Annotated in this window: 104 protein-coding genes and 4 pseudogenes (2 of these 108 only partly in view); 57 read left to right on the top strand and 51 right to left on the bottom strand. The window is 60.5% G+C overall.

The window, feature by feature from the left end:
- The 4 genes from sufC to HDE76_RS09245 form a co-directional block, all read left to right on the top strand.
- Positions 1–552, top strand: partial view of a Fe-S cluster assembly ATPase SufC gene (gene sufC, locus HDE76_RS09260; protein WP_179479764.1) — the 3' portion only. The gene continues 213 nt to the left of window position 1, outside the view; only the last 552 of its 765 coding nucleotides appear in the window; the start codon falls outside the window, past its left edge; its stop codon occupies positions 550–552.
- On the top strand, positions 549–1,871 hold the full coding sequence (gene sufD, locus HDE76_RS09255) for a Fe-S cluster assembly protein SufD (RefSeq protein ID WP_184506923.1): 1,323 nt from the start codon (positions 549–551) through the stop codon (positions 1,869–1,871). Before sufC ends, sufD begins: the two co-directional genes overlap by 4 nt.
- A 19-nt stretch (positions 1,872–1,890) precedes the next feature.
- Positions 1,891–3,138: a cysteine desulfurase gene (locus tag HDE76_RS09250; RefSeq protein WP_179479474.1), complete on the top strand. Its 1,248-nt coding sequence runs from the start codon at positions 1,891–1,893 to the stop codon at positions 3,136–3,138.
- A gap of 83 nt (positions 3,139–3,221) precedes the next feature.
- A complete protein-coding gene (locus HDE76_RS09245) occupies positions 3,222–4,112 on the top strand; it encodes an acyltransferase (RefSeq protein WP_184506920.1) in 891 nt (296 codons plus the stop codon).
- Positions 4,113–4,247: 135 nt separating this feature from the next.
- On the opposite strand, the gene HDE76_RS09240 is transcribed toward HDE76_RS09245, so the two are convergent.
- Complete coding sequence (locus HDE76_RS09240; protein WP_184506917.1) at positions 4,248–5,240, bottom strand: hypothetical protein; 993 nt, start codon at positions 5,238–5,240, stop codon at positions 4,248–4,250.
- 356 nt (positions 5,241–5,596) lie between these two features.
- On the opposite strand from HDE76_RS09240, the gene HDE76_RS09235 reads away from it, so the two are divergent.
- From HDE76_RS09235 to HDE76_RS09225, 3 genes are all read left to right on the top strand, one after another.
- Positions 5,597–7,117 (top strand): helix-turn-helix transcriptional regulator, encoded by a 1,521-nt coding sequence (locus HDE76_RS09235; protein WP_179479480.1) that lies wholly within the window; start codon positions 5,597–5,599, stop codon positions 7,115–7,117.
- A 168-nt stretch (positions 7,118–7,285) separates the two neighbouring features.
- Entirely contained in the window at positions 7,286–7,468 is a 183-nt protein-coding gene (locus tag HDE76_RS09230; RefSeq protein ID WP_184506914.1) for a CsbD family protein, read from the top strand.
- Between the two features lie 102 nt (positions 7,469–7,570).
- Positions 7,571–7,825 carry a CsbD family protein gene (locus tag HDE76_RS09225; protein WP_179479484.1) on the top strand — a complete coding sequence of 85 codons (255 nt, stop codon included), beginning with the start codon at positions 7,571–7,573 and terminating at the stop codon, positions 7,823–7,825.
- Positions 7,826–7,971: 146 nt separating this feature from the next.
- Here the strand turns inward: HDE76_RS09225 and HDE76_RS09220 are convergent, their stop codons facing one another.
- The 3 genes from HDE76_RS09220 to HDE76_RS09210 all read right to left on the bottom strand — a co-directional run bounded on the left by HDE76_RS09220 (position 7,972) and on the right by HDE76_RS09210 (position 11,852).
- Complete coding sequence (locus HDE76_RS09220) at positions 7,972–8,733, bottom strand: ABC transporter permease (RefSeq protein ID WP_179479486.1); 762 nt, start codon at positions 8,731–8,733, stop codon at positions 7,972–7,974.
- Complete coding sequence (locus HDE76_RS09215) at positions 8,730–9,713, bottom strand: ABC transporter ATP-binding protein (protein WP_179479488.1); 984 nt, start codon at positions 9,711–9,713, stop codon at positions 8,730–8,732. The genes HDE76_RS09220 and HDE76_RS09215 overlap by 4 nt, the downstream gene beginning before the upstream one ends.
- 105 nt (positions 9,714–9,818) lie before the next feature.
- Positions 9,819–11,852 (bottom strand): M13-type metalloendopeptidase, encoded by a 2,034-nt coding sequence (locus tag HDE76_RS09210; RefSeq protein ID WP_184506911.1) that lies wholly within the window; start codon positions 11,850–11,852, stop codon positions 9,819–9,821.
- Positions 11,853–12,047: 195 nt separating this feature from the next.
- Between HDE76_RS09210 and HDE76_RS09205 the strand changes: the two genes are divergently transcribed.
- From HDE76_RS09205 to HDE76_RS09185, 5 genes are all read left to right on the top strand, one after another.
- On the top strand, positions 12,048–12,596 hold the full coding sequence (locus HDE76_RS09205) for a GNAT family N-acetyltransferase (protein WP_179479492.1): 549 nt from the start codon (positions 12,048–12,050) through the stop codon (positions 12,594–12,596).
- Positions 12,593–12,907, top strand: a complete 315-nt coding sequence (locus HDE76_RS09200) for a non-heme iron oxygenase ferredoxin subunit (RefSeq protein ID WP_179479494.1) — start codon at positions 12,593–12,595, stop codon at positions 12,905–12,907. The genes HDE76_RS09205 and HDE76_RS09200 overlap by 4 nt, the downstream gene beginning before the upstream one ends.
- A gap of 1,067 nt (positions 12,908–13,974) precedes the next feature.
- Entirely contained in the window at positions 13,975–15,774 is a 1,800-nt protein-coding gene (locus tag HDE76_RS09195; RefSeq protein WP_184506907.1) for an amidase, read from the top strand.
- A 158-nt stretch (positions 15,775–15,932) separates the two neighbouring features.
- Positions 15,933–16,709 carry an SGNH/GDSL hydrolase family protein gene (locus HDE76_RS09190; RefSeq protein ID WP_184506904.1) on the top strand — a complete coding sequence of 259 codons (777 nt, stop codon included), beginning with the start codon at positions 15,933–15,935 and terminating at the stop codon, positions 16,707–16,709.
- An 88-nt stretch (positions 16,710–16,797) separates the two neighbouring features.
- Complete coding sequence (locus HDE76_RS09185; RefSeq protein ID WP_184506901.1) at positions 16,798–17,043, top strand: hypothetical protein; 246 nt, start codon at positions 16,798–16,800, stop codon at positions 17,041–17,043.
- A gap of 57 nt (positions 17,044–17,100) precedes the next feature.
- On the opposite strand, the gene HDE76_RS09180 is transcribed toward HDE76_RS09185, so the two are convergent.
- Positions 17,101–17,952: a MipA/OmpV family protein gene (locus tag HDE76_RS09180; RefSeq protein WP_343205683.1), complete on the bottom strand. Its 852-nt coding sequence runs from the start codon at positions 17,950–17,952 to the stop codon at positions 17,101–17,103.
- A gap of 167 nt (positions 17,953–18,119) precedes the next feature.
- On the opposite strand from HDE76_RS09180, the gene HDE76_RS09175 reads away from it, so the two are divergent.
- Together HDE76_RS09175 and HDE76_RS09170 are read left to right on the top strand one after the other, a co-directional pair.
- Positions 18,120–18,830: an MtnX-like HAD-IB family phosphatase gene (locus HDE76_RS09175; protein ID WP_179479766.1), complete on the top strand. Its 711-nt coding sequence runs from the start codon at positions 18,120–18,122 to the stop codon at positions 18,828–18,830.
- Positions 18,831–18,914: 84 nt separating this feature from the next.
- Entirely contained in the window at positions 18,915–20,318 is a 1,404-nt protein-coding gene (locus HDE76_RS09170; RefSeq protein WP_179479502.1) for an aspartate aminotransferase family protein, read from the top strand.
- 83 nt (positions 20,319–20,401) lie between these two features.
- On the opposite strand, the gene HDE76_RS09165 is transcribed toward HDE76_RS09170, so the two are convergent.
- Together HDE76_RS09165 and HDE76_RS09160 are read right to left on the bottom strand one after the other, a co-directional pair.
- Positions 20,402–21,634 (bottom strand): beta-ketoacyl-[acyl-carrier-protein] synthase family protein, encoded by a 1,233-nt coding sequence (locus tag HDE76_RS09165; protein WP_184506896.1) that lies wholly within the window; start codon positions 21,632–21,634, stop codon positions 20,402–20,404.
- Positions 21,634–21,903, bottom strand: coding sequence for a phosphopantetheine-binding protein (locus tag HDE76_RS09160; protein ID WP_184506893.1), 270 nt, complete (start codon positions 21,901–21,903; stop codon positions 21,634–21,636). The genes HDE76_RS09165 and HDE76_RS09160 overlap by 1 nt, the downstream gene beginning before the upstream one ends.
- Positions 21,904–21,985: 82 nt before the next feature.
- Here HDE76_RS09160 and HDE76_RS09155 point away from each other — a divergent pair, with 82 nt between their 5' ends.
- The gene (locus HDE76_RS09155; protein WP_184507707.1) at positions 21,986–23,062 is read left to right on the top strand and encodes a GNAT family N-acetyltransferase; all 1,077 of its coding nucleotides are present in this window, start codon (positions 21,986–21,988) and stop codon (positions 23,060–23,062) included.
- The gene (locus tag HDE76_RS09150) at positions 23,049–23,930 is read left to right on the top strand and encodes an arginase family protein (protein ID WP_184506890.1); all 882 of its coding nucleotides are present in this window, start codon (positions 23,049–23,051) and stop codon (positions 23,928–23,930) included. Before HDE76_RS09155 ends, HDE76_RS09150 begins: the two co-directional genes overlap by 14 nt.
- 9 nt (positions 23,931–23,939) lie before the next feature.
- On the opposite strand, the gene HDE76_RS09145 is transcribed toward HDE76_RS09150, so the two are convergent.
- From HDE76_RS09145 to HDE76_RS09100, 10 genes are all read right to left on the bottom strand, one after another.
- Positions 23,940–25,151, bottom strand: coding sequence for a DegT/DnrJ/EryC1/StrS family aminotransferase (locus HDE76_RS09145; protein WP_184506888.1), 1,212 nt, complete (start codon positions 25,149–25,151; stop codon positions 23,940–23,942).
- Positions 25,152–25,173: 22 nt separating this feature from the next.
- A complete protein-coding gene (locus HDE76_RS09140; protein WP_179479510.1) occupies positions 25,174–25,593 on the bottom strand; it encodes a DMT family transporter in 420 nt (139 codons plus the stop codon).
- Positions 25,590–25,964: an EamA family transporter gene (locus tag HDE76_RS09135; protein ID WP_184506886.1), complete on the bottom strand. Its 375-nt coding sequence runs from the start codon at positions 25,962–25,964 to the stop codon at positions 25,590–25,592. Before HDE76_RS09135 ends, HDE76_RS09140 begins: the two co-directional genes overlap by 4 nt.
- Before the next feature lie 13 nt (positions 25,965–25,977).
- Entirely contained in the window at positions 25,978–26,814 is an 837-nt protein-coding gene (locus HDE76_RS09130; protein WP_184506884.1) for an alpha/beta fold hydrolase, read from the bottom strand.
- Positions 26,815–26,894: 80 nt separating this feature from the next.
- Positions 26,895–27,905 carry an HlyD family efflux transporter periplasmic adaptor subunit gene (locus HDE76_RS09125; RefSeq protein WP_179479516.1) on the bottom strand — a complete coding sequence of 337 codons (1,011 nt, stop codon included), beginning with the start codon at positions 27,903–27,905 and terminating at the stop codon, positions 26,895–26,897.
- On the bottom strand, positions 27,905–28,669 hold the full coding sequence (locus HDE76_RS09120; RefSeq protein WP_179479518.1) for an ABC transporter ATP-binding protein: 765 nt from the start codon (positions 28,667–28,669) through the stop codon (positions 27,905–27,907). Before HDE76_RS09120 ends, HDE76_RS09125 begins: the two co-directional genes overlap by 1 nt.
- Before the next feature lie 4 nt (positions 28,670–28,673).
- Entirely contained in the window at positions 28,674–29,804 is a 1,131-nt protein-coding gene (locus HDE76_RS09115; protein WP_179479520.1) for an ABC transporter permease, read from the bottom strand.
- Positions 29,804–31,258 (bottom strand): efflux transporter outer membrane subunit, encoded by a 1,455-nt coding sequence (locus tag HDE76_RS09110; protein WP_255481522.1) that lies wholly within the window; start codon positions 31,256–31,258, stop codon positions 29,804–29,806. The genes HDE76_RS09115 and HDE76_RS09110 overlap by 1 nt, the downstream gene beginning before the upstream one ends.
- Before the next feature lie 210 nt (positions 31,259–31,468).
- Positions 31,469–32,878: a sensor histidine kinase gene (locus tag HDE76_RS09105; RefSeq protein WP_179479522.1), complete on the bottom strand. Its 1,410-nt coding sequence runs from the start codon at positions 32,876–32,878 to the stop codon at positions 31,469–31,471.
- Entirely contained in the window at positions 32,875–33,564 is a 690-nt protein-coding gene (locus tag HDE76_RS09100) for a response regulator transcription factor (protein WP_184506883.1), read from the bottom strand. Before HDE76_RS09100 ends, HDE76_RS09105 begins: the two co-directional genes overlap by 4 nt.
- A gap of 279 nt (positions 33,565–33,843) precedes the next feature.
- On the opposite strand from HDE76_RS09100, the gene HDE76_RS09095 reads away from it, so the two are divergent.
- A complete protein-coding gene (locus HDE76_RS09095; RefSeq protein ID WP_255481521.1) occupies positions 33,844–36,108 on the top strand; it encodes a M1 family metallopeptidase in 2,265 nt (754 codons plus the stop codon).
- A complete protein-coding gene (locus tag HDE76_RS09090) occupies positions 36,108–37,004 on the top strand; it encodes a hypothetical protein (RefSeq protein WP_221262376.1) in 897 nt (298 codons plus the stop codon). The genes HDE76_RS09095 and HDE76_RS09090 overlap by 1 nt, the downstream gene beginning before the upstream one ends.
- 111 nt (positions 37,005–37,115) lie before the next feature.
- Here HDE76_RS09090 and HDE76_RS09085 read toward each other — a convergent pair whose 3' ends face one another.
- The 3 genes from HDE76_RS09085 to HDE76_RS09075 all read right to left on the bottom strand — a co-directional run bounded on the left by HDE76_RS09085 (position 37,116) and on the right by HDE76_RS09075 (position 39,405).
- Complete coding sequence (locus HDE76_RS09085) at positions 37,116–37,655, bottom strand: GNAT family N-acetyltransferase (protein WP_179479526.1); 540 nt, start codon at positions 37,653–37,655, stop codon at positions 37,116–37,118.
- Complete coding sequence (locus HDE76_RS09080; RefSeq protein ID WP_184506879.1) at positions 37,648–38,133, bottom strand: SET domain-containing protein; 486 nt, start codon at positions 38,131–38,133, stop codon at positions 37,648–37,650. Before HDE76_RS09080 ends, HDE76_RS09085 begins: the two co-directional genes overlap by 8 nt.
- 954 nt (positions 38,134–39,087) lie before the next feature.
- On the bottom strand, positions 39,088–39,405 hold the full coding sequence (locus HDE76_RS09075; RefSeq protein ID WP_184506877.1) for a helix-turn-helix transcriptional regulator: 318 nt from the start codon (positions 39,403–39,405) through the stop codon (positions 39,088–39,090).
- 521 nt (positions 39,406–39,926) lie between these two features.
- Between HDE76_RS09075 and HDE76_RS09070 the strand changes: the two genes are divergently transcribed.
- The 3 genes from HDE76_RS09070 to HDE76_RS09060 all read left to right on the top strand — a co-directional run bounded on the left by HDE76_RS09070 (position 39,927) and on the right by HDE76_RS09060 (position 41,589).
- A complete protein-coding gene (locus HDE76_RS09070) occupies positions 39,927–40,661 on the top strand; it encodes an SseB family protein (protein ID WP_184506875.1) in 735 nt (244 codons plus the stop codon).
- 232 nt (positions 40,662–40,893) lie between these two features.
- A complete protein-coding gene (locus HDE76_RS09065) occupies positions 40,894–41,163 on the top strand; it encodes a DNA cytosine methyltransferase (RefSeq protein WP_184506873.1) in 270 nt (89 codons plus the stop codon).
- 105 nt (positions 41,164–41,268) lie between these two features.
- Positions 41,269–41,589 (top strand): hypothetical protein, encoded by a 321-nt coding sequence (locus tag HDE76_RS09060; RefSeq protein WP_184506871.1) that lies wholly within the window; start codon positions 41,269–41,271, stop codon positions 41,587–41,589.
- On the opposite strand, the gene HDE76_RS09055 is transcribed toward HDE76_RS09060, so the two are convergent.
- Both HDE76_RS09055 and HDE76_RS09050 read right to left on the bottom strand, forming a co-directional pair.
- Entirely contained in the window at positions 41,523–42,641 is a 1,119-nt protein-coding gene (locus HDE76_RS09055) for a hypothetical protein (RefSeq protein ID WP_184506869.1), read from the bottom strand. The genes HDE76_RS09060 and HDE76_RS09055 overlap by 67 nt on opposite strands.
- 279 nt (positions 42,642–42,920) lie before the next feature.
- A protein-coding gene (locus HDE76_RS09050; protein WP_184506867.1) for an IS3 family transposase occupies positions 42,921–44,038 on the bottom strand; the annotation gives its coding sequence in 2 pieces (ribosomal slippage) (positions 42,921–43,777 and positions 43,777–44,038; 1,119 coding nt in all).
- A gap of 523 nt (positions 44,039–44,561) precedes the next feature.
- Between HDE76_RS09050 and HDE76_RS20760 the strand changes: the two are divergent.
- The 11 genes and pseudogenes from HDE76_RS20760 to HDE76_RS08995 all read left to right on the top strand — a co-directional run.
- Positions 44,562–44,750, top strand: a pseudogene (locus HDE76_RS20760) (JAB domain-containing protein); the annotation flags it as partial.
- Positions 44,751–44,999: 249 nt separating this feature from the next.
- Positions 45,000–45,824, top strand: coding sequence for an alpha/beta hydrolase (locus HDE76_RS09040; protein ID WP_184506865.1), 825 nt, complete (start codon positions 45,000–45,002; stop codon positions 45,822–45,824).
- Positions 45,799–47,331 (top strand): HAMP domain-containing sensor histidine kinase, encoded by a 1,533-nt coding sequence (locus HDE76_RS09035; RefSeq protein ID WP_221262375.1) that lies wholly within the window; start codon positions 45,799–45,801, stop codon positions 47,329–47,331. Before HDE76_RS09040 ends, HDE76_RS09035 begins: the two co-directional genes overlap by 26 nt.
- A 780-nt stretch (positions 47,332–48,111) precedes the next feature.
- The gene (locus HDE76_RS09030) at positions 48,112–50,310 is read left to right on the top strand and encodes an ATP-binding protein (protein WP_343205682.1); all 2,199 of its coding nucleotides are present in this window, start codon (positions 48,112–48,114) and stop codon (positions 50,308–50,310) included.
- A 565-nt stretch (positions 50,311–50,875) separates the two neighbouring features.
- A complete protein-coding gene (locus tag HDE76_RS09025) occupies positions 50,876–51,079 on the top strand; it encodes a hypothetical protein (protein WP_184506861.1) in 204 nt (67 codons plus the stop codon).
- Between the two features lie 21 nt (positions 51,080–51,100).
- Positions 51,101–51,304, top strand: coding sequence for a hypothetical protein (locus HDE76_RS09020; protein WP_184506859.1), 204 nt, complete (start codon positions 51,101–51,103; stop codon positions 51,302–51,304).
- A gap of 132 nt (positions 51,305–51,436) precedes the next feature.
- Positions 51,437–52,561, top strand: a complete 1,125-nt coding sequence (locus HDE76_RS09015) for a sensor histidine kinase (RefSeq protein WP_184506857.1) — start codon at positions 51,437–51,439, stop codon at positions 52,559–52,561.
- 93 nt (positions 52,562–52,654) lie between these two features.
- Positions 52,655–52,981, top strand: coding sequence for a hypothetical protein (locus HDE76_RS09010; RefSeq protein WP_184506855.1), 327 nt, complete (start codon positions 52,655–52,657; stop codon positions 52,979–52,981).
- A gap of 129 nt (positions 52,982–53,110) precedes the next feature.
- On the top strand, positions 53,111–54,379 hold the full coding sequence (locus HDE76_RS09005) for a DUF748 domain-containing protein (RefSeq protein ID WP_184506853.1): 1,269 nt from the start codon (positions 53,111–53,113) through the stop codon (positions 54,377–54,379).
- A 120-nt stretch (positions 54,380–54,499) separates the two neighbouring features.
- Positions 54,500–54,721, top strand: a complete 222-nt coding sequence (locus HDE76_RS09000) for a hypothetical protein (protein ID WP_184506852.1) — start codon at positions 54,500–54,502, stop codon at positions 54,719–54,721.
- Positions 54,722–55,337: 616 nt separating this feature from the next.
- On the top strand, positions 55,338–56,090 hold the full coding sequence (locus HDE76_RS08995; protein ID WP_221262373.1) for a DUF72 domain-containing protein: 753 nt from the start codon (positions 55,338–55,340) through the stop codon (positions 56,088–56,090).
- A gap of 124 nt (positions 56,091–56,214) precedes the next feature.
- Here the strand turns inward: HDE76_RS08995 and HDE76_RS08990 are convergent, their stop codons facing one another.
- Positions 56,215–56,595 carry a response regulator gene (locus tag HDE76_RS08990; protein ID WP_184506850.1) on the bottom strand — a complete coding sequence of 127 codons (381 nt, stop codon included), beginning with the start codon at positions 56,593–56,595 and terminating at the stop codon, positions 56,215–56,217.
- Between the two features lie 141 nt (positions 56,596–56,736).
- Positions 56,737–57,012 carry a hypothetical protein gene (locus HDE76_RS08985; RefSeq protein WP_221262372.1) on the bottom strand — a complete coding sequence of 92 codons (276 nt, stop codon included), beginning with the start codon at positions 57,010–57,012 and terminating at the stop codon, positions 56,737–56,739.
- 288 nt (positions 57,013–57,300) lie between these two features.
- Here HDE76_RS08985 and HDE76_RS08980 point away from each other — a divergent pair, with 288 nt between their 5' ends.
- The 3 genes from HDE76_RS08980 (at position 57,301) to HDE76_RS08970 (ending at position 59,199) form a co-directional block, all read left to right on the top strand.
- Complete coding sequence (locus HDE76_RS08980) at positions 57,301–57,561, top strand: hypothetical protein (RefSeq protein WP_184506848.1); 261 nt, start codon at positions 57,301–57,303, stop codon at positions 57,559–57,561.
- A 37-nt stretch (positions 57,562–57,598) separates the two neighbouring features.
- Positions 57,599–58,888: a divalent metal cation transporter gene (locus HDE76_RS08975; protein ID WP_184506846.1), complete on the top strand. Its 1,290-nt coding sequence runs from the start codon at positions 57,599–57,601 to the stop codon at positions 58,886–58,888.
- 125 nt (positions 58,889–59,013) lie between these two features.
- Positions 59,014–59,199 (top strand): hypothetical protein, encoded by a 186-nt coding sequence (locus HDE76_RS08970; RefSeq protein ID WP_184506844.1) that lies wholly within the window; start codon positions 59,014–59,016, stop codon positions 59,197–59,199.
- Positions 59,200–59,205: 6 nt separating this feature from the next.
- On the opposite strand, the gene ligD is transcribed toward HDE76_RS08970, so the two are convergent.
- The 3 genes and pseudogenes from ligD to HDE76_RS20755 form a co-directional block, all read right to left on the bottom strand.
- Complete coding sequence (gene ligD, locus HDE76_RS08965) at positions 59,206–61,791, bottom strand: DNA ligase D (RefSeq protein ID WP_184506842.1); 2,586 nt, start codon at positions 61,789–61,791, stop codon at positions 59,206–59,208.
- A gap of 3 nt (positions 61,792–61,794) precedes the next feature.
- Positions 61,795–61,970, bottom strand: a pseudogene (locus HDE76_RS08960) (DUF3606 domain-containing protein).
- Positions 61,971–63,301: 1,331 nt separating this feature from the next.
- Positions 63,302–63,461: pseudogene (locus HDE76_RS20755) on the bottom strand (winged helix-turn-helix domain-containing protein); the annotation flags it as partial.
- A 44-nt stretch (positions 63,462–63,505) separates the two neighbouring features.
- Here HDE76_RS20755 and HDE76_RS08940 point away from each other — a divergent pair.
- The 3 genes and pseudogenes from HDE76_RS08940 to HDE76_RS08930 all read left to right on the top strand — a co-directional run bounded on the left by HDE76_RS08940 (position 63,506) and on the right by HDE76_RS08930 (position 65,292).
- Positions 63,506–63,808 carry a response regulator gene (locus tag HDE76_RS08940; RefSeq protein ID WP_343205681.1) on the top strand — a complete coding sequence of 101 codons (303 nt, stop codon included), beginning with the start codon at positions 63,506–63,508 and terminating at the stop codon, positions 63,806–63,808.
- 48 nt (positions 63,809–63,856) lie between these two features.
- Positions 63,857–64,990, top strand: a pseudogene (locus tag HDE76_RS08935) (IS3 family transposase).
- A complete protein-coding gene (locus HDE76_RS08930) occupies positions 64,987–65,292 on the top strand; it encodes a winged helix-turn-helix domain-containing protein (protein ID WP_184506836.1) in 306 nt (101 codons plus the stop codon). Before HDE76_RS08935 ends, HDE76_RS08930 begins: the two are co-directional and overlap by 4 nt.
- 435 nt (positions 65,293–65,727) lie before the next feature.
- On the opposite strand, the gene HDE76_RS08925 is transcribed toward HDE76_RS08930, so the two are convergent.
- The 4 genes from HDE76_RS08925 to HDE76_RS08910 all read right to left on the bottom strand — a co-directional run bounded on the left by HDE76_RS08925 (position 65,728) and on the right by HDE76_RS08910 (position 69,625).
- Positions 65,728–66,741, bottom strand: a complete 1,014-nt coding sequence (locus HDE76_RS08925; RefSeq protein ID WP_184506834.1) for an ATP-binding protein — start codon at positions 66,739–66,741, stop codon at positions 65,728–65,730.
- Between the two features lie 186 nt (positions 66,742–66,927).
- A complete protein-coding gene (locus HDE76_RS08920) occupies positions 66,928–67,854 on the bottom strand; it encodes an SDR family oxidoreductase (protein WP_221262370.1) in 927 nt (308 codons plus the stop codon).
- 288 nt (positions 67,855–68,142) lie between these two features.
- The gene (locus HDE76_RS08915; protein WP_184506832.1) at positions 68,143–68,763 is read right to left on the bottom strand and encodes an NAD(P)H-dependent oxidoreductase; all 621 of its coding nucleotides are present in this window, start codon (positions 68,761–68,763) and stop codon (positions 68,143–68,145) included.
- Between the two features lie 73 nt (positions 68,764–68,836).
- Positions 68,837–69,625 carry a class III extradiol ring-cleavage dioxygenase gene (locus HDE76_RS08910; protein ID WP_184506830.1) on the bottom strand — a complete coding sequence of 263 codons (789 nt, stop codon included), beginning with the start codon at positions 69,623–69,625 and terminating at the stop codon, positions 68,837–68,839.
- A gap of 77 nt (positions 69,626–69,702) precedes the next feature.
- Here HDE76_RS08910 and HDE76_RS08905 point away from each other — a divergent pair, with 77 nt between their 5' ends.
- On the top strand, positions 69,703–70,602 hold the full coding sequence (locus tag HDE76_RS08905) for a LysR family transcriptional regulator (RefSeq protein WP_221262369.1): 900 nt from the start codon (positions 69,703–69,705) through the stop codon (positions 70,600–70,602).
- Between the two features lie 3 nt (positions 70,603–70,605).
- On the opposite strand, the gene HDE76_RS08900 is transcribed toward HDE76_RS08905, so the two are convergent.
- From HDE76_RS08900 to HDE76_RS08890, 3 genes are all read right to left on the bottom strand, one after another.
- The gene (locus tag HDE76_RS08900) at positions 70,606–70,944 is read right to left on the bottom strand and encodes a hypothetical protein (protein ID WP_184506826.1); all 339 of its coding nucleotides are present in this window, start codon (positions 70,942–70,944) and stop codon (positions 70,606–70,608) included.
- Between the two features lie 536 nt (positions 70,945–71,480).
- Positions 71,481–71,687, bottom strand: a complete 207-nt coding sequence (locus HDE76_RS08895) for a hypothetical protein (RefSeq protein ID WP_184506824.1) — start codon at positions 71,685–71,687, stop codon at positions 71,481–71,483.
- Positions 71,688–71,737: 50 nt separating this feature from the next.
- Positions 71,738–72,169, bottom strand: coding sequence for a hypothetical protein (locus HDE76_RS08890; RefSeq protein WP_184506822.1), 432 nt, complete (start codon positions 72,167–72,169; stop codon positions 71,738–71,740).
- On the opposite strand from HDE76_RS08890, the gene HDE76_RS08885 reads away from it, so the two are divergent.
- The gene (locus HDE76_RS08885; protein ID WP_184506821.1) at positions 72,164–72,682 is read left to right on the top strand and encodes an HAD domain-containing protein; all 519 of its coding nucleotides are present in this window, start codon (positions 72,164–72,166) and stop codon (positions 72,680–72,682) included. The genes HDE76_RS08890 and HDE76_RS08885 overlap by 6 nt on opposite strands.
- A gap of 324 nt (positions 72,683–73,006) precedes the next feature.
- Here the strand turns inward: HDE76_RS08885 and HDE76_RS08880 are convergent, their stop codons facing one another.
- The 5 genes from HDE76_RS08880 to HDE76_RS08860 form a co-directional block, all read right to left on the bottom strand.
- On the bottom strand, positions 73,007–73,507 hold the full coding sequence (locus HDE76_RS08880; RefSeq protein ID WP_184506819.1) for a hypothetical protein: 501 nt from the start codon (positions 73,505–73,507) through the stop codon (positions 73,007–73,009).
- The gene (locus HDE76_RS08875) at positions 73,504–75,573 is read right to left on the bottom strand and encodes a hypothetical protein (protein WP_184506817.1); all 2,070 of its coding nucleotides are present in this window, start codon (positions 75,571–75,573) and stop codon (positions 73,504–73,506) included. The genes HDE76_RS08880 and HDE76_RS08875 overlap by 4 nt, the downstream gene beginning before the upstream one ends.
- Entirely contained in the window at positions 75,570–77,558 is a 1,989-nt protein-coding gene (locus tag HDE76_RS08870) for a hypothetical protein (protein WP_184506815.1), read from the bottom strand. Before HDE76_RS08870 ends, HDE76_RS08875 begins: the two co-directional genes overlap by 4 nt.
- Positions 77,555–78,286: a hypothetical protein gene (locus HDE76_RS08865; RefSeq protein ID WP_184506813.1), complete on the bottom strand. Its 732-nt coding sequence runs from the start codon at positions 78,284–78,286 to the stop codon at positions 77,555–77,557. The genes HDE76_RS08870 and HDE76_RS08865 overlap by 4 nt, the downstream gene beginning before the upstream one ends.
- A gap of 668 nt (positions 78,287–78,954) precedes the next feature.
- A complete protein-coding gene (locus HDE76_RS08860) occupies positions 78,955–79,155 on the bottom strand; it encodes a helix-hairpin-helix domain-containing protein (RefSeq protein WP_184506811.1) in 201 nt (66 codons plus the stop codon).
- A gap of 235 nt (positions 79,156–79,390) precedes the next feature.
- Between HDE76_RS08860 and HDE76_RS08855 the strand changes: the two genes are divergently transcribed.
- The 4 genes from HDE76_RS08855 to HDE76_RS08840 all read left to right on the top strand — a co-directional run bounded on the left by HDE76_RS08855 (position 79,391) and on the right by HDE76_RS08840 (position 83,374).
- On the top strand, positions 79,391–80,815 hold the full coding sequence (locus tag HDE76_RS08855; protein ID WP_184507686.1) for a M20 family metallopeptidase: 1,425 nt from the start codon (positions 79,391–79,393) through the stop codon (positions 80,813–80,815).
- 16 nt (positions 80,816–80,831) lie between these two features.
- Entirely contained in the window at positions 80,832–81,542 is a 711-nt protein-coding gene (locus HDE76_RS08850) for a YggS family pyridoxal phosphate-dependent enzyme (RefSeq protein ID WP_184506809.1), read from the top strand.
- A 242-nt stretch (positions 81,543–81,784) separates the two neighbouring features.
- The gene (locus HDE76_RS08845; RefSeq protein WP_179479542.1) at positions 81,785–82,504 is read left to right on the top strand and encodes a C40 family peptidase; all 720 of its coding nucleotides are present in this window, start codon (positions 81,785–81,787) and stop codon (positions 82,502–82,504) included.
- Between the two features lie 204 nt (positions 82,505–82,708).
- Complete coding sequence (locus HDE76_RS08840; protein WP_184506807.1) at positions 82,709–83,374, top strand: rhomboid family intramembrane serine protease; 666 nt, start codon at positions 82,709–82,711, stop codon at positions 83,372–83,374.
- A gap of 2 nt (positions 83,375–83,376) precedes the next feature.
- Here the strand turns inward: HDE76_RS08840 and rapA are convergent, their stop codons facing one another.
- The 6 genes from rapA to HDE76_RS08810 all read right to left on the bottom strand — a co-directional run bounded on the left by rapA (position 83,377) and on the right by HDE76_RS08810 (position 94,725).
- On the bottom strand, positions 83,377–86,232 hold the full coding sequence (rapA, locus tag HDE76_RS08835) for an RNA polymerase-associated protein RapA (RefSeq protein WP_184506805.1): 2,856 nt from the start codon (positions 86,230–86,232) through the stop codon (positions 83,377–83,379).
- A 122-nt stretch (positions 86,233–86,354) separates the two neighbouring features.
- Positions 86,355–87,032, bottom strand: a complete 678-nt coding sequence (locus tag HDE76_RS08830; RefSeq protein WP_179479548.1) for a Fe2+-dependent dioxygenase — start codon at positions 87,030–87,032, stop codon at positions 86,355–86,357.
- A 112-nt stretch (positions 87,033–87,144) separates the two neighbouring features.
- Positions 87,145–89,490 (bottom strand): catecholate siderophore receptor Fiu, encoded by a 2,346-nt coding sequence (locus HDE76_RS08825; RefSeq protein WP_184506803.1) that lies wholly within the window; start codon positions 89,488–89,490, stop codon positions 87,145–87,147.
- A 322-nt stretch (positions 89,491–89,812) separates the two neighbouring features.
- Positions 89,813–91,954: a M13-type metalloendopeptidase gene (locus tag HDE76_RS08820; RefSeq protein ID WP_184506801.1), complete on the bottom strand. Its 2,142-nt coding sequence runs from the start codon at positions 91,952–91,954 to the stop codon at positions 89,813–89,815.
- Positions 91,955–92,233: 279 nt separating this feature from the next.
- Positions 92,234–94,051 carry a M14 family metallopeptidase gene (locus HDE76_RS08815; RefSeq protein ID WP_184506800.1) on the bottom strand — a complete coding sequence of 606 codons (1,818 nt, stop codon included), beginning with the start codon at positions 94,049–94,051 and terminating at the stop codon, positions 92,234–92,236.
- Positions 94,048–94,725 carry a DUF502 domain-containing protein gene (locus HDE76_RS08810; RefSeq protein ID WP_179479560.1) on the bottom strand — a complete coding sequence of 226 codons (678 nt, stop codon included), beginning with the start codon at positions 94,723–94,725 and terminating at the stop codon, positions 94,048–94,050. The genes HDE76_RS08815 and HDE76_RS08810 overlap by 4 nt, the downstream gene beginning before the upstream one ends.
- A gap of 195 nt (positions 94,726–94,920) precedes the next feature.
- Between HDE76_RS08810 and HDE76_RS08805 the strand changes: the two genes are divergently transcribed.
- From HDE76_RS08805 to HDE76_RS08795, 3 genes are all read left to right on the top strand, one after another.
- Positions 94,921–95,448 carry a sigma-70 family RNA polymerase sigma factor gene (locus HDE76_RS08805; protein ID WP_179479561.1) on the top strand — a complete coding sequence of 176 codons (528 nt, stop codon included), beginning with the start codon at positions 94,921–94,923 and terminating at the stop codon, positions 95,446–95,448.
- Positions 95,449–95,450: 2 nt separating this feature from the next.
- Complete coding sequence (locus tag HDE76_RS08800; RefSeq protein ID WP_179479562.1) at positions 95,451–96,101, top strand: hypothetical protein; 651 nt, start codon at positions 95,451–95,453, stop codon at positions 96,099–96,101.
- 420 nt (positions 96,102–96,521) lie between these two features.
- The gene (locus tag HDE76_RS08795) at positions 96,522–98,363 is read left to right on the top strand and encodes a methyl-accepting chemotaxis protein (protein ID WP_221262368.1); all 1,842 of its coding nucleotides are present in this window, start codon (positions 96,522–96,524) and stop codon (positions 98,361–98,363) included.
- 67 nt (positions 98,364–98,430) lie between these two features.
- On the opposite strand, the gene HDE76_RS08790 is transcribed toward HDE76_RS08795, so the two are convergent.
- Both HDE76_RS08790 and trxA read right to left on the bottom strand, forming a co-directional pair.
- A complete protein-coding gene (locus HDE76_RS08790) occupies positions 98,431–98,883 on the bottom strand; it encodes a DUF4442 domain-containing protein (protein WP_184506798.1) in 453 nt (150 codons plus the stop codon).
- 34 nt (positions 98,884–98,917) lie between these two features.
- Complete coding sequence (gene trxA / locus HDE76_RS08785) at positions 98,918–99,784, bottom strand: thioredoxin (protein ID WP_184506796.1); 867 nt, start codon at positions 99,782–99,784, stop codon at positions 98,918–98,920.
- 160 nt (positions 99,785–99,944) lie between these two features.
- Here trxA and HDE76_RS08780 point away from each other — a divergent pair, with 160 nt between their 5' ends.
- The 8 genes from HDE76_RS08780 (at position 99,945) to nadD (ending at position 108,698) form a co-directional block, all read left to right on the top strand.
- Positions 99,945–100,562, top strand: a complete 618-nt coding sequence (locus HDE76_RS08780; RefSeq protein ID WP_184506793.1) for a paraquat-inducible protein A — start codon at positions 99,945–99,947, stop codon at positions 100,560–100,562.
- A complete protein-coding gene (locus HDE76_RS08775) occupies positions 100,559–101,188 on the top strand; it encodes a paraquat-inducible protein A (protein WP_179479567.1) in 630 nt (209 codons plus the stop codon). Before HDE76_RS08780 ends, HDE76_RS08775 begins: the two co-directional genes overlap by 4 nt.
- Complete coding sequence (locus tag HDE76_RS08770; protein ID WP_179479568.1) at positions 101,181–102,881, top strand: MlaD family protein; 1,701 nt, start codon at positions 101,181–101,183, stop codon at positions 102,879–102,881. The genes HDE76_RS08775 and HDE76_RS08770 overlap by 8 nt, the downstream gene beginning before the upstream one ends.
- Positions 102,878–103,528, top strand: coding sequence for a PqiC family protein (locus tag HDE76_RS08765; RefSeq protein ID WP_179479570.1), 651 nt, complete (start codon positions 102,878–102,880; stop codon positions 103,526–103,528). Before HDE76_RS08770 ends, HDE76_RS08765 begins: the two co-directional genes overlap by 4 nt.
- 118 nt (positions 103,529–103,646) lie before the next feature.
- On the top strand, positions 103,647–106,454 hold the full coding sequence (leuS, locus tag HDE76_RS08760; protein WP_184506791.1) for a leucine--tRNA ligase: 2,808 nt from the start codon (positions 103,647–103,649) through the stop codon (positions 106,452–106,454).
- A 5-nt stretch (positions 106,455–106,459) separates the two neighbouring features.
- On the top strand, positions 106,460–107,038 hold the full coding sequence (lptE, locus tag HDE76_RS08755; protein WP_179479574.1) for an LPS assembly lipoprotein LptE: 579 nt from the start codon (positions 106,460–106,462) through the stop codon (positions 107,036–107,038).
- Entirely contained in the window at positions 107,038–108,060 is a 1,023-nt protein-coding gene (holA, locus tag HDE76_RS08750) for a DNA polymerase III subunit delta (RefSeq protein WP_184506788.1), read from the top strand. Before lptE ends, holA begins: the two co-directional genes overlap by 1 nt.
- Positions 108,061–108,065: 5 nt before the next feature.
- A complete protein-coding gene (gene nadD, locus HDE76_RS08745; protein WP_184507683.1) occupies positions 108,066–108,698 on the top strand; it encodes a nicotinate-nucleotide adenylyltransferase in 633 nt (210 codons plus the stop codon).
- Between the two features lie 105 nt (positions 108,699–108,803).
- Here the strand turns inward: nadD and msrB are convergent, their stop codons facing one another.
- From msrB to HDE76_RS08730, 3 genes are all read right to left on the bottom strand, one after another.
- Positions 108,804–109,280: a peptide-methionine (R)-S-oxide reductase MsrB gene (msrB, locus tag HDE76_RS08740; protein WP_179479578.1), complete on the bottom strand. Its 477-nt coding sequence runs from the start codon at positions 109,278–109,280 to the stop codon at positions 108,804–108,806.
- Between the two features lie 80 nt (positions 109,281–109,360).
- Positions 109,361–109,633 carry a hypothetical protein gene (locus tag HDE76_RS08735; RefSeq protein WP_179479580.1) on the bottom strand — a complete coding sequence of 91 codons (273 nt, stop codon included), beginning with the start codon at positions 109,631–109,633 and terminating at the stop codon, positions 109,361–109,363.
- A gap of 102 nt (positions 109,634–109,735) precedes the next feature.
- Positions 109,736–111,604: a 3'-5' exonuclease gene (locus HDE76_RS08730; protein WP_184506786.1), complete on the bottom strand. Its 1,869-nt coding sequence runs from the start codon at positions 111,602–111,604 to the stop codon at positions 109,736–109,738.
- Positions 111,605–111,754: 150 nt separating this feature from the next.
- Between HDE76_RS08730 and HDE76_RS20950 the strand changes: the two genes are divergently transcribed.
- Complete coding sequence (locus HDE76_RS20950) at positions 111,755–112,996, top strand: GGDEF domain-containing protein (protein WP_184506784.1); 1,242 nt, start codon at positions 111,755–111,757, stop codon at positions 112,994–112,996.
- On the opposite strand, the gene HDE76_RS08720 is transcribed toward HDE76_RS20950, so the two are convergent.
- Complete coding sequence (locus HDE76_RS08720; protein WP_184506782.1) at positions 112,980–113,954, bottom strand: oxygenase MpaB family protein; 975 nt, start codon at positions 113,952–113,954, stop codon at positions 112,980–112,982. The genes HDE76_RS20950 and HDE76_RS08720 overlap by 17 nt on opposite strands.
- 276 nt (positions 113,955–114,230) lie before the next feature.
- Between HDE76_RS08720 and HDE76_RS08715 the strand changes: the two genes are divergently transcribed.
- Positions 114,231–114,315, top strand: partial view of a 3-deoxy-7-phosphoheptulonate synthase gene (locus tag HDE76_RS08715; protein WP_184506780.1) — the beginning only. Its footprint extends 1,004 nt past the window's final position; only the first 85 of its 1,089 coding nucleotides appear in the window; it begins with the start codon at positions 114,231–114,233; its stop codon lies off the right edge, out of view.

Below are 114,315 nucleotides of genomic sequence, written 5' to 3'. Positions count from 1 at the left end.
CCGGAAGCGCGCGCCGCGGCCGGCGTGTTTCTGGCGTTTCAGTACCCGGTGGAAATTCCCGGCGTCAACAACACCTACTTTCTGCGCGCGGCGTTCAACGCGCAGCGCAAGGTACGCGGCGAAAAGGAACTTGACTCCATGCAGTTTCTCAAGCTGGTGCGAGAGAAGCTGAAGGTGATGCAGATCTCCGACGAGCTGCTGCATCGCGCGGTCAACGAAGGTTTTTCCGGCGGTGAAAAAAAGCGCAACGAGATCTTCCAGATGGCCGTACTCGAACCGCAGCTGGCGATTCTCGACGAAACCGATTCGGGTCTCGATATCGACGCCTTGAAGCAGGTGGCGCAGGGCGTGAACACGCTGCGTTCGCCCGAGCGCGCGTTCCTGATGATCACCCACTATCAGCGTCTGCTCGATTACGTGGTGCCGGACTTCGTACACGTGCTGGCCGATGGCCGCATCGTCGAAAGCGGCGACAAGTCGCTGGCGCTGAAGCTCGAAGCGCAGGGCTACGCCGGTGTCGCCGAGCGCCACCCGGCGGGAGCGTCGGTATGAACCAGCCGGCGCCGCTGCCGCTGGTGACCGCGCTACTGGATGCGCCGCTGCCGCCCAGCGGCATCGGCTGGCTGGACGCGATGCGGCATGAAAACCGTGAAGCGTTTGTTGCTGGCGGCTTGCCCGATACGCGCGTCGAAGCGTGGAAGTACACCGCCCTGCGCGCGCTGTCGCAGCGCCGTTTTGTGTCCGGCGATGCCGACGCACAGACGCGTACGGTCGACGCATCGACGCTGGTCTTGCCGGGCGTCGAGGGTCCGCGGCTGGTGTTCGTCAACGGTGCGTTTCGCGCTGATCTTTCGGCGATCGATACGCTGCCGCCCGGTCTCACCCTGCAGCCGCTGTCGCACGCCTTGAAGGGCGACGCCGAACCGCTGCGCTTCGCGCTGTCGCGTTCCGCTTCGATGGGGCACGCGCGTGGCGCCAGCGATGCGTTCACGCATATCAATGCGGCCAGCGCGGCCGATGGCGTGGTGCTGCGCGTGGCGGCACATCAGAAGATCGGCGCGCCGGTGCAGCTGGTGTTCGTCGGCGCCGCTGCGGACGCCTCCGTAGCTTGGCACGTGCGCCACATCATCGAACTGGCTGAGGGCGCCGAGCTGAGTTTGGTGGAGCAGCACATCGGCAGCGGTGAGTCGTCGCATCTGGCGACGCTAGTGAGCGATATCGAACTGCGCGAAGGCGCGTTGCTGCATCACTTGCTGCTGCAGAATGCTAGTTCCACTGACACCTTGATTCGCCAGAGCCGCCTTCGTCTGCATACGAAAGCTTGTGCGACTTTGCATGTGCTGGAGCTCGGTGGCGCGCTGGTGCGTCACGATCTGCAGGCCGAGCTGATCGGTGACGGCGCGCAGCTCGATACGCGTGGCGTGTTCATGCCACACGGGCGTCAGCATATCGATACGCAGCTCGCTATCCGCCATCAGGCGTTGAACACGCGATCGAGCTCGAACTGGCGCGGCGTGGCCAGCGATCGTGCGCGCGGCGTGTTTCGCGGCGCAATGGTGGTGGCGCCCGGCGCGGATGGCAGCGATGCCAGCCTCAGCAACAAGAATTTGCTGCTGTCGCCGAACGCCGAAATCGACACCAAGCCCGAACTGGAAATTTACGCCGACGAGGTGAAGGCGGCACATGGCGCAACGGTCGGCCAGCTCGACGAACGTGCGCTGTTCTATCTGCGCTCGCGCGGCATTCCGCTGCACGAGGCGCGCGCGCTGCTCACCACCGCATTCTGTCGCGCCGTGCTCGACGATCTGCCGAACGACGCGCTGCGTGAACATCTGGCGGAGCTGCTGATCGCGCAGCTGCCACAGCATTGAAGGAAGCGACATCCTGCCCATGAACGCACAGCCCAAAACCCAGCCCGTGTTCGATATCCAGCACATTCGTGCGGATTTCCCCGTGCTCTCGCGTACTGTCCACGATGGCAAGCCGCTGGTGTACTTCGACAACGCCAACACCAGCCAGAAGCCGCAGGCGGTGATCGAGGCGATGAACCGGCACTACCGCGAAACCAACGCCAACGTGGCGCGCGCCGTGCATCAGCTGGGTGAGGAATCGACGGCAGCGTATGAGGGAGCACGCGACAAGCTGGCGCGCTTCATCAACGCCACGTCGCGCAACGAGCTGATCCTCACTTCGGGTACGACGCAGTCGATCAATCTGGTCGCTTACAGCTATGTGCTGCCGCAGTTGAAAGCGGGCGACGCGATTCTCACCACGGTGATGGAACACCACGCCAACATCGTGCCGTGGCAGCTGATGGCGGCGCGCACGGGTGCGACGGTCAAGGCGGCGCCGATCAATCAGCGCGGTGAGCTGATCGTGGAACAGTTTGTCGCCATGCTGTCGCCCGAGGTAAAGCTCGCCTGCGTGGCGCACGTGTCGAACGTGCTGGGTACGGTCAATCCGGTGCGCGAGATCGCGCGCGAGTGCAAAAAGCGCGGCATCCCGCTGCTGGTCGATGGTTCGCAGGCGGTCCCGCATAGGCCGGTCGACGTGCAGGCGCTGGGCTGCGATTTCTACGCGCTCACCGGCCACAAGATGCTGGGGCCGACCGGCACGGGCGCGCTGTGGGCGAAGCGTGAACATCTCGAAGCCATGCCGCCGTTCTTCGGCGGCGGCGAGATGATCCGCGAAGTCAGCTTCAGCGGCACCAGCTTCGCACCGCCGCCGCACAAGTTCGAGGCTGGCACGCCCAATATCGCCGGCTTTATCGGCCTGGGCGCGGCTATCGATTACTACGAGAGCGTCGGCTTCGACGCCATCCATGCGCAGGAGCAGGATCTGCTGCGCTACGCCACCGAGCGGCTGCGCGAGATTCCCGGCCTGCGCCTGTTCGGCGAGGCAAGCGAAAAAGAGGCGGTGATCTCGTTTTTGATCGAAGGGGCGCAAGCCACCGATCTGGCCACTTTGCTCGATCTGCAAGGCGTGGCCGTGCGCTCCGGCCATCACTGCGCGCATCCGCTGATGCAGTTTTTCGACGTACCGGCCACAGTGCGCGTGTCGTTTGCGTTCTATAACACGCGCGAGGAAATCGACACCTTTATTGCGGCCTTGATCAAGGTGCGCAAGCTGCTGATGTAGAGGCTCGGCCGCACAAAGGTTTCCCGGCGTCGCGCCGGGGCGCTACTCTGCAGCAACTTGTCCTCCCCCGCGATTGGTCTTTCATGCTCGCAAAGCTTCCTGGTTTCATTCGCGTACCGCTGGTGATGCTGCTCCTTGCACTGAACATCGTGGTGCACGTGACGCCGCTGTTCCTGCTGACGCTGTTCAAGGTGATCCTGCCGATTCGCGGCATCCGGCTGGCGTTGTCGCGCGGCCTGGTGCTGATCGCGGAGAGTTGGATCGCGGTCAATAGCGGCATGTTCGACTGGTTCACCCGCACGCGCTGGCAGGTCGATGGCCTGAACGAGCTGCGTTACGACGGCAATTATCTGGTGCTGTGCAACCACCAGAGCTGGGTCGATATTCCGGTGCTGCAGAAGATCTTCAATCGGCGCATCCCGTTCCTGCGTTTTTTCCTGAAGAGCCAGCTGATCTGGGTGCCGCTGCTGGGGCCGGCTTGGTGGGCGCTGGATTTCCCTTTCATGAAGCGCTACTCGAAGGAAACGCTTGCCGCGCATCCGGAGCTGCAGGGCAAGGACATGGAGGCGACGCGCCGCGCCTGCGAAAAATTCCGGCACATGCCGGTGTCGGTGATGAACTTCGTCGAGGGCACGCGCTTTACCCCGGCCAAGCACGACAAGCAGAAATCCGCCTATCGGTATTTGCTGCGGCCCAAGGCCGGCGGCGTGGCGTTCGTGCTCGATGCGATGGGCGATGCGCTGGATGCGATGCTCGACGTCACCATCGTCTATCCCGATGGCCCATACACGATGATGGATCTGATCGCCGGCCGGGTCAGCGAGATTCGCGTACACGTGCGCGAGCTCCCAATCACCGCCGCTTTGCGGGGCGACTACGAAGCCGATCCCGCGTTCCGCGACAGTTTCCAGGCCTGGGTCAATACCTTGTGGGCCGACAAGGATGCGCAGATCGGCGGCATGCGCATGCGCTAGGTGCGATTCGCTGCTGTAGGCAGATAAGAAATCGCCCCGACGTGTGAGCGTCGGGGCGATGCTTTAAGGCGATATCTTCAAGGCTATGTGCGAAGCGCTGCGCCGAGGCGTCAGTGCCATCGTTGTCCTGAAGCCTCAGTCGACTTCGTAAGGACGCTTCACCACCACCGCGGTCACCGGGCGACGGGCAAAGCCAAACAGGCCGGCGAAGAAGGCGATCAAGCCACCGAGGACCAGCAGCACCAGCGCACCCCAGGCCGCCTTCGACACGCCACGTGCGGTAGCGTCGGCCGCTTCACGCGCCTTCTGCTCGGCTTCCTGCTTCAGCTGCTGGAATTTCGCCATCGCCTGCTGATAGGTCTGCGCATAGTTGTCGACGATCTGCTGCGCCTCGTCGTGCGACTTGCCGGTGCGGGCGGCCACGATGTTGACCAGCGCATCCTTGTCGGCGGCATTCAGCGCCGGCTGGCCTTCCTGCTTCACGCGGGCAAACCAGTCGCTGAGCTGCTGATCGGTCTGCTGCGGCGTGGTGGCCGTCTGCTGGGCCGTGTCCTTGCCGTCATTGGCAGCCTGCTGCGCGGTGGCCTTCAGGTTGGACGGGTCCAGTTCCGGCTTGCCGGTCTGGCGCAGCAAGGTGTCCAGCTGAGTCTGCAGATCGGTGAAGTCGAAGTTGATGCCATTTTTCTGCAGCTCGTCCTTGACGCCGGAGGCGATGTGCGGCGCCGCAGCGGCGACGCCGTCACCCGCCAGCGACAGGCCCTTGCCGACCGCGCCGGTAGCGGCACCGGCAATGCCGGAAGCCAACGAGGCCACCAGATACGTCGTGATCAACGTGGTCAGCGACCAGCTCAGCACGCCGTGCAGGCCGCCCTGGCCCGGTGCGGAGCGGCCGGCGACGAAGGCGCCCACAAGGATCGCGATCAGGGTAGTAACGCCCAGCCAGATGCCGGTGCCCTTGCCGAAGCCGCTCAGCGGATTGGCATCGCCCAGCGGGTCGATGGTGCTGGCACCGATGGCCGTGCCCAGCACGCTCAGCACCAGGTAGGCGATCAGCGAAATAAAGCAGCCGGCAAAAATCGCGCCCCATGAAATACGTGGCTGTTGCTCGGGGTTTACGTAGGTGGTCATGCGTGTTCCTCAGGTGATGATGAATGGTGTGAGTCGATGAAAGCGGTTAGATCTGTCGCCGCCATCCGCGTCGAGCCAGCGAGGCGGGCGGCAGTCTAGGTGTCCAAATGCAGCTTCTGTGTGATGAGTCGGGGCGAATTCTGCGCCGGCGAACGAGGGGCGTCGCCTTGCAAATGCACCAGCGCGACTAGTGCATTCGTCTCAAGCCCTGACGGCGGTGGGCTATATTCTTGGTGCACCTGCACTGATGCACCAACCGGCGCTGCCCCAGCCCACGTTCGAGCGCAGGCTGGGGCAGCGCCAAAAACATGTATCCCTTTCCGCCGTGCGGCGGCGGCCATCCACGAGTTACTTCCATGACCGATCACGTTCTGCGCACCCAAACCGACCGCCGCCAGCTTCAGCAAATCATCACCGGACTGAGCGACGGCGTGATCCTGATCGAGCCGGACCAGACGATCATGTGGGCCAACCAGGCCGCGCTGGACATGCACGGCATTAGCGAAGTCGCCGAGCTCGGCGCCACGGTGACCGAGTACCGCGAACGCTTTCAGCTGCGCTACCGCAACAACCATCGCCTCGCTGCCGGCAATTACCCGATCGACCGGGTCATCGCGGGCGAGTCGTTTACCGACGTGGTGGTCGAGGTGGTGGCAACCGGCGATGAAGAAAAGCGCTGGGTGCACCGCGTGCGCAGCATGGTGCTGACAGACGCGGACGGTGCGCCGGACTGCCTGGTGCTGATCATTGCCGACGCCACCGACTGGGCCAGCGCGGAGCAACGCTTCGAGAAGACCTTCAACGCGAATCCCGCGCCGGCAGTGATCTGTCGCCTCAGCGATCTGCGCTACATCAAGGTCAACCAGGGCTTCATGGAAATGACGGGCTACACGCGCGAGCAGGTGATCGGTCATTCGGTGTACGAGCTCGACGTGCTGGAGCGTGCCGAAAACAAGGAGCTGGCGATCGAGCGGCTCGGCGAAGGCGCCACCATTCCGCAGATGCAGGCCGAGCTGAAGCTGCCCGAGGGTGGTACCAAGTTTGTCGTGGTCGCCGGTCAGCCGATCGAAGTTGGCGACGAGGCGTGCATGCTGTTTTCCTTCATGGATCTGGAGCCGCGGCGCAAGGCCGAAGATGCGCTGCGTCAGAGCGAGGAGCGCTTCGCCAAGGCGTTCCGCATGTCGCCGGTGGCGACCATGGTATGCAGTTCGGATCGCTTCCACGTGGTCGAGGTCAACGAGGCGTTCGTCGGCACCACCGGCTTTGCGCCGGAAGAAGTGCTGGGCAAATCCATCGCGGAAATCGGCCTGCTCGACGATCGCCATGCCAATACCCAGCTGGGCAAGCTGCTGGAAACCGTGGGCAGCCTGCAAAACACGGAGTACGCGATCCGCAAGAAAACCGGCGAGCTGCTGGATTGCCTGCTCTCTGCCGAGACCGTCAGCATCCACGGCACCACGTGCTACCTGCTGGTGCTGCTGGACATCACCGAGCGCAAGCGCAGCGAAATGGAGCTGGTCAGCGCGATCGAGGCGGTGATGAAGGATGCTTCGTGGTTCAGCCAGACGCTGATCGAGAAAATGGCCAACGTGCGTCGTGCCAACGCGCCCAGCGAACTGACCAGCGCCGAGCTGGCCGACCTCACCGCGCGCGAGCGCGATACGCTTGGGCTGATGTGCGAAGGCCTGGCCGACAAGGAGATCGCCGCGCGTCTGGGCCTCGCACCGAACACCGTGCGCAACCACGTGGCGGCGCTGTATTCCAAGCTCGATGTACACAGCCGCAGCGAGGCCATCGTGTGGGCACGCGAACGTGGCGTGTTCGGCCATTCCCCCGATCGCCCCACGGTGCGAAAAAAGCCGCGCCGTGCGCGCTGAGTGCCTCTGCCCAGGACTTAATCGCCGCTGTCTGTCCACGCAAATGCACTAATCGAACTGGTTCAATTGGTGCTTCTTCCTTCACATGCGATCACGCATTCTGCTCACCGGCCCGACAAACCCCATGTGCGTCGGGCATCGACTGACCATGATGATGAGGAGATAGCGATGGACAAGAATCGTATCGACGGCACCGCCAAGCAGGTCAAGGGCTCGGTCAAGGAAGCCATCGGCAAATTGACCGGTGACAAGAAGACTCAGCTCGAAGGCGCTGCGGAAAAGCAGGTTGGCAAGGCGCAGGTCAAAGCTGACGAGGCCGCCGACAAGGTCCGCGACGCGCTGAAGAAATAGACATCACAAGCAACTGGAGCACGCTAAGCGGAAAGCTTTGCAGCGCGTGCTCCGTTTCAGATTTTCCTACAACATTCCCCCCTACCACGCAGGAATACCGCAATGGACAAGAACGAAGTCGAAGGCACCATCCGCAACGTCGCCGGCAAGATCGAGGATGCCGCCGGTGCGCTGACCGGGGACGCCGAGCATCAGCTCAAGGGCAAGGTCCGTCAGGTTGCCGGCACCGCCCAGGCCAAGGCTGGCGAAGTGCTGGACGATGTGCGCGAGCTGGCCGCCGACAAGCCGGTCGGCACCGTGCTGATCGCCGCCGGTGTGGCCTTTGTGCTTGGCATGCTGTTCGCGCGCCGCGACTGATCCATCGTCGCTTTTTGCCAGTCGTCCATGAGGCGAGCCGGTAAAGCGAGGACGGATATTCGCAAAGGCCGAAGGTGCGAACCTTCGGCCCTTTGCTTTCAACAAACAGCGGGCAGGGGAAATACCTACCGTTCTTCGCGTCAAACTCAGCTTCTGAGCTTGTATCCCGTACGAAAAATCCAGCCGATTACCAACAGACACAACGCCATGAAGCCCAGTGTCGCGCCCAGGCTTAGCGCGACATTGACATCGGCCACGCCGTAAAAACTCCAGCGGAAGCCGCTGATCAGATACACCACCGGATTGAACAGGGTGATGTTCTGCCATAGCGGTGGCAGCATGCTGATCGAGTAGAACGCGCCGCCGAGAAAAGTCAGCGGCGTCACGACCATCAGCGGGATCACCTGCAGCTTCTGAAAATCGTCCGCCCACAGACCGATGATAAAACCGAACAGGCTGAAGGTGATCGCGGTCAGCACGAGAAAGCCGACCATCCAGATCGGATGTGCGATCTCGTACGGCACGAACAGCCGCGCGGTCGCCAAGATCAGAATGCCGAGCAGCACCGACTTGGTCGTCGCCGCACCCACATAGCCGAGCACCACTTCGATATACGACACCGGTGCGGACAGCAGCTCGTAAATCGTGCCCGACCACTTCGGCAGGTAGATGCCGAACGAGGCGTTGGAGATACTTTCATTCAGCAGCGACAGCATGACCAGGCCGGGGATGATGAAGGCGCCGTAGCTCACACCGCCGATATGTCCCATGCGTGAGCCGATAGCGGTGCCGAACACCACGAAGTACAGCGAGGTGGAGATCACCGGCGAGGCGATGCTCTGCATCAGTGTGCGAAACGTGCGCGCCATTTCGAAGCGGTAGATCGCGCGTATGGCGTGAATATTCATGCGCGTGCCTCCGGCTGGCCGTTTCGCCCGCTTTTTTCCAACGGCTTGGCGGTATGCACCAGGCTGACGAAAATCTCTTCCAGCGAACTCTCGCTGGAGTGCAGATCCTTGAAGTCGATGCCCAGCTCGCCGAGCCTGCGCAGCAGCGGCGCGATGCCGGTCTGCTCGCCTTGCGCGTCGAAGGTGTAGACCAGCGCGCCGCCGTTCTCGCTCAGCTCCAGCGGCAGGCCGGCCAGCGCGTCGGGTATGCGCTCCAGCGGACTCTGCAGCTGCAGCGTGAGCTGCTTCTTGCCGAGCTTGCGCATCAGCACGTCCTTGTCCTCGATCAGCACCAGTTCGCCCTTGTTGATCACGCCGATGCGGTCGGCCATTTCCTCGGCTTCCTCGATGTAGTGTGTGGTGAGGATGATGGTGACGCCGCTTTCGCGCAGCGCGCGTACCATTTCCCACATGTCGTGGCGCAGCTCCACGTCGACGCCGGCGGTGGGTTCGTCGAGAAACAGGATCTGCGGCTCATGCGACAGCGCCTTGGCGATCAGCACGCGACGCTTCATGCCACCGGAGAGCGACATGATCTTGCTGTCCTTCTTCTCCCACAGTGACAGGTCGCGCAGCACCTTTTCGATATGCGCCGGATTGGGCGCTTTGCCGAAAAGGCCGCGGCTGAAGGTGACCGTGGACCATACCGATTCGAACGCATCGGTGGACAGCTCCTGCGGCACCAGGCCGATCTGCGCACGCGCGGCGCGGTAGTCGCGCACGATGTCATAGCCGTTTGCCAGCACCGTGCCGCTGGTCGGTTGGACGATGCCGCAGATGATGCTGATCAGCGTGGTCTTGCCCGCGCCGTTGGGGCCGAGCAGGGCGAGAATCTCGCCGCGGCGTATCTCCAGGTCGATATGCTTCAGAGCCACGTGGCCGGAGGCGTAGACCTTGCCCAGTCCGCGAATGCTCACGATCGAGTTTGCTGCGTTTTGCATGATGTCTCCAGAGGCTTGCCGGGCATTGTCCTCCCTGTACAAAAAAACCGCAGCCCGAAGGCCGCGGTTTTCGGTTTCTGAGCGAAAAGCGCTCGCTTCGTAGGATTACCAGATCTTTACCTGGGTCTCGGGCGAACGGACCATCGCATCGCCAGCCTTGCATTTGAACGCCTGCGCAAACTCCGGCATGTTCGACGGCGCACCGATCGCACGGAACTGCGCCGGTGCATGCGGATCGGTATTGAGAAGGGTGATCTGCGCTTGCGGACGGATATTGCCGCGCCATACGCGGGCCCAGTTGAGGAAGAAGCGCTGGTCCTCGGTATAGCCGTCTATTTTGCGCTTGGCTTCGGCGGGGTTCTTCGACAGCGCCATCTGCAAAGCGGTGTAGGCAGCGTTCAAGCCGCCCAGGTCGCCGATGTTCTCGCCCATGGTCAGATGGCCGTTGACGTGCTTGCCCGGCAGCGGCTCGTACGCGTCGAACTGCGCGGCCAGTTTGTCGGTGCGTGCCTCGAACGCCTTGCGGTCGGCGTCGCTCCACCAGTTGACGTTGTTGCCCTTGGCGTCGAACTTGCTGCCCTGGTCGTCGTAGCCGTGGCCCATTTCGTGACCGATCACGGCGCCGATGCCGCCGTAGTTGATCGCATCGTCCGCCTTGGCGTCGAAGAACGGCGGCTGCAGGATCGCCGCAGGAAACACGATCTCGTTTTGCTGCGCGTTGTAATAAGCGTTCACCGTTTGCGGCGTCATGCCCCATTCGCTGCGGTCGACCGGCTTGCCGATCTTGGCGATCCGGTAGTCGTAGTTAAATTTCTGGGCGGCCTGCACGTTGGCGTAGTAGTTGTCCGGCACCAGGGTGAGGCCGGACCAGTCGCGCCATTTGTCCGGGTAGCCGATCTTCGGCACAAAGGTGGCCCACTTTTCCAGCGCCTTCTGCTTGGTCGCGTCGCTCATCCAGGCCAGATTCTCGATGCGCGTCTTGTACGCCGCACGCAGATTGGCAACGAGTTCTTCAGCGCGCTGTTTGGCTGCCGGCGAAAAGTTGTCGGCGACGTAGAGCTGGCCCAGCGCCATGCCCATGCCGTCGTTGGTGGCGGCGAGCACGCGTTTCCAGCGCGGCTCCATTTCCTTCTGGCCGTTGAGCGTCTGGTTTTCGAACGCGAAATCCTCCTGCTGAAACGGTGCGGACAGATACGGCGCCGCGTTGGAGATCAGGTGGTAGCGAAAGTACGCCTGCCACTGCGCAGCCGGCACGTCGGCGAACATCTTCTGCACTTCGCTAAAGAAGGCCGGTTGCGAGAAAGAGAAGCCCGCGCTGACGTCGGCATTCTGCGATTTGAAGAACGTCGCCCAGTCGAAGCTCGGCGTGAGCTTGTCGGCATCGGCGATGCTGACGTAGTGGTAGCGGTTCTCCGGCTTGCGCATCTGCACCGGCGGCAGCGAAGCGGCGGCAAGGCGTGTTTCGAACGCCAGCACATTCGTGGCCTGCTGCTGTGCGTCGGTAGCGCTGACGCCGGCGAGCGTCAGCAGCTTGGCGATATGCGCGACGTACGCGCTGCGGATCTTTTCGAATTCCGGCTTGCTGTAGTAATCGACCGTGGGCAGGCCGAGGCCGCCCTGGCCGACGTAGGCGATCTCCTGGCTGGAATCCTTGAAGTCGCCGTTGCCGCCGAAGCGGAACAGCACCGGTTCGCCGCGGGTGTAGCTGTCGCGGATATAGCCGGCGATATCGCCCGCATTCTTCAGCCCGTCGATCTGTGCCAGCTGCGGTTTGATCGGGGCGAAACCGGCGCGGTCGACCTTGGCTTCGTCCATGCCGGATGCATAGAGGTAGCCGATCTTCTGCTGAATCGAGCCGGGTGCGGCCTTTGCCGCGTTGGCGGCGGCCGCGTCGACGATCTTGTGCTGCACGTTGAGGCTGTCCTCGCGCAGCGCGTCGAACGAACCCCAGCGCGTGCGATCGGCAGGGATCGGGTGGCTTGCCACCCATTTCGCGTTGACGAAGCCGTTGAAGTCGGCGCAGGGCTTGATGCTGGGGTCGAGTTCTTTCACGTCAAAAACGGGGGTTGCGGCCACCGCATTGATGGAAAGGGCCACGCCCACGGCAAAGGCCAACGGTTTCACGAATCGGTACGTCATGGAGTTTCCCTCTGCGCCGTGGCGCGTTTCGATCGCCCGAGCCCGGGCAGTTAATCCTCGACCGTAGTCAACCGGGGCCGGGGGTAGACAGTGTCGAAGGTCATGGTCCACGGCTTTTGGGCGGCTCGCCACGTGCCTGACGGGACATATGGCATTACATGGAAGAAGAGCCCGCGGCCGCACTATCATCGGCGGATGAATACCTCTGTCGACCTTTCTTTCCGTACCGCCGAAGCGGCCGATATTCCTGCCATCGTCGCCCTGGTCGAGTCCGCCTACCGCGGCGAGTCCGGCCTGCGCGGCTGGACCACCGAATCGCACCTGCTCGACGGCCGGCGCACCAACAACGAAGACGTCGGCGCCGTCATCAAGCGTCCGCACAGCTGCGTGCTGCTGGCCGAGCGCGACGGTCGGCTGATCGCCAGCTGCCATGTCGAACGCCAGGGCAAGTTCGGTTACTTCGGCATGTTCGCCGTCGATCCCGCCCAACAGGGCGGCGGTCTGGGCAAGGCGGTGCTGGCCGAAGCCGAGCGACTGGCGCGCGAACGCTGGCAGTGCCGTGCCATGCGCATGACCGTGATCGAGCAGCGCAACGAACTCATCGCCTGGTACGAACGCCGCGGCTATCTGCGCACCGCGGAGTACGAGCCGTTCCCGTATGGCGACGAGCGTTTCGGCATTCCGCGTCGCCCCGACCTACGCTTCGAAGTGCTGGTGAAAACCTTCGCGAAGCAGCCCGCATGAACGGCTGGATCAAGGTCGGTACCCGCAGCGAGATCCTGCCCGGCGAGTTCAAGGTCGTATGGGACGGCGACACCGCCATCGCCGTCTACAACATCGACGGCGCCCTCTACGCCATCGAAGACATCTGCTCGCACGACGGCGGCGAACTCGCCGGCGGCGACGTCCACGGCTTCGAAGTCGAATGCCCGCGGCACGGCGCCCGCTTCGATCTGCGCAGCGGCAACGTCACCAAGCCGCCGGCATATGAGCCGATCGCGAGTTTTCCGGTACAGGAAGAGGGTGGGGCAGTTTGGACGCGGGATGATCGGTGAGTTGCCGGCACTCCTCTGGCTGTCCGTGAAATCGATAGTCTCGTGATTCCGCCTCCATTACGGATTTGGGCGAGAATAGTGAAAAGATGGATTTCGGTATTGCTGCATTGATGAGAGGTCGGCTGAAGTTTCTTGTTTGGTTTGTCTCATCAAGTCGCTTAACAGACCATTATTCGTAGAACAGTTGCCGCTAGCGATATCGTCTTCGTGGCTCGATACGCCACGATAAAGTGAGCTCTATTAGTCAACTTGCCTGAACGCTTCAAGTCTCGCTGACGCCAGCCCCGGCACGGCACGGCTTGTCACTTAGCGATGAGTGACAAAATACACCAGCGATCCTGCGAATAGCAGGCAGGCGATTGCGTTCAAGATCGAGCATGCTGTAGACGAAGAGTGCCTCGGACGATGCATCGAGAATTTTTTTGCCAGATATCCGCTCAAGCAGGCAAGTGCAAAAAAAACAGCCATTCCCGCGATATCGTCTGATTCAAAATTTGAGTTGCTGTGAGCGGCGTTAGTCATTGAATTGAACGACACCACCGCTATTAACAGCAGTACACCCGATGCTGTAATGTTCAGGAAACCGCGAAATGTATTTGCAATTGCGTTCAAAGTGGTTCCCTCGGAAGCGTCTAATGCGTCGTCAAAATTTTTAAAGCCCCTCGGCCGTAGTATAGTTTGTTAATGAAGACTCCGCTCAATCGCCTCTTTCGTTAGGCTGAGTTTTGCGAGGGTTTTGGGTGACCCCCGATCATTGTGGATGCGATGCTTTTTGCTGGCAGGAGACCTTCATCATTCAAGTGAATATCTTAAATTTGCAAAATAAAGTGCGGAGTGCGTCGATTATTGGTGCAGGCGTTATTGCCGAGCGCAGGAAAGCGTTGGCTGGTCAGTGGTAGCGGATTTTGACATAAGGGAAATATGTTCGGGCTGCATCGGAGCATAGGTCGCAGTCCCTGATTATTTTAACCTCGCACCTCGCCTTCACGTGGCGCGGCAAGTAATACTCGGGAGATGGAGTCGTTTTGCGCCTGAGCGCGCGTACCAATCTCATTGAAGGGGACATCATGAAGACGCGTCGCGATTTTCTTGCCCAGGCGCCGCTAGGCCTGCTCGGGCTGGCCGTGGCATCGCGCATCGAGGCGAAGGGTGCCGACGAGGCGAAGCCGCCACCGGGTGCGCCGGGTGCTTTCAATACCGCGCCGGCGGTCGGCCCCGAGGTTACGGCGGCGACATTCGCCGAGGCCGAGAAGCTGGAGCAGGTGACGTTGACGCCGGTGCAGCGCGCGATGGCGGCGGCGAACTGGCGCACGTCGATGGCGAGCATGCTCGAACGGCGCACGGGGCCGCGCAAAGTGGCGTTGCAGGACACCCTGCCGCCGGCCACGGTGTGGAATCCGATGCTGCCCGGTCATACCTCCGGCCCCGCGACAGATCGTTTCTCGCCGACTCAGCGCAGCCCCGGCCCATTGCCGGCGAACGACGCGGACATCGCCTTTGCGCCGGTGACGCACCTGTCGTACTGGGTGCGCACGCGCCAGCTCAGTTCGACCCGGCTCACGACGATTTATCTTGCACGGATCAAGCGCTTCGATCCTCAGTTGCGCTGCATCATCGCCCTGTTGGAGACGCAGGCGCTGGCCCAGGCTGCACAGGCCGATCGTGAGATTGCCGCAGGCAAGTACCGCGGGCCGCTGCACGGCATTCCGTTTGGCGTGAAAGATCTGCTCGACACCGCGGGCATTCGCACGACCTATGGCGCCGAACCGTTCCGCGATCGGGTGCCGACCGGCGATGCCACCGTGGTCAAGCGTCTCTACGATGCCGGCGCCGTATTGCTGGCCAAGCTCAGCATGGGCGCGCTGGCGCTCAACGACATCTGGTTCGGCGGCCAGACCATGAACCCGTGGCTGCTGCAGGAAGGATCGTCGGGTTCCAGCGCCGGACCCGGTGCTGCCACGGCGGCCGGACTGGTCGGATTTTCCATCGGCAGCGAAACCGGTGGCAGCATCGTCAGCCCGTCGATGCGCTGCGGCGTCACCGGACTGCGCCCGACCTACGGCCGTGTACCGCGCACCGGCGCGATGACGCTGTGCTGGAGCCTGGACAAACTCGGCGCGATGACGCGCTCTGTCGAGGACACCATGCTGGTGCTGCACTCCATCAGCGGGCCGGACGGCATCGACGTGGCCAGCGTGCCCAGCCATCTGGCCTACGATGCGGGCGCTTCGGTCAAAGGCCTCAAGGTCGGCTACTTTCCCGGATGGATGAAGGAGGATCCGGCCACCGAGGTCGACCGCGCCTCGCTCGAAGCGATGCGCAAGCTCGGCATGGTGCCCACCGAGGTCAGCTTGCCGGACTGGCCGTACGATTCGCTCAATCTCATTCTGTTTGCCGAGTCGGCCGCTGCCTTCGAAGAGCTGACGCTCAGCGGCAAGGCCGACGAGCTCAGCATGCAGGTGCCGGACGCATGGCCCAACCTGTTTCGCGAATCGCGCTTTCTGTCGGCGGTGGATTTCGTCCAGGCCGATCGGCTGCGTCGCAAGGTCGCTCTCGAGATGGCTCGCGTGATGGCGAGCGTGGACCTGCTGCTGGTGCCGTCTCTGCGCGACGAGATGCTGGTGATCAGCAACAACACCGGCCATCCGTCGCTGACCCTGCGCACCGGTTTCGTCGAGGTTTCTCAGGCGCGCAGCGATTGGGCGCCTGATCCCCAGCATCCGCTCCCCACTTTTTCGCCACCGCGTCGCGTGCCCTATGGCGTGACCCTGATTGGACGTCTATTCGAGGAAGGCACCATCGCTCAGGTCGGCCTGGCGCTGGAGCAGGCGATGGACGTGGTGGGCGAGCGGCCGCCGGGGTTTTGAGATGATGCTGCCGGGACGATCGCTGTACCGGCAGCGTCGCGGCCTGGGATCGTGAACAAGCTATTAGACGCGCCGTGATCTTATGCTGTTCGGTGTCTTTGTCCTCGCGGAAATTTGATCCGATGCCCCAGCTCCAATGCCGACTGCTTCTGGGCCTCATGATGCTCGCCCCGTTTTGCAGTGGCTGTGCATCTTTGCCCCATGCCCAATCGCCGGTGCACGTTTTATTTGTCGGCAACAGCCTGACGTATGTGGGCAACCTTCCTGCGGTGCTGGATGGGCTTGCCTCAGCCAACGGCCATCGCGTGCAAAGCGACATGATTGTCGAAGGCGGCGCGCCCCTGGCTCAGCGTGTGGCGGACGGTTCGGTGGCGCGCGCGCTGCAGGAAAAACGCTATGACTACGTCGTACTTCAGGAGCGGGGCGGCGACGCTATCTGTTCGTCATCCAAGCCCGATTACTGCCCGGCTGCCGAGATGGCGTTGCGCTCGCTGACGCAGCTTGCACGCCAGCGGGGCGCCACGCCGATCCTGATGGGTACCTACCAAACGGCCCCGCCGATATCGAAGGTGCTGGTTGAAACCGAGGCTGTCGCGGCAAAGCGGCTTTGCATGGCCTATGTCCCGCTGTCCGAGCGAGTGCGTGCCGCGACCGCGTTTGCGCCGAGCGCTAATTGGTTCTATTCCGACGGTTTGCATCCCGGACACGATCTGATCCTGCTCGAGTCCATGCTGCTGTACCGCCAGCTGTTCGGTAGCCTTCCTGCGGCCGCCTCCTTTTCGGTCGATGCTCCGATGTTTACGCCGCACTCGAAATTCTCTGCGCCGTTGCCGACGAGTCGCGCCATTTTTTCCAAAGATATCCAGCAGTCTTACGTCTATTCCATGGGCCGGGTAGCTATCGCCCTGGCTATGGCGAAGGGATCGGCGCAGTGAGACGGTTTCGCCACTGGATGCAGCCGAGCCGGCAGCACTATGCGTCGAGCATCGGCATTGGGGTGTCGCAAGGATGAGGACAAAGGGAATGCGCCGCTGGGAGAAAGCCAGGGCCGGCGGCATGACACGTTTCGTGCTGCTCAGAGGCGTGCTGTCCTATGGCCTGACCATGTTTGTCTTGATGACATTTATCGTCCAACGCGATGATCTGAGTGCGCGGTTTATCGCGATATCCGCGCTGTTGTGGTCTGTCGGCGGTGCCGTGTTCGGCGCGTTGACCTGGTTTTTGATGGAACGGATCTACCGCAAGTTCGTGCCGAAGATCATGGCTTGATCGGTTGCCGGGTTCCGCACGGCGCCGTTTCGGCTTCAGATGAGGTCGAGCCGGCGATTACCAGTGATAGACGAACGCCAGCGATTCGGAAATCTGCGTCGCTGAGCCGAACCGCGTCACCAGGGGACTGTCGGCGGCGTTGCCGAGCAGGCGACCGTAGGTCAGAGCCAGCGCTATGCCGGTGTGCTGGCTGGTGGGCACGAAGACGTCGTACTCCAGATCGGCCAGCTGACTTCCTGTATCGGGACGCCAGCTCGGCACGTTCAGCAGACTGGACTGGGTTGGCGTGATGCCGAAAAAGCGGCTCATCGCCGGGCCATTCATTGCCTGCCAGCGAACCTGCAGCGAATGCTCGATCAGCCACACCTTCGGCAGATCCCACTCGGCATAGACGTTGAGATAGGCGCCCGCGCCGTTGATGTCATGAGTGAGGTTGGTGCCGACGTCGATCTGCTTGGTCAGCTGCCACTCCAGATAGCCGCCGGCGGTCAGGCGCGGCGACAGCGGGTTGAGCTTTTCGCGCAGCCGCGGGCTCAGATCATCGGTATCGCGACCCCACTGATAATCGCCGAATACACCGCCGTGCAGCACGCTGCCGCCGATCAAATCGACCTGCAGGCCGTCGAGCGTGGACAGGCTGACGTGGTCCGGCCACTCGAAATCGACGTAGGGAATCGGCTCATTCCGATGCGATTTCGCGCCGGGAAAGCTCGGCAGGCGCTCCACCCCGGCGCCCAGGGCCAGGGTGACGGCGTTCGGGTCCGGCGTGACATCGCCCGTATCGGCAGCGCCGGCGAACGACCAGGTCGGCCCTGCCAGCAAGCAACTGGACAGGAACCACGCGGAAAGCTGAATGCGACGAAAGGATGAATGTTGCAGGAGCGGTTCGGGCAAAGCGAATAGAGACACGTCGGGAATGCATACAGGGCAAGGGATAGCCAAGCATAGGCGATTTGACCGTGAACGCAGATGCATGCCGCCAGGCAGCCTAGACACTGTTCGTTAAGTTTTTGAGAAAGGAGGCCGAAAGGGAGGGTTTCTATCCTTCACACATGATTTACAACAGTGAACAGCCGATGCCCTTGTCCAACTGGACCATCCTATGCGACTTTGACGGCACGATTTCCGTCGAGGACGTCATCGACTCCCTGCTGGACCGTTTCGGCAAGCCGGGCTGGGAAGTGCTTGAGCAGGACTGGCGCGCCGGTCGCATCGGTTCGCGCGAGTGCATGTCCGGCCAGGTCGATCTGCTGAAGATGACCCGCGACGAGCTGGACACGCACCTGGCCGGCCTGTGGATCGACCATGCGTTTCCGGGCTTTGTGGCCAAGGCGCGCGCGCTCAACGTGCCGATCCGCGTGGTCAGCGACGGCCTGGATTACGCCATTCACAAGATTCTCGGCCGCTATGGCCTGGACGATCTGCCGCTGGCCGCCAATCATCTGGCGCCGGCGCCGCCGCCGAAGCAGTGGCAGCTGACCTCGCCGTTTCAGGCGGACGGCTGCCGCAGCGGCACCTGCAAGTGCGCCTGTGTGGCCCAGGCCCGCGCGTCAGGTCCGGGCACCAAGACCTTGCTGATCGGTGACGGCGCGTCGGATTTCTGCGCGGCGGATCGGGTGGATTTCGTGTTCGCCAAACATCGCCTGATCGAGCATTGCCGCGCCGCGGGCATCCCGTACGCGCCGATCACCGGTTTCGAGGATGCGCTGGATCTGCTGCCGCGCCTGCTCGACGGCAGCCTGCTGGAAGATCACGCGCCGCAGCCCGCGCTCAGCGTGCCTTACTGATCCAGCCAGCGCAGGATTCGGCTGAACTTCGGCATCGATACACCTTCTAAATATTTCCCTTGAATTATCACGGACTCCCCGCCCATGAACGCTTTCGACAAGAACGCCCAGGTCGTGATCGACGACGCGCAGCTGCTGGCCGACGAGGCCAAGTACAGCTCGTTCGGCGATACCGTGCACTATGTTGATCCGCCCAAGATCTTCCGCGGCTGCGAAGGCAGCTACATGTTCGATACCGAGGGCACGCCGTTCCTCGACCTGCAGATGTGGTACTCGGCGGTCAACTTCGGCTACGCCAACAAGCGCCTCAACGATGTGCTGAAGAACCAGATCGACCTGCTGCCGCAGGTGGCCAGCCAGTACCTGCATCAGACCCGCATCGAGCTGGCCAAGACCATCGCGATCGACGCCAAGAAAAAATTCGGCCTGGACGGTCGCGTGCATTTCAATGTGGGCGGCGCGCAGGCGATCGAGGATTCGCTGAAGATCGTGCGCAACGCCTGCAACGGCAAGAGCCTGATGTTCGCGTTCGAAGGCGGCTACCACGGCCGTACGCTGGGCGCTTCGTCGATCACCTCGAGCTACCGCTACCGCCGTCGCTTCGGCCATTTCGGCGAGCGCGCGATGTTCCTGCCGTTTCCGTATCCGTTCCGTCGTCCGAAGGGCATGACGCCGGAAGAGTATTCCGACAGCTGCGTGCGCCAGTTCGAGCGCCTGTTCGAGACCGAATACAACGGCGTGTGGGATCCGAAGACGAACCAGTGCGAATACGCCGCGTTCTACGTCGAGCCGATCCAGGGCACCGGCGGTTACGTGATCCCGCCGCCGGGCTTCTTCCAGGGCTTGAAAAAAGTGCTCGACAAGTACGGCATCCTGATGGTGTCCGATGAAATCCAGATGGGTTTCTGGCGTACCGGCAAGCTGTGGTCGATCGAGAACTTCGGCGTGACGCCGGATATCGTGGTGTTCGGCAAGGCGCTGACCAACGGCCTCAATCCGCTGTCGGGTCTGTGGGCGCGCGAAGAGCTGATCAACCCGACCGTGTTTCCGCCGGGCTCGACCCACTCGACCTTCAACTCCAACCCGCTGGGTACCTCGCTGGGTCTGGAAGTGATCAAGATGGGCTACGAGCTGGACTACGAAACCACCGTGCCGGCCAAGGGCAAGCATTTCCTCGACGGCCTGCGCGACCTGCAGAAGCGTCACAAGGAAATCGGCGACGTCGACGGCCTGGGTCTCGCCCTGCGTGCGGAAATCTGCACGGACGACGGCTTCACGCCGAACAAGGCGCTGCTCGACAAGATGGTCGATATCGGCCTGGCCGGCGATCTGGAGCACAACGGCAAGAAGATCGGCCTCGTGCTGGACGTGGGCGGCTGGTACAAGAACGTGATCACGTTCGCGCCGTCGCTCAACATTACCCACGAAGAGATCGATCTGGCGATTTCCTTGCTGGATCAGCTGCTGACGAAAGCCAAGAAGGGCTGATGTCCGAGGCGCGTGGTTTCCACGCAAAAAGAACCCGGCGATCGCTCGCCGGGTTCTTTTGTTTGTCGGATCGGAAAATCGCTTCAGGGCGCGCGTTTGATCGCCAGCACCGCGTTGAGTCCGCCGAACGCGAAGGAGTTGCTCAGCGCGGCCCACACCGGCATCTCACGGGCCACGTTGGGCACGATATCCAGGTCGCAGGCCGGATCGGCCTGGTCGAAATTGGCGGTCGGCGGCACGATGCCATAGCGCAGCGCGTTGACCACGGCGACCAGTTCCAGCGCGCCCGAGGCACCGAGCGCATGGCCGTGCATCGACTTGGTGGACGATACCGCGAGGCGGTCGGCGTGCGCGCCGAAGGTGAGGCGAATGGCTCTGGTCTCGGTCGCGTCGTTGGCCTGAGTGCCGGTGCCGTGGGCGTTGATGTAGTCGATATCGTCGGGTGCCAGGCCGGCTTCGTTGAGCGCCTGTGCCATCGCGGCGGCAGCGCCGTCGGCGCTGGGCATCACGATGTCGGTGGCGTCGGCCGTCATGCCGCCGCCCGCCAGCTCGGCGAGAATCGTCGCGCCGCGCGCCTGCGCGTGCTCCAGCGATTCGAGCACGAAGATGCCTGCGCCCTCGCCGATCACCAGGCCGCGTCGGTTGATGCTGAAGGGGCGGCAGGTGTCGTCGGCCAGTACGCGCATGGCCTCCCATCCGCGCAGCACGACGTAGCTGATGCATGCTTCCGTGCCGCCGGTGATGGCGGTATCGGCCATGCCGTAGCGAATCATCTGCGCCGCCTGGATGATCGCGTGGTTGGCCGACGCGCAGGCGCTGGCCACGGCAAAGGTCGGTCCGCGCAGGCCATATTTGATGCTGATCTGGCTGGCCGACGCGTTGGTCATCACGCGCACGATGCTCAACGGGTGAACGCGGGTGGCATTTTCGGCGTAGAGGCGCCGGCTCTGTTCGTCCTGGGTGGTTTCGCCGCCGACGCCGGTGCCGACGACTACCGCGGTACGCGCCCCGACTTCCCTGTTGCTGAAATCCAGGCCGGATTGCTGGATGGCCTCGTCGGCCGCGTGCAGCGCGAATTCCGAGGTGCGATCGAGTTGTGTCAGGGTGCGCTCGTCGATACCGACCGCCGGATCGAAACTTTCGGGCACCTGTGCGGCCACCTTGACGCGTACGCGTGCCGCGTCCTGATGGCGCAGCGGGGCGATGCCGCTGCGGCCTTCGCGCAAGCCTTGCCACAAGGCCTCGGCGCCGACGCCCAGCGCGCTGATGGCGCCCATGCCGGTAATCACGACACGACGCGTGGACACATTGGGCATTACTTGCTTCCTTCGCCGGCCGCTTTGCTGTCGAGCGCGGTCTGTACAGCATCGACCAGGCTCTGCGCCGTGTCCTTGTCGAAGTTGGCGCCCTGCTGGTCGGGGAAGGTGATGTCGAAGTGCTCTTCGATATCGAAGATCAGCTCGATGGCATCCAGCGATTCGATACCCAGATCCTTCAGGGTCGATTCGGGCGTGATGACGGCCACGTCGATCTTGGCCTGCTTGGCAATGATCTCGAACACCTGCTGCTGGATCGACTCGTTCATGGCGCGTGGCTTCCTGGTGGCAAACGGCAACAATGCTGATTCAACATTTTGGTCTCTTTAGTTTAGGCATTATCGCTTGCATATGTCTTTCATCGCCCAACTCGAACCCGACGCGCTGCTGAAGCACTTCATGAACCACCCGCCGATCGGGTTTGTCGTGGAGACCTCGCCGCAGGGCATGCCGTGCTTCGTGGCGCCGTTCGATCTGCTGACCACGGCGGACGAGGAACTGCGCAGGCGCGTGGCCGCTTTGCCGCTCTATCGCTGGTGGGGCAGGGCACTGCGCTGGCGCACCCGTTTTGCCGGTACCACCGTGTCGGAATACGCGCCGCTGCCGCGCACGGTGTCGCCGATCGCGCTGGCGCGGGGTCTCAAGGCTGCTTACGCGCGCGATTGCAAGCTGCTTATCGTGAAGGACATCGCGCAGGATTCGCCGCTGCTCAGCGAGGCGGACAACGCCCAGGCCAGCGCCTTCGCCAGCGCCTGCGAAGCGGAAGGCTACGTGTTGCTGGAAGGCCAGGCGCTCGCCTGGGTGCCGATCGATTTCGCCAGCGGGGACGAGTACCTGTCGCGTTTGTCGTCCGGGCGCCGCAAAAACATCCGCCGCAAGCTGCGCTCGCGCGCCGACCTGGATATCGAGATCGTACGCACGGGCGATGCGCGCTTCGACGACGAGACCACGCTGCGCGAGTTCTACACCCTGTTCGACAATGTCTACGCGCAAAGTGAGATCCATTTCGATCGCCTCAGCGAGGATTTTTTTCGTGCCCTGTTGCGCGATGCACGCAGCGACGGTGTAGTGTTCGTCTATCGCCACGCGGGTCGGATGATCGGCTGGAACCTCTGCTACGAAGAGGGCGGCAAGTTGATCGACAAGTACATCGGCTTTGCCTATCCGCAGGCGCGCGAGCACAACCTGTATTTCGTGAGCTGGATGCACAATCTCGACTACGCGCGGCAACGCGGTCTCACCCATTACGTGGCCGGTTGGACCGACCCTCAGGTGAAATCCTTTCTCGGTGCGCGCATGACATTCACGCGCCACGCGGTGTACGCGCGCAATCCGCTACTGCGCGCGCTGCTGCGCCGGCTCGGCAGCCATTTCGAAAGCGATCGTCAATGGCAGGCTACCGCGGAGGCCGCCGATGCACAGTCTTGACCAACGTCCCGTGGTGCTCGATATCGACCGTTCGGTCGGGCCGCTGCCGCTGCGGCTGGTGCTGCCGCTGGAGCACTGGCAGGAGTCGATTCGCTTCGGCTGTTCGCTGGCCACCATGCGGCGTTTTCGCAGCATGCTCGACGAGCTGCTGCCGCAGCAGTACGGCACGGTGTTCATGGGCAGCGGCGATTTCCATCACCTGAGCTGGCCGCTGATCGAACGACTGCAGACGGAGCGGCCCATGCAGGTCGTGGTGCTGGACAACCATCCGGACAACATGCGCTTTCCGTTCGGCGTGCACTGCGGTTCGTGGGTGCGCCGCGTGGCGATGCTGCCATCCGTGAGCCATGTGCATGTGCTCGGCATCACCTCGGCGGACATCGGCGCCGGGCACGCGTGGGAGAATTACCTCACGCCGCTGAAGAAGGGCAAACTCACCTATTGGAACATCGGCGTGGACACCGGCTGGGCGCGCAGGCTGGGTATCGCCGATGCGTTCCGCGGCTTCGATACGCCCGAAGCGATGGTCGACGCCTTCGTCGAATCACAGCGCACGCAGACGCTGCCCAGCTATCTGTCGATCGACAAGGACGCCTTCGCGCCCAACGTGGCGCATACCAACTGGGACCAGGGCAAGCTGCAGGTCGATCACGCGCTGGCTATCATCGATAGCTTGCGCAACGGCCTGGTCGGCAGCGACATCAACGGCGAGGTATCGCACTATCGCTACGAAACCTGGTGGAAACGCCGCCTTTCCGCGATGGACGATCAGCCGGAAATCGATCCGGCCATGCTCGCCGAATGGCAGGCGCAGCAGCATGCGTTGAACCTGCGTTTGCTCGACGGGATCGGTGCGCATTCGAACTGAGAATCATGCTCAGCCGACGATGCCTTCCAGCGTGCGGCAGATCGTTTCGAAGTCGTCGTCGGTCACCCACAGGCTGTTGCTGATGCTTAAGCTGCGTGCGGCAAAGTCTCGCGCATTCGGCACATCCTGGCGCGGCACAATATCGGCGAGATAGGCGTAATCCGGCAGGGCGTCGATATACAGGCGGCTGACGCCAAGCCCGGCCTGCCACAGCTGGAACATCGCCGCGTCGCGTCGGGTCTGGTCCGGCAGCAGCAGCAGCAGGAACGGCCAGGTGCCACTATCGCCAGGCGCATCATCGAGCACGTCGATACCGCCGATCTGGCGCAGCCGCGGCAGGCGTCGTTTGGCCTGTGCCGTGAGCTGATCGATAAATGCCGGCAGCCTCCCGGCCGCGTGCGCACCGATGGCTTGGCGCCAGCGGCCGACCTTGTGCAGCGGAACCGTCAGCGGGAAATCATCGCCGACTGCACCCACGGGATCGCCACGTCGCAGCGCGCGGCGCAGCGGCTCGCCGTAAGCCATGCGCAGGCCGCTGGGACGATACAGCGCGGCATAACCCAGCAGCTCGACGGTGCGGCGCAGCTCCCAGCCGAGACGACGGGGCACGACGCGTTTGGACGTCTGTTTGAGCTGCTCGCGCAGCGATGGATCGCGCGTCAGCAGCAGGCCGCCCTCATAGATCGACAAGCCCTTGCCGGCGGCGAGACTGAAGAAACCGACGTCGCCGGTGAGACCGATGCTCGTGCCATCGACTCGGCCGCCGAGCGTCTGCGCGGCATCCTCGATCACATAGGCGCCGACGTGGCGCGCGACGGCGACGGCATCGTCGACATCGGCGATACGGCCGCCCAGATGCGTGGGCACGATCGCCAGCGTCTGTTCGTCGCACACGGCGCGCAGCGCGGTCGGATCCAGATCGAAATGGCTGGCGCGTACGTCGCACAGCTGCAGTTCCAGCCCGGCCTGATGCACCGCGATGGCGACGAGCGGGCAGGTGAACGCCGGCACCACCACCCGCCGCCGCTGCGGCTGCAGCTCGCGCAGTGCGATCAGCGTCAGCAGCAGGCAGGCCGTGCCGGAACATTCCACCTGCAGCGCCGGCACGCCGATCTGGACGGCTATATCGGCGGCGAGCGTTGCGCGTCCCGGTCGCAGATCGGCCAGCGTCAACGGTAGCCCGGCGGTGGGCGGCAATTCCTGGGGGCGAGTCGGCAGCATGCGTGCAGGGTAGCGCGGGACGTCAGCGTCGCGTGGCCGAGTCGACTTCTTCGGGCTCGGGGACATGTTCATTGCTTTCAGCGAAGCCAAGGCAGACGATGCCGGCAAGGATCGCCAGCGCACCCAGCACGCGTCCCAGCGTGAGGTGTTCGTCGAACAGCCACACCGACAGCAGCATCACCGACACCACTTCCAGGTGCGAGGCGGCGAATGCCGGGCCGATGGGCGCGTGCTTGAGCAGGGTCATCCAGGTGAAAAACGCGCCGATGTAGCCGATCACGGCGCCGTACACCCACGGGTGAGTGAAGATGCGCAGCAGCCAGGCGATGCTGGCCTCGACCGGCAGCGCATGATCGCCCGCGTACTTGAAGCTGATCGCGCCGATGCTGTCGAACAGCATCAGCAGCAGAAAACCGAGCAGATAAAACGTGCCGCGCCTCATCCCACCGCTCCGACGATGGCGACGCCCAGCGTCACCAGCAAAATGCCGCTCAGGCGCAAGCGCGTGAGCTTTTCGCCGAACAGAAAGTGGCCGGCGACCATGATCGCGACGATATTGATCGAGCCGAGCAGGATCGCTTCGGACAGCGGCAGCAGCGACAGAAAGGCGATCCAGATCAGAAACTCGATCACGTAGCTGCCGATGCCGATCCAGATCCACGGCCGCCGGGCCATGTAGATCCAGCGCGCCAACCCGTCGCCGGCTGCCTGATCGCCGGCGGCGGCCTTGAAAGCCAGCTGGCCGACGGTGTCGATGATGACGTTGAGTAGCCACAGCGTGGCGATCAGCGGGGTAATGGGCGTGGCAGGCATGCGGGCGAAAGGATCAGGCAGCGACGCAGGGCGCGGTTTCGCCGGCAGCGATGGCTTCGAAGAAGGCGGCCGAGCGCTCGATCAGCGTGCGGCGCTCTTTGTCGATAGTGATCATGTGGTAGCTGTCCTTGAGCAGCAGCAGCTCGACCGGCGCGCTGACCTCGCGCATCACCAGCTCGGCGTTTTTCACGCTGGCCACGTCGTCTTCGCTGGCATGTGCGACCAGGCAGGGGGCGGTGACCTGCGAGAGGCGCTGGCGTACGTCCGCGGCGAGTTCGTACATCTCGGCCAGCGAATACCAGGGGTTGCCGGGCAGGCCGGCCGCGGCGCTGTCGCCGCCGAGCATGGCGGTGCTGACCTGCGCGCGCAGGCGCTCGTCGCGGATACCGTAGGGCGGCGCTTCCATAAAGCTGCGGTTGCGGCCGATGCCGAGTTTCTTGAACAGCGGCAGCAGAAAGGACAGGCGCGCCACCGCCGGAATGCTCCAGCCGTCGTAGCGGAACGTAGCGCCATAGACGCCTACGCCGCAGACCTGTTCGGGCCGTTCGGCGGCCAGTTTCAGTGCCAGCAGAGCGCCCATCGAGAGGCCACCGACGAAGAGGTGATCGACCTTGCTGCGCAGCTCGTCGGCGGCTTTCTCCACGCTGGCGTACCAATCGTGCCAGCCTGTCGCGAGCAGGTCGTCGACGTTGCCGCAGTGGCCGGCCAGCTGCATGCCGTGCACGGTGAAGCCGGCGCGGTTGAGGCCCTTGCCCAGCAGCTTCATTTCCATCGGCGTGCCGGTCAGCCCATGGATCAGCAGTACGCCGCTGCGCCCACCTTCGAAGAAAAAATCGGTTTGCTGGATCACGCGATGGCCCCGTACCTGATGAACTGCGGCGGTTCAGTGCCGTGATTCGTGATCGTACAGTGTGGCAAGCGGCAGTTTCCTCAGTCTTTCGCCGCGGGTTGCTTGGGGTTGGCTGACGCAAATCGCACGAGCACGCGCTGGCCGATGCGCAGATTCCGGGTCTGCTCCGAGTCCGGCTGGTCGAATGCAAGCACGCATTCCACGGTGCGCGAATTGGCGCGTACCTGCGGATCGTTTTCCAGCGTGGCCGGTCCATACACGCCGCCGATACGCAGCACGTGCGCGCTCCAGTGATTGTCGGACGGATCGTTGTTGGCGGAAACCTCGGCACGCATGCCGGGCTGGATCACGCCGACAAAGCTTTCGTTGAGTTCCGCGCGTACGATGCGCGGCTTTTGCGGCAGCAGCGTAAATAGCGGGCCGGAGGACGGCGAGACGGTGGCGCCCGGCTGCGCGGATACTTCGATGACGTCGGCATCGAACGGCGCGACAAGGCTGTGTTGTTTCAGTTCGTAGCGCGCTTCGGCCAGCTTCTGGTTGGCCATGCTCACCGAGGCGCGGTCGGTTTCCTGCTCGGCGTCGATCTGCGCTGCCGCTTCGCGCGCGTCGTCGGCGCTCTGACCGTCCCCGGCGCCCGCCGCAACGGCAGCGGTCAAACGTTGCGCGCGCTGTTTGGCCGCCGCCTGTTTGACGGCCAGCAGCTTCAGTTGCGCCTGCGCCTGTTCGAGCTGGGCTTGGGCCGCGTCGATCGCCAGCAGGGAAGGCTCGGTATCGAGCGAAGCCAGCAGCTGGCCTTGCCTGACCTGATCGCCTTCGTGCACGGCGACCTTGGCCAGCGTGCCTTCGCGCGGCATCGACAAGCTCAGCAGGCCGCCTTCGATATCCACCTTGCCGCGTGCCACGGCGGCATACGCCGAGGTGGGTGCGGCTGCCGTCGGCGCTGGCGCGTCGGCGGATTTCGAGCAGCCACCGAGCAGCACCGACGCACATATCGCCAGACCGCCCGCTCGGGCGAGTTGTGCGAATCGGGCCGAACGCGCCGGCGTCGCAACGCGTACGAACGACGGCGAGTGGAGAGCGAGCGGTTTCATCAGGGGGTTCCCTTGCTGGCGCTGACCGGCGCTTGGTTGCGCTGATCGCTGAGAATGCGGCCATCTTCCATCGCCAGCACGCGATCGGCGTGGACGACGAGACGGGGATCGTGGCTGACGCACAGCACGGTGGTGCCGTGCGTGCGGGCGATGCGATGCAGTATGTCGATGATCATCTGCCCGTTGGCGGCATCCAGCGCGCTGGTCGGCTCATCGGCGAACAGCAGCTCGGGCTCTTTCGCCAGCGCACGCGCGATGGCCACGCGCTGCTTTTCGCCGCCGGACAGTTCGGAGGGGCGTAGCTTCATCCGGTGCGAGAGGCCGACTTCTTCCAGCGACGCGCGCGCGCGCTGCCGGGCTTCGTCGCGCGACATGCCCATGTGATTGAGCGGCAGCTCGACCTGCTCGAACGCGTTCAGCGCCGGGAACAGATTGAAGCCCTGAAACACGAAGCCGGTGTGCTGCAGGCGAAAGTGCTCCAGCGCGCGCATATCGAGCTGACCCAGCTCGCTGCCAAGGGCCAGCACGCGGCCGCCGTCGAGTTTTTGCAGGCCGCTGAGCACCGCCAGCAGGGTGCTCTTGCCGCAGCCGGACGGCCCGGAAATCAGCGTGAGTTCGGCGGCATTGATATGCAGCGACAGGCCGTCGAGCACCTGCGTGCGCTGCTTGCCGGAAACGAACGCCTTGCTGACGTTCTCGGCCTGCAGTGCAACCGTCGGTAGTTTATGGGGCGCGGCAGCGGGAGCTTGGATCGCGGGATTCATCGCCTTATCTCAACAGCGTCGCAGGATCGGCCGCGCGCAGGCTGCGCATGGCGGCCAGACCGGACACCGCGGCCAGCCCCATCACCAGCACAATGCAGCCCAGCGCCGCCGGCAGGTTCAATACCACCGGCACATTCTGGCCGCGCGCGAGCAGCAGCAGCGCGACGCCCAGCACACTCGCTCCAAGCAAACCCAGCGCACCGACCCAAAAGGCCTGTTCGAGCACCACCCGTCGCAGAGCGCCCACGCCAACACCCAGCGCATTCAGCGTCGCATATTCACGTACCGAGCCATTGACCGCGGCGATCAGCGTCTGGCTGGTGATCACCGCGCCGACCAGAAACACGATGCCGGCCAGAAACAGCACGCCGGCACCGGCGCCGGTATCGAACATCCAGTAGCGCACGGAAATATGAGCGAAATGGTCGGCGCTCCACGTGGTGTAGGGGCCGAACGCACTGTCTCCGCGCAGCCGCATGGCGACGGCTTTCGCTTGCGTCGGGTCGTACAGTTTGGCGACGAGATAGGTCGGGCCGATGTCTTCGGCGTCGCTATCGAGATGGCGCGCGGTCTCCAGAGAGCACAGCACATTGACGCCGCCGAGCGCGCGCAGCCCGCTGCCGATGCCGACCACGCGCACTTGGCGGCCGTTGATGGTAGCGGTTCCACCGATATCGACGCCGAGCTGATCGAGATCGGAGCGGTCCACCACGACCGAGTCGGGCTCGTTCAATCGCTCGCGCAGATCGAGCGGCAGCGCCCTGGAAAACATCAGGCCTTCGGCGCTGGTATCGATGCCGGAGACGAACACCGACACGCCGCCGGTTTCCTTGGTGCCGCGCCAGTCGCCGTCGACCCAGATATAGGGCTCGACACGCTTGACGGCCGGGTCCATCAGGATGCGCGACTCCACGTCGCCATCGATGGAGCGGCCCTGGCCCACGCTTTGCGTACCGGGGTAGCCGATCCATACATCGGCGGATGAGCCGGTGATGTACAGGCTGGTGCTGCCGAAGATGCCCAGCACCAGCGCCAGCTGCAGCAGCTGCAGCAGCCCGGCGAAGCCCACGGCCAGCATGGCGGGCAAAAAGCGGCGCCATTCGTAGATCAGCGTTTTGCGCGCCAGCGCGACCATCAGCGTAGCGTCTCTTTATCAGTGGTCGCAGCGCCGGCCGAGCTCGTGGTTTTCGGCGCGGCCGATCCCAGCTGCGCCGCGGTTGGCAGCGGGGCGCCGCCCAGCGCCTTGAACAAGGCGACGTAGGCCAGGCTGTGCTGCGCGCGGGCGTCGATGAGTTCGGCATTGGCCTGATCCACGGCGATCTGGCTTTGGATGCGGTCCAGCGGGCTGGTCAGCTTCAGCCGGACGCGGCTTTGCACGGCGCGATCGACGCGCTGCAGGGACTGCCACGCAATCGCGCTCTGGACCTCGCGCTGCTGCTGCTGTTGCAATGAGCCGAGTGCGGTTTCCACCTCGGCGATGCCTTGCAGCACCGATTGCCGATACGCCTGCACGCTGGCCTGCAGCTGGTGGTTCTTGGCGTGCGTTGCAGCAACGCGAACGCCCCAGTCGAACAGCGGGATATTCAGAATGGGACCGAGCGAAAAAATGCCGCCCGGGGTTTTCGTATGGTTGTCGTCGTCGGCGATATTCACGGCCCAGACCAGCGACGCGCCGAGGCTTACCTGCGGATACTCGTCGGCGTGCGTCAGCGCGAGTTCGCCGGCGCTGCGCAGCACGTCGGCTTCGGCTCGGGCAATCTCCGGACGCGTGCGAAGCAGATCGACCGGCGCAGCGCTCAGCTCGAACGAACCGATATCCGGCTGTCTGCCGGGCGTCAGCCACGCGGAATCGGGGTGATTCTGTCCGACCAGTACGGCCAGCTGCTGCGCGCTCTCGTTGATCGCCTGCCGCGGAGCGGCCAGCGCCGCGTCGGCCTGCGCCGCCAGCGCCTGCGCCTGATCCACTTCGCTCGGCGCGACCAGCTGCAGTCGCTCGCGTATCTTCAGAAGGTCCCAATGCTGCTGGTGCGCCTGGCTGATCTGCGTAAGCAGCTGTTCCTGCTGCTGGGCGGTGCGCAGCGCGATCCAGTCGCGCACCACCTCGGCCACCAGCGACACCTGGGCGCTGCGCAGATCGGCCACGCTGGCGTCCATCGCGCCCTGCACCTCGCGCCGGGTGCCTTCGCGCCGACCGAATAACCCGAATTCCCAGTTGGCGTCGAACCCGGCGACGAAGTAGGAAGCATGGGCGTTTGGGTCGATCGCGTCGTCGGTGCGCCCGCTCAGGGTGGGCAGGTATTTGTAGTTCGCGCGGGTATGAATGGCGCGGGTGGCGAGCATGCGCTCGACCGCCTGGGCGACGTCGAGATTGTTGGCCAACGCGCGATCGACCAGAGCGTCGAGCTGCGGATCGTTGAACGCATGCCACCAGCCCTGCAGATCGCTGGGTTTGGCCGGATCGGCCGCCAGCGCATGTTGCCACTGCGCGGGCAGCGGCGCGGCCAGCTTGGGCACGGGCGAGGCACAGCCTGCCACCGCGCCGACCATGGCGCTGCAGAGCAGACGAACGAGGGTTGCGCGATTCAGCATGCGCGGCGGTTTTCGATACGTGAGCTGACGGCACGAGCCCGACGTTGGTGCATTGAGATATCCGGGATAGTCATGGCCGAAGTCGCCGCGATGGTATCGACATATTGTGAGGGCTGGACGACTCGCGCGATACCTCAAGCGGGCGTAGCGGTCAGATCGCGTGCAGCTGCATGCGCGCCGTGAACGTCGTTCAAACTATTACGGTTTGCTTTAATCCCGCTTAGCAGCCGGCGGAAACCGTACGTCGACGATCAGGCCGCGCTTGTCGCCCAGCCGGTAGACCACTTCGGCGTGATGCCGTTCCGCAATACGCTGAACGATGGCCAGCCCCAGACCGCTGCCTTCCTCGCTGCTGCCCGGTGCGCGGAAGAAGCGCTCGCTCAGGCGCGGCAGCAACTCCGGCGGTACGCCGGGGCCATCGTCCTCTACGCTGAGGCGGGAGCCGCCGTCGGGCTGCCCTCGCAGGCTGACGGTGACCGTACTGCCGCGCCCGGCGTAGCGGATGGCGTTGTCGATCAGATTGTCCAGCAGATCCTGCAGGCTGGCGACATCGCCATCGATGTAAAGCTGTTGCTGTCGTGCGGGCGCCTGGTAACCCAGGTCGATGCCGGCGCCGAGCGCTTCGTGCACGCGCAGCGCCACCGCTTCGGGAATCAGCCGGGTCAGGTCGAGCAGGGCGTTGTCCATCGTATCCACTGGCGATGCCTGCGCGCGGGTCAGCGCCAGCAGCTGCGACGAGGTGCGCGCGGCGCGCTGGGTCAGCCGATGGATGTGCGACAGCGCGTCGGCCATCGTCTCGGGGCGTGAATCGGCCAGCGCGCGGTCGACGTGCAGGCTGAGTCCGGCCAGCGGCGTACGCAGCTGGTGCGCGGCATCCGCGATGAAGCGATCGTGCAGCGCGAGCATGCTGCGCAAGCGCGCGAACAGTGCATCGATGGTGCGCGTGAGCGGCAGGATTTCCTGCGGCACGTCGGCGCCGCCGATCGGCGTCAGTTCGTGCGAACGCCGTGCCAGTCGCTCGGTCAGGGGATTGAGCACGCGCAGACCGTGGTTGACGCCGAACCAGACCAGCGACAGCACGCTGAGTATCAGCAGCGTCTGCATGACGGTTGCCAACAGCAAAATTTCGCGCGCCTGCTGATGGCGGTCGCGGAAGGTCTCGGCCACGGTGATGGTCAGCGTGTCGCTGGGATCTTTCAGCGACACTCGCTGGATGGTGGCTGCGCGCAGTTCGTGATTGTCCAGGCGGGTGTTGTAAAGCACGGGTTTGGCATTGAATGCCAGGGTCAGCGCCGGTGCCTGCAGCCGTCCGCTGCCGGCGAGTACGCCGCGCTTTTCGCTGCGCACGTTGAAATAGCCGCGGCTGTCCGGATCGTATTCGAGCAAAAATTTCGCCTGCGGAGTCAGCTCGCCGCCCAGCGCATCGTTGCTGAGCATGGTCGCCAACGTCAACGCGTCGTCGCTGAGGTCGTGATCGTGCACGCGATTGGCATAGGACAGCGCCACGCCGTATGTCAGCAGGGCATCGAGCAGCAGCAGCGCCGCCATCGGAATCAGCAGAAATATCAGTAGCCGGCGCCGGAGGCTCGGGCGCAGGCGCACGACGCGCGGTGCACTCATTCGAGGTCGCCGTCGGCTGCTTCGGCTTCTTCCAGCAGGTAACCCAGCCCACGGATGGTACGAACGCCCGTGCCGCTGCCGTGCAGCTTGCGGCGCAGGCGGTGGATGGCGATATCGAGGCCGTTGTCGGTCAGCTCCTGATCCCAGTCGCACAGTGCTTCGATCAGCTGCGCACGGCTGGTCACGCGATCGGGTCGCAGCGCCAGCGCTTCGAGCAAGCCGAACTCGCGCGCGGTGAGTTCGAGCGCGGTTTCGTCGATCCAGGCGCGGTGGCCGGGCAGGTCCAGACGCAGTCGTCCGAGCTGCAGTTCGGGTACGCCGCGGCTGCTGGCCCGGCGCAGCAGCGCACGCACGCGTGCCTCGAACTCGGACAACGCGAACGGTTTCACCAGGTAATCGTCGGCGCCCAGGTCGAGCACGCGGATGCGTTCGGGCAAACCGTCACGCGCCGTGACTACCAGCACCGGCATGCCGGCACCGCGGCTGCGCAGGCGCTTCAGCACCTCGGTGCCATCGAGCTGGGGCAGGCCGAGATCCAGCACCAGCAGGTCGTACTCGTGATCGCGCAGCGCGGTGTCGGCCAGGCTGCCACTGGCGACGTGGTCCACCGCATGGCCGCCTTGGCGCAGCGAACTGCAGATGCCTTCGGCGATGGATGGATCGTCCTCGGCAAGCAGAATGCGCATGATGAACCCTTGTGGTTGGCCGGACGGGAGATGCGGCTGGCTGCAGTGAGACACTCGGCGCCTGGTCGCCTTATCGTCCCGACTTTCCATGAATAGGAGAGATCGAATTCCCATTTTATCCCCCATCAGACAAGACGTATACGCGGCGGTTTCAGCGCGCGGCAGCATCGGTCGGTGATCGGCACGGTTATGAGCCTTTCTTCAGCATGACCTCTGGTCTATGCGACAGCATCGTGTTGTGTGCACACTGCGTCAGGGGTCAAGGGGAGCACGAAAGCGATGCGATCAGCCGCAGTGGGTTCGATGATGGTGTGCGCGTGGGTCATTGCCGGCGCAGGCGTCCCGGGCAGTAAGGCCCATGCTGAATCCATCGCCGCCGTGGCGTCCGTCGCCAACCCGGCGTCGGCTGCGCCCAACGCGGCCACACTCAAGCAGGCTGAATCTGAATCGGCCGATATTCCGTTTGCATCGGCCCATGCCGCGGGACCCAGCACGCCCAGCGCCGCAAACGCCTGGGGCGGCGAGCGCACCGGCAAGGAAACCACGCTGTCGGACCGTGTGGTGAGCTATCGGATCAACGCCGATCTGGACGCGGCGAAGCACGCGGTGACCGCCAGCGAGCACATGACCTGGCGCAATCGCAGCGATCGCGCGGTGAGTCGGGTCTACTTTCATCTGTATCTCAACGGTTTCAAGAACAACGGCAGCACCTGGTTTACCGAGCGCAAGGTGTTGACGGCGCACGGCCAGTCGCGCGGCGCGGCGTCGCTGGAAAAAGGCCAGTGGGGCTGGATCGACCTCAAGCAGGTGAAGCAGGGTTCCGCCGCGCTGGCCTGGCACTACGTGCAGCCGGACGGCGGCCCGGCGACCGATCAGAGCGTGGCGTGCATTGACCTGGCCCAGCCGGTTCCAGCGGGCGGCACGCTGACGCTGGACATCGATTTTCTCAGCCAGCTGCCTCGCGTAGTCGAGCGCACCGGCTGGTGGGGCGATTTCAACCTGGTCGGCCAGTGGTTTCCGAAGATCGGCGTGCTCGAGCTGGCCGGCGAGCGCGGCGCCGCGGCACCGCGCTGGAACGTGCACGAATTCCACTTCAACAGCGAGTTCTACGCCGACTTCGGCAGCTTCGACGTTCATCTGACAGCGCCGAGCGACTACACCGTCGGCGCCGTCGGCAAGCTCCAGGGCCAGCCGACGCAGGCGCAAGGCAAGACGACGTATCACTTCATGCAGGGCGACGTGCACGATTTCGCCTGGGTGGCCGCAAAGGATTACAAGACGCTGGACGGCTCGTGGCAAGGGCCGGGCAGTCCCAAGGTGGCGGTGCGCGTGATCTATCCGGCACAGTACGCGGCCACCGCGGCCCCGACGCTGAAAGCGACGATCGATTCGCTCGGCTATTTTTCGACGACGCTGGGCGCGTATCCGTACGAGACGATCACCGCCGTGGTGCCGTCGTACAACGCCAGCGAAGCGGGCGGCATGGAATATCCGACTTTTTTCACCTCGGACGGCTATCAGGAAATCGTGCCCGGCACGCTCAACGAATACATGAGCGACTTCGTCAACATCCACGAATTCGGCCACGGTTATTTCTACGGTCTGCTCGCCTCCAACGAATTCGAAGAGCCGATGCTCGACGAAGGCATGAACGAATACTGGGACGACCGCATGATGCGCGAGCGCAATGAAGACGTGGTGCTGGCGACGCCGTTGATGAAGCGTCTGGGCGTGGCGCCGACCATGAGCGGTTTCATGCTCGACCGCACGGCCGCAGACCTGAAGCAGCCGGCCGATCCCTTGTCCCAGAACAGCTGGGATCGTCTTTCCAGCAACAGCTACGGCACGGTGTATTCGCGGACCGCTACGGTGATGCACGATCTGGAAGAGCGCCTGGGCAAGAGCGTCATGGAGCGCGCCATGCGCCTGTATTACCAGCGCTGGCGCTTTCGCCATCCGTCGGCAGCCGATCTGCGCGCGGCGCTGATCGATGGATCCGGCGACGCGAAAGACGTCAATGCCATCTTCGATCAGTACGTTTATGGCACGGCGCATATCGACGACAGCATCACCGATATCGACGTGGCCGAGGTGCTGCCCAATGCCGGCGTCGTCACGACCAACGGCAAGCCGGTCGAGAGCGATCAGAATGCGCTGGACAAGCAGATCAAGACACGGCGTGAGGCGTGGGATAAAGCGCATCCCAAGCCGACATTCGACGACGAGGGGCCGTTTCCCTGGCGCAGCACGGTAACGGTGTTTCGCGATGGCGCGTCTGTGCCGCAGCTACTTCGCGTCACGTTTGCCGACGGTACGCATCAGGACGTGCGCTGGGACGACGGTCGCCGCTGGGCGCGCTTCGATTTCGTGAAAACGGCCAAGGCCGTGTCGGCCGAACTCGATCCGCCGCAGCTGGCGTATCTGGACGCGAATAAACTCAACGACAGCCTGACGACCAAGCCCAACGGCGCCGCTTCGCGCCGCTGGACGGCTGATTTTGCGGCAGCGCTCGAAGCGTTCTACGCCGCGCTGGTGACGCTGTGATGGCGGTCACCTCGGCTCGCCGGCCGGGATTCGGCGCACTGATTTCCGCCATGCTCACCGCGCTGCAGTGGCGGCTGCTTCTGCTGTGGCTGCTGATCATGCTGATCCCTGCCACGGTGGTGGCGCTGCCGTTCTGGCGCGTGCTTGCCGGCCTGCTGGATCACTCGGTTCACGCCGCCGCCTGGGCGCAGCATGTCGACGCGATGATGTTTGGAGATGTCGGTTTCGCCCTGAGTGAGAACGTGGACTGGCTTGGCGGTACGGCGATACTCGGGCTGGCGATCACGTTGGCCATGTCGCCCTTTCTCGACGGCATGATCATCGGCAGCGGTCGAGCCGGCCGGACCTTGGGTTTTGCCGGACTGCTGCAGTGTGGACTGGTCGAGTACGGCCGCATGTTCCGCCTGATGCTGTGGTCGCTGCTGCCGTATCTGGCCGTGGTCGGCGTGGCGACGCTGGGAGCGCATTTGGCCGACGATCATGCCGATAAGGCCGTGCTGCAATCGCAGGCCGATCTCTGGGCGCATATGGCGCACGGCTCCCTGCTGGCGGCCTTTGTGCTGGCCCAATGCATCGTGGAGTCCGCTCGTGCCGCGTTCATTGCGGATACCACGTTGCGCTCCGCGACTCGAGCCCTCGGCCGCGGCATCAATCAGCTGCTGCGCCGATTTTTTCGCACCGTATTGTTTTATCTGCTGGTGAGCGCCGTCGGCTTTGTGATTGCAGCAGCCGCCGGCGTGGGACGCATTCACGTCACGGCGGCGGGCGCCGCGGGATTTCTCACGGCGCTGCTGCTCAGTCAGCTGATAGTGGTGGCTCTGGGTTGGATGCGCATTGCGCGGCTGCTTGCGCTGGCCAGCCTGGCGCGGTCGTTGCGGCGAGTTAGGTTGAGCTAAAGGGAACTTGGCGGGTTTTGAACTAGCCCGCTCGGTGCGTCCAACCCCGGCGCCACAGCTGCTCGAGCGGTGGCCGACCGCCTGCAGCGAGAAACAGCGTACGAGTAAAACTCAGGCCGAGGCTCGGCTCAGCGCGGCGCGCGGCGGGTAGTACGCAAACACGTGGTTGTGGCTGCCGTAGAAATCCATGTCTTCGATATGCTCGCCGCCCAGGCGCTCGGCTACGCGATCGGAAGCCTCGTTGCCGATGCGTACCAGGCTGATGACGCGCGGCGCGTGCAGGTGATGCCAGGCGAAATCGAGCACGGCATTGCCCGCTTCGGTGGCGTAGCCGTGATGGCGATGTCCGGGCTTGAGCATCCACCCCAATTCCAGATCGGGCCAGCCATCGGGATACATCAGGCCGGCGCGACCGATGAATTCGCCGGTGGTTTTCAGTTCCAGCGCCCACATGCCGCAGTCGCGCAGCTGCCAGTGGCCGAGCAGCATCGCCAGCGAGCGCCAGGCGTTGGTGCGGTCCAGCGGTTGCCCATCGCCGATCCAGCGGGTGCTTTCGGCGTCGGCGAGCATCTTGGCGTAATCATTGAAGTGCTGTTCCGTCAGCGCAGTCAGGCGCAGTCGCGCCGTTTCGAGAGTAGGGATATCAGACATCACGATCGGCGTGGGAAGAATCCAGTAATTCGGCGAGCGCCCGCGTACTGCCGGCGAGGCTCTCGGACCAGGAAAATCCCGTTATTGTCTCACCTGTGGCCGAATCTGCAAAATCCTCGCTTTCACCGGGCGGCAGCAGGTGCCGGTAATCGACCGTGATCTCCGTGCCCGGCGGCAGCTCGGTCAGCGCAAAGACGAAGCCCAGATGCCACAGTCCGTTGGGCTGGAAACTGTGGTTGATATAGCACTCGTCCGGCCAGTCCGGCGACAGCGTGTAGCGATCCTCGAACCAGCGGGCGCTGGCGTGGAACTGCGCCATCAGCTCAGCCGAGGCGTGGATATCGGCGTGCCGGTAGGTGCGGTCGATACCGTCGGGTGCCGTGATGATACGGCCGGCTGCCACGGTTTCATCGAGAAACAGACCCTTGCCGGCGCCTGGAATGGCGGAATCGGCAATGTGGTAGCGCGGAAGAATCATGGCGACGCCGCAGCACGAACAGGAAAGGCGCTGGAGTGTAGCTCAGGCGGATAGGCGCCGATGTCGAGCGGCTCATCGCCATTGCTTGTCGCCCTCCCGAGCCGTTGCCGGAGCGGGAGGGCGACCTGACGTTACTCCCCAGCCGCGGCGGTAGCCGGCTTTTTGCTGGTGCGCTTGGCTTTCTTGGCCGGCGCATCGGTTTTGGCGACCGCCGCCGCATCGGCCGTGGCGGCCGTGTCCGCTAGCAGGATCGACGCGCGATTGCGCTCTAGCGTGGCTTTGCCGATGCCCTTGACCTGGCTCAGGTCGTCGGCACTCTTGAACGGCGCATCTTTTCTATATGTTTTGTGTTATGTCACATCCGAGCACTGAGGATTTGAGCGTGAAATCACACAGAACTTTGTTATTCGACATGGCTATGCGGCAGTGGCGTAACTAAAAATAAAACTTGGCTACGAACTTACAGTTCGATCAGCCAACGTATTTGCTTCGCGATCCAGCCCTTCGCGACATAGCCATCGTGCCGATTATTGGGGAGTTGCCAAAGCGAGACTTTTGCAGATAGCAGTAGTGCCCTGGGCGCTGTCAGTATAAATCTGGTTTCGACTACGGCGGGTATCGCAAGCCATTGTGATAAGCGATGTTCATTCGCTTCCGCGGGTAAGATGGGTTCCTTCGGACGAGCATCTGCGCATCTCGTGATGCGTTTCCAGCGCTGCAGATGCTGTGTAGTGGAAAGCCAAAATGGATGAAAGGGTGCCGTCCTTTAGTTCATCGTTCATGCGTAAAGTCTTTCGATCGAGCTAGTAAGAATTGTCTTTCTCAAGTCCCGCCGCATAGTAGTTGCTCGATATCGCGAGCCAGGGTTCTTACATCCGCGCCAACGTCTTCCAAGTAAATTTCCGACCCCTTTCTTCGATTTTCGGAGGGCTGAATGAAGGGGCGAAGCCGTGTTTATTCAGAACCTGCAGCCTTGAGAAGTCGATCTTTGTCGGCTACAGATAGTTTGCTAAATGCCAGAATCATGCGCGCCAATCGCTCGTCGTCTGCAAAAAGGTAGGCGGTTGGTACCGAAAGCGTTTCAGCTAGCCGCTGTACAGTGGCCATGTCGGGCTCATGAACGCCGAGCTCATACCGATTGATACGTGTGCTTGCCACGGATGGGTCCAGCCCTGCTTGTATACCGAGTTGCTTTTGCGAAAGCTGGCATTCGGTGCGCGCTTGTTCTAGGCGGCGCTGAAAAACTAGCCGAATATCGATTCGTCGGGGCATGTTACAACCTTGTTGGATAGGTACCCTACGAGATTCGTAACTTTGCCTTGCTTAGGATACTACGAGTTTCGTAGTATCCTAAGCAAGCGACGCGTATTGATCGCATAAAGAGGGCCTTTTGCATGCTCGTGCAGCTTGTGCTCGACAACGAAGGGGGAATTTCTATTCCCCTAGATGACTGTACTCGTGAGGCTTGGGCCTTACAGTGCGATCGCGCCATGCACGCCGGTAAACTGGAAGGGCTGCAAGAGCGCGTGGCTCTATGTTTCGCAGTAAGCCTTTCAGAGTGTTTGGATTCGGATTTAAAACCTCCTACGGCTGCACAGTTGAAGTTTGCAACTGATATATCTCGTGTACTCGGCATTGCCTTGCCATCCGAAGCGCTGAGATACCGAGGGGCTATGACCGATTTCATTCAGCGATTTGCGGAAGTACTGCGCTCGAAGCGACGCAATTACCCGGCTGTCGGCTCGTGATAGCGCTGTAATGCCGGCATATCGCAGATGTCATAGGTGGTGAACGTGACGGAACCCGAGCTTGATTCGTTGTTAAAAGCTGCGAGGACTCCGGCGTCTCCAGCAATATTGAAACACGCTGAAGAGGCGTTTTTTAAGGCGCTTTTGGAAAGTACGGTTTATGTATGTACGCCGATCGAAGCCATGCCTCTTAATCGCATGCGGTTCGTGCAGATCATTCGGCCCGACAATGGTCAAACCGTGCTGCCATTCTTTAGCGACCGCGATCAAGCAGAAACGTCAGCAGGAAAAAGGTTCACCATAGCGTCGATGACAGGCCGAAGGCTCCTTGAACTGAGTCGAGGCGCAACCTTGATGCTCAATCCCTACGTCGATCAAGTAGCTCTATATCCAGCAGAGATCGATGCTCTCTTGGCCGGCCATGCTCTTGGCTACTTTACACACGAAACGCTGAGAGAAAATGTTGAGGTTGGCGTATCTTTGCCATCCGTGCCGATTGACGCCTTGATCTTGATGCTGCGTGATCTGTACGCACGTGAGCCGGCGGTCCGAGCTGGCTATCTCATCGAAGTGCACCGTCCTGTCGATGATACGGATGTGTTTCTCTTGCTAGCTCTGGTTGTGACAAAAGGGAGCAATGAACGCATGGTGCAACTTACTTCATTGGAAGTAAGCTCGCTGTCACCACCGTTAGAGCTCCCTCTGAACATGACCTGCGTTGCCCCGGACGCTGACCTGCCGGCGCTGTGCCACGAAGGCGTTCAGTTCTACGGTACGTGAGGCCTGGTTAAGCGTAACCGATTTGCTATTTTACGGCTTATAAATAGGCTTTCTTTAGTCGCATAGTAATTAGTCGCTATGTGAGCTGCAGGAATATTGAGTTAACTAGCATTCATTTTAATTCAACGGTCTGTCGTAAATCAGCAAGTGAGCTCAGTGAAGCGCTGACTTCTACGGCAAGCGGCCGCATCGAAATGCCCCGCGTGAATACTTATGGCCAAGTTGGAACCGTTTGCTCACTTTGAGTTGGTGTCAAAGAGATTTTCGTCAGCACGTCGTCACTACAGTCTCCGAGCTTGAGATCTATATACGGCATCCTGAGCAGCACAGAGCGATTACGTTGCGTGAAGCGACCAACCTTCAGACATTTCCAACCAACTACAAATTTGCGGGCTCGCTTACCTCGAAAGCAAAACAGGTGGGAAATGCTGTTCCACCATTAATGGCTGAGAAGTTTGGGCGTACAGTAGTAGCTCACGCTTCACACTTGTTTAGACGCTGACCTAACTCCGCCGGTTCTTGCCTTTGACGTGGGCACTTACAGAAAGGCAGTGCCCTTGCCCGGCTCTAGTACACGCTTCGACTCTATGGTTTGGAGTGTTTGGACGTGAGTGCAAGTTACGTTTTACCTATCAGCCTGCGTACGCATTCGATCGAGCACAGCATCACCGTCAACGCTGTCTATCCAGGCATCACCGAGGGAACGTCCGGCATGCCGAATGAGCAGAAAACCTTCGACTACAACATGCGGGCTGTTGCGTATTCCGGCCAGGTTGAACATAGATTCCGGCAAGCGCTGAACATCCCGCTGGTACTGACGAGCGGTGGGCAACGTCGGGAGGGCAATCCAGCTGACACTGACTACAATTTTGGATCAGGTCTGTCGCGTTCTAAGGACAGCTCGCCCGCATTGAGCCGAAAATTCTGATGATTTTTCGCACCGGGTAAATGAACAAAGATGAAGTCACCAGCGTCTAAGAGCAAATCGACCACCTTAGACGTACATGTCTTGTGTGGCGAGTCGCAGCTAGCGATAAGCGGGGGAGGCAACGCCCCTTTGCCCTCAATGGGAGCGTAGACAACTTGACGAGATCCTCCGCCGATACCCAAAACGACTAGTGTCGCGGAAGCGACTTGGAGGGCGACGGGAGGTAAAAGGCTAATTCCCAGCAAAAACATCACGACAAATTTTCCAGTCGATTGGTAAACACCATCTGGAATGTTGACGGTAGCGCCCTTAATCAGGGGCGTCGAATTCGTCAGAGTGGTGCGCAATCGGTTGGTGAGCGCGAGTGTATTTACGGTTATGACAAACAGACAAGCACCTATCCAGACATTGGGAGACGAGAGAAGGCCGCGAAGATTCAATATGTAGAGAAAAAAGAAGCCCGATAGCGCAGCGACGAAATTTGCAATATAAATATAGAAGCCTATTCCACAGGATCTCGCAAAAACGCGCCACTTTCCGTTCGATTCATCTCGCATTCTCGAACTTCTATGGATGGATAAAATGCCGAACGCTAAAGGCATCGCTGCGAATATCACCACCATGCCGGCAGGGTTCCAATGCTTCCAGTTTTGGAAGTCGGCGAGGAGCGAGAAAAGTACGACTTGCGGTAGTACAAAGATAATTAGGAGCTTACGTATTTGCCTAGCAGCGCTTGGCACAATCAGTCCCTGCCAATTGGTGTTCAACACGTCAGCGAAGCTCTCACCAAATAAGTTCAATGTCGTAACCGATCCCATGAGCACATAGAAAGCGACGATAGCAACAACGATTGCAGCCGTCAGACCGAAAACCATGATCAGTGTTACCAAGGAGGCTATGTTTACCGGGAACGAGAGATTGTTGGCGACGACATAACAGGCGAGATAGTAACCGCCCAACAATGCTCCAACCGTAAGCAATAACTTAAACGTCCGGGAGAGTCCTTCGCTCGTCGTGCCGATAGATTCAATTAGCTTTATAGCTTTCTGCATGTGAGATTCCATTTCTATGCGTGAATACTAATTATTTTTTCAGGGCGGTCTGCTTTATTGCCACTCGACTCAGAAGTTCAATATTCGCTTTTGGACTGCAGACGTTATCTGACTATCAACTTGACGGTCGGATGGTGCGGAACCTTTTTGTCCAAGTGATCAACTTCGTCATTTCAAGCGCGTTTTGATCAAAGTGTGTCTGCGACGTCCCCCCGCTTCGAGTAGCAGGCCGGTTTAGAGTCCAGTGTCACTTGACCCCATCCCCAAATTCGTAGCACCTTAAAGTAGAGTTGTCGGCGGTTGGTGAGTCTTGCAAAAGGTCTTCGCGAACTGCGCTGGCGGGATATCTGCTAGAGATGAGTGCGGGCGAAAATCATTATAGTCAGCCCTCCAAGATTCAATCTTTTCCGTGGCATCTGCAAGTGTCAGAAACCAGTGCGTGTTCAAACATTCGTCGCGAAACGAACCATTGAAAGATTCGATGAAAGGGTTGTCCGTTGGCTTGCCAGGGCGAGAGTAGTCGAGCGTGATGCTGTGCTCGTATGCGTAGCGGTCCAATGCCATCGAGATAAATTCAGGACCGTTGTCGACCTGTATACGGCATGGCTGGTCGCGACATTGCCGTAGGCCTTCCAGCGCGCTCACCGCGTTCTCGCCGCGCAGACTGGAAGCGACATCGATAGCCAGGCATTCGCGGGTGAAGTTGTCGACGATCGTCAGTGCACGAAAGCGGCGACCATCGAACAGTGCATCAGAAACAAAGTCCATGCTCCATAACTGGTTCGGTCCTGTCAGCACGGGCCGATCAAGACGTGTCGCTGCCGCCTTACGCCGGCGCGGTCTCTTGGAACGCAGGTTGAGCCCCGCCTGCACGTATATGCGATGTACCCGTTTGTGATTCACAGCCCATCCTTCGCGACGAAGCAAGATGTGTATGCGGCGCGCTCCATAGCGAACGCGAACCTCAGCAATCTCGCGCATCCGCGTGAGCAGCGGGGCGTCGAGAAGCGGAAGAGTTTGCCGGTAGTACCAACCCGTCAACGACAGCCGCATGAGCGAACATGAACGACCAATGCTTACACCGTAAGTGTGCTGAAGCTTGCCGGCCAGCGCCTTGCGCTGGGCCGGCCTTAGAGCTTTTTTTGAAGCACATCCTGCAACATCGCCTTGTCCAGGCTCAGGTCCGCAACGAGCTGCTTGAGCTTGCGATTCTCCTCGTCCAACTGGCGCAGACGGCGGAGCTCCGACACGCCCAGTCCGCCGTATTTCTTTTTCCAGTTGAAAAACGTGGCTTCGCAGATGCCCATCTTTCGACAAACTTCCGCGACGGTCGTGCCGCTTTCTGACTGGCGCAGCGCAAACGCGATCTGCTCTTCGGTGTACTTGGTCTTTTTCATGGCAAAACAGCCTTCTGGTGAGGGTTGGTTTTGCCGAAAACTCTACTTCCAAACGCTACAAATGGCAGGGATAAGGTCAGAGTCGCTGCGATCTATTATCTGGCTTGTTTTATTTTAGAAGCAGCGCTCCAGTATAGTCTTGGACTGTTGCTGCCTGAAAATATCCTACAACATTCTCAATTGTTCGATGGCGCATATTCCAGTCGAAACCGGCCACCCCTGATGATCGAAATCAGCCACCTGTAATGCTCCTAAACCGGCTACCCGTGACAATGTAAATCGGGCCACCCCGAGACGGTCTGAAAAGCGCCGCTAACATGAGGATGGGTTTGCCGATCACGACGTTGCCTGCGAAAGCTGCGTGCACCGCAACGCATGCAACGCGCGACCGAACGGCGCTGTCCAGGCTTCTGACTAGTATGGTCAGGCGAACGCCGACGTCGACAGGCAGAAACCGACCCATTCCAGTCGTTGGCGAGCGTCCGCTTTTAGGTGGATCCGTCTTCGACGTTTGAGATGAGCAGCGCTGACCATCAACTCAGCAGCAGTGATCTTCTCTCACAATCATCCAAGCGGCGTCACCGAACCCAGTGCAGCTGACCGAGCCATCACCCGTGAGCCCAAATATGCTTTACAGCTGATCGGCGTGAGATTCCTCGACCACATGGCGGTGGGCGCCGGTTCGCCGGTCAGCATGGCGGCAAGGGGGCTAAGCTTCATGATCTTGGCCCATCCAGAGGATGGCTCAGACTCTCTATTGTGCCGCCATACCGCGCGCGATAGTCATCGTAATGGGTTGCCGTCATGGCTGTTGTGCCACCACACCTCAACGCCATTCCATACGTCAAATGCATTGCCACGATGGTTCCGACTGAGCAATTGCGTAAACTTTCCATGGTCATAAGGTTTTGAGTCATTTAAGATTAAAAGCCCGATCAACCCTCTTTGTAAGGAGGTCCTTTTGTCTGTCGCGCGCCGCAATAACGTTCAGATCGTCGGGAACGGACCTCAAACGGTGGTATTTGCCCACGGCTTTGGCTGCGATCAGGCCATGTGGCGCCTTCTGGCCCCCGTCTTCGCGCAAAACTATCGCGTGATCTTGTTCGATCTCGTCGGCAGCGGCGGCTCGGATTTGACCGCCTATGACCGAGAAAAATATGCTTCTCTGGATGGTTACGCGTCTGACCTCTTAGAGGTGATCAACGAGTTTTCACCCGGCATCCCGGTTAATTTTGTCGGGCATTCTGTGAGCGCTATGATCGGTGTTTTGGCCGACATACGTTCGCCCGAATTGTTCCGCGCCCACCTGATGATTGCACCGTCGCCGTGCTACATCGACGATGGCGTCTATCGAGGCGGGTTCAGCCGCGCCGACATCGAAGAATTGTTGAATACCTTGGACAGCAATTACCTCGGTTGGTCCAGCACCATGGCGCCGGCCATCATGGGCGTGCCTGAACGACCCGAGCTCGGGGTTGAGCTGACGAACAGCTTTTGTCGCACAGATCCAGAGATCGCCAAACAGTTTGCGCGGGCCACGTTTTTGTCAGACCACAGGAAAAACTTGCCCTCGGTCCGGTCTCCCGCCTTGATCGTGCAATGCGACGACGATTTGATTGCGCCCGTTGAGGTTGGCGCATACATGGCGCGCGTCATGCAATCCGCCACGCTGCGCGTGATCGAAAATGTGGGTCATTGCCCGCACCTGAGCGCAACTGATGCCTGTTCGCAAGCGATGATCGAGTTTTTGACTTCGCTGGATGACGGCGTTCATGCCTACGGATGATTCGGGCCTGAAGGCTGCGCTCTACGAAAGCGCCGCTTGTGGCCTCATGCTCACGTCACCCACGGGGCTGATAGAACGTGTCAACACGACTTTCTGCCGATGGACCGGTTTCGCGAAAGCTGAGCTTGAAGGAAAGCGGCGCATTCAGGACCTGCTGACCGTCGGGGGGCGCATCTTCCATCAGACCCACTGGGCGCCTTTGATCCGGCTTCAGGGTTCGGTGGCAGAAGTGAAAATTGACCTGATCAATGCGTCGGGGCGCGCCGTGCCCATGATGCTCAATGCATTGAGCCGGGAACATGAGGGGTCGCCGGCTCACGAACTGGCGTTCTTTTTGGCCGAAGACCGGCACAAATATGAAACCGAGCTGTTGCACGCTCGCCAGCGCGCCGAAGAAAGTCTTAAAGCGCAAGTGATGCTTCAGTCGGAACTTGGCCGTGCCGATGTCCGTTTGAAAATTGCCATGGAGGCAGCCAATCTCCATGTTTGGCACATAGATGTTTCAACGGGCGAATTATCATTTGATAACCGATGTGCCCTTTTGCTTGGGCATGTCTCACCTCAGCGGGTGTCCAATGATGAGTTTCTCCGTTGTGTCGAGCTCGCCGATCGCAATGAGCTGCTGAAGGCAGCCGAAGAAGCCACGGATCCATCAAATGGCGTTTACCGTTGCACGTTTCGAGTTAACGGGGTTGATGGCGTTCAACGCACCGTTCTCTCCTCGGGCCGTGTGCAGTTTTCCGATGATGGGCGACCTGAATATTTCACCGGTGTGTTACAGGACATCACCGAGCTACACGAGCAACGGGCACAAGCAGAGAGCAGGGCCATATTTGCCGAACAAATGGTTGGCATTGTCAGTCATGATCTTCGTAATCCGCTGCAAGGCATCTCTCTGGCAACGGACATTCTCTCAAAAGCAGTGACACTAGAGAAACTTGCTCGGGTCGTTGGGGGCATGCGCAACGCGGCCAATCGTGCCACCCGACTGGTGAGCGACCTGCTCGATTTCACGCAGGCGCGGATCGGGCGAGGTCTAACGGTCTCAAGAAAGCCTATCCAACTCCATGGCGTTTTGAGCGAGTGTGTTGCCGAATTGACTCTGGCATTTCCTGGCCGTGAGCTGCTTTATCAATCTAAAATTGATCCCGCCACCACGTGCTTCGCGGATGCCGACCGAGTGCATCAGATGGCGGGCAACTTAATCAGCAACGCGATGACTTACGGCGCCAAAGATGCACCGGTCATCGTCTCGTTGGCGCTCGCGCCTCGTGGCGTGGCGTTGACGGTCCACAACCAGGGCCGTCCGATACCGCCAGAGCTTATTCCGACATTATTTGAGCCGCTCACCCGCGGTGCCGACACGCATTCAGAAAATCGAAGCATCGGATTGGGACTGTTCATCGTCAAGGAAATTGTCAAAGCTCATCGCGCCGAAGTGATGGTCCGTTCGACTGTCGAGCACGGCACATCATTCACCATCCTTTTCCCAGACGAGGTCGCATAGCGGTAGTCCAGTCCTCAGTCGGCTACTCTTAAAGTCGTGACCGCGATCAGCGATTTGCGAACGCAATTGGCTCACCCATGCGTCACTGCTCATTCATTGCCTAAACACAGTGGCGATCACTTCCTCAGGTGAATTTTTCCATGTCGCCGCCCGCTCCCCTGAACCTCGTGGCTGAGGATGACGCAACGATTAGGGAGCCGGCCGCCATGGTGTCGGAAACGGCCGGTATCGTGTTTTCGCAGGGTCGAGCGCCGATCAAGCCGTGGATTTGCTGTCGTCTGCCAATGACATCGTTTTGGTATTCAGCGACATTCAAATGCCTGGAACGATGATCGGCGTGTAACGTGCTCACTCGCTGCACAAACGCATTGACAGCTTGCCATTCACTCTGACCTCTGGGCTGCGCTTGAACCAACATGTGTACTATCCAGCGTGGGCGCTGTTCCCTGAAAGCCTTACAATACAGGGCTGCGCTGGACTCCTGCCGCTAACCATACGATTTATTACTTCGTTTCGTTTTCGGACGGCTGGCGACAAGGAACTTATCGGTACGTGGCGTTCGATCCACTGCGTTGTTTCGATCTATAAGAATTCACTTAGAAAATGACAAAAAATGAGGTAAGAGAGGACCTAGCTTAACGGCAGGGAGCTGGTTAGCGCACACGTATAGTGATCCACTGAGTTGCTGCTATCCTCACGTCGGTTTTTTTACGCTAATGGATGAGTCCCTACCGAGCGCGTAGCCGGAGTCATCAGCCGACTTGACGAAACGAGAACGCCGTGAATTCTGACAGTAGCCGTGAAAATGCTGCCGAGCTGTTTGCAGGGCCGGGTGAGGTTCGTTCACATGCCAGGCAGCTGGACTGGTCGAAGACGCCCCTTGGCGCTACTGCTCAATGGTCTCCGGCCCTTCGCACCATGGTGAGATGCATATTCGAATCTCCGTTTCCTATCTGCCTGTGGTCTGGTCCCCAATACGCCCTGATTTACAACGACGCTTATCGTCGCATTCTTTCTGCAAAACACCCGGCGGCGCTTGGGCAGCCTGGGTCGATCGTGTGGGCCGAGATATGGGAAGAACTTCAACCCCAGTTCGACAGCGTGCGGGCAGGAGGCAATCCCGTTCACTTTGAAGATGCCCCCTTCGTCATGGCCCGGCTAGAAGGCGGTGGCACCGAGACCGCCTGGTTTAACTACTCGCTGTCCCCGCTGCGGGATGAGGACGCACGCGTTGTCGCTGTGCTCAACATTACGCCTGAAACGACTGACCGCGTATTGCTTCAACGCCGTCTTGCAGAAGAACAAGCTGCACTTGCAGCGAGCGAGGCCGCCGCGAAAGTTGACGCGCAGCGTGTGCAGCTTGCCCTCGCCGCCGGCGCCATTATCGGGACCTGGTTCTGGGACATACCCGCCGATCGCTTCACCGCAGACGAACCGTTTGCACGCGCTTTCGGACTGGATCCCATGCTCGCCAAAGAAGGAATACCACTCGCCGACATCTTGGCGACTGTGCATCCGGATGACCAAGATGGACTGGCGCAGGCAATCGATGCGGCGACAATTAGGGGTGGTGCCTATTCTCACCATTACCGAGTTCGCCGAGCCGATGGGCGATACCACTGGATCGAAGCGAACGGACGGGTCGACCACGAACCGGATGGAACGCCGCTCAGTTTTCCCGGTGTGTTGATCGACATTGAAGGACGACGTGCGGTGGAAGAAGAGCGTGACCGAGCGATAGCGGCGCTGGTCGCTCTCAACGAAACGCTAGAGCAGCGCGTCGAAGAGCGCAGCAACGAGTTGATGCGAACCGAGGAAGCCCTGCGTCAATCACAAAAAATGGAAGCCGTTGGTCAGCTGACTGGCGGGCTCGCACACGATTTCAACAATTTGCTTACCGGCATGATGGGCAATCTGGAACTGCTTCAAATGCGCATTGCGCGCGGCCGGCTCGATGACATCGACCGTTTCGTCAATGCCGCGCAGGGAGCGGGTAGGCGAGCCGCTTCGCTGACCCAGCGGTTGCTGGCGTTTTCTCGTCGCCAGACTCTTGATCCCAAACCTACGGATGTCAATCGGTTGATTGCCGGCATCGAGGATATGCTGCGTCGGACTGTCGGCGCAACGGCGCAGATCGAAGTGGTGGGGACAGCAGGGCTGTGGGCTGCGAATATCGACGCTGGGCAGCTGGAAAGCGCGCTGCTAAACCTTTGCATCAACGCTCGTGACGCCATGCCGCATGGCGGACGCATCACGATTGAGACCGCGAACAAGTGGCTTGATGAAAGAACCGGCAAGCAGCGCGACGTGACACCTGGACAATATATTTCGATCTGCGTTACCGACAACGGTTGCGGCATGTCGGCTGAGACGATCGCCAGAGCGTTCGAACCTTTTTTTACAACCAAGCCAACCGGGCAGGGGACCGGTCTGGGGTTGTCGATGATTTATGGGTTCGCCAAGCAATCGGGCGGTCAGGTCCGCATTTATTCGGAGCTCGGACATGGCACGACGGTTTGCGTGTATCTGCCTCGACACTTTGGCGAATCGGAAGAAATAGTGACGGCGGAACCCCTGCGCATCATCGACGGAGCGGGGGGACAGCCTATTCTTGTCGTCGAAGACGAGCCAACGATACGGCATCTAATCGACGAGGTGCTGGGAGAGGCGGGATACACCGTCACGAACGCCGTGGACGGCGCCTCCGGACTCCGGGTTGTCGAATCTGGAACGCCGATCGAGTTGCTCATTACCGATGTGGGTCTCCCAAACGGGATGAACGGCAGACAGCTGGCTGATGCAGCGCGAACGTTGCGCCCCGGTCTGAAAGTCTTGTTCATCACCGGATATGCGGAAAACGCGGCTGTCGGAAACGGCCACCTCGAACCGGGGATGGAACTGTTGACGAAGCCATTCTCGATGGAGGACCTCGCGGCAAAGGTCGCCGACATGATGATAAAAGGGGGGCGACAGGCGTGATGTTTCAAAGTTCTCAACCGCGCGCAATGTGGCGACCGGCCTTGGCACGGCGCCTTCGCTTCGCGACGCCGTGCCGCTTGGGCAAGCAACAAGTCGACAAGAGAGCTAATGCCAAATTTTATCGCGTTGCTGGTGGATGATTGCAGCGTCTTACTTGCCACCCTACGTTCGTTCATCGAACGAATGCCCGATGTCAGAGTCTTATGCAACCGTGATTTCGGGTGGGCGACGATCTGGATCGAAGCGGAGAAGAGAATAGATTTCTTGCTGCCTAACGTCTGGCTGCGAGGCGATCTCAGGGATTGCATGGCGCCGAACTTGCCAAGGTCGCTCACCCCCGCGTGCCGTCGTGATAATGTTTTTGAAAGCGCGCATGGACGTCAAAGGCCTGCCCCCCTGTGCGAGCGTTTACCCAGAGACCTTTTGGGGTTTATGAGCTGATGCAGCCGTCTGGCGTTTGTGCAACTGCACAATAAGGGGCCGCACGTCCCGAAGTAACTCTTCATCGAGCCTTGATCCCTTGGGTGACTATGCTGCGCGCCCCTGCCCATGGAGCACGCGTGTCATGGCTGCAACACACGAAAAATTGCGAAAATTGTTGACGGGCCTGGAAGCCGACACGCCTTGGCTACAAAAGGCTTATCCAGACCGGAGCGACTTCATCGACGCCTTTGCGGAGCAAGCCGGACTCATCACCGACATTGTGGACGCTGAGAACGACGCGTGGGTGTCCGCAGAGATAAACCGTATCCTGGGTCGGGCACATTGATGGCGTTGCGCTCTGACCTCGATGCTGCGTCAATTGGAAATCGACATTCCGTCGATCGTCCAGACCGAAGGCGTGAACGGTTTTTTACGTGCATTCGAGGACCGGTCGGAACTGATCTTGGGTTTGGCCGAAGGTTCAGAACAGGAGTATGTGCTCGATTGCTTATTCATCATGCTGCGCAAGTCGGGTGTCCGTGATGGTTTCAACGGATTCACGCTGCACTGATTTCTTTTGAGGCATCGACCATTGGTCTGAAGACGATAAATACCTCACGCGCGCCACGCCTTAAGGCGCCGCAGAAGCGCATCTAAACCGCCCAACTGGTTAAACTGAGCCGCTTATTTGGAGCTCATGCCTATGCGCTTGGCACAGTTTATTCTTACCCATCGAATCACCATTCTCGACGCTTGGGACACCTTTGCTAGCAGCTTGATGCCTGGGAATAGGGAGATGGGGCCCAAGGAATTAAGGGATCACGCCGAAGAGATGTTGCTTGAAATCGCCGTCGACATGGGCACCTCACAGTCGGCGCAGGAGAGCGCTGATAAATCGCGAGGTTATGGACCAAAGTGTGGGAGCGATACGGCGTCGGAAGTCCACGCCGGTGCGCGCCTGCGCTCAGGTCTGAGCGTTGTGCAATTGGTGGCAGAGTATCGTGCGCTGCGAGCCAGCGTGCTCTTGTTGTGGTCGCAGTCACGCGGCAACGACGACGAGTTTCTCGCCGAGGACACTTTGCGCTTCAACGAAGCGATCGACCAGGGGCTGGCAGAATCAGTGGCTCGTTATTCGCAAGCAGTCAACGAATCGCAGGACGTTTTTCTCGGCGTGCTTGGACACGACTTGCGCACGCCGCTGGGCGCAATTCTTCTTTCTGCCGAATTCTTTCTAAATGCCAGTGAGCAAGGCAGTCGGCAAGCAAGAGTGGCCGAAGGGATTTCCACAAGCGTGCGTCGGGCCGAAAGGATCGTTGAAGATCTCCTGGACTTCGTGCGTGCACGCGTGGGGAACGGTATCCCAGTTGATCGCGTCGATGGCGACCTCAACGCTCTTTGCGAGAGTATCGTTCACGAGGCGAGTCTGGCGCATCCCGATCGCGCGGTTGTGTTCGAGCCTGATGGCTCCATCGTCGGGAAATTCGATAATGCGCGCCTCGGTCAGGTGTTTTCCAACCTCATCGAAAATGCGATTAAACACGGTTCACCGGGCTCGCCCGTCGTCGTCACGCAGCGGCGGGAAGGAGAGCTGGCCGTTTTTTCGATACATAATCAAGGCGATCCCATCGCAGCAGAGGATCTAGCCAGGATTTTCAATCCGATGGTCCGGCACTCTCAGTTCGCCAAGGCCGAGCGAGGACCGCGCGCCGGTTTAGGACTCGGTCTGTTTGTTGCGCAGGAAATCGTCACCGCCCATGGCGGCACAATTGATGTTGCCTCTTCAGAGGAGAGCGGGACCATGTTTAGCGTGTCACTCCCTTTGCAGTAGCGACGATGGCTGACTGACCCGTTGCCGTTTCGTAAGGCGATGATTTTACTTTTGCAAAAAAAACACGGACGGACCTGACATCTCAAGCGTGTGATGAAGCAATTATTAACACCCGATGGTCGCTACGTGGTGGTTCGTGGACGCCTTTGGCGAGTAGCTAATCCCGATCTCTTGCCATCAGTTCGGCAAGCACTTGTTCGTGCCCTGATGGACGGCCGGCGAGCCGTCAAAGCTGCATTGGCGATGGATGATGAAGATGCTTTAAAAGCTGCCCGCAGCTCGGTTAACGCGGTGAAGGTATCGCTCGGTGAACGCGGCCCGGTCTGGTGGACGGATGGCGCCAAGGATTTCAATCGCTACCTCGTTAAAAACACTCCTTACTATCACTGGCACGAACGCGCTAATAAGCCGTCCGGTTAAAAGCTCACCCGCTTTGCCTGCGAGAGTCAGTTTGGCAACCGGGTCGCAGCGATGGCTCGGATGCCAAGGGATGACATAGGCTGAACACGAAGTTCTCCAATCGAGGTGGGTGGCTCCAGGCTATTTAGCATGCGTTTCAGAGGGTCGCGATCAATAGTTATCGCTTTCCTGCTTGGCCAGCTGATGTCCGCAGAACGGCCGCACGCGTCGATCCAGAATGGCGTATTGGCCCGGGAGGTCGTTCGTATTCCCGTTCCGCTTGACGCGGACATGACGATTTCTTTGGGAAGCTTCAAATACACCGTCCACAGGCGTGCCGTCATGAGAACCCGTTATCGAGTCGTCCTTTGGGTGCTGGCCGCGTTGATCGTTGTGCTGGTTGCCCTGCGGCTGGCGCTTCCGCACTTCGTCCTCAACTATGTGAACGGGCGTCTTGCAAATATGGGGTCCTATAAAGGGCATGTCGCGGACATCGAGATCCACCTTTGGCGCGGTGCCTACTCCATGGACGGAGTTGTCATTCAAAACGTGGAGGGCAAAGTGCCCGTTCCCTTTCTCAAAGCGCCCCGGATCGACATCGCTGTCAGCTGGAGGGCACTGACCCATGGAGTTGTTCGTTCTAAAATTGATTTCTTTGATGCCTCCCTTAACTTCGTCGACGGGGGTGGAAAAGGGACTTCTCAAAGTGGCAAGGGCACCGATTGGCGCGCGCAGCTAGAAAAGCTCACGCCCATCCGGATCGACGAGTTGAATGTCCACAACAGCGCGGTAACGTTCCAGAACTTCGTGTCGAGCCCTCGCGTCGATCTGAAAGCGACGAACGTTAATGGCACGCTGACCAATCTATCCAATGCCTCCCGCAATCAGGGTGACGTTGTAGCGACGGCGGATGTGCGTGCCGATGTTCTGGGCCAAGCGCCGCTGACCTTCAAAGGCAGCTTCGACCCGCTGTCTACTAAGGGTAATTTCTCGTTCGAACTTCGAGTGCTATCCATTGACCTCACCAAGGCAAACGACTTGGCGCGAGCGTATGGCGGCTTCGACTTCGCCAGCGGAAAGGGAGACTTTGTCATGCAGCTGGCGGCGAAAAACCAGGAATTGTCCGGTTACGCCAAACCCTTGTTCCAAAACTTGAAGATATTCAGCTGGAAAAAGGATGTCGAACAAGAACACAAAAATCCCATCCAGGTGGCTTGGTCCGCAACGTTGCAGGGAGTGACATCCATATTCAAAAACCACGACAAAGATCAGTTTGCCACCCGAGTGCCCATCAGTGGGCGTACGGACCAAAAAAACCTAAGCGTTTCAGAGGCCATCATTGCTGTGCTTCACAACGCTTTCGTGAAAGCCTATGAGCCCAATTTCGAACACCTCGGCCCTGACCCCAATCAAAAATGACTGCCGCCGCGACCGGCCACCTTTTCCAGCGGGCGGCTGAACGCTGCGCCAAACTTGACGCGTCTTGAACATCGTTGGGGGCACGCTTCGCCTGCCAACAAGGCAGATCAGGAAGCCGTTATGTCTACTTTTCGCTTTTCCGTTTCTCTTCCCGACGAAACGCACTCGAATATTGAGGTGAGCGTGGAACAGGTGGGCCAGCCGTCGGTCGATTTTTCCGTTTCCGTCCCCGATGCAACTGGGCATATCGTTGACGCGATCAAGGCGAAGCCTAAAGCAACCGGCGAGGGTGCGCCAACAGTCAACGACGACTACGCGCTGGGTGGCTACGCCGGTATTTGAGGCTCTGTTTGCAGGTTGCCTCGTGACGCGCTCGGTAGGTGTTTTAGTCCACCGGCTGCGCATCTCGATTAGTCGCTACGAACTTCGTTTCCAGAGAGCAATAAGAAGAGAAGGGAGGTTGTTCGCGCCGTGTCATATAACAAAACGAACGGGTAACAGTGTGACCAAAGATTTGTCGTCAGAAGAGCGCTATATCCTCAGTCACCTCAGCCGGAACGCCTTAGCCAAGTTGACAGCTGAAGACCAGAGCGCGTGCCGGCGGCTCGAAGCAGGGGGGCTTCTCACGAAAGTCGTCCACGGTTCCTGGGCGCTGACGGCTTCGGAAAAGTTTCTGGCATCGGGCGGACGTTGAATGCCAGGATCGACTCTACAGATGTGCACAATCGGAGGACCGGTCGAACTAAGTCCGGGTTAGACCCCAAGGAAACGCCACAATGGGCGAAATCCAAGTCGGCACCGCCAGCTGGACAGACAAAAGCCTGATCACTTCCAAGCGTTTCTATCCGCGTGGGTGCAGCAGTGCGGAGGCGCGACTGCGTTACTACGCAGAACATTATCCCATGGTCGAAGTCGACAGCAGCTACTACGCCATGCCGTCGCTTACCAATTCTGAAAAGTGGGTCGAGCGCACGCCGCCGGCTTCACTTTCAACATCAAGGCGTTTCGGCTTTTCACGGGACATCAGACACCGCCAAAATCTCTACCGGCGGACATCCAGCACGAACTGACGTGGTTTTTCGCAGGGCGCAACAACGTTTACTACAAGGACATGCCAGGCGAAATTTTGGATGCGATGTGGGAGCGTTTTAAGATCGCCATTGATCCGCTGCGCAGCGCCGGTAAATTGGGCGCCGTCCACTTTCAGTTCCCGCCATGGGTGGTGCCATCAAGAGAGTGGCATGCGCATATTGAAGACCGCGCGGAGCGTATGAAGGGGTTCCAACTTGCTACGGAATTTCGCCAGAAAAAGTGGTTTGACGACGAGCATAGTGAAGCGACGTTGGAGTTCGAACGCCAACATAACTTCGCACACGTCGTCCTGGACATGCCCCAGGGGTTTTCCAATAGCCTGCCGCAAATCTGGGAGGCGACGAGCCCGAACTTGGCGATCCTTCGCCTACACGGTCGTAACGCCGAGACGTGGTACGCTAAAGGTCAGACCGCAGCGTCCGACCGTTTCAATTACGACTACTCAAACGAAGAGCTTGAACAGTTCGTTGAGAAGATGCGACGGCTCGCGACGCACGCCGCCCTGGTCCAGGCAATCTTCAACAACAACTTTGAAGATCAGGGGCAGCGCAACGCCGCCACCCTCAAGCGCGAATTCAAAGGCGAAGCCTCTGGTTCGAACTCATTCGCGCTGACTTGATGGGTTCAGTGAGGGAACGAGCGGGTTCTGCAATTAACGCTCGGCCCAAGGCGCAAACCGCCAGAGACTTTCACTAGCGGCGGCCCGGTGGCAGCTCGGGACGGTCGGCCATATAACCGGAAACTCAGTCAGAGCGAAGCCGAAGAAATGCGTTGTCGATGACGTCGGTAAGTTCGGCGATGCCAAACGGCTTTTGCATGAAAATAAATCGGTCTGTGAGACCTGCGATTTCCTCTTGCGGGTCCGCAGACATGATGACTATGGCAGCCGCCGGATGTGTTTGAGCGACAGCCTCTGCGATGTCAATGCCGCTCAGGCTTCCCGGTAGCATCACGTCGCAGAGCAGCAGGTCGATTCGAGCAACCGTGGCAATCATTGCGGACGCCTGCTGGAAGCCAGCGGCGGTCAATATGTCGACGTCGGGAAAAGACTCAACAAAAAGCACCAACGTACCGCGCACGCCTGGGTCATCTTCAACGATAAGAGCCACAAGTCTGTCATTCACTCTTATTCGCCACTTCTTGATCGCGTGGCGAAAGAATATCCCTAAACACCCAAGCATAGGCGCAGTGGGCTATCCCCAACGTCGTCCCATGTGGACGAAAGGCCACGGGGATGAGTTAAATGTTTGATTCTGTGCGTACCGTCAACTCGGCTCGAATTCCACGGCGCGGGGACGCATTGGGACACGTTCATTAGGTGGGACGGCTGCCGGCGCCAGGGGCAACGTCGGATTGGTGCGACCGAGCGTGATGTTCTTGCTTGCACGGACGTACCGGTTGGCGTAGGTCCATATTTCACCCGTTTCTGTAATAAGAACGACCCAATAGAGATCTGACTCTGGGCCATAATCCAACATCAAATGCGCAAAACCTTCGCCCTTGGGCGTGTTTAATGGCAGCGGCGGATTAAGCTGAATCATTGGCGTTCTCCCGATTTTTTGCGCACCATGTCGCGTAATACGTGAATGTGTGGAGAAGCATTTGCATAGGGTCGATTGACGTCGTGGTGGGACGATCGCTCCCTTTGCCCCTTGTGCAAGAGGCCGTGATACGAGAAGAGACACATGCATCACAGCGGTTGATCGGCCGGCGGCCATCGTGACGCCGCAACTCGAAAAATGAATGAAAACTTGCAGGAAGTTTGAGGTGAACTTCTTCCGACGCCCATCATCGCCAGAAACCAAAGCCGTCAAATGTGAGAAAACGCCATGGCCATTTCGCGTTCAGCTCTAGGGCACCGCATCGCTCAACTTGAAGGGAAACTGGCATATTTACTGGTGAACAACCAATCGCCGGATCATTTCCGCGAGGCACTTCATCGAAGTGTCACGATTTTATTGTTCGACGCTGACACCACTGATCGAAGCTGGGCTATTGAGCAAATCAATGCGGCGCTCTGTTCGTATCGGCTGCTGCCTCTCGACGAGGAGGTTTTGAAGCGTCCGATCACCTCACCTGATCCTCACTGACTCCACAGCATCGTTGCGCATCACGGGGAGCAACCAGATGGCTGAAGAGCACACCGACCGGACTAAATCCGGCTCATTTCGTTGGCTGAGAGCTTTAAGCAGTGGCTTGATTACAGGCGCGGCCGACGATGACCCGAGTGGCGTGGCCACTTATTCGCAGGTCGGCGCAAAGTTTGGCTACGCCACACTTTGGACCATGTTTCTTGCGCTGCCGCTGATGATTGCCATTCAAATTGTCAGCGCGCGTATCGGGCGAGTGACCGGCAAATCATTGGCCGACAACATGCGCACCCAGTTTCCGGGCTGGATTGTCACGTCATTGGTGGGTGCGCTGGTCGTCGCAAACGTGATCAATCTTGGTGCCGACGTGGGTGCGATGGGGTCCGCTCTGCAACTTCTCATTGGTGGACCGGCCGTGGCCTATGCCCTGGGTTTCGGGTTGCTGTCCACGCTGCTTCAAGTCTTCATCCCTTTTTCAAAATACTCACCAATTCTAAAAATTCTGACGATCAGTCTTTTTGCATATGTAGCAACGATCTTTGTTGTCAAAGTGCCTTGGAGCCAAGCGATTCATGGAACATTCGTTCCCTCGTTCCAATGGACGGCCGATTATGCCACCGCCATCGTCGCCATCTTGGGCACGACGATCAGTCCCTTTCTGTTTTTTTGGCAAGCCGCCAGCGAAGTGGAAGAGCTTAAAAGCGATGGGCCGAGAAGGGCGCTGGCGGAAAAACCTTCTCAGGGAAAAGACGCAATCGAACGCATCAACGTCGATACCGTGATTGGGATGGTTTTTTCAAATGTGGTGGCGTTCTTTATCATTCTCACGGCTGCGGCGGTCTTGCATGCGCACGGTAACACCGACATACATTCATCGGCCGAAGCCGCCTCCGCCCTCAAACCGATTGCCGGACCATTTGCTTTTTGGCTTTTTGCAGGCGGCATCATCGGCACGGGCATGCTGGCCGTTCCGGTGCTCGCCGGTGCGACCGCCTACGCCTGGGCGGGAGCAACGGGGAACGTTTACGGACTGGAACACAAGCCCCAAAAGGCTAAATTCTTTTACATCATCCTGATCGGCGCCATGGCCATGGGTGCCGGTCTTAACCTCACGCCCATCGACCCGTTCAAAGCGTTGTATTGGAGCGCAGTGATCAACGGGGTGGCGGCGGTGCCGATCATGGTGGCGGTCATGCTGTTGGCACAGAAAACGGCATTGATGAAAAAGTTCGCCATCAACGGGTGGGTCAAATGGATTGCCTGGTTGGCCACGGCCGTCATGGCTGCCGCAGCTGTAGTCATGTTCTGCACCTTGGGGAGCAGCTGATCAACCTTTCCAGCCCGTATTTGTCTCTGCGGTCGTGGACGGGCATGGCCATCATGTCGAATGAGCTCACGCGGCAAGGACGCGTTCGGCGAAATACTTGGGCTACCGTCCACGTGGAGCGCGCCATGAGCAAGAAAATCCTGCCCGGTGAAAACGGAAAAGATCACCCGCCGAAGGGCGATGGCATTCCGGATGGAGTGGTGAAACCCATTAAGCCAGCCGGTGCGAACAGGCCAGGTACGAAACCAAAAAGCAAAGATGGGAATGTCGAGAAAGTCGGGCGTTGTGGACTCAGTCGCGACGAACGATGACCGGCATCAACGACCTGAAAGTAGTTTGATCACCGAAGCGAGGTTTTGCTTCACGTCGTCGATGCCATCCCATGGATCCTTTTTCTGGCGCTTCAAGCGAGCAACTGCTGTCTTGATGTTGAATTGGCTCCCGCTTTTCAATTTAGCTAGTTCTTCCCAGCGAATGGGCATCGCCACAGGAGCGCCGGGCCGTCCCCGCAGAGAATAGGAGGCAACCGCCGTGGCCCCCCGACCGTTGCGCAAATAGTCCACGTAGATTTTTTCGTTCCGAACCGCCTTGCTCGAAGTCGCGACGAAATCCATCGGATGTGCGCCAGCCATGGCGGCAGCGAACCCTTGGGCAAACTGCTTGACGCTTTCCCATTTGGATGGCGGGTTCAAAGGCACCACGATGTGCAGGCCCTTGCCGCCCGTGGTGCGAAGAAACGACTGCAGCTTCATGTCCGCGAGCAATTTCCGCACAAGCTTGGCTGCAGCTTGCACGCGTGCCCAAGACACGCCCGGCCCAGGGTCGAGATCGAACACGACGCGATCAGCCAGGTTCGGCTCGTCGACGTGCGATCCCCACGGATGAAACTCTATGGCGTTGTATTGGACGAGCTCGATGATAGATGCAGGGGAGGTGGGGTAGATATAAACGGCCGATGCGCCCGTCTCTTCTTTCAGTCGTGCATCGCCCACATGCTTTAGGCCCCCCGTGGGGATGTGCTTTTGGAAGAAGCTCGCCTTTTCGATGCCCGCTGGAAAACGTATGACGCTCGTCGGGCGCTTGATGACACCCGGCAAAAACCATTGCATGACAGCGTGATAGTAATTCGCCACGTCTTGTTTGGTGTAGCGATCGTCTGGGAAAACCACTCTGTCAGGATGCGTGATTTTGATCTCGCTGTCGTCGTCAACTGGAGCAAGCGTGCGGCCTGACTTTTTCTTAGTTGCTTTGGTTGCTTTCAACGCTTTGCTTGGCGCTTTACCTTCGGGCGCTTTTGCTCGGTCGCTGTAGAGCAAATCACCTGGCGACTTATCGAGGCGCATGGTTTTCAATGACGGTTGGCGCAACAAACCTTGGTTTCCGATGCCGCGAAAATACACTTCGGCGACCACCGTGGGTTTAATCCACCGCCCCCCCTTTGGCGCCTCGCTCGCGTGCTTGATCGAAGGCTTCGATGTGCCGCCCTTGGCGAGGCTCTTGGTCAGCTCGTGCAGCATTTCATCGGAGAACCCGGAACCCACACGGCCGACGTATTCCCATTCACCGTTCGGCGCCGGCTTCGCCAGAAGCAACGACCCGAATCCACTGCGCGAACCTTTGGCCGCGGTGTAGCCCACCACTGCAAACTCGTCCGCGTCCAGACGTTTTACTTTCAACCAGTCATCACCTCGACCACCGTGGTAGACGGAGTTGGCGCGCTTGCACATAATGCCTTCGAGTTTGTGCTCAGAAGCCATCGCAAACATCTGGTCGCCGTTGCCCACCGTGTGGCTGCTGTAAGCGAGGTGTCGGGAAGGTTGTTTCAGCAAAGCTTCGACAATGCCTTTGCGCTCGACAAGCGGCGTGCGAGTGAGGTCATACCCTTCGAGATACGGCACATCAAAAAGCATATAGATCAGGGGCGCCGATTTCTCACCGGAGAGCGTCTGCTGCAGTGCGTTGAAATCAGGCCTACCATCGGTGACCGCAATGAGCTCGCCGTCGAGGTGGGCCGAGTGCAATCCCAGCGCCTCGATCGCCTGACGGATGTCGGGGATCTTGTCTGTCCATAGTAGGGCGTTGCGCGACCAGAGGTTGACCTCTGCATCAACGATCGTGGTGAGGATGCGGTAGCCATCCCACTTCACTTCGTGTAGCCAGCTGTCGCCCTTCGGCGGGCTCTCATGAAGGCGCGCCAACTCCGGCTTGAAGGGGGCGGCGCTCGGCGGCGCTTTTTTGGCGCCCGTGGCGGCCTTGGCCAACTTCTCCGCGGCGACCTTCGAGCGCTTGCTTACAGGCACTTTTTTCGGCTTGGTCTTCTTCAGCTTGGCAGCGACTTCTTCAGCGCCGCCGCTTTTCCCGGCCGCCTTTTTCGTGCTCGACCTCATGGTTGCATCGAGCAAATCGTCCGCCTCAACGGCGCTCACAAACCCGTCTTTTTCTTTCATCAGAAACCAAACGGGCTTTTTCTCTTTGCTCCCACTGCGGATGAGATGCCAGCCGCCCTTCAAGCGCTTGCCAAAAAGCTCAAATCGAAGATGCCCTTTTTGTAGTTGCGCCTCTGCGTCCCCGTCGGTTGACCAGACTCCAGTGTCGAAGGTGTCCACATGGCCACCGCCATAGTGCCCTTGTGGGATGTCGCCGGTGAACGTTGCATAGGAAATCGGGTGGTCTTCGACTTCAACGGCCAACCGCTTCACCGCAGGGTCGAAACTCGGACCTTTCGGGCACGCCCAGCTTTTAAGCGTGTCTCCCACCTGCAAACGGAAATCGTAGTGCCGGCGGCTCGCATGATGGAGCTGTACCACAAAGATGGGGCGCCGGCCCTTTTTGGCAGAATCCTCCGCCTTCGGCTCGGGCGTCTTATCGAACTGCCGCTTGCGTTTGTAGACGGCGAGCGACACGACTTACTTTTTCAGCTCGCGTTTGACGTCGTCAGACATCACGCCGACTTTCGCGACAGCATCGCGAACCTGCTGCTCGGACACGCCCCACTTTTAGCCCAATCCCGTAATTCATAAGCTTCGTGGACATTGACACGCTTGCGATCTGCAGTGCCGGTTTTGGATTTGTCATCGCTCATGGGGGGCTTCTGGTGGCTGGGTGCGCCACACGTATCAGCGCCACGGTGAAGCACCCGTCAAGTCACTTTGGTTCGAGCACGCAGCTTCGACCTGAGCGTGCACATAGTCCGCCCTACCGACGGGAGCGTGCCAAGGCAGAAAGACGCTGACGCGCGAGCAAGTCCAGGAACAACTGGATGCGTTGGACCGAAAATAAGAGGCCAGGAAGTCCGAGAACCCGAACGGAAGGGATTTCTGGCCTGCTTTCGCGGACTAAGCCAATGACATTACCGATGGTGCGTCAGCGAAAGATTATTTGTGCGCGCTCGAACAGATCGACGCCATCTTGCTAGCGAACGCCGCCCGCGGATAAGGGAGCGAAGGACCGCACGACTGTCCTGCCAGCGACGCCGACGCAGGCGCTTCAACGGCACCTGTTTCAGGTCATCGCTTATACAAGCGCGATGTCGATCGAGGCCGCGGATATGTTCCGTTGCCCGGAGCGCTGCTCCGGAAGTATGCCAATACCGCTCGCAGCCCTGCCTGGCATTAGTATTTCCGTCCAAAGTAGTTCGTCCCTGCCTTGATACGGGGGCTACTTCGCTGGCACGCATCAGAAGCCACGATCCAGAGACGATTCAAGCTGGCGCTGGAGCAAGCTGGCGTCCACGAGCATGCCAGCGGCCATACGTTGCGACATTCGTTCGCCACGGACCTGTTTGCCCAACGGACACTCAAACCATCCAAATGTTCTTTGGGCAACGCAGCCTACAGACAAAGATGATCTACACGCACGTTCACCAAGACGTCAGCGTACGATGAGTCCGCTTGATCGTCTGTAGTGGGTATACATGCGCCGGTCATTACCGGGGCCGGCGCTTGCTCGCGTGCTATTGCTTGGCGTTGAACATTCCGAGCGCCGAACGACCGCTATCGGGCGACGCGACTGATTCACCGACCGGCTGTTATTGGCCGTTTTTGGATCTTGGGGAGGGCGATTAGCCGCTGTTATCGCAGGTATGGAGAAGCTTTAGTCTCAGAGAGCCCGCTCCAGAGCGGAATTTGCACTCAGCTTTACGCGCAGCTAAATCCTTTCCGATCATCGTTGAAGGATTGACGATCTTCTCAAACTGCTCCTGAGTCGCCTTCCCAGACTTGATCGCCGCTTCTTTCAGCGTCGCGCCGCCGGCGGCCGCGTCCTCGGCAATGTGCGCGGCATTTTGTTAGCCAATCACCGGGAAGAGTTCGGTAACGAGCATTGGCGACTGGCTTATATAACTATCGATCTTGTCCCTGTTCAGCTCTGTGCTCTCGACAGAAAAGGTGCGGAACAGAATGCGCTGTGGTGCGGGCCGCGTGCGAGATCGATAAGTTGTTCACGTGACAAGACGTGTTGAGGATGTTCCGCGAACGCCATCAGAAGGTCGAATTCGCCGCCCGAAAGAGGAATCAAGGTTTTATCTAGTGATCGAAGTTTGCGTCTTTCGACGGTCGAGCTGCCATCCTCCAAAACGTAAAGACCTTCCACTGCCTGCATTGTCACTGTGTCTGTTCTGTGGTTCTACCACGCAAGGACGGTTTGGCTGTGCTGGATCATTTACGCCATCGCGCGAATCGTCCGCGGATCCTTGTGCTGTCAGCCCGCAACCAGGTGTCGGACAGAATAAGCGTACTGAACATGGGAGCGGACGATTACTTGGCGAAACCGTTTAGTTTCGACGAACTGCTGGCACGGCTTCGTGCTTTGTCCAGACGACCTAAAGCAGCCAAACTGCTCTTTCTTTCAATGGGGGCAATGAGTATCTACCCGCTAACGCGCTTAGTTGATGTTGCGGGGGCGACGCCCCCCCGGTTTTGAGTAGCACGATGATTTGGAGTCCAATCCCACCATCGAAGGAGATTGGACGTGAAGAAGCGATTTACCGACGAACAGATCATCGGCTTCCTGCGTGAAACGGACGCGGGCCTGCCGATCAAGGAACTGTGCCGCCAGCACGGCTTCAGCGAAGCCTCCTACTACCTTTGGCGCAGCAAGTTCAGCGGCATGAGCGTGCCGGAGGCCAAGCGTCTGAAGGAGTTGGAGACCGAGAACATCCGACTGAAGAAATTGCTCGCCGAGCAGATGCTTGAGAACGAGGTGATCAAGGACGTCCTGCGAAAAAAACCGTAGGCGCACCGGCCCGACGCGTGTTGGTGCGCCAGATGATCGACAAGGGATTGAGCGAGCGACGCGCGTTGCGCGTCGTGGGCATGAGCGCGAGTGCCTACCGCTACGCACCGCGCCCGGATCACAACGTGGACATTCGCCAGCGCATCGTGGCGCTGGCGCAGCGGCACAAGCGTTACGGCGTGGGCATGATCCATCTGAAGCTTCGACAGGAAGGCGCGCTGGTGAACTACAAGCGTGTGGAGCGGCTGTATCAGCAAGAACGGCTTCAGGTGCGTCGGCGCAAGCGCAAAAAGGTGCCGATCGGCGAGCGGCAACCGCTGCTGCGCCCGTCGGCGGCCAACGAGGTGTGGTCGATGGATTTCGTCTTCGATCGCACGGCCGATGCCCGCGTGTTGAAGTGCCTGACCATCGTTGATGACGCTACGCATGAATCGGTCGGCATCGAAGTGGAGCGGGCGATCTCCGGTATGGGCGTAACGCGCGTGCTGCATCGCCTGGCCCACAGTCGCGGCCTTCCCAGGACGATTCGCACGGATAACGGCAAAGAGTTCTGCGGCAAGGCGATGGTCGCCTGGGCGCACGCGCGTGGCGTGCAGTTACGCCTGATCGAACCGGGCAAGCCGAACCAGAACGCTTACATCGAATCGTTCAACGGACGCCTGCGCGATGAGTGCCTCAACGAACACTGGTTTCCCAGCCTGCTGCACGCCCGCACCGAGATCGAACGTTGGCGACGCGAATACAACGAGGAGCGACCGAAGAAGGCGCTGGGCGGACTGACACCCGCCGCCTACGCCAAGCAGTTAAAGTAACACCGGACTCCAAACGGACCCGCTACTCAAGGCGGGGGGACGTCGGGGGTATCGTTGAAGCTCTCGCCGCGTCAGTTTTCTCTATTGGAATTGCTCATGCGCTACCGCGGACAAGTATTCACGCGTCTCGAAATTCTGGATCGGTTACCGGGTACGGAGTGCGACCAGTCCGACAAGAGCGTCGAGATCATCGTGTTCGGTCTACGGCAAAAGCTAGCCAAATCTGGTCTGACGAATGTGATCGAAACGCGTCTTGGCGCGGGCTATCTTATTCCGTATATCCAAACCAGTCTGCCGCAACGGGGCCCTCTCAATCGGCGTGGCTTCGACGATACGCGCGGTTTTTTTTCGTCGATTTAGATAGGCTCGTGGTTTACGTGATCAACATGCCGGGATTTAACGCAATCGCGTCGTTCCAAGTCACCAGCTTTTTGCCATGGGGGAGGCGGCCGCTGTATCACTGACGAAAAAGCGCTCACATTGCTTAGCCCATGCCCCTTCGTGCTGGCAGACAAGGCCTTACGATACGGATCGCATCCGGGAGCTGATCCAAGGCCAGGGGACCTCCCCCAACATCCCGCCAGAGAGAAACCAGCCTTACCGTCATAGACGGCTACACCTTTAGCGACTCCTTGCTCGGGCGCATGTCTGCAGCAAGTTCGCAATGATCAGAATCAGCATGCTGACCCGCACTACCAAAATCACTGAATAGCCGTCGCCTTGATCGACGAACAATATAGTGGTTTGTCGTTTTTTTTGGTGTTGCCGCCCGCAACCCGAATGTTGCGTTTGCCCTTATTTAGGAGACATGGGCAACAAGACAATGGCACGTAACCCATGGGGCTGCCGGTTTTCCAGGGTGAGTTCTCCACCATGGTTGCGAATGATGGAGCGAGCTGACGGCAGGCCTAACCCGAAACCGCCGGTAGCGCGATTGCGCGAAACTTCGATGCGGAAAAAGGGCAGGAAAAGCTTGGCTAACAGGGTAGGAGGAACGCCGGGTCCGTCATCGTCGATGGTGATAATGACTTGGCTGTTCTGCGCCTTAAGCGCAACGCGCGCTCTGCTGCCGTATTTCACCGCGTTCTCGATCAAGTTGGTTAGCACTCGCTTTAACGCGAGCGGGCGGCCCTGATAGACCATTGGCATAAGGTCAGGGGACTCTACCAATTGACCGATATCGCGGAAATCGTCCACCACTGTGAGAATCAGCTCGCTCAGTTCAAAGCGGGTCATCTCTTCTTGCTGACCATCCAAACGAAAAAATGCCAGACTCGCCTCGACCATTGCCTGCATTTCGTCGACATCACGGAAAAGTTTGCGCTGTTGTTCCCCGTCGTCGATGAACTCCCCGCGCATGCGCATGCGAGTCAGCGGCGCGCGTAAATCATGCGAAATCGCCGTGACCATTTCCGTGCGGGCATCCATCAGATGCTGGATACGCTCCTGCATGGCGTTGAAAGCTGCTGCGGCCTCGCGGATTTCTAGCGGGCCGCTTAGCTGCAAAGGCACGGCAGGCGCGCCGGCGCCAAAGGTTTCCGCGGCATCGGCGAAGCGCTGCACCGGACGAGCCAGATACCTACTGGCCACGCTAGCGATTAAGCCGCTGGAGAGCAAAACAAACAGAACGGTTATTAGCAACCGTGAGCTGTGATCTAAACCCCAGCTACGCTGCGCGGTATCGAATTGCACCCAACTGTGATCGGATAGTTCAATGGCGATGGTGTATCTATCCGAGACGGGCTCGCCATTGCGAAAGTCATCATGAGGTTCTGAGGCCAGAACAGCGGCATCAGGACGATCCAGCATACTGGTGATTTTCGCCCAGCGGGCATCGTGCTCTTTCTTGTCACTGTCGTGCGATATCGGCAGCAGATCACGTTGCCCGCGGCTGTGCTCATAATTTTATCGGCTAACCGATGGTGAAGGGCTTAATGCTGACGTCAGGCTGCTGTCATATCGCAGGCTCGAGAGCTCCCAATATCTAGGGTCGCGCTAAGTATTCACCAAAGCCTCGCTTAGCTGCCACAGGCGGGTCGTCGCTGCTTCATCCCTTGCAGAGGCGGAGGTCGTCGCCATTTGCTGTTTCACAAAATAGGCGCCTGAAATCTGTTCCACGTCCGGCGCCGTCGCAAGATAGATTGACGTCGCCGAGCCCTCATCGACGCTTATGCCGCGCAAACTCATGTAGCGTCGCATGAGCCAGCCGTAGACGCCATTTCCCTTTGAAAACTGGGTTGCGACCAAGCCTGGGTGCAGGGCATTGGCCGTCACGCCGGAACCGGCCAGTCTCCTAGATAGTTCATGCGTGAACATAAGAATGGCGAGTTTCGTGTGCGCATATTGGCGAAACGCGGGATGCGCCCAAGGCATCGCTAGCGCGTAAAAAATATTGCCAATTTCGTGGCTTGGATAACCCCCAAATCCACGTTTTGCACATTGCGGGTCATCGAAATTGAATTGCGATACATCTTCGTATGCCTCTGAGGCGACATTGACGATGCGAGCGGGAGCGGCTGCTTTGAGCGCATCAAGCAACTGTTGAGTAAGCAAGAACACGCCAAGATAATTGAGTGCAAGCGTCATCTCGATGCCGTCCTCGCTTTCCTGGCGCAGGGTGAATAAAGCACCCACGTTGTTGACGAGTACGTTCAGCGCCTTGTGTCGCTCAAGAAACTGCTGCGCTAGAAGGCGAATTTGCGCTTGCGACGACAAGTCCGCGCAGAGAAATTCTACTGACGCGTTGGGAGTCGCTCGCCGAATGGATTCCACCGTTTGCTGACACCGCTGGATGTCGCGGCCAACGACGACCACCGTGGCGCCTTGCCTAGCTAACTCGCGCGCTGTGACTTCACCGATACCACCTGTTGCACCGGTCACCATGCAGACCTTTCCAGCCATCGGGCGATGGGCTTCGATCATGATCAGCATCCCTTGACGAGTTAAACGAGCGGTCGCGAAAAACCATCAACCCAGAAGCATCAGCTGGACGATTTGATCAGACCGTTTCACCGACCAACCATTTCCGCCGTCGAAAGCGGACCTGTTGGCAATATAGCCCTAAAGCTTTATACCAGCAGGCCGCCGCCGCTGATCAGGACAAGCATTTTTCAGCGCTCGCTGCAAAAAATGTTCAGTCACGCCAGAATGGTAAGAAGTGGCTGTATGCAAGTAGGCAAGGAGATCGCAAAGAATGCGAAGGGAACGGCATCAGGCCCTAGACGCAGCGGCCTCCACCTGCGAGGCAAACGTCTGCAAAAAATCTTCGCGAGATATCTGCCCCATGTCGACTGACTTTGCGTTTCCGCCGGCGACCACGGTGACATCCTCGATGCCGATCACCTTGAGAATCAGCCGCAAATAACTGGTTGCAATATCGCGGTCGCGGATGGGAGAACCCTTCGTATAGACGCCGCCCGATGCCATAAGGAGGGTGCACGCCTTGCCGTGGACCAAGCCCTCACCGGAGAACCCGAGGGTCATGCCCTTGCGAACGATGTGGTCGATATAGGCTTTCAGCACGGCTGGGATGTTGTAGTTGTAGACCGGCGTGCCGATGGCAATATGGTCGGCAGCCAAAATCTCTTCGACGAGTTCATTGGACAGGTGAAGGATATCCTTCATTTCATCCGTATGCTGGTCGGGTGGGGCGAAATATGCCCCGAGCCACGGCATGGTGACGAATGGAAGATTGCTCTTCATGAGGTCGCGCTCGACCACGCGGCCATCCGGATGATTTTTCATCCACTGGTCGACGAACAGCTGGGTGAGTCCGCGTGACATGGAGTATTCGCCGCGAGGGCTGGATTCAACCACGAGCAGGGTGGGCATGAAGACGTTCCTTATTTACGTGAGTTTTCGAACCGCCCGGCCAGCGGTCGGTTCGCCAAGGGTTTGAAGCGGCTTAGCCGAAGCGAAAGCCCGAAATGGGTTTACCTAGTGCATAACCATGAAAGTCCACGATGGCCGTCTCTCCTGAGGCGGCACCGGCGGCAACCATCAGGGGCAATAGGTGATCCTCATGAGGCTGCGCGTCGCGTGCACCGGGGGCTCGTTCCCAGTCGATGAGCGATTGATCGCGCGAGTCCGTGGCAGTGATGGCCTCCCGTAGCCAGGCGTCAAATGCTTCAGCTTTCAGATCTGGACCCGCGCCTCCGAAGCCGCGCATGTTGTGGTACGTCTGGCCGCTTCCGATGATCAGCACGCCTTGTTCGCGCAATGGCTTGAGAGCACGACCGATTTCCAGGTGAGTCGCTGGATCAAGCCCGCGTTGCAGCGAGAGCTGTACGACAGGAATTTCAGCATCGGGGAAGGCGACCTTGAGCGGAATAAAGACCCCATGGTCGTAGCCTCGACGATCATTCGCGGCGCTCTTAAGTCCTAAGTCATGGAGCACACGGCGCACGCGCGTGGCGATGTCCGGTGACCCGGGCGCCGGCCAAGTGATCTGGTAGGTTTCGTCGGGAAAGCCGTAGTAATCGAACAGCAGTGGCGGTGCCGCAGCGACGTTGACGGTTGGCACCGCCTCTTGCCAGTGCGCCGAGATCACGAGGAGGGCGAGCGGCGGTTCGCTGAGTGCCGACGCAAAACCATCGAGATGGTCCTCAAGCGGTTTCCACGTCGCCCGCGTAGGGCCGCGTGGCAAGAAAAAACATGGGCCACCGCCGTGATTGATAAAGAATGTTGGTTGCATCCTCGCAATATAAGAGGTGACTTATATCAGCGGAAGCGACTAAATTGTGATGTCTTCTATCACTTTTGGAGATGAATTTGATAGGCAATCTCACGCTGGATCAGTTGCGCGTCTTGGTGACCATCAGTGACGCCGGAAGCTTTTCGGCGGCAGGACGCTCGCTCGGCCGAGTTCAGTCCGCCATCAGCTTGGCCATAAAGACACTGGAGGAGACGCAAGGGATTGAGTTGTTCGATCGCACTCGCCAAAAACCCACGTTGACGCCGGTCGGGCGCGTACTCGTCGACCAGGCCCGCGTGATCCTTGCAAGCGCGGATCGGTTCCGCGCCATCGCTGCCGGAACGCGGATGGGGCTGGAGCCGGCCCTGACGCTAGCAATTGATCCCCTTGTTCCGACGGAACCGCTAATAGACAGCCTTCGCGCCCTTCGCGATACGTTTCCCGATCTGTCCGTCTCCTTCTCCACGGAAGGGGTGGGCGGAGCCGAAAGACGTCTGCGAGATCACTCCGCGTCACTGGCATTCTGTCTGTTGCTGCCGTCCGTACCGGACGACTTGATGGCTTACCCTTTGATGAATCTCGACCTTATGCCCGTCGTCGCAGCAGACCATCCGCTCGTGCGCCTCGGCCGTCAGTTGGACCGTGCCGATCTCGAAGCCCACGTGCAACTGGTGCTGTCTGATGCCCACGGCACCGAGGGTCCGAGCTACGGCGTCATTGGCAGTCGAATTTGGCGCTTTGTCGATCTAGGGCGCAGACTCGATTTCCTGCTTGCGGGTTTTGGCTGGTGCAAGATGCCGCCCTTTGTCGTTGAACCGTATCTGGCGGACGGCCGATTGGTGAAGCTCGACATCTCTGACGAGGGCATATCGCCCACGGGAACGCTGCCGGTCTACGCAGCGCATGTCCGCGGGCGGCCTTTGGGTCGTGGAGGGAGCTGGCTCTTGGACGATCTCCGACAACGCCTTATGAAATAAAGCTCATGGGAACAGACCGTCCTTAAGACAAAAGCGCGGGGCCCGTTGTGCAATCGGAACCGCACGTGTATTTCCGCGCATCAAGCGCGGCGCGTAAAGCTCAGCTTCTACGGTGTAAATGCGCAATATCGCGTAAAACCAGTCTTGCGGGCGTATTGCACGAAATTTTGCAACGATGATTGGCACGACAAGCTCTGGCTCGAGATCAGCCCGTAAAAGTCTGGCTTGCTTGTCCTGTTTCAATCGTTCGGGCAGCCTATCGTTGAGCAACCGTCCCTGCCGCTGAACATACTTGCGCAAATCGGGATCGATCATCGCCTCATGCGTCACCGTGCTCGCCATCAGACACTCCGGAGATGGTGGCTTCGCCGCCGCTTAACTCGAGCGTTGTGCGGGCGAGGCGGTCTTGCGGAATACTGTGGTGTCGTATTCCTGTCGTTGCTTTTCCGTTTTCGCAAGTCTTTGGAGCAGATAAGTTCAGACAGTCTGTCGACTATTCAGGAGCAGAGGTAGGGACCGTGCGTCGTGTCGCTACCGCCACTTAACGCATGCGTTAAACGTCTGCTTTTGGCCGATTCTGTTGAAAAAATCCGACTTAACAAATAGACGTCCAAATTTTTAATCGAGACGGCAACGACAATTCGATTCTGTATAAATTTACACATTCAAGCCGACAGAAAGCGATTGTCGCGGCCGAATTTTCTCGCTTTGAACCATCTCAAGTTTTTGAAGCGAGTTTTTCAACACTATCGGCCGGTTAGTGACCTTTAGTTGGACGGCTGTTCGGTTGGCGGCTCTTGCCCAATCGTCGCTTTCCGGCCCTTAGCAGTCCATCAAGCTATCAGGCCGTACAAACAAAATACCGTACAGGGCGGCAATTAATCGACCTCGCTTTGGATGGGCTCGCCGCCTTCTTCTGCATCGTCGAAGTAGACGCGCGGCGAGCCAATAAAACGCATTATTTCGTGTCGTTCCTTCCGCTCCTTGGGATCCATTTCTTCGTAATGAAACTCTAACTCGCCCATTACTTCTGCCTTCGACGCATCCGACTTAAAGCAATCGAGGTAGTCGTCGACCAGACCCATTTATACAATTCAGATGACTTCTTGAGTGTCTGTCTTGCCAAGCGTGGGTCTCAAGCCAAGTGACTAGGCCAAGCGTTCATTGCAACCGTGACAATTGCCCGCAAGTCTTCGCGTCGTCCACCGTCTCGCGCCAGTACCGACATACCCTGAACCAACGCGATCGCCAGACTCGCTAGAGACTTTGCTTTCGTATCTTCAGGGAGCAAACCCGCGGCGATATCTTGCTCAATACGCAAACGCACTCGGCTGATCATCTGGCGTCGAACTTGAGCAACGGCTTTCTGGACATCCTTCGCCTCCACTGAGCCGCTTGCCGCCGCACTTGCCAGCAAGCATCCTCGCGGCGTGCTGCTATTCGTGAAAAGGTCAGCCGCGGACATTAGCATTTGATGCACGGCCTGGTAGCCGAAATGCCGCAAAGGGATCATTATCAATATGTCGCGCAACGCGAAGGCCGCATAGATCGAGGCTGTTTGATGCATGAAAAGGTAATCTATCTTGACTTCGACGGTGTCTTACACCCGGACGAGGCATATCAAAACGCTAAGGGGAGGGTTTTCCTGCGTGATACTGGAAAACTTTTTGAGCATGCTTCCGTACTTGTCGAGCAGCTTGCTCCCTATCCAGATCTTGGGATCGTACTGTCGACAAGCTGGATACGGATTAAAAGTTATTCGTGGGTGTGCCGCCACCTACCTAACGGCTTGCGTGAACGGGTAGTTGGTGCGACCTGGCATAGTCGGTTCAAACGCGATTACGATGAAACGCTTTGGTGGCGGGACGCGTCGCGTCACCGCCAGATCAAGCGGGACGTGCAGCGCCGCATGCCGACATCTTGGCTTGCAATCGATGACGATTTAGATGGTTGGCCCGAGAACGAGATGGATCATGTGGTGTTTTGCGATCCAGAAAGTGCGCTCGGAAATGAGCGAACACAGCAGGCATTGTTCAAATGTCTCAAGAGTCGCTTTGGGCAGCATCAAGATGCGTCGTGACAGGTAGCTAAGTTCAATTCTATTTGCGGTATTGATCTCTCAGAATTTAAAACATCTATGCGCGAGGGTCAGGCCGGGCGATCCAGAACAAAACATTTCCCGATATGTCTAGGCGTGATTAAGTTTAACGTTCAGGACGCGAATATATACATACGTCCGCTTTGGTACCGAACAGATCGACTGAAAAATGCAACGCATCATTCGTCAATCCCGGCCCGAGATCTGTGCCTAGCCAGCGCTTCTCTCTATCATCTTTTACCTGCTGCTGAAAGCAAAGGTATTGGTCGGTACTGTCAAATGGAACTTCTTTAAAAATTTCAACGCTCAGCGCTTTTTAATGCTGACAACCGTTCCGTTGCTTAGAGCCTTCTGAAGTTTGGCGACTTCAAATTGAAGATCCGTGTTCTGCTTCTCAAGTTGGGCAATAGTCGTCAAATAGCTCGCCTGTTCTAAATGGTAATGATCAACCCATTGAGCAATCTGCAAGTAGCGATGTTTCCAATAATCTACGCGCTGTGTGACGGAATGGCGAACCACTTTTTGGCCAGAAAGTAGTGATCGCTTTATTTGGGCTAGCCACTTTTCAACCTCAGCCCTAGTTGAGTTCTTATGTGATTTTCCCTGCAGCGTTACCTTATGGACGCCCGCTCGACGGCACACCTCGGATTGACTCAGTCGCCCACCGTTGTATGGGTAGATACCGTCGTTATTTTCGACATCGATTTCAATAGCTCGTAGAGCCGTTGTTATGCGGCTCTGTATCGTCTCGCTGCGGAGCTTGGCATGTTTGATAATTCCCGCAGAGGCTGGCTTGTTCTGGGTCACGAGAAAATACCGTCGGCTTCTAAATCGGGGTTGCCATACCGCTGTACCAAAGGATGGTCAGACCATTTTAGATAGACGTCGTGCCATCTATACAGCCAATTCCTAAGTTGCCCTGCCCACATGTTTAGGCTGACTGAATGTAGATCTTCAGACTTCTGGATCTGCTCCAGAATATAGCTAACTGTGTCATCGCACTCGGATTTATTGTATGCCGTAAGCAGCTGATGGGCGCAGCCCGACTGACAATTACCTGGATTGCGTCGGCCTTGTCTGGTCCCACATGGCCCGGTTGCAAGATTGGGCAAAGCACATATTACCCCGGGCATTACGATGGCCCACTCGCGCCCCTCTAACGTCAATACCTCAGCAAGCTCGTAGACGTCTTCGGGGTCGAGTTTGCTTTTGCGATGTAGCCTCTGAAACTGAGCTTTGGCCTCGCGAATTTTCGTACTAACTCTCCCACCAAGCGTCTCGCTCTGATTAATTGCGTCGACGGCCATTAGGATGACGAGCTCTCGTTGCACCTGTTGGACGTCAGCGATGATTGCCCTATCGCTCATTATGTAATGCTTGAGTGTTACATCTGGATCGTCGTGACCAAAGCAGTCCATTGCGACCATCTGCGCGTTTGTGAGGGTTAGCGCGATGACTCTAGCCAAGGTCTTACGGAACCGATGGACATGAGCGCTTTGGTGCTCCTCCGCTAATAGGTGTTTAAGCCCTAGATTCTTGACGAGCTTATTGAGTAGAGCGTTCATGTCATGTAGGCGCCCACCAACAGGCGACTTTAACGTGGTAACCCAAAGGTGATCGCCGGTGTTCTCGCTCGCGCTGAGAGGTTCCATCCGCTTGAGCAAGCGCGCCAGTCGGATCTGCTGTCTGGCGGTGAACTCAATGATGGGTGGCGCGGGCCAGTCGCGGGAATATCCAGCAACGCTGCGATCGTTCTTTGTAACTATGCCTTTCAGGCGGTAGCCATCACCTACCGCTTCTAGACAATCTTCTTTTTGGCTCAAGGCGGTCGAAGCGCGTGGGCCTGATGCTAGTAATAGCAGCCAAGCATGAGCGGCTTCGAGCAACGTCAAAAAGCTGCGCATTGCTTGCCACGTTTCCGGGAGTGAGTTGGGGTCTTCGTTGTCTCTCAATTTTAAGTTCAGCTGACGTCTTGAATAGATTGATCTAGCGGAAAAAACACCAAAAGGTATACGCTCGATACGTCGGCCGGTCGGATCTCTCCACTCCCATTCTTTGACTATTGTGCGTCTAACTCGATTTGTTTCCATCGCTTCGTTTTGCGCCGTTCTGCTTCCCTTTACGAGTGCTGCGTAGTGATTTCTAGAAGGAGGTGGAGGGCGCGCATCGAGGCATGCCTCTAGACAATCGAGAAGGGTGGGTCCGAGCGTCTTGATTAGCCAAAGCACCCTTTGGCCACACTGACCCGTAAATTCGTCAGGGAAAGGCTGGTACCCCATCCGGGTCGATATATGCGATTGTTTGAGCTGCTCGCCTTTTCTTACACGTTCGATTGCGCCATCGTCACGAAGTGCTTGTCGGGGCTCCTCAGCGATAAGTTTGCGACGGTAAAGAAAGCCGAGAAAAGCGCACAGCACCTGTGCCGCGCCCCTGTTACCCATGTGTTCTAACATTTCGTCAACGGTTAGGGAGCTCCACCAGCGGTTGGTGCCATGAGAAGCTATTGTCAGCGCTGGAGCTAGTCGTCTAAGCAACCGCACCTCGCTCATGACAGTTATAGGTTTTGCGATTGCGCGCCCCTTTTTGACCAACGACCGTAAAAGTGCATAGCGGAGTACTTCAGTCCACGCACGATCGGCGAATGCCGTGTCCAACTCCCATTCGATCAAATACGCACCAGCAGATAGGGATTTGGGAAGCCATTCCTCTGGCGTTCTCCATTTCCCCCAAGTAGATCCATGCCCAAGTCTGGATTGAAGTGCCAGAAGGTCTACTCTCTTAAAATTTTGAATTTCGCTGACGGAGAATGCCGACCGAGCATCCGCTCTCAAACGTTCTAAGTCTTGGACGAGGAAAGAATCAATTTTGCTCATAGCCTCGCCCCGAAGCGCAAGACTTTGTGACTGCCCGACGCAATCAGCGTTTCCCAATGAGACGTCTGGCTAGCGACCTCTTCGATAGGCCATTGCTTCAGATCCGCCTCAAGACTGGTTAGGTCGCTCGCGTATTGCGCTTCGGCCCAAATTGTTGCGCTGACATTGGATCGAAGCCACCGCAGTTCAGCCAGTCGCTTTGCCATGTGCCAACTATCAACAGCCTGTGCAATTGGACATCCTGGACAGCGATCTCCGCGAACACATTGGACAGACCCATCGCCGGGATTGGAGGGGTCAATTTCTAAAGGGGGATTGTTGGGGTCGCCGCACCTGTAGCCGCTGTAAGTAAGCTCTTCCTCCCTTATGGTTTCTCTATAGGCGTTCAGCCGATCAAGATCTTTGCTGCTCGGCTCGAAGTCGTACTCTAGCTTGGCACGTATGATTGTCGCGTCGATACGAGCATGCGCTTCGATGCCGTCAATCATTACGACTTGCAGGTCTGAGAGTTTCTTCTCGGAGTAACGTCGCCACAAAATTTTTCTTAGGTACAGCCGAGTCGTTGCGACATGCTTATGCCCCAGAGCCCACTGCACCATGACCCAGCTGTATCGAGAGTCGACAAATACTCGGCTGGCAAAAATGTCGCGCCAGTCACTCGGCGTAAGAGTGGTGGGAACTTGTTGCTCTGGGGTAGATGCACTGTTGTTGTTTGAGACAAGTCGTTTCCAATAAGTGCTGGCGAAGCCGGTTTCATCACTATGGCGAACGACAATTCGTCCCGCTCTCATACCATCCCCTCGCGCTATCCAAGGCGAGCGGAGGGCAACCCTTGGAAGAGATGAAGCTTTCGGATTTTCAGCGATCCAATCCCTGAGTGCCCGCGTGCGCTCTAACAACGCACACACTATTGCGTAAGGTCCAGACGTAACCCGGCCTGAGGCAATTGTCCACTGCCAATCAGCACTTCTAACTTTGAATGACTCAATGATCCAGAGGTTTGATTTTTCATCTCCATGTGGGCGTGCCCACTCTGGGTTTCCAATATCAAGGTTGTACACGGTGGATGGATTCCATCCGGTTCGCGCCATGAAGAGCTGACTTAGACAGTCGATATCGTCAAGCGTCGGATATAAACCTGCCTCTAGTGACGATGGGGTCACGTGTTTTCCTGCTCTCGGATGATCCGAGTCATGGCGCGGCCACCATTTCGGAACATGACCTTTTTCGCTCAAGCCTAGAGCCCGATTGAGAGCGACTTTCCCAGGCAAGGGGCTACCTGTTCGTTCGATTAAAACGCGATAAGAAGTGTGGGCATCAGCTTCTGTTGTTGCGTAATCTAAGCTATGGCCTTTGCCGTGCTGGAAGTCCAATATGTTGCGCCCTTCGAGCGCCAGTCTGTCGGCACGTTTCCAGCGGTCAAATATTTTGTATGCCGTATGTTTAAGAAGAGTCAGCGCTTTACGTACTTCTTTTTCATTAGGTAAATCGCCTGGATATGGGCGAATTCTTTGGAAAGAGTGCCACTCAAAAATGTCGCCAAGACCAAAATACTCTAATCTTGCAGATCGGATAATCTTTCCGATATAAGAGTAAGTTGATTGATGGATGTCACACGACCATTCTTTCGCGATTGGCCTTTGCCAAATGATAGAAAGCTCGGAACTGATGTCAGAAAGGTTATCGACTCGTGTGAAACCTGCATTTTCGTATTGATCCAAAAATCGATAGAAACTTCGTAGGTAACGTGCGACGAAACGTAATGATTTCGGCGCTCTACCCTCGACCGAATCTACGATAGATCCCCAAAGTGCTTTCGCAAGTTCTGGACGTCCGCGGAAGCCGCCTTTCCAAGTTTTGGAGCCCGTACCAAATTTAGTTGGGGGCGCGCCTCGCCATAGCTCAGAGAGATCTATGGAATAGTCCAAATGGTTTTGATGCTTACAGCGGAGCAGACCTTCGAACGCCGAGAATTCCACTGTCACGACTCGTCTCCTTGGTCACAGAACTTTTGCCAGCGCAGAGCCGGATGTTCGAATTCCTCTAAGATTCGAATGTGCGCTGCTTTTAGATACAACATGGTGGTCTCGTCGCTACAGTGTCCAAGAAGTGGGCTGAGTATTAGCTTCACCGCATCTCGCATCGTGCCTTGGAGCCAAGTGAGTTCGGGGACTGATTTGTTATGCCGAGCTGCTAGGTCGTTTCGTATCCACTCGACAATCTGATTAACGGCAAAATAGTGACGTCCCTTATGAGGATGCCAATCTTTTGGGCAATAAGGCGTCGAGACCCATGCTTGGTAGAGTTGCTGGTCAGCGAAAGGCTGGTTGCTCGCCTCTGAGAGCCAAAGTCTGTCGGTTTTGGGAGCAAAAGCCCTTCGTTGTCGTTCCTCTGGGCTGTGCCCCGCGAGTATCCAGCGTCTTAACTGATTGCGTCTAGTGACATTTCGATAATGATCGATTTCGTCGGCGAGATTGAGTGGAACGAGAATATTTCTAGGCTTGGTTGATCGAGTGCTATTGGGAAATATTTTAGGACCCTTTATTCCATGTTCAATCCAGACCGGTATTTTTCCTGCGCGGACTTTCCATTTTTCTCTCGGAGGCAAGGTGTCTAATCGCCATTCGTTGCACTCATGAATGCGAATTCCCGTCTCTAAAATTAGTTCGCACATGAGACTTTTTACGGTGAACCTAGCGCGTAGATATTTCATCCAGTGGCCTATTTCTTTTTCACTAGGCAAGTGAAATTGGCTCCGCCTAACTGGTAGTTCTCCGACCCGTTGTTGCACCAATGCCTCGTCTCCTCCACCGCGACCGAGAGCGATTTTTTTCCTCTTAATGTTCGTTGGAACGCGGAGCGATTCGCGAATAGCTGGACCAAGGAGGGTCGGGGTCTCAGAAGCCCAAGTGAGAAAGAAGCAAGCCTCGTTGACAAGGTTGTTAACTCGAGACGAGCCTAGTCCACAGCCGCTTTCCGAGGCGGTGCCGTCTAGCAAGCCCCTTTGCCAAGAGAGTAGATCTTCTCGATAGGTGACGGTTCGCCAGTCTCTGCCAGTGCGTTCGCACCAACGGAAGAAGGTTGCCAATCGGTTGGCAAGTGCCCTGGAAGATTCGCGTGTCAGGAGCCTTATTCTGCCATGTGTATCAAGCGCGCCGTGCCCTAAGTGCGGTCGCCATTCGGCCAAAGATCGCGTTCTTAAATATCGATTTAGTTCGGCTGGGTAGTAGCCATCGCCTCGAAGAACAAACGGGATGTGTACGACTGACTCGTGTCCGTCGTATAGCAAAGATTGAGCATCGCGTTGCAGGACGTAATAGTGCATTTCCACCTCAGCAATTTGAGGGAAAGACTTTTAGCAAACGGCGCGACTATGTCACATTACGAAATGTATGGCATATGAAAACCATTGGTGTCGCGCCAGGCCACGATGGCGTCCGCCTTGGACTGACCGATGCCGTCGAGCGACTTGGCGATGGTGGCGGCATCCGCCTTGTTGATGTTGACCGGCGTGCCGGCAAGGGCCAGGGCCGGCAGCGCTACGGCCAGAGCGAGAGCGATTCGTGCAAGGAGTTTGTGCATGATGGGTTTCCTCCGTGAGATGGGATGGCGGCGTCCGCGCGCCGCCATAAAACTCTGGCATGCGGCAATCGGCCACGCAGTCGGCTCGGCCGCAGTGGCCGCGTGGGCAAGGCTCTCCAACGCGCGTGGGCAGTGCCTGATCGCCTGTCGGCGCCTGCAGCGGCGTCCCGGGTCGGCGCGGTAGAATGGTCCATCGTTTTTTTGCCGGAAGTTGACCATGGACATTGTCCGCAAGATGGATCCCGACCGCCTTTCCGATTTCATCAGCGGCCTGTGGGACGCCGAGATCGTGCCGCAGCTGGTCGATTACATCCGCATTCCCAACAAATCCCCTATGTTCGATGCCCAGTGGGCCGAGCACGGCTATATGGATGCAGCCGTCAAACTGATGGAAGACTGGGCGCGCTCCAAGCTGAGCCAGCTGCCCGGCGCCACGATCGAGGTGGTCCGGCTCGAAGGCCGCACGCCACTGATCTATATCGAAGTACCCGGCGCCAGCGACGACACCGTCATGCTCTACGGCCATCTGGACAAACAGCCGGAAATGACCGGCTGGGCCGACGACCTCGGTCCGTGGACGCCGGTGATCAAGGGCGACAGGCTCTACGGTCGCGGCGGTGCGGACGACGGCTACGCGATCTTCGGCTCGCTGGCGGCGCTGCTGGCGCTGCACGAACAGGGCGTGCCGCACGCGCGCTGCGTCATCATGATCGAGGCCTGCGAGGAATCCGGCAGCTACGACCTGCCGCACTATGTCGATCATCTGGCGCCGCGCATCGGCAGCCCGTCGCTGGTGGTCTGCCTCGATTCGGGCTGCGCCAACTACGACCAGCTGTGGCTGACCACCTCGCTGCGCGGCATGACCGGCGGCAACCTCACCGTGCAGGTGCTGGAAGAGGGCGTGCACTCGGGCGATGCGTCCGGCGTCGTACCCTCCAGCTTCCGCATTCTGCGCGAGCTGCTGTCGCGGCTGGAGGATCCGGTCACCGGCCAGATCAAGCCAAAGGAACTGCACGTCGACATTCCGCCGCAGCGCATCGAGCAGGCCAAGGTCTGCGCCGATGTGCTGGGCGCGGATATCTACGACAAGTTTCCGTGGGTCGAAGGCATGCGGCCGGTGACTTCCGATCTGGCCGAACTGGTGCTCAACCGCACCTGGCGCCCGCAGCTGGCCGTCACCGGTGTCGGCGGCATGCCGCCGCTGGACAGCGCCGGCAACGTGCTGCGGCCGCAGACGTCGGTCAAGCTCAGCCTGCGCGTGCCGCCAACGCTCAACGGCGCCAAGGCCGGCGAGTTCGTCAAGCAACTGCTGGAGGCCGATCCGCCGTACGGCGCCAAGGTCAGCTTCAAGCTGGAGAAGGACGGCAGCGGCTGGAACGCGCCGCAGCTGTCGCCGTGGCTGGAGCAGGCGGTAGCCGATGCCTCGCAGCATTATTTCGGTGCGCCGGCCGCCTACATGGGCGAGGGCGGCAGCATCCCGTTCATGGGCATGCTCGGCGAGAAATTTCCCAAGGCACAGTTCCTCATCACCGGCGTGCTGGGCCCGCATTCCAACGCGCACGGCCCGAACGAGTTTCTGCACATCCCGACCGGCAAGAAGGTGACGATGGTGGTGGCCGAGGTCGTCGCCCAGCACTTTCAGGCAGGCGGTAAGGCGTGAGCTTTTCAGCGCACGCATGAGTACCGATACCGATTATCTGGCTGCCAACTGGGCGCAGGTACGTGGACGCGTCGCGCAGGCCTGTCTCGACGCGGGGCGCGATCCGGCCGAGGTCACCATTCTGCCGGTCAGCAAGACCTTCGGACCCGAGCCGATACGTGCGGCAGTGGCACTGGGTCTGCACCGCTTCGGTGAGAACAAGGCGCAGGAGGTGCGTGAAAAATCTCCCGCGCTGGCCGACTGCGGCATCGATTGGGTGATGATCGGTCACCTGCAGACCAACAAGGCCAAGGATGTGGCCCGGCTGGCCAGCGAAGTACAGTCGTTGGACCGGCTTGAGCTGGCCGAGGCGCTGCATCGGCGTCTTCAGCATGAAGGCAGGGCCATCGATGTGCTGGTGCAGGTCAAGACGTCGCCCGAACCCAGCAAATACGGCCTGCCGCCCGATCAGCTGGGGGCGTTTCTCGATGCCTTGCACGATTTCGATACCTTGACCGTACGCGGTTTGATGACCCTGGCGGTGCAATCCGATCAGACCGACGAGGTGCGCCGCTGCTTCCGCACGCTGCGTCAGCTGCGCGATCAGGCCTTCAGTTGGGGCCACGACCTGCCGAGGCTGTCGATGGGCATGAGCGGCGATTTCGCGCAGGCCATCGCCGAGGGCGCCACCGAGGTGAGAATCGGCTCGGCCATCTTCGGCGCCCGGTCGCCGCACTCGGCCGTTTAACGTAATCAATCCGTAAATACTTTGACTGGATACCTTCGTCGAGGATCGTATTGCCGAACGAATTCTGATCAAGATCAGTGGCTTGGCGATATTTTTGCCGTTATTGCCCATTTCTGGAACGACAGAGTTTAGTTAACTTCAATCGAACATATTCAGGGTCGGTTCTTGTTAACTTCACTTATCGATCACGTCGCCGACCACGAAAGCGACGGATTTCTGCAATACAAAGGGGGATATCCCGCATGCCGACAAAACGACTGACCCTTGCTGCTGCGCTCGTTTCCGTACTTTTCGCGTCCGGTCCCGTACTAGCCAGCCCCAGCGTCACCAACGTTGCCCCGGCCACTGCATCTGTCGGTCCCCAGCTCCTCACTCAAGCGTCGGCGTTCAGCCCCGCCGCCATGCTCGCCCAGTCCGCTGCTCCTGCCTACGCCGAGATTGCCGGCGTGAAAGAAAAATCCACCGTCGCAAAGAACAGCGCCAAAAGCAGCAGTGCCGCGGACCAGGACGGCTCGGACGACCAGAACTCGGCAACCGCCAACCTCCAGAATATTTCCGACGTGCGCAAGGCGCTGATCGGTCTGGCGATGAATCTTCGTGACATCCGCTACGTTCGCGGCGGCCGTGACCCGTCCACCGGGTTCGACTGCAGCGGTTTCGTGCGTTACGTGTTCGCCCATGCCATCGGCATGCAGCTGCCGACCAATTCCGCCTCGCAGTTCCTGTCGGGCCTGAAAGTCGCGCGCGCCGACATGAAGCCGGGCGATCTGGTATTTTTCCGCACGCACGGCAAGCGCAACATTTCGCACGTCGGTATCTACATCTCCAACGGTCAGTTCATCCACTCGCCGACCACCGGTCAGAGCGTGCAGGTTTCCAGCCTGGACGAGGCTTACTGGGCCAAGCACTTTGCCGGCGCCAAGCGTCCGGAAGCGATTGCGATGGTGGATCATCACGGTTGAGGCATTGCCCTCATGCCGTCGCACCCAAGGCCGCCGCAAGGCGGCTTTTGCTTGAATGTTCTGCGTCGATCCAGGCGGCATATGAATGAAGCGTCATCGTAATGGCATCGGCCTGAGTGGGCACCTTGCATTGGCCGATCGGGCTCACCACTACTGAGGCCAGCGCGCGGCGATCCGCCCGTGCCGCCACTTGGAATACCATCCATGCCCACTGATTTACCCGTCGCCACCCGCAACCTGCTGATCGCCAACGTAGTGGTGTTTGCGCTGCAGTATCTGTTGCACGACTCGAGCACGTTTGCGCTCACCCAACACTTTGCCCTTTGGCCGTGGGGGTCGGACGTCAGCGGTGCGTTGGACGACGGTCAGGTGGTGACGGTCGGTTTCCAGCCGTGGCAGCTGGTGACGTACGCCTTCATGCATGGGAGTTTTACCCACATCCTGTTCAACATGATTGCGCTGTACATGTTCGGCGGCACGATCGAGCGAACGTTCGGCACGCGCAACTTCGTTATCTACTACTTCGTTTGTGCGATCGTCGCGGCGGTGGCGCAGCTTATTGTTGTGCAGTGGTTCACCCACGGTTTCTATCCCACGATCGGCGCCTCCGGGGCGATTTTCGGGCTGCTGCTGGCGTTCGGCATGCTGTATCCGCACGAAAAAATGATGCTGATGTTTTTCCCCGTGCCGATGCCGGCGTGGTTGTTCGTCACCGGCTATGCGGTGATCGAGCTATTTCTCGGCGTGACCGGTACGCAGGCCGGTGTGGCCCATTTTGCGCACCTGGGCGGCATGGTCGGCGGCTACGCGATGATCCAGTACTGGCGGGGCAAGCTGCCGATCAAGCCGAAGCGGCTTTTGCTGCGCTGAGATCAGCGCAGCACGAGAAAGTCGGCGCTGACCACGAAGCGCACCGCATCCAACCGCAGCCGCGACTGCGGCAGTGCCGCCAGCAGAGCCGTGCGTTCGTCGGCGACGGCGGTGATCTCGGTTTCGCTGATCGAGGGGTTTACCGCGTGCAGGGCGACCAGACGCGATAGCTCCGCGTCCAGCGTGCTCGTCGCCAGCGCCAGCGCATCGTCGATGCTGGTTTGTCCGTAGGCCTCGGCCAGCTTTTCAGCGCGCCCCAGCATCGGCGGCACCAGCTTGTTGAGAAACTTGCGGTAGCGGACCACTTCGATCGTGCGCTGCGCAGCGCGGCGCAGGGCCGTTTCGCTGGGCTGGAAATCGACCCGCTCGGCCAGCTTGGTGTCCACGGTGACCACGATCGGCAGCGTCGGCAAAAAGCGCTCCGCGTCGAGCTTGCGATCGGCCACGCACTCGAGCACGTAGACGGCCTGCAGCAGGGCGGAGCGCGCCGGCAATTCGTCGTCGACCATAAAGGCCGCGTTGCCCTGTTCGCCGGACAGCGCCAGATCCATCGCGCCGGCGATCAGCGGGTGATCGAGCCGCAGCAGCGGCAAGTCCTCGCGCGCCAGCGCCACCTCGCGTGAAAAGGTGACCGACTGCGGGCCTTCGGCGAAGCCGGGCAGGGCGTCGGTGGAGAGGTATTGCGGATCGAGCAGCAGTACCTGGCTGCTCAGCTCCTCGGCGTGGATGCCGAAGGCCTCCAGCAGGCGCTGGATAAAGCCGTCGCGGCCCGGGTCGCGGTCCTCGCGTGCGAACGCCTGCTGCAGCTCGTCGGCGTGCAGGTCGCGGCTGGCGGCCAGCTCCAGCAGGTGGTCGCGGCCGGCGCTGATCAATTCGGCCATCTGCTCATGGCTGCTGCGCGTTTCGGCCAGGAGCACGTCGAGCTCCTGGTCGCGGTTGTCGTCGCCGCGGGCGTGCTCGTCGGCCAGCTTGGCCAGCGGTTCGCCGTAGCGGCGCAGCAGCTCGCGCCCGTCGGCGGGGCTGACCCGGAACGCGTCCACGCCCTCGTCGTACCAGCGCGCCAGCACGTGCTGGGCACTGTCGGCAACCACGAGAATATGGATCTGGATGTCGTGCTGCTGGCCGATGCGGTCGAGTCGGCCGATGCGCTGTTCGAGCAGGTCGGGGTCGAGCGGCAGATCCCACAGGATCAAATGATGGGCGAACTGGAAATTGCGGCCTTCCGAGCCGATCTCCGAACACAGCAGCAGCCGCGCGCCGTCGGGCTGGGCGAAATATGCCGCGTTGCGGTCGCGCTGGATGATGCCCAGGCCTTCGTGGAAACGGGCCACGCCGACGCCGCTGCGCGTGCGCAGCGCCTCTTCGAGTGCCAGCACCTTGGCCTGGCTGCGGCAGATCAGCAGAAACTTGTCCTGCGGAAATTTTTCCAGCAGCGAGATAAGTGCATCGATACGCGGATCATTGGCGTAATTCACCTCCATCAACACCGGCGGCTGCTGGATATCCGCATGGAACTCGGCCAGCAGCGCCTGGCGCGTGCTGTCCTCGACCGTGTCGGCATCCAGCACATGCCACTCGGGCACGCGATTGGGGAAGCCGCCGATGCCCGCGCGGCGATTGCGGAACATCGCGCGGCCGGTGCCGTGGCGGTCGATCAGCGCCGCCAGCAGCTCGCGCGCGTGGGCGGGCTTGGTAGCGTCGTCCAGATAGGCGGTCAGCGTCTCGTCGCCATTAAAAGCATCGGCCAGGGTACGGCGCTGAGCATCGTCCAGCGCCACACCGTCGAGCAGTCGATCGGCGATGGCCGACAGCGCCTGATAGTCGTCGGCCTCCGCCAGATAGCCGTCCAGATCGTGATACCGCTGCGGATCGAGCAGGCGCAGTCGGGCAAAGTGGCCGCTGCGGCCAAGCTGCTCGGGTGTCGCGGTGAGCAGGATCACGCCGGGAATCGCGGCGGCGAGTTTCTCGACCATCGCATAGCGCGGGCTGGTCGCCTCCGGCGACCACGCCAGATGATGCGCCTCGTCCACCACCAGCAGATCCCACGGCGCGGCCAGCAGCTGCGCGGCGTATTTCGGCGAGTTTTCCAGAAAGCCGAAGTCGGCGATGACCAGTTGTTCGTCTTCGAACGGATTGCCGGCATCTTCGGCGTCGTCCTCGCCGGACGACTGCAGCGCCTCGCAGCGCTCCTCGTCGTAGATCGCAAAGCTGAGATTGAAGCGGCGCAGCAGCTCGACGAACCACTGGTAGACCAGCGTATCGGGCAACAGCAGCAGCACGCGCGAGGCGCGGCCGGTGGCGAGCTGGCGCGCGATGATCATGCCCGCTTCGATCGTTTTGCCCAGGCCCACCTCGTCGGCCAGCAGCACGCGCGGCGGTCGGCGCGCGGAAGCGATGCCCGCCACGCGCAGCTGATGCGGCACCAGGCCGATGCGCGCCGCGCCGAGGCCCCACGCGGGCGAGCGGCGCGCTTCGGCACGACGGCGCAGGCCTTCCAGCCGCAGCTCGAACTGTGCGACCGAATCGGTGCGTCCGCCGATCAGGCGGTCGTCGGCCTGGCTCACGCTCTGTTCGTCGTCGAGCTGGCCTTCTTCCAGCTCGCGACCTTCGCCGCGGTAGATCAGCAACTCGTCGCGAATCTCGACGCGTTCCACCAGAAACGCGATGCCCTTGCCGGAGACGCGTTGGCCCGCGCGAAATTCAGCGCGCAGCAGCGGCGCCGAGTCGATCGCATAAGGCCGGAGAATGCCGGCCTTGGCAAACAGCACCTGCACACCGCGTCCTTCGACGCGAAGAACGGTGCCGAGACCCAACTCAGGTTCGGCGGAAGAGATCCAGCGTTGACCAGGAACAAACATTGAACTGCCGTATTGCATCGTGGGCCGGGAATTATCCGCCCACGCGCGCTCGCTGGGAACCGTCGATGTCGTATGGACCGCTTTGTGTGTGCTGTCGATGCCGGTAATGGCGAGCGCTGAGTTCAGGTCTCGGCCCATTGCCGTAGAAGATTGTGATAAACGCCGGTGAGCGTGAGCAGCACGCTGGCATCGGCGCCGGAGCGGGTGAGCGTTTGTACCGAGGTATCCAGTTCGAACAGCATGCGTCGCCGTGCGTCGTCGCGGATCATGCTTTGTACCCAGAAAAACGCGGCAAGCCGGGTGCCGCGGGTTACCGGCTGCACGCGGTGCAGGCTGCTTGAGGGATAGACGATGAGATCGCCGGCCGGCAGTTTGACGTCGTGCTCGCCGTAAGTGTCGCTGACGATCAGCTCGCCGCCGTCGTAATCGTCGGGTTCGCTGAGAAAAAGCGTACAGGAGATATCGCTGCGCAGATGGCCGCCGGCGGGCAGTTCCATCATCGCGCCATCGACGTGGAAACCGTACTGGCCGCCGCCCTCGTAGCGATTGAAGCGCGGCTGCAGGGTGCGCAGCGGCAAGGTGGCGGCGTGATACAGCGGCTGATGGGCGAGCGCCGACAGAACGATTTCGCCCAGCTCGGCGCGCAGCGGCGATGCATTCGGCAGCTGCTGATTCTGCTTCACTTGCGCGCCTTGGTGGCCGACGGTTTCGCGGCCGTCGGTCCAGTCCGCACCGTTCAGCGCCTCGCGCATCTGCGTGACCTGAGCGCGGCTTAGAACAGCGGGAATGTGCAGCAGCATAAAGAACTCCGGCGCGTGCCTATCGTTTTCGGCCCGCCAAGCGATGCGCCAGCGGGCCGAGACGGCTTTTCAACACTTGTCGATCAAGAGGCCCGGCTGCCGCACGTCCGGATCAGAACTGCAGGTTGGCCGTGATCATGGCCGAGCGCGGGGTTCCCGGAATGTAACGATAGCCGCTCTTGTTGATCGAGGCGACGTAGCTCTTGTCGAACAGGTTGTAGACGTTGAGCTGCAGGCTGAGATGCTTGTTCACCGGGTAGCTCGCCATGGCGTCGAACACCCAGTAGGCGTCGGTGTAAGCCGGCGTACCGATGGCGCTGTCCGTGCCGCGCTTGAGCTCTCCCGAGTAACGCGCGCCGCCGCCGATGGTGAGGTCGAACGGCAGGTGGTAGGTGGTCCACGCCGTGAAGGCTTTCTTCGGCGTGTAGGCCAGATCGCTGGAGCCGTCGGCGGATACATTGGGTCCGCTGTCGACCGTGGCGTTCATCGTGGTGAAGCCGGTGCTGACCGCCCAGTTCTCGGTGATCTTGCCCACCGCGGTGAGTTCGATGCCTTGCACACGCTTTTTGCCGATTTGGTAATACTGCAGATCGACCGGATCCTGCACCACGTCGTTGCTCACCGTAGTGCGATAGAGCGCTGCCGTCACAAAGAGCTTCTGGTCGAGCAGATCCCACTTGGTGCCGAACTCGATGGTGCGCGCTTTTTCCGGATCGAAGATCGGATTGTCGGCGCTGTTGGCGGATGAACTCAGCGACAGACTGCTGCCGCCCGGTGGTTCCTCTGAAACGGCAAAGTTGGCGTAGATGCTGCCGTTGGCCGCCGGTTTGTACAGTACGCCGAGTTTGTAGTTCGGCAGGTTGCCCGATTTGCTGGCGTTGACGCCCGGCAGCACGGTGCCGGCGGGCGAGGTTCCGCAGGCAGGTCCATTTTTCGCACCGCACACCACGGCGCTGCTGAAGTCGGTGGAATAGTGGTCCAGCCGCACGCCGGCGTTCACCTGCCACTGTTCGCCGAACTTCAGCGTGTCGAAAACGTAGGCTGCTTCCGTATCGGTCTTGCCGTTGGAGTGCGCCCCGGTATTGCCGTAGACCAGGCCCTGCACGTCCGCATACGGGTCGTACAGATTCGCTGCGGGCCACTTGCTGCCGTTGAGCACGCCCAGGCCGCCGGTGGCGAGTTTTTCCTGGGTCAGCTCGATGCCGGCGCTGAGGTTGTGAACAATGCCGCCGGTTTCGAAATTCGCCGTGACGTTGGCCTGGTCGGTGAGGATCTTGTTGACCTGCTGTTTGAACGTCGGGTTGCTGCGCGCGATCGTCCAGGTCGACGGATTGTTGATATTCGGCGTCAGCAGGTTGGCCGCGCTGCCGAGAAACGAGGTGAGCAGATAGTCTTCGCTGGTGCGGCCCCAGCGCAGCGTGTTGTGCAATGTCACGTCGGGCGAAAAATCGTGCTCGATTTTCGCGGTGAACATGTCGGCCTTGACGTGATCGAAGTCGTTGTCGGTGCCGTAGAAATTGCTCGAATCGACCATTGCCGCATGGGTCAGCTGCGGGCGGGTCGGATCCGGGCTGCTGTAGCCGGGCAGGCCTATGGTCGGTACGCCGCCGTCGGGCACGTTGTTCTGCTTGATATGCAGGTAATCCAGATACACCCGCGTCGGCGTGCCGAGGCCGAAGGCCAGCGTCGGCGCTATGCCCCAGCGATTGTTTTCGACCTTGTCGCGACCGGGAACGCCCGCGTCCTGGCCCATGACGTTGAGGCGGAAGGCCGAGGTGTCGCTCAGCGTCTGATTCCAGTCGGCGGTCGTACGGCGTCGGTTGCCGCCACCGCCGTACGAGACACCGGCGGAAACGGCGTTGCCGATCATCGGCTGCTTGCTTACCAGATCGATCGCGCCGGTCGGCGCGGTGCGGCCGTTGTCGGTGCCGGCTGGACCCTTGAACACCTCGATTTGCTCGATATTGAACGTGTCGCGCGAGATCGAACCGAGATCGCGCACGCCGTCGACGAAGATGCTGTTGGAGGTGTCGAACCCGCGCATGTAGATGGCGTCGCCGGTCGAGGTGGTACCGTTTTCGCCAGCGTAGAACGTGCCGACGCCCGGGCTGTTTTTCAGCGCCTCGGTCAGCGTGGTAGCGCCCTGCTGCTGGATCAGGTCCTTGCCGATGATGCTGACGGTCTGGGTGGTGTCGAGCAGCGGCTGGGTAAATTTCGGAGAGGCCACCTTGTCGACACGATAATCGCTGACGCCGTTGGCGGTGACCTTGACGCCCTGGAGGTTCTTCGCGTTGGTCGCCTGAGCGTCGGTCGAAACATCCGTGGCGGCGGCCGGCAGTGCCAGTACGAAACCGGTCAGCAGAGCGGCAGCGGTGACCATGCCGCAGGACGGTCTGGACGGGTTTGAGGCGTCATCGCTCGCGACGATCGGGTGCTTGCGGCTCTTGATGAAGGCCATAGAAATTCCGTTTGTTGAAGCGTTGCGTGTCGAAAAAAACCTGACGCGTCTTGCGAATGCAGAGAGTGCGCAGTAGCCGGATACAGGGCGTCGGCCAACGGAAATCGTCACGGCAAGGCCTGGCGCGACGTGTTCGCTGACGCAAGTATTTGCATACGATATTTTTAATGAGAATGATTTGCAATACTTATCGCATTTGTAGGCTGGGTAAATCGCTAGCATTTGAGGGTCGAGCGCCTCCATACAAACAAAAGCCCCGCAAGGGTATGCGGGGCTTTTGTTTGTCAGTACCGCTGGAACCGGCGGTACTCGAGGGCTGGTGTTACCAGATTTTCACCTGCGTATCGGCCGGACGCACCATCGCGTCGCCCGCCTTGCACTCGAACGCGGCGGCGAATGCTGGCATGTTCGACGGCGCACCGATCGCACGCAGACCCATCGGGGCATGCGGGTCGGTATTGATGCGCAGGATCGAGGTCTTCTCGCGCATGCTGCCGCGCCAGACGCGCGCCCAGTTGAGGAAGAAGCGCTGATCTTCGGTGTAGCCGTCGATCTTCTGGCTTGCCTCGGTCGGATTGGCCTTCAGCGCGGTCTGCAGCGCGTCATAGGCGACGTTGAGGCCGCCCAGGTCGGCGATGTTTTCGCCCAGGGTCAGCTTGCCGTTGACGTGCAGGTCCGGCTTGTCCTTCAGCGGTGCGTACTCGTCAAACTGCTTGACCAGCTTGTCGGTGCGCGCGTCGAACTTGGCCTTGTCGTCCTTGCTCCACCAGTCCTTCTGATTGCCGTCGCCATCGAACTGGCTGCCTTGATCGTCGAAACCGTGGCTGGATTCGTGACCGATCACGGCACCGATGCCGCCGTAGTTGATCGCGTCGTCGGCCTTGGCGTCGAAGAAGGGCGGCTGCAGGATTGCGGCCGGGAAGTTGATCGTGTTGTCGCTCGGGTTGTAGTACGCGTTGACCGTCTGCGGAGTCATGCCCCATTCCTTGCGGTCGGTCGGCTTGCCGATCTTGGCGATGTCGTAGTCGTAGTTGAACTTGCCGGCGGCCAGAATATTGGCGTAGTAGTTGTCCGGCTTGATGTCGAGGCCGGACCAGTCGCGCCATTTGTCGGGGTAGCCGATCTTCGGCAGGAACTTGTTCCACTTGTCGATCGCCTTGGCCTTGGTGTCGGCGCTCATCCAGTCGAGGTTCTCGATGCGCGCTTTCAGCGCGTTGCGGATGTTGGTCACCAGCTCTTCGGCGCGCTGCTTGGCTTCGGGAGTGAACTCCTTGGCGACATACAGCTGACCCAGCGCTTCGCCCATGCTGGCGTTGACGGCGCCTAGCACGCGCTTCCACTGCGGCTTCTGCTGCGGCTGGCCGGCCAGGGTGGTGCCATAGAAGGCGAACTTGTTGTCCTGGAAATTCTTGCTCAGATATGGCGACGCATCATCAATCGCGTGGAAGCGCAGGTAAGCCTGCCACTGCTCGACCGGCGTGCTGGCCAGCATCTTGTCGAACTGGGCGAAGAACTTCGGCTGCGACAGCGAGAAGCCCTTGTCGATCTTCAGGCCCTGGGCGTCGAAGAACTTCTCCCAGCTGAAATGCGGTGTGACCTTGTCGGCTTCCTTCACTGTGACGAAGTGGTACTCGTTCTTGATGTCGCGCTCTTCGACCGGCGACAGCGAGGCGGCGGCCAGCGCGGTCTCGAACTTCAGCACCTCGTCGGCCTGCTTCTTGGCATCGTCTTCGGACACGCCGGTCAGCTCCAGGGACTTGGCGATATAGGCCACGTAGGCGTCGCGGATATCCTTGTATTCCGGCTTGGTGTAGTAGTCCTTGGTCGGCAGACCCAGGCCGGCCTCGTTGGCGAAACCGATCTGCGTATCGGCATGCTTGAAGTCGCCGCTGGCGCCGAACTGGAACACCTGCATATCGCCGTCGGCGTAGCTCTTGGTGATGAAATTCGCCACGTCGGTGCCGTTCTTCAGGCCGGCGATCGCGTCGAGCTTGGGCTTGATCGGGTCGAAGCCGTTCTTTTCGATGGTCGCCTCGTCCATGCCCGAGTGATAGAGCCAGCCGATCTTCTGCTCGATCGAACCGGCCTTGGCGCTGTCGGCGTTCTTGGCTGCGTCGTCGACGATGTCGTGCTGGGTCTTGAGGCTCTTCTCAGCGAGGATATTGAACGCGCCCCAGCTGCTCTGATCGGCCGGAATCGGGTTGGCGGCGATCCACTTGGCGTTGACGAAGCCGTTGAAGTCCGCGCAGGCCTTGAGGCTCGGATCGATTTCGCTGACGTCGAAACTGCTGGTCGCAGCCGTCGTCGCTGCCGCCGCTGGTGCGGTGCTGGCGCTCGGCGCCGGTGCGGTGGCTGCCGGGGCAGGGGCCGGCGCGGCAGCTTGCTCGTCGCTCTTGCCGCAGGCGGTCAGTGACAGGGCCAGGCTCACGGCCAGTGCCAGGGGCTTCAAATACTGCTTCGTCATGGATTTCCCTCTGTAGATGGATGTCGCCCGTCCGGGCGAATAGCGTGGTAATGCCTTGGCGGCGGGTTGCCGGATGCCCCGCAAAACGCAGCCGCACCTGGCGACGCTAGGTCATACGTCATGGGTGAGACAGTGTCAAAGGTCAGGGGTGGCTGTACCCACCCCTGAAACGGCAAGACGTACAGGATTCGGGCGTGCGCGACGGAGGGTGCCTTGAGACCATGAACAGGCTCTGAGAACTCAACCGTCGACAGGCGTTTTTCCTCAGCGAGCGGCGCATCAATGCGCAGAAGCCTCCAGTGCCGCTGCCTGCTCTGTATCGAGCCGGAGTACCGGGTACGCACCGATATGCTGCACGGTGTACCAGGGCGAACGCTCGTAGAAAAACGCCAGACGGGCGTTGGTATCTGCGGCGAAGGCAGGATCGCTCTGCAGCTTCTTATCGAACGCCGTTTTCAGGGCGGGATCCTTGGCCATCATGTCGCGCGCCAGCTTTTCCAGCACGCGCGGCTCGCCGTATTCCTTCTGCTCGAATATCGCGTTGAGAAAACCCCACTGCAGCAGCGAATCGGGCGCCTGCGGTTCGAGTAGATTGATCGCAACATTGGCGGCGCGCTGATCCATCGGCACGATCACCGAGCCGGCCGGCAATCCGACGGCGCGTGCGACGGCGTGAAGCGTGAAATCGCGCAGCATCAGATGGCCTTCGAACGGTTGATTCGCCCACTTCGGCTGATCGAGCTGATAGCCCTCGGCGTGGATCGTCACCGCATGATCGAGTCGCCGATAGCGAATGCCGTGGGCATCGAGCTTGTCGATGATCGCCGTCCACTGCGCAGGTATCGCATAGGCGGCCGGCGGGGTGATGGATAGATCGGGCAGCAGTCCGTTCCAGTTCTCGATGGCATAGGTTTTTGGCTTGCTCGGGTCGTATTGGATCCAGTTGCTGTTGGAGATATCGCTGTGCGTGAGGGTGAAAGCGTAGCCTTTCAGCGTGAACGGCGTGGACTGCGAATCGGCCTTGAAAGTCAGCGGGACCCTAGCCTGCGCATCATGCGCACGCGCGATGACGTTGGCATCCGCCTTGGCCGTGGCGGCGAGCAGCCCCTTCGGGTGCTGGTTGACCTGTTGCAGCATCAGCTCGACCAGATCGACGGTGGCCTGCACACGCTTCTGATAACTCTTCAGCATGTGGGTTTCGATCAGCAGGGCGGGACGGTTTTGCAGTGCCGCGTAGCCGGTGGAAAAGCGCGGGCCGGAGCCGAAATTCTCGATGCCCTTGCGCGGATCGCGGCCATCTTTGAATTCCAGATAGATCGACGCGAGATGGCCACGCTTTTCGTACGCCGGTATCGCGTGATCGACAATGGCATCGTGCTGCCAGGCGCTGACGGCCGGATCGAGCTTGTGCGGATCTTCGGTATACCAAGTCAGGTCGTACTGGTAATCGGCACCATCGGTGGTGTGTACGTCGATCAGGAAATCCGGCAGCCAGGTCTGCCACAGCTTCAGCCATGCCAGCATTTCCGGCGCGTCGGCCTTGATGTAATCGCGGTTGAGATTGAGGTACTGCGACTGTGCACGAAAGCCCATGCTGGCTGGGCCGTTCTGGTTGATACGGTTGTACGGCGTCGAGTTTTCGTGGCCGTCGACGCTGAACACCGGAATGTAGACCAGCACCAGGCGATCGAGCAGATGCGGGTATTTATGCGTGATGGCGATATCGCGCAGCAGTATCAGGCCCGCATCCTTGCCTTCGATCTCGCCGGGATGTATGCCCGCCTGCACCAGCACCACCGGCTTGCCGGCCTTGCGCGCCGTCGCGGGATCGAAACTGCCGTCGCCGCTGGCGATCACCGCCACCATCGGCCGGCCTTCGGGCGTGGTGCCGAAGGTTTGTAGATGAATCATGCCAGGCGCTGCCTGCTGCAGCCGCCGCAGGTAGGCGAGCGTATCCGCGTAGCTGGGCGTGGTGCGGAACTGGGAGGCTTCGGCGGGCGTGATCCAGTCGTTGGCGCTGGAAGCGTTCGCCTGTGCGGTCAGGCCAATGCCCGCCAGCAGAATGGAGAGTATCAGCGGGCGTGCGCGTCGCCTCATGGGCGATCTCCGTCAAGGCGATCGGCGAGCGCTGTCGGCGAAGCGGGCAGCGTGTCGGGCGCCACCGCGCCGCCGGAAATGATGAACGCCATCGCCTGATCCATCGTCCAGTCGGTCGGCGTCAGCTCGTCCAACGGCACCACCACCAGATAGCCACCGGTCGGGTTGGGCGTGGTCGGGATGAAGACCGAGGCCATTTCGCGGCGGCCGCCGTCCTCGTGCATGACCCGGGTGACGAACCCCACGACCTTCATGCCGCGCCGGGGAAATTCCACCAGTACCACGCGCTGCACGCCGGAGGGCTTGTTCTGCAGCACCGCCATCAATTTTTTAGTGCCGCCATAAATGGTCTGCACTACTGGAATGCGCGCCAGCAGGCCGTCGAAGGCGTTGATGAAGCGCTGGCCGATCACCCGGTTGGCGACAAAACCCAGCAGATAAAGCGCGGCCAGGGTGATCAGCAGTGCAATGATGAAAACCAGCCAATCCGCATTCAGCGCCGCGGCGGCATTGGGCGCGACCAGTGCCAGCGCGCCGAGCAGGGCGGTAACCATCGGTGCACCGATGCCGGCCAGCAGACTCAGTACGAATTTGAATACCAGCCAGGTCACCCAGAGCGGAATAAAGGTCAGCAGACCGGTGATCAGGTAGCGTTTGACGCGCAGAGGGGGCATCGAAGGATTCTGTTGGGCGGGGACGCCATCATTGTAGGCGAGCTGCGCGCGCGGTAACCGCTGTTGGTTCGCTGTGCGATCAATCGCTCGAACTGTGCGGCAAGCCTGTGCCCGGTCGATAGGCCTGTCGTGTGCTGTGATTTTTTCTGCGCGCGTGCGAATCATGGATGGAACCTTGGGGAAACCACTGCGTCTATGACCGCCAGACAGCATCAGCAACGCTTCGAACATCTGCTGCAGCAACATCGTGGCATCGTGTTCAAGGTGGCGGCCCTTTACAGCCGCAGCGTGGTCGATCGCGACGACCTGATGCAGGAAATCAGCGCGCAGCTGTGGCGCTCGTTCGGCAGCTACGACGAGGCGCGGGCGAAATTTTCCACCTGGACGTATCGGATCGCGCTCAACGTGGCGATTTCGCAGGCGCGGCGCGCGCGCTGGTCCGACGGCGAGCGTTTCGAACCGCTGGAGGCGCGCCATCTGGAAACGGTCGGCGGTGGCGAAACCATCGCGGAACCCGACGAGCGGCTGACCGCGTTGTATGCCTTTATCGGCCAGCTCGATGAGCTCAATCGCGCGCTGATTCTGCTGTATCTCGAAGATCGCAGTTACACCGAAATGGCGGACGTACTCGGCATCAGCGAAACCAATGTGGCGACCAAGATCAGTCGCATCAAACAAAAGCTGCGCGCGCAGATGACCGGCGTAGCAGTCACTGGAGCATGACCATGGAACTCGATGAGATGAAGCAGGCCTGGCAGAACCTCGACCGACGGATCGAGCAGCACTATGCGTTGCATGTGCAGACATTCCGTGATTCACGGGCGGACAAGGCACGTCGCGGATTGCGACCGCTGGTGTGGGGTCAGGGTTTGCAAATGGCGATCGGCGTCGTCGGGTTGCTGTTGTTCGTTCCCATGTGGGTCGCGCATCGCGATCAATCGGCCGTAGCGATTGCCGGGCTTCTATTGCACGCCTATTTTCTGGGCATGATCATCGTCGGGGCGATGGTGCAGGCGCAGATTGCGCGCATCGACTTCGGCGCGCCCGTCATCACCATTCAGAGGCAGCTGCTGACGCTGCGAAAAATCTATGTGGTTGGCGGCGCCTGCGTAGTTGGCCTTCCGTGGTGGTTTTTGACGGCGCCTCTGCTGGTGGTGGCGTCGCACGGCGCGATCCTGCAGACCGCACCGCAGGTGATCTGGATCCAGTTGGCCGTCGGCGCGCTCGGATTGCTCGGCACAGGATGGTTTTACCGTTGGGCGCACCGTCCGCAGCGCACCGCGCTGGGTTTGCGCCTGGACAACAGCGCCACCGGCGCCGGCATTCGCAGAGCGCAGGCTGCGGCAGAAGACATTGCGCGCTTCGAGCGCGAGTGAGTGCGCCCCGCAAGATCAAGATAATGACGTAACGGTTTGGCGGTTGACTCAACGCGCCTTGGGCTTCAGCCGCACATAAACCTGCCTGCGCACCCAGGCGATCGCTTCGCCCGACGCCGTGACCGCCTCGGTGTCGAGCCGAATAGGTTGCCGTCAAACGGAGTGCGACGTGGAAATCAACCTTCTTTTGCCGACAGGTAAACAGCGGCGGTCGCCAAGCCCCCAGGCCATGCCCACGTCGCAGTCCAGCATGGTGCTTCGTGGTTGTCCGAGTTAAGGAAATCCCATTCGTGCCGATATCGCTTTTGCCGAGCCCCATACCTGGCTTTCTTTAGAAGAGCGATAGACATGCATTTCGCAAAATCGATAAAAGCTCGCTACTCGCTTTTCGTTACGGCCTTTTTTGTTGTGATGGTGGTGATGACCGTAGCGGTCATACAGATTTATGTGACGCCGGAACTACGCAAGGAAGAAGCTCAGGTAGTGGCCGGCCATGTCGAAACCATCAGCAACACGATCAAGGGCAAAATGACCCAGATCGAGGCGCAGTCGCGCGCCATCACCGAGGCCGTCCCGCTGATGGACAGCGGCAGCATCGATCATCTGCTGCCCGGTTTGCTCAATCAATACGGCGACACGAACGTGTTCGGCGGCGGCATATGGCCGCTGCCCTACCAGCGCGATCCGAAACTGGAGCGGGACAGCACGTTCTACGCACGCGGCACGGACCAGGCGCTGGCGATCAATACCCACTGGAATACGCCGGCAGCGCTCAAATACTACGAGCAGCCCTGGTACCTTGCCGGCCTGCATGCGCCCAGAGGTCACTGCCCCTGGGCCAAGGCCTACAAGGACGATGCCAGCGACCAGCCGCGGACCAACTGCGCGATGGTCATCTACAAGGATGACAAGATCTACGGTGTTTCCACCATCGATCTGACCCTCGGCTTTTTCAATACCCTGGTTGCCGATATGGAGAAGCGCATCCATGGCCAGGTGCTGATCGTCGAGGCGGACGGCAAAATCGTCAGCAACAGCAGTCTGGTCAAGGATCCCATCGTGCTGAAGAATGTGGCCGACGTGGCAGGACAGGCGCCGATGTTCGCGGCCATCCAGTCCGTGCTACCCCGGCTCGCGCAGAACCAGCCGCTGGAGCAGGCCTATCAGGTCGATGGTCAAAACTATACGCTGACGATGCGTCCGATCGAGGGCAGTCCATGGTGGCTGGTGACTGGCATGGACGACCGGCTGCTGACCGTCAACAGCGACCGGATCCTGTACAAACTTGGCCTGGTACAACTGCCGATGGCCGCGCTGCTGCTGGCGCTGCTGGTGTTCGGAATCAATCTGTTGACACGCCGCTTTAGCTTGCTCAAGGCAAATATCGACGAGCTGTCCAGTGGCGACGCCGACCTTACCCGACGCCTGCCGTTGGGGCAGGGCAGCGAATTCAACGCCGTGGTCGAAAGCTTCAATCATTTTATCGCGCGCCTGCAGGCCATGCTGCTGCAAGTGCAAAGTGGCGCGTTGGCGATCGCTGCGACCACGCGGCAGCTAGCCGATGGCAATCTGGAGCTTTCGGCGCGGACCGAGACGCAGGCCAGTTCGCTCGAAGAGACGGCTGCCTCCATGGAGGAACTGGCGGCCACGGTCAAGCACAATGCGGAAAACGCCAGCCAGGCCAACATCATGGCCGGCGAGGTATCGAAGATGTCGGTCAGCAGCGCCGAGAGCGGCGCGAGGATGCTGGAGACCATGACCGCCATCAACGAATCGTCGCGAAAGGTTGCCGATATCACGGGCGTGATCGACGGCATCGCCTTCCAGACCAATCTGCTGGCGCTCAACGCCGCGGTCGAGGCGGCAAGGGCTGGCGAGCAGGGCAGGGGCTTCGCCGTCGTGGCGGAGGAAGTTCGGCGACTGGCGCAAAGTTCGGCGTTGGCGGCCAAGGACATCAAGCGGCTGACCACCGAGTCGGTCGAAAACGTGGACGTCGGCACCCGGCTGGTCAACGAGACGCGTACCGCCAATGACGCCCTTCATGGCGGCGTCAGCGGCATGGCGACGCTCATATCCGAGATCATGCAGGCCAGTCGCGAGCAGAGCCAGGGAATCGATCAGATCAACAGCGCAGTGACCCAGATCGACAACACGACGCAGCAAAATGCCGCCCTGGTCGAGGAGGCCGCCGCGGCAGCCAAGCTGATGAACGAACAGGCGGCGCAGCTGCGGGAGGTGATTTCCGGCTTTAAATTGGCCTGAGTGGCGCCAGCCCTCTGAACAGGAGGGGGCTGACGACCTGCGCTGTCGTGCGGCGCAGTGAGGCGATTCAGCGCGCCTTGGGTTTTAACCGAACATAGATCTGCTTGCGTACGACGGCAACGACTTCGCCGGCAGCGGTTTTGATCTGGGTTTCGAACCAGTGCAGCACTTTGTCACCGCCAGCGGCACGGGTGCGCAACTGGTCGACTATGGTCGGCTCGAGCTTGAAGTGCGCGTAGACGTCCTCGCGACCGGGTGCCACAAAGTCGATGGCGCCAGCCTTGTCCCAGACGATGTAATCGTTGCCCAGCTGATGCATCACCAGCAGCATCCAGAACGGGTCGGTCATGGCAAACAGGTTGCCGCCGAACTGAGTGCGCACGTAGTTGCGGTTCCACGGGCGCAGGCGCAGCACGACCTTCGCTTCGGTGTAATCGTCGCTGATGCCCAGCACTCGGATGCTGTTGAACAGAAACGGCGGCCGGAGGTTCATGGCGCGGCGGAAGGTGGACGATTTCATCAGGCTGTTTCCGTATGCCTTCGTGCGCGCCGCATCAAAACAGCAGCGAGGCCATCTTGCGGCGGTAGCGGCCGACCAGTTCGGCATCGTCGAGCGTGGCGAATGCGGCGAGCAGGCGCTTCTTGGCCTGATTGTCGTTCCATTCGCGATCGCCCTTGAGGATGAGCAGAAATTCATCGAGCCCGGCGGCGGGGTCATCCTCCAGCAGCAGGCGCACGCCGAGCAGATCATGGGCCGCCCAGTCGCTGGCATTGGCCGCGACGCGCTGGCGCAGTTCGGTCAGCGAAGGGGCGCCTTCGAGCGCGTGGGCCAGATCGAGCTGGCTGCGCAGGCGCAGCGCGCGTACGTCGATGGCGAGGTTGGCCGGCAGTGCGGTGAGTTCGGCTTCGGCAGCGTCGGCCTGGCCGCCGCGCATCAGCGCCAGCGCCAGCTCGAGTTTCAGTTCGGCTTTGTCCGGCTCGGCGGCGATCGCCTGCTGCAGCCGGGCAATCGCCTGCTCGGGCGTTTCCAGCGCAGCTTCGTCGATGGCGTCCGCTTCCGGCGGCGCTTCGAGCGGCTGCACGTGACGCGACAGGAATTCACGCAGCTGGCTTTCCGGCAGCGCGCCGGCGAAGCCGTCGAGCACCTGGCCGTCCTTCACCAGCATCACGGTGGGAATGCTGCGGATGCCGAACATGCCGGCCAGCTCCTGCTGCGCTTCCACGTCGACCTTGCCGAGGCGGAACGCGCCGTTGTATTCGGCGGCGAGCTTTTCCAGCATCGGTCCCAGCGTCTTGCACGGCTCGCACCATTCGGCCCAGAAATCCACCAGTACGGGTGTGGTCATCGAGGCCTGCAGGACCTCGGCCTCGAAGCCTTGCTGGGTTACATCGAAGACGTGGGAGGCGGCTTTTTCAGTCACGGAATTTTCCATCGGGATAGATACAGTGCGATCCGGTGCTTGCCAGATCGGGGCAGGTGCCAGCATATCAAGCCTGCACAAGCTCCCTGACGTTCAGCGCCGGGGCCGCAGATTTGCGAGAATCCAACCATTGGCCCTGTCCGAGCAAGCCCGTAACCGCATGAGCACCACCTCACTGGAAGCGCTGCAGATCTGCGAAGAGTGCGATACGGTTCACCGTCGTCGCGCGATGACGCGCGGCGAAGTGGGCAAGTGCGCCTGTTGCGGGGCGACGCTGGAGCACTACCACAGCCTCAATCCCAATACGATGCTGGCGCTGGTGCTCACGGCATTTATCGTATTCGTTCAGGCCAACCTCTGGCCTATCGTCACGCTGGGCCTCAACGGTCGGCACAGCAGCACCACATTGTGGGGCGCCATTATCACGATGTGGCAGTCCAATGCGCAGGTCATCTCCGTACTGGCCGCTGCCACGCTGTTCTTTTTTCCGCTGGTCAAGATGCTGTCGATCGGCTGGTTGCTCTGGTTTGCGCGGCAGCGGCGCTGTGCGCCGGGCTTCGTGCCGATCATGGTGACGCTGCACTACATCGGGCCGTGGACGATGAGCGAGGTGTTCGTGCTCGGTGCGTTGGTGGCGATCGTCAAGGCCAAGGTGTATTTCGACGTGGTGGCCGATCCGGGCATTTATGCGTACGCCGTGTTGACCGTGCTCATCACCATTTTCGCCCGCGTCGACATGCGCGAGCTGTGGAACATGCGCATGAAGGACGAGGGATGAGCGCGCTGCCACGCGCGGCCGACCTTGGGCTGATCGGTTGCCACGTGTGCCGGCTGGTTTGCCGCCAGCCACCGGAGGGCGCCGACGATATGGCGTGCCCGCGCTGCGGCTCGGCCCTGCATCGGCGCAAGCCGGCGACTTACGCGCGCACCTGGGCGCTGCTGCTGGCGGCTTTCATGATGTATCTGCCGGCCAACTTTCTGCCGATCATGCGTACGGCCAGCCTCAACGACGTGGACGACAACACCATCCTCAGCGGCGTCAAGGAGCTGTGGATCAACGGCTCGGCGGATTTGGCGATCATCGTTTTTGTCGCCAGCATCTTGGTGCCGATGTTGAAGTTTCTGGTCTTGGGCACCTTGCTGATCAGCAGTCACATGCGCACCGACTGGGCTCAGGTGCAGCGCGCCAGGCTGTATCGGCTGGTGGAGTTCATCGGCTACTGGTCGATGCTGGACGTGTTCGTGGTGGCGCTGCTGTCGGCGCTGGTGCGCTTCAACGTGCTGAGTCGGGTAGAGCCGCTGCCCGGCGTCATTTTTTTCGGCCTGACCGTGGTATTGACCATGCTGGCGTCGATGAGTTTCGACCCACGGCTTATTTGGGATAGCAGAGATAGCGATGACTGACGAAAGCAGCAACGAACTGGACAAGCCCGAGCGCGACGAGCTGCCGCGTCCGGTGGTCAAGCGCCGCCGACGTTTCAGCGCGTCGCTGATCTGGCTGGTGCCGGCGCTGGCGGCGGTGATCGGCATATCGCTGATCGTCAACAGCGTGCTGCAGGCCGGCCCGGAAATTGTTATCACCTTCCAGACTGCCGAAGGTCTGGACGCCGGCAAGACGCCGGTGAAATACAAGAACGTGGTGATCGGCAAGGTCGACAAGATCGAGCTCAGCGAAGATCGCTCCCACGTCAAGGTGAGCGTGGCGCTGGAGAAGAGTGCCAAGAGCTTCGCGACGCAGGGCACGCGGTTCTGGGTGGTGCGTCCGCGCATCGGCATCGGCGGCGTGTCTGGCATCGACACGTTGCTGTCCGGCGCCTTCATCGGTGCCGACGTGGGCGACTCGCAGACCTCGCAGGAGGACTTCAAGGGTTTGGAGACACCGCCAGCCGTCAATCACTCGGCACCCGGCCGAAGCTTCGTGCTGCACAGTGATGACCTGGGCTCGCTCGATATCGGCTCGCCGGTGTATTACCGGCGTATCCAGGTCGGTCGCGTGGTGTCGTACCGGCTGGACGAAAACGGCAAGGGCGTGTCGATGCAGATCTTTATCGATGGTCCCAACGACAAGTTCGTGACTACCTCGACGCGATTCTGGAACGCCAGCGGCGTGGATGTCTCGCTCGGCGCAGATGGGCTGAAACTCAATACCGAATCGCTGGCGACCGTGGTCGCCGGCGGTCTCGCATTTCAGGATCCACCCGGGCCGCATGACAGCACGCCGGCAACACAGGACGCGCAGTTCCAGCTGTTTGCCGATCAGGGCACGGCGATGGCGCCGCCGGACGGCACGCCGCATTACATCCGCATGCGCTTCGAGAAATCGATGCGTGGCCTCGACGTCAATGCACCGGTGGAGTTTCTCGGTGTGAAGATCGGCAACGTGGTATCGGTCCGCCTGGACTATGACGACAAGACGCAGACGTTCCCGCTGATCGTCGGTGCGGTGGTCTATCCGCAGCGGCTCGGCACGGCCTACGACAAGCTGCAGGCGCTGGTGAAGGCGCGCGGCGAAAATCCGGACATGACGCAGATGATGGGGCGGCTGGTCGACCACGGCCTGCGTGCGCAGGCGCGCACCGGCAATCTGCTCACCGGCCAGCTGTATATCTCGATGGACTTCGTCAAGAACGCGCCGAAGGTGGCGTTCGACATGAACGCCCGGCCGCTGGTGATTCCGACCGCGGCCGGCAGCTTCGACAAGCTGCAGGAGCAGGCGGCGGAGATCGTCGACAAGATCGACAAGATTCCGTTCGAGGCGATCGGCAACAACCTCAACCAGACTCTGGCCGGCCTCAGTGCGACGCTGAAGCAGGTTAACGGCAAGACCCTGCCCGAACTCGACAACACGATGAAGGGTGTGCAGAAAACCGTCAGCACGGCGGGCGACGCGCTGTCCGGCGATTCGCCGCTGCAGCAGAACCTGGGCACGACCTTGCAGGAAGTGCAGCGCGCGGCGCGCTCGGTCCGCGTGTTGATCGATTACCTGGGCGATCACCCCGAAGCGCTTATCCGCGGCCGCGGCGCCGATGCCAAGCCGGAGCGTGCGGCGGCACCGCCCGCGCCAACCCATTCACCGCAGCAAGGGAGCAAGCCATGATTCGTGCAGGCCTTTTTCATCACAGCAAGCGCCTGCTTGGCTGGGGCATCGCACTGACGCTGGCCGGCTGCGCCTCGGCGCCGCTGCACTACTACACGCTGGTTCCACCGGCGACCGACCCGACTTCCGACACCGCGTCGTCGAGCCCGGCCATGGCGTCGCTGCCGTTCGAACTGCTGCCAGTCACCGTGCCGGCGCAGGTCGACCAGCCGCAGCTGGTGGTGCGCGATGGCAGTCAGGGCGTGGCGCTGCTCAACGGCGAGCGCTGGATCGCGCCGCTGGGCGACGAGTTGCGCAGTGCGCTGTCGACCGATCTGGCGCGCCAGCTGCACAGTCAGGACGTCAGCGCCTTGCCCGGCAACGACAAGCCGCGGCTGCGGATCAAGCTGGACGTGCGCCGCTTCGACTCGCTACCCGGCAGCTATGCGCTGATCGATGCCAGTTGGAGCGTGCGAGTGATGCACGGAGCCAACGAGGGTCAGGGCGGCACGCTGTCCTGTAACAGCCGGGTGAGCGAGACGGTGGGTGCGGGCTACGATGCGCTGGTGCAGGGCCATCAGCGCGCGATCGGCCGGCTTGCCGCGCAGATCGCGGCGGTTGCGCAATCGCTTGTCAACGGCCAGATGCCGGCCTGTCCCAGTACTTGAAAGTACAGGTCCCCTGGCGCGTCAAGGCTTGGCGCCGGGGCCGCGCTGGGCTAGTCTGATCCGTTAACCGCCGCCGGCTGTCGCTGGCGCGGGCCCACCGCATCACGGCGTCGCAATCATGCAGGATATTCAAGACCCCAATTCCCTGTCACAGGGGGCTGCCGAGCCAGGACAATCGCCGGAGCAGGGCTATGCCGCCACGGCCGTCGAAAGCGCCGCACAGCAGTTTTGGGGCGAGCAGCACGCGTACGAGGTAAAGGAGGATCCCTCCAAGCCCAAGTTCTACTGCCTGTCGATGCTGCCGTATCCATCTGGCGCGCTGCATATGGGCCACGTGCGCAACTACACTATCGGCGACGTGATCAGCCGCTATCAGCGCATGCAGGGCAAGAACGTGCTGCAGCCGATGGGCTGGGACGCGTTCGGCCTGCCGGCCGAGAATGCCGCGATCAAGAACAAGACTGCGCCGGCCAAATGGACTTACGCCAATATCGAGCATATGCGCGCGCAGCTGCAGTCGATGGGGTATGCGATCGACTGGACGCGCGAGTTCGCCACCTGCCGGCCCGACTACTACGTGCACGAACAGCGGATGTTCGTGCGGTTGATGAAAAAGGGCCTGGCCTACCGTAAGAACTCGGTGGTGAACTGGGACCCGGTCGACCAGACCGTTCTGGCCAACGAGCAGGTGATCGACGGCCGCGGCTGGCGCACCGGCGCGCTGGTGGAAAAGCGCGAGATTCCGCAGTGGTTTCTCAAGATCACAGATTACGCGCAGCAGTTGCTGGAAGGTCTGGATACGCTGCCGGGCTGGCCCGATGCGGTCAAGACCATGCAGCGCAACTGGATCGGCCGCAGCGAAGGTCTGGAGATCCGCTTTGCGGTCAACGATCTGGACGGCCAAACGCTGGCGCCACTCGATGTGTTCACCACGCGCCCTGACACCTTGATGGGCGTGACCTTCGTCTCCATCGCGGCCGAGCACCCGCTCGCCGTGCATGCGGCGCAGAACAATCCGCAGCTGGCTGCCTTCATTGCCGAGCTGCGTCGGGGCGGCGTTTCCGAGGCTGAGCTGGAGACGCAGGAAAAGCGCGGTATGGACACCGGCCTGCGCGCGATCCACCCGATCAGCGGCGAAGAAATTCCCGTCTACGTGGCTAACTTCGTGCTGATGGGCTACGGCACCGGCGCGGTAATGGCGGTGCCGGCGCACGATCAGCGCGACTGGGAATTCGCGCAGAAGTACAGTCTGCCGATTCGCATGGTCGTCGTCGATCAGTCTGTTATCGATGCGCTGAACGAGATTCAGCACGACATCGCGCTGGGCGTCGGCGTCGATCCGATGCAGGCCGCGCTGAGCGGCCGCGATGCCAACGCGCAGGATATTTCCGCACCGCTGCGCATCGTGGAAGAATTCGAACGACGCATCCACGAGGAGGCCGCCTGGGGCTCGAAAGGCATCCTGGTCAATTCCGGCGAATACGACGGCATGGATTTCAGCCAGGCGCTGAATGCGCTCGCGACGCGCTTCGAGCGCGACGGCACAGGCTCGCGCCGCGTGAACTATCGCCTGCGCGACTGGGGCGTCAGCCGCCAGCGCTACTGGGGCTGTCCGATTCCGGTGATCCGCTGCGCGACCTGCGGCGACGTGCCGGTGCCGGAAGATCAGCTGCCGGTGATCCTGCCCGAGGACGTGGCCGACGCGTATTCGAAGGTCGGCACCGTGCAGTCGCCGATCAAGGCCGACCCCGAATGGCGCAAGACGTTCTGCCCCACCTGCGGCGGTGCGGCCGAGCGCGAAACGGACACCTTCGACACCTTCATGGAGTCGAGCTGGTATTACGCCCGCTACACCAGCCCGGGCGCCAGTACCCAGGTCGACGATCGCGCCAACTACTGGCTGCCGGTCGACCAATACATCGGCGGCATCGAGCACGCGATTCTGCATTTGCTGTATTTCCGCTTCTATCACAAGCTGCTGCGCGACGAGGGTCTGGTGCACAGCGACGAGCCGGCGACCAACCTGCTGTGCCAGGGCATGGTGATTGCCGAGACGTATTACCGCGACAACATCGATGGTTCGAAGGACTGGATCAATCCGGCCGACGTCGAAATCGAGCGCGATGAAAGGGCGCGCGTGATCGGCGCGCGTCTGAAATCCGATGGTCAGCCGGTGCAGATCGGCGGCATCGAAAAGATGTCCAAGTCGAAGAACAACGGCATCGATCCGCAGTCGATGGTCGGCAAGTACGGCGCCGACACGGTGCGGCTGTTCTCGATGTTTGCCGCGCCGCCGGAGCAGTCGCTGGAATGGAGCGAGGCCGGTGTCGAAGGCATGTCCCGTTTCCTCAAGCGCGTCTGGCGCGAGGTGACGGCGCACGCGGCCAAGCCGGATCATCCGGTGGTCGAGCCGGGCGTGCTGGACGCCGGACAGAAAGCCATGCGCCGGCAGGTGCACGAAACCATCCAGAAGGTCAGCGACGATTTCGGTCGCCGCCATGCCTTCAACACCGCCATCGCTGCATTGATGGAGCTGCTCAATGCCTTGAACAAGTTCACCGATCAGAGCGAGCAGGGTCGGGCGGTGCGGCACGAGGCGCTGGAAAGCATGGTGCTGCTGCTTAACCCGGTCGTGCCGCACATCAGCCATGCGTTGTGGCAGGTGCTGGGCCATCCGCAAACCGTGCTGGAAGATCAGCCCTGGCCGAAAGCCGACCCGGCGGCGCTGGTTCGCGATACGCTCACACTGGCGGTTCAGATCAACGGCAAATTGCGCGCTACCATCGAGCTGCCGACCGGTGCCTCGAAGGAAGAGGCCGAGGCGCTGGCCCGCGCGCAGCCGCAGGTGGTGCATTTTCTGGAAGGCCTCAGCGTACGCAAGGTCATCGTGGTACCGGGCAAGATCGTCAACATCGTCGCAGGATGAAATCCATGAGTTCCATGAAAGTCGGTCGTATGCTCCAGCTGGCGCTGTTGCTGTTATCCGCTATCTCGCTGGCCGCCTGCGGCTTTCATCTGCGTGAAAACGTGAAACTGCCGGCGTCGATCCAGAAAATCCACATCGTCACCGGCGTCGGCGATTTCCAGCGCATGCTGGCGCGCGCGCTGGTGGTGGCCGGCGTCGACGTGAAGGATGAAGGCGGCCCGGGCATCGCGGAGCTGCGTGTGCCGGTGGCGAACTTCAGTACCGACACACTGACCGCCGGCGGCTATGCGCGCATCACCGAATACGCCGTGCGCTACAACGTGCAGTTCAGTGTGATCGATGGGGCTGGCAATGTGGTCTTGCCACTTCAGACCATCAGCATGCAGCGCGAATACAGCTATGACGCGACCAACACGATCGGTAACGCGTCGGAGGTGAACGAGATCCAGCAAAGCCTCAACCAGGACATGGTGCAGGCCATCCTGTTCCGCCTGCAGGCAGCCAGCAAGCATCCTATCGCTGCGCCCTCTGCGGCCCCCAGCGCTTCGGCGGCAACACCGGCGCCTGCCCAAAGCACGCACTGATGCCGCTCAGCGCTGGACAGTGGCAGAAGGCCCTGACGGCGGACCAGCTGGCCCCTGTCTATCTGCTCGCGGGCGAGGAGCTGCTGGTGCTGGAAGCCGCCGATGCGCTGCGCGCGCAGGCGAAAAAGCTCGGCTATCCCGAACGGGAAGTGCTCGAGGTAGGCCAGCATTTCGACTGGGACGATCTGGCCCGCGCCGCCGCCGGCATGTCGTTGTTTTCCACGCGGCTATTTATCGATCTGCGTTTGCCTACCGGGCGGCCGGGTATCGAGGGCGCGAAAGCGATCAATGCGTTCTGTGCCGATCTGCGGCCCGACGTGACCCTGCTGATTACCGCCATGGAGTGGAGTAGCAAGCACGATGGCGCGTGGAGCAAGAAGCTGGACGCCACCGGCACGATGGTGGTGTTCAACGCGCCGCGTGCGAACGAGTGGGGTGCCTGGATCAGCGCCAGGCTGGCCAGGCATGGCCTGGCCGCGTCGCCCGATGCGGTGGCGCTTCTGGCCGAGCGCGTCGAAGGCAACCTGCTGGCCGCCGCGCAGGAAATCGACAAGCTGGCCGTGCTGCACGGGCAGGGACGCATCGATGCCAAGGAGATGGAAAATCTGGTCGCCGACAGCGCCCGCTACGATGCGTTCAAGCTCACCGATGCGGCCTTTGCCGGTGACGGCGCGCGCGCGCTGCGCATCCTCGCCGGCCTGCGCGCCGAGGGCGATGAGCTGATCGCTCTGATGGGCTGGCTGGTGAATCAGCTGCAGCTGGCGCTGCGCTTGGCCAACGCGACCGATTTTGCCGCTCAGGCCAAGACCGAGCGGCTGTGGCAGGCGCGCGAGCAGCTGTTTCGCCAGGCCCTGCGCCGCGCCCCGCGCGATCACTGGCTGCAGTGTCTCGCCCGCGCCTCGCGTATCGACCGCATGGCGAAAGGCCGCGAGGCCGGCAACCCCTGGCAGGAAGCCGAACGGTTGATCGCCGCCATCGCCGAGCCGCGCGCGGCGCCGGCGCTGGCGCAGAGTCTGGTTTGATGGCGATGCGGCCGCTGGCGATTTTCGGCGGAACCTTCGATCCCGTGCATATCGGCCACCTCAGTGTGGCCTGGGAAGCCTCCGAGCTGCTCGATGCCGACGTGCACCTGATGCCGGCCGCCGTGCCGCCGCATCGACCGCCGCCGACGGCGAGCGCCGAACAGCGTATGACCATGCTGCACGCCGCATTGCAGGGGCAGTCGCGGCTGACGCTCGATGGCCGCGAGCTGCAGCGCACAGGGCCTTCTTACACGATCGACACGCTTGCCGAGCTGCACGTGGAGCAGGGCGATCGCCCTCTTATACTGCTGATCGGTGCCGACGCGTTCGCGGGCCTGCCGAGCTGGCATCGCTGGCGGGAAATCCTCGACATGGCGCATATCGGCGTGCTGAGCCGCCCGGGTATCGAGGCCGCGTTGCCCGCTGCGCTGGTGCAGGCGGTCCAGGGCCGGCGCGTGAATTCGGCGCACGACCTACGCGGCTGGCCGGCCGGCAAAGTAATCGAACTGGCCGTGACCCCGCTGGAAATTTCCGCCACGCATATCCGCGAGCTACTGGCGGCGGGGCGCGATCCGCGCTATCTGTTGCCGGCTGGGCTGTTCGACGACGCTCAGCTGCTGGCGCCGTATCGAGCCTGAGACCGCTGCGAACGTACGTTGGCGGTGAGCGTTAGCGAACCCCAACGTGGCATCCCACAGATGTCGGGCATCGCTGCGCTCACCGCCAGCCTACGTAGCGTTTGATCAAGCTTCGGCGGCTGCCGGTTCGCCTTCAGGTGCTCCGCGGCCCAGCACATCCGGCAGCGCTTCACCGTTCTCGGTAAAGCTCAGCGAGACGGAGTTGAGGCAGTGGCGGTCGCCGGTGGGTTGGGGGCCGTCGGGGAAAACGTGGCCTAGATGGCTGCCGCAGCGGGCGCACACTTCTTCGGTACGGATCATGCCGTAGCTGGTGTCGCGGATCAGCTTGATATGCGCATCGTCGTACGGCTTGAAAAAGCTGGGCCAGCCGGTGCCGGAATCGAACTTGGCGCTGGAGCGGAACAGCGGCAGCCCGCAAAAGCGGCAGGTGTAAACGCCGTCTTTCTTGTTGTCGAGAAACACGCCGCAGAACGCCGCTTCCGTGCCGTGCTCCAGCAGCACGCGCTTTTCGTCGCGGTCGAGCCCTGCGGTGATGTCCTTGCGCTGCGCGTCGCTGGGTGGGGTGAGGTCGAAGATAGTCATGCGGGTTCCTGACGTGGATGACGAGGCAATGCTTCGGCTAATGATGTTGGGATGCACGGCCCCCGATCCAACCCGCGTGTTCACCAGAGCGGCGGCTCCGGGAGGCGCTGCGGCAACTGGTCGACAATGTAGGTGCTCACCGACCAGCGAAAAGTGAAGAAAGAGATCGGCACGCTGACTAAAAAGCCGAGGATCTTGCATATCAGGGCGATTCGATCCAGCGGAACCCCCGCGGCGCCCATCACGCCGCCGGTGATGACACCGAAGAGGCCGCCGACAAGTCCGCCGCCGATGCTGGCGACCAGAAAAAACAGAAACCAGCTCTTGAGATAATGGGGCTTAAACGATGCCATACGAAGTGACCCTCATGGTCGAACGACTAAAGGCGGCCATCGCAGTGTTCGACGTTCTGCGATGCGTTTCTCCTGTTACCTGTCCCCCATCGCGCGGCGCAGCTAGAGTGCGCTCAACTGCCCGCTTACATCGTTGATCGACGCGCGAATGCGCGCGCTGAAGATAGAGTCCTCATGGTGAATCAATACGAGCCTTTCGGTGGCGCGGGTCATGGCTACGTAAAGCAGCCGTGCCTCATGCGTCTCGTCCTCGCCGACGGCAGGCATCTGGCCGAGGCCGGGGATGACCACCAGCGGAAACTCCAGGCCCTTGCTCGACTTCATGCTGATGATGCGCACGGCGTCCTTGACCAGGAAAAGTGATGCCTTGCCCTTATCGTCCGCCAGCCGGCAGCTGATGCCGGCGCGATCCAGCGCATCGCGCCACTGCTCGCCCTGCTTGTTGTGGCGGAACAGCACGGCGATATCGTCCAGGCGCCGGCCGTGCGCCTGTTCGTCGCGGATCTGACTGATCAGCGCGGCGATTTCCTCGCTGGCGCTGTTGGCGCGTATCAGCTCGGGCACGGCGCCGCGCCGGCCGGCACTCTCCGGTGCAATCAGCGGCACGCCGTCGTCCTCGCCGGCCTGCGCGTCGAGCAGCTCGCTGGCGAAACCGCGCGCCACCGCGAGAATTTCCAGCGTGTTGCGGTAGTTGAGCTTGAGAATAGTCGTACGACCCTGCGCCTGCACGCCCAGGCTTTTCCAGGTGAACTTGCGCCGGTCGGCCCGGCCATTGATGTTCTGCGCGTCGTCGTAGAGCACCAGCAGCGAGTTGGTGTTCGGGTCGATCATCTGCACGATCAGCTTGTACCAGTCCGGCTCGAAATCGTGGCCTTCGTCGATCAGCACCGCGCCGTACTGGAAACGTGGAATCTGGCCTTTCTCGACGCCGTCGATCACCTTCTGCACCATCTGCGCGAAGAAATCCTTGCTGCCTTGCGCGGGCAGGTCCACATGGTAGGCCGTGAGCATCTTGTGGCACCACTTGTGGAAGTTGTAGACCTGTACCTTTTCGCCGAGGCCGCGCTCGCCGATCAGCTGGTCCAGTCTCGCCGCCAGCGTCTTGTTGTAGCAGAGCACCAGGATCGGCTTGCCCAGCTCGCGCGCCAGCTGCATTGCGCGAAAGCCCAGAATCATGGTTTTGCCCGATCCGGCAACGCCGTGGATGATCCGGTGCTCGTCGCCGAGCGAGCGCGCCAGCTGCTCTTGCTGCGCGTCCATCACCTTGACGATGTCCGGAATTTCCAGCGGTCGGGTGATCGGGCCGGTCTCGTCGAACAGGCCGAACTGGCCTTCGCCGGGCGCCAGGCGAATTTCCGGAAACAGATGCCAGCGCACGCGATCGATCTGCGGCAGCGTCATCGCCGTGGGAAACACCTGCGGAAACATCGCCCACAGCTGTTCCTGGAATGCTTCGGGGTCGACCGTCTCGTAGATTTCCTCGCGGCAGAGAGTCAGGTGGGCCGGAATCACCGCATCCAGTCCGCCATCGACAAACTGCTTGCGACTGATATTGGCCAGCACCACGCCGTAAGCCCAAGGCATCACCAGCTTTCCCGCATGGCGGCTGCCCGGCGGATGGCGCAGCGCCGGGTCGCGCTCCAGTACCACGCCGATTTCCAGCGCATAGGCACGCGCCTGCAGCAGCGGGTTGGCCTCCTTCACCAGGCCGCGATCGGTGATCAGGGTGAATCGGGTGCTGTCGGCGTGCTGGATGGTTTCAGCCTTCCAGTCCTTTACCTCCAGCACCAGCATGCCGCGGCGGGGATGGAACACGACAAAGTCCGGGCGTCGCTGCTTCAGGCCGATCGGCACGTCGTACCAAAGCAGATAATCGTCTTCGAGCTTGGCTTCCAGTCGTTCTGAAAGACGCTTTTCGCCTCCGGTCATGCGGGGCAGGCAGCCATTACGGGTCGGGGTAAGCGTGGCCATCCTGCGTCCAGAAGGTTACTGCGTCGAAGGTAGCGAAAAGTGCTGGCGTGTCAACGCTCACATTTGTGAATCGCCGATACCGTATTTTAGTCTCACCCAGTTGCATGGCCGGCAACAGTGGTACAAGGGGCGGCACTCGAGCGCCGTGCCGTGACTTCGCTAGGGGAATACGTGATGCCGTTCCATATCGAAACCCTCTCACTGATCAGTGCGCTGCAGACGGCGCTGATGGCGCTGATGCTGTGGGCCGGTACGTATGGCGATGCAGGCAGGGTGCGCCAGAGCTTGCGCCTGCGCTCGGCGGCGTTGTTGGTCGAGGCGGCGGGCTGGGGCTCGTTGGCCGCACACGCCTATCTGTCGCCTGCCGCACTGCTGCTCGGCGGCAATGCCTTCAATCTGGTGGCCCAGGGCATGAGTGTGGTTGCCCTGCGTATGCTGCTTGGCGAGGCGCTGCGTGGACGGCTGGTGATCGCGGTCAATGTATTCGGCTGGCTCGGGGTGGCCTGGTTTGGCCTGGTCGAGCCGAATTACCAGGCCCGCGTGCTGTGGGGTTCGCTGGCGATCGGCATCAATATTCTGCTCAGCGTCGAGGCTCTGGTCGGCGTTACCGTGCGCCGCAGTTCGCGCGCACGCGCGGTGCTGCTTGCGGTATTTGCCATGGCCGCCGCGCTGCTGATCTGGCGCAATCTGCAGCTGTGGATCGGCGATTCTCAGCTGCAAGGCATCACCATCGCCAGCAACATCAATTTTTTCTACGTGATGTTCTCGGGCCTGCAGCCGCTGTTTGCCGGTATCGGTTTTCTGCTGCTCTACAACGAGATACTGCAGCAGGAGCTGCGCTTGCTGGCGCGCATCGATCCGCTGACCGGCGTGAGCAACCGGCTGGCGATCAACGAGGCGACCACGCTGATGCTGGCCCATTCGGCCAGATACCGGCAGCCGTTGGGCGTACTGATGCTCGACGCCGACCACTTCAAGAGCGTCAACGATCGCTTCGGCCACAACGGCGGCGACAAGGTTCTGCGCTCGCTGGTTTTCAGTATCCGCGCCACGTTGCGCGACAGCGATCTGATCGGTCGGGTCGGCGGCGAGGAGTTCGTGGTGCTGTCGCCGGGTGCGGACCTCGCCGGCGCGATGCTGCTGGCCGAGCGAGTGCGTTCGACGGTGGAAAAGACGCCGCTGGTCATCGACGGACAGTCGCTGGCGCTGACGGTATCGGTTGGCGTCGCCGTCGCGGCAATGAACGACCGCGACGGCGCGGCGCTGCTGCAGCGCGCCGATGCCGCCCTCTACGAGGCCAAGCGCGCGGGCCGCAATCGGGTGAAAGCGGCCGTCGCAAAGAGCAAGGAACAGGCTCTCACCGAGCCCTTGGCGGTCAAGCCGTTGAGCTGAACGTCGACGCGGGGGTGACAGGCCAGCGGTCGAGTTCGCTGGCCGGCACGCCAACTCGCCGGCACGATCGGCTGGCGATGCCGTCGCTCAACGCGGCCCGAAATACCGGCGCAATCGACCACAGCGCATGCGATGCCAAGCTGGCCTGGCGCTGCTGCCAGTGAGTTTGCCCCAGCATCTGTGTGGCCCAATCGGGCAGCAGCGCCGTGCCGGCAAGCAGGAACAGGTTTCGCGATAGTCCAGCAACGGGTACGGGCAGCTTCACGTTGGCCAACACCGCCAGTACTTCGCGCGACCGTTCGGTGAAAGCCAGTTCTGGCTGGATGCCGGTGAAGTAGTCGGTGACGGCCTGCTCGGACGCCGGCACGCGGCGCGCACCCAGCGCTTCGGCAATGCGGCGCACTTCGTCGTAATAGCGGTCGGCCGCACCCGCAGGCAATTCGATGTGGCTATAACGGCGGTAACCCTGCAGAAAACTGTACGCCTCGGTCACATGCACCCAGGTCAGCAGATCGGGATCGTCGGCGGCGTATGGACGTCCATCTTCCGCATGGCCTTTGACAAAGCTGTGGATATGCCGGACGCGGGCGATCAGCACCTCGCTGTCCGCCAGCGAGGCATACGTCGTGGCGCCAACGAACATCGTGGTGCGGCGAAGCCGGCCGATCAGGTCGTCGCGAAAGTTGGAGTGATCCCACACGCCGGCGAGCGCCAGCGGATGCAGCGTCTGCAGGGTCAGCGCCGCCAGCCCGCCGGCCAGCATGCCGGGGAAATCCGAATGCACGCGCCACGTGGCGCTGTGCGGTCCGAACAGGCCGGGATCCCCGCGCGGCCGGTCGTAGTCGACGCCGCTTTCGCTGCGCGGAAAGGCGCTGAGCACCCAGTGCCGAATTGCCGCGCGAACGGGGCTGAGCGACCCGCTGGCGGCGCGATTGAACAGTTGAAGAGGGGAAGGCATGCGCCGATGTTAGTGCCTGACCCACGCCGATGCGGCCTTCGCGTCACGGGCTTCCAAGCGTCAGGGTTTGATTTGGCCGCACGATGTGGTATCCATAGATCCATGAAGCTCCTCTGCGCCCGCCTTTATTTCTGGTTTTACGGCTATCCGATGCCGCAGGCGGAGCCAAGGGTGCGATCGTAAGTTTCCGATTCAGCACATCCCGAAAGCCGCCAGCTCACCACCGGCGGCTTTTTTCATGGCTGCCGGCAGATCCGATTACCAAGGACTCTCCGCATGAACGCCGCTCTTACCGACGCCCGTAACGACGACCTACGCATCCGCGAGCTCAAGCGCCTCAGCACGCCCGCCGAGGTCATCG

The organism is Rhodanobacter sp. ANJX3 (assembly GCF_014200755.1).
Lineage (GTDB): Bacteria > Pseudomonadota > Gammaproteobacteria > Xanthomonadales > Rhodanobacteraceae > Rhodanobacter.
This window is presented reverse-complemented; position numbering and strand designations above follow the sequence as displayed.

Excerpts from the sequence above, each read along its gene's own strand:
- HDE76_RS09100 (WP_184506883.1), bottom strand. The coding sequence starts at position 33,564 with ATGCGCATTCTGCTTGCCGAGGACGATCCATCCATCGCCGAAGGCATC.
- HDE76_RS08915 (WP_184506832.1), bottom strand. The coding sequence starts at position 68,763 with ATGCCCACCCTGCTCGTGGTTGAATCCAGCCCTCGCGGCGAATACTCC.
- msrB (WP_179479578.1), bottom strand. The coding sequence starts at position 109,280 with ATGACTATCTTCGACCTCACCCCACCCAGCGACGCGCAGCGCAAGGAC.
- HDE76_RS09235 (WP_179479480.1), top strand. The coding sequence starts at position 5,597 with ATGACCGATCACGTTCTGCGCACCCAAACCGACCGCCGCCAGCTTCAG.
- HDE76_RS08980 (WP_184506848.1), top strand. The coding sequence starts at position 57,301 with ATGGCCATTTCGCGTTCAGCTCTAGGGCACCGCATCGCTCAACTTGAA.
- HDE76_RS09090 (WP_221262376.1), top strand. The coding sequence starts at position 36,108 with ATGGCGGTCACCTCGGCTCGCCGGCCGGGATTCGGCGCACTGATTTCC.
- HDE76_RS09095 (WP_255481521.1), top strand. The coding sequence starts at position 33,844 with ATGCGATCAGCCGCAGTGGGTTCGATGATGGTGTGCGCGTGGGTCATT.
- HDE76_RS09010 (WP_184506855.1), top strand. The coding sequence starts at position 52,655 with ATGAAGCAATTATTAACACCCGATGGTCGCTACGTGGTGGTTCGTGGA.
- HDE76_RS08815 (WP_184506800.1), bottom strand. The coding sequence starts at position 94,051 with ATGAGGCGACGCGCACGCCCGCTGATACTCTCCATTCTGCTGGCGGGC.
- HDE76_RS08925 (WP_184506834.1), bottom strand. The coding sequence starts at position 66,741 with ATGCTGGATCGTCCTGATGCCGCTGTTCTGGCCTCAGAACCTCATGAT.
- HDE76_RS08970 (WP_184506844.1), top strand. The coding sequence starts at position 59,014 with ATGAGCAAGAAAATCCTGCCCGGTGAAAACGGAAAAGATCACCCGCCG.
- HDE76_RS09250 (WP_179479474.1), top strand. The coding sequence starts at position 1,891 with ATGAACGCACAGCCCAAAACCCAGCCCGTGTTCGATATCCAGCACATT.
- HDE76_RS09025 (WP_184506861.1), top strand. The coding sequence starts at position 50,876 with ATGGCTGCAACACACGAAAAATTGCGAAAATTGTTGACGGGCCTGGAA.
- HDE76_RS08920 (WP_221262370.1), bottom strand. The coding sequence starts at position 67,854 with ATGATCGAAGCCCATCGCCCGATGGCTGGAAAGGTCTGCATGGTGACC.
- HDE76_RS08875 (WP_184506817.1), bottom strand. The coding sequence starts at position 75,573 with ATGAGCAAAATTGATTCTTTCCTCGTCCAAGACTTAGAACGTTTGAGA.
- HDE76_RS08855 (WP_184507686.1), top strand. The coding sequence starts at position 79,391 with ATGGATCCCGACCGCCTTTCCGATTTCATCAGCGGCCTGTGGGACGCC.
- HDE76_RS08845 (WP_179479542.1), top strand. The coding sequence starts at position 81,785 with ATGCCGACAAAACGACTGACCCTTGCTGCTGCGCTCGTTTCCGTACTT.
- HDE76_RS09115 (WP_179479520.1), bottom strand. The coding sequence starts at position 29,804 with ATGGTCGCGCTGGCGCGCAAAACGCTGATCTACGAATGGCGCCGCTTT.
- HDE76_RS08860 (WP_184506811.1), bottom strand. The coding sequence starts at position 79,155 with ATGCACAAACTCCTTGCACGAATCGCTCTCGCTCTGGCCGTAGCGCTG.
- HDE76_RS08780 (WP_184506793.1), top strand. The coding sequence starts at position 99,945 with ATGAGCACCACCTCACTGGAAGCGCTGCAGATCTGCGAAGAGTGCGAT.
- HDE76_RS09190 (WP_184506904.1), top strand. The coding sequence starts at position 15,933 with ATGATGCTCGCCCCGTTTTGCAGTGGCTGTGCATCTTTGCCCCATGCC.
- HDE76_RS08820 (WP_184506801.1), bottom strand. The coding sequence starts at position 91,954 with ATGACGAAGCAGTATTTGAAGCCCCTGGCACTGGCCGTGAGCCTGGCC.
- sufD (WP_184506923.1), top strand. The coding sequence starts at position 549 with ATGAACCAGCCGGCGCCGCTGCCGCTGGTGACCGCGCTACTGGATGCG.
- HDE76_RS09195 (WP_184506907.1), top strand. The coding sequence starts at position 13,975 with ATGAAGACGCGTCGCGATTTTCTTGCCCAGGCGCCGCTAGGCCTGCTC.
- HDE76_RS09220 (WP_179479486.1), bottom strand. The coding sequence starts at position 8,733 with ATGAATATTCACGCCATACGCGCGATCTACCGCTTCGAAATGGCGCGC.
- HDE76_RS08770 (WP_179479568.1), top strand. The coding sequence starts at position 101,181 with ATGACTGACGAAAGCAGCAACGAACTGGACAAGCCCGAGCGCGACGAG.
- HDE76_RS08730 (WP_184506786.1), bottom strand. The coding sequence starts at position 111,604 with ATGGCCACGCTTACCCCGACCCGTAATGGCTGCCTGCCCCGCATGACC.
- HDE76_RS08825 (WP_184506803.1), bottom strand. The coding sequence starts at position 89,490 with ATGGCCTTCATCAAGAGCCGCAAGCACCCGATCGTCGCGAGCGATGAC.
- HDE76_RS08810 (WP_179479560.1), bottom strand. The coding sequence starts at position 94,725 with ATGCCCCCTCTGCGCGTCAAACGCTACCTGATCACCGGTCTGCTGACC.
- HDE76_RS09200 (WP_179479494.1), top strand. The coding sequence starts at position 12,593 with ATGAACGGCTGGATCAAGGTCGGTACCCGCAGCGAGATCCTGCCCGGC.
- HDE76_RS09020 (WP_184506859.1), top strand. The coding sequence starts at position 51,101 with ATGCTGCGTCAATTGGAAATCGACATTCCGTCGATCGTCCAGACCGAA.
- HDE76_RS08805 (WP_179479561.1), top strand. The coding sequence starts at position 94,921 with ATGACCGCCAGACAGCATCAGCAACGCTTCGAACATCTGCTGCAGCAA.
- leuS (WP_184506791.1), top strand. The coding sequence starts at position 103,647 with ATGCAGGATATTCAAGACCCCAATTCCCTGTCACAGGGGGCTGCCGAG.
- HDE76_RS08765 (WP_179479570.1), top strand. The coding sequence starts at position 102,878 with ATGATTCGTGCAGGCCTTTTTCATCACAGCAAGCGCCTGCTTGGCTGG.
- HDE76_RS08865 (WP_184506813.1), bottom strand. The coding sequence starts at position 78,286 with ATGAAATATCTACGCGCTAGGTTCACCGTAAAAAGTCTCATGTGCGAA.
- HDE76_RS08735 (WP_179479580.1), bottom strand. The coding sequence starts at position 109,633 with ATGGCATCGTTTAAGCCCCATTATCTCAAGAGCTGGTTTCTGTTTTTT.
- HDE76_RS09175 (WP_179479766.1), top strand. The coding sequence starts at position 18,120 with ATGCCCTTGTCCAACTGGACCATCCTATGCGACTTTGACGGCACGATT.
- HDE76_RS09035 (WP_221262375.1), top strand. The coding sequence starts at position 45,799 with ATGACGGCGTTCATGCCTACGGATGATTCGGGCCTGAAGGCTGCGCTC.
- HDE76_RS09165 (WP_184506896.1), bottom strand. The coding sequence starts at position 21,634 with ATGCCCAATGTGTCCACGCGTCGTGTCGTGATTACCGGCATGGGCGCC.
- HDE76_RS09110 (WP_255481522.1), bottom strand. The coding sequence starts at position 31,258 with ATGCTGAATCGCGCAACCCTCGTTCGTCTGCTCTGCAGCGCCATGGTC.
- HDE76_RS09245 (WP_184506920.1), top strand. The coding sequence starts at position 3,222 with ATGCTCGCAAAGCTTCCTGGTTTCATTCGCGTACCGCTGGTGATGCTG.
- HDE76_RS08910 (WP_184506830.1), bottom strand. The coding sequence starts at position 69,625 with ATGCAACCAACATTCTTTATCAATCACGGCGGTGGCCCATGTTTTTTC.
- HDE76_RS08985 (WP_221262372.1), bottom strand. The coding sequence starts at position 57,012 with ATGATTCAGCTTAATCCGCCGCTGCCATTAAACACGCCCAAGGGCGAA.
- HDE76_RS08800 (WP_179479562.1), top strand. The coding sequence starts at position 95,451 with ATGGAACTCGATGAGATGAAGCAGGCCTGGCAGAACCTCGACCGACGG.
- HDE76_RS08975 (WP_184506846.1), top strand. The coding sequence starts at position 57,599 with ATGGCTGAAGAGCACACCGACCGGACTAAATCCGGCTCATTTCGTTGG.
- HDE76_RS09155 (WP_184507707.1), top strand. The coding sequence starts at position 21,986 with ATGTCTTTCATCGCCCAACTCGAACCCGACGCGCTGCTGAAGCACTTC.
- HDE76_RS09120 (WP_179479518.1), bottom strand. The coding sequence starts at position 28,669 with ATGAATCCCGCGATCCAAGCTCCCGCTGCCGCGCCCCATAAACTACCG.
- HDE76_RS09005 (WP_184506853.1), top strand. The coding sequence starts at position 53,111 with ATGCGTTTCAGAGGGTCGCGATCAATAGTTATCGCTTTCCTGCTTGGC.
- HDE76_RS08850 (WP_184506809.1), top strand. The coding sequence starts at position 80,832 with ATGAGTACCGATACCGATTATCTGGCTGCCAACTGGGCGCAGGTACGT.
- HDE76_RS08795 (WP_221262368.1), top strand. The coding sequence starts at position 96,522 with ATGACCGTAGCGGTCATACAGATTTATGTGACGCCGGAACTACGCAAG.
- HDE76_RS08895 (WP_184506824.1), bottom strand. The coding sequence starts at position 71,687 with ATGGGTCTGGTCGACGACTACCTCGATTGCTTTAAGTCGGATGCGTCG.
- holA (WP_184506788.1), top strand. The coding sequence starts at position 107,038 with ATGCCGCTCAGCGCTGGACAGTGGCAGAAGGCCCTGACGGCGGACCAG.
- HDE76_RS09135 (WP_184506886.1), bottom strand. The coding sequence starts at position 25,964 with ATGCCTGCCACGCCCATTACCCCGCTGATCGCCACGCTGTGGCTACTC.
- HDE76_RS09085 (WP_179479526.1), bottom strand. The coding sequence starts at position 37,655 with ATGTCTGATATCCCTACTCTCGAAACGGCGCGACTGCGCCTGACTGCG.
- HDE76_RS08885 (WP_184506821.1), top strand. The coding sequence starts at position 72,164 with ATGCATGAAAAGGTAATCTATCTTGACTTCGACGGTGTCTTACACCCG.
- HDE76_RS08840 (WP_184506807.1), top strand. The coding sequence starts at position 82,709 with ATGCCCACTGATTTACCCGTCGCCACCCGCAACCTGCTGATCGCCAAC.
- HDE76_RS09185 (WP_184506901.1), top strand. The coding sequence starts at position 16,798 with ATGCGCCGCTGGGAGAAAGCCAGGGCCGGCGGCATGACACGTTTCGTG.
- HDE76_RS08890 (WP_184506822.1), bottom strand. The coding sequence starts at position 72,169 with ATGCATCAAACAGCCTCGATCTATGCGGCCTTCGCGTTGCGCGACATA.
- HDE76_RS09215 (WP_179479488.1), bottom strand. The coding sequence starts at position 9,713 with ATGCAAAACGCAGCAAACTCGATCGTGAGCATTCGCGGACTGGGCAAG.
- HDE76_RS09160 (WP_184506893.1), bottom strand. The coding sequence starts at position 21,903 with ATGAACGAGTCGATCCAGCAGCAGGTGTTCGAGATCATTGCCAAGCAG.
- HDE76_RS09015 (WP_184506857.1), top strand. The coding sequence starts at position 51,437 with ATGCGCTTGGCACAGTTTATTCTTACCCATCGAATCACCATTCTCGAC.
- nadD (WP_184507683.1), top strand. The coding sequence starts at position 108,066 with ATGCGGCCGCTGGCGATTTTCGGCGGAACCTTCGATCCCGTGCATATC.
- HDE76_RS09080 (WP_184506879.1), bottom strand. The coding sequence starts at position 38,133 with ATGATTCTTCCGCGCTACCACATTGCCGATTCCGCCATTCCAGGCGCC.
- lptE (WP_179479574.1), top strand. The coding sequence starts at position 106,460 with ATGAGTTCCATGAAAGTCGGTCGTATGCTCCAGCTGGCGCTGTTGCTG.
- HDE76_RS08830 (WP_179479548.1), bottom strand. The coding sequence starts at position 87,032 with ATGCTGCTGCACATTCCCGCTGTTCTAAGCCGCGCTCAGGTCACGCAG.
- HDE76_RS09205 (WP_179479492.1), top strand. The coding sequence starts at position 12,048 with ATGAATACCTCTGTCGACCTTTCTTTCCGTACCGCCGAAGCGGCCGAT.
- HDE76_RS09225 (WP_179479484.1), top strand. The coding sequence starts at position 7,571 with ATGGACAAGAACGAAGTCGAAGGCACCATCCGCAACGTCGCCGGCAAG.
- HDE76_RS09240 (WP_184506917.1), bottom strand. The coding sequence starts at position 5,240 with ATGACCACCTACGTAAACCCCGAGCAACAGCCACGTATTTCATGGGGC.
- rapA (WP_184506805.1), bottom strand. The coding sequence starts at position 86,232 with ATGTTTGTTCCTGGTCAACGCTGGATCTCTTCCGCCGAACCTGAGTTG.
- HDE76_RS09000 (WP_184506852.1), top strand. The coding sequence starts at position 54,500 with ATGTCTACTTTTCGCTTTTCCGTTTCTCTTCCCGACGAAACGCACTCG.
- HDE76_RS09125 (WP_179479516.1), bottom strand. The coding sequence starts at position 27,905 with ATGAAACCGCTCGCTCTCCACTCGCCGTCGTTCGTACGCGTTGCGACG.
- HDE76_RS09150 (WP_184506890.1), top strand. The coding sequence starts at position 23,049 with ATGCACAGTCTTGACCAACGTCCCGTGGTGCTCGATATCGACCGTTCG.
- HDE76_RS09055 (WP_184506869.1), bottom strand. The coding sequence starts at position 42,641 with ATGCAGAAAGCTATAAAGCTAATTGAATCTATCGGCACGACGAGCGAA.
- HDE76_RS09145 (WP_184506888.1), bottom strand. The coding sequence starts at position 25,151 with ATGCTGCCGACTCGCCCCCAGGAATTGCCGCCCACCGCCGGGCTACCG.
- HDE76_RS08900 (WP_184506826.1), bottom strand. The coding sequence starts at position 70,944 with ATGGCGAGCACGGTGACGCATGAGGCGATGATCGATCCCGATTTGCGC.
- HDE76_RS08790 (WP_184506798.1), bottom strand. The coding sequence starts at position 98,883 with ATGAAATCGTCCACCTTCCGCCGCGCCATGAACCTCCGGCCGCCGTTT.
- HDE76_RS09105 (WP_179479522.1), bottom strand. The coding sequence starts at position 32,878 with ATGAGTGCACCGCGCGTCGTGCGCCTGCGCCCGAGCCTCCGGCGCCGG.
- HDE76_RS09170 (WP_179479502.1), top strand. The coding sequence starts at position 18,915 with ATGAACGCTTTCGACAAGAACGCCCAGGTCGTGATCGACGACGCGCAG.
- HDE76_RS08775 (WP_179479567.1), top strand. The coding sequence starts at position 100,559 with ATGAGCGCGCTGCCACGCGCGGCCGACCTTGGGCTGATCGGTTGCCAC.
- HDE76_RS09140 (WP_179479510.1), bottom strand. The coding sequence starts at position 25,593 with ATGAGGCGCGGCACGTTTTATCTGCTCGGTTTTCTGCTGCTGATGCTG.
- HDE76_RS09230 (WP_184506914.1), top strand. The coding sequence starts at position 7,286 with ATGGACAAGAATCGTATCGACGGCACCGCCAAGCAGGTCAAGGGCTCG.
- HDE76_RS09075 (WP_184506877.1), bottom strand. The coding sequence starts at position 39,405 with ATGCCCCGACGAATCGATATTCGGCTAGTTTTTCAGCGCCGCCTAGAA.
- HDE76_RS08720 (WP_184506782.1), bottom strand. The coding sequence starts at position 113,954 with ATGCCTTCCCCTCTTCAACTGTTCAATCGCGCCGCCAGCGGGTCGCTC.
- HDE76_RS09210 (WP_184506911.1), bottom strand. The coding sequence starts at position 11,852 with ATGACGTACCGATTCGTGAAACCGTTGGCCTTTGCCGTGGGCGTGGCC.